Annotated in this window: 122 protein-coding genes, 3 pseudogenes and 1 riboswitch (2 of these 126 running past the window's edge); of the genes and pseudogenes, 49 read left to right on the top strand and 76 right to left on the bottom strand. The window is 44.1% G+C overall.

The annotated features are described in order from the left end of the window. From leuB to R7P36_RS11140, 4 genes are all read left to right on the top strand, one after another. On the top strand, positions 1-1,089 hold the 3' portion of the coding sequence (gene leuB, locus R7P36_RS11155) for a 3-isopropylmalate dehydrogenase (RefSeq protein ID WP_318122140.1). Its footprint begins 3 nt before the window's first position; the window shows 1,089 of its 1,092 coding nt (coding positions 4-1,092); its start codon lies off the left edge, out of view; its stop codon occupies positions 1,087-1,089. A 185-nt stretch (positions 1,090-1,274) separates the two neighbouring features. Beyond that, the gene (gene leuC, locus R7P36_RS11150) at positions 1,275-2,675 is read left to right on the top strand and encodes a 3-isopropylmalate dehydratase large subunit (protein ID WP_005379681.1); all 1,401 of its coding nucleotides are present in this window, start codon (positions 1,275-1,277) and stop codon (positions 2,673-2,675) included. Between the two features lie 11 nt (positions 2,676-2,686). After that, positions 2,687-3,289 carry a 3-isopropylmalate dehydratase small subunit gene (leuD, locus tag R7P36_RS11145; RefSeq protein WP_005383071.1) on the top strand — a complete coding sequence of 201 codons (603 nt, stop codon included), beginning with the start codon at positions 2,687-2,689 and terminating at the stop codon, positions 3,287-3,289. Positions 3,290-3,624: 335 nt separating this feature from the next. Beyond that, entirely contained in the window at positions 3,625-4,407 is a 783-nt protein-coding gene (locus R7P36_RS11140) for a DUF547 domain-containing protein (RefSeq protein ID WP_213899446.1), read from the top strand. Positions 4,408-4,549: 142 nt separating this feature from the next. Here R7P36_RS11140 and djlA read toward each other — a convergent pair whose 3' ends face one another. After that, positions 4,550-5,404, bottom strand: coding sequence for a co-chaperone DjlA (gene djlA, locus R7P36_RS11135; protein ID WP_033906031.1), 855 nt, complete (start codon positions 5,402-5,404; stop codon positions 4,550-4,552). A 266-nt stretch (positions 5,405-5,670) separates the two neighbouring features. Here djlA and lptD point away from each other — a divergent pair, with 266 nt between their 5' ends. From lptD to apaH, 6 genes are all read left to right on the top strand, one after another. Further along, a complete protein-coding gene (gene lptD / locus R7P36_RS11130; RefSeq protein ID WP_005379673.1) occupies positions 5,671-8,016 on the top strand; it encodes an LPS assembly protein LptD in 2,346 nt (781 codons plus the stop codon). Between the two features lie 59 nt (positions 8,017-8,075). Further along, a complete protein-coding gene (gene surA / locus R7P36_RS11125; RefSeq protein WP_213899445.1) occupies positions 8,076-9,359 on the top strand; it encodes a peptidylprolyl isomerase SurA in 1,284 nt (427 codons plus the stop codon). Continuing rightward, positions 9,349-10,347, top strand: a complete 999-nt coding sequence (gene pdxA, locus R7P36_RS11120) for a 4-hydroxythreonine-4-phosphate dehydrogenase PdxA (RefSeq protein ID WP_005383085.1) — start codon at positions 9,349-9,351, stop codon at positions 10,345-10,347. The genes surA and pdxA overlap by 11 nt, the downstream gene beginning before the upstream one ends. Next, entirely contained in the window at positions 10,344-11,153 is an 810-nt protein-coding gene (rsmA, locus tag R7P36_RS11115) for a 16S rRNA (adenine(1518)-N(6)/adenine(1519)-N(6))-dimethyltransferase RsmA (protein WP_005379669.1), read from the top strand. Before pdxA ends, rsmA begins: the two co-directional genes overlap by 4 nt. A 75-nt stretch (positions 11,154-11,228) precedes the next feature. Then, positions 11,229-11,609 carry a Co2+/Mg2+ efflux protein ApaG gene (gene apaG, locus R7P36_RS11110; RefSeq protein WP_005379668.1) on the top strand — a complete coding sequence of 127 codons (381 nt, stop codon included), beginning with the start codon at positions 11,229-11,231 and terminating at the stop codon, positions 11,607-11,609. Between the two features lie 15 nt (positions 11,610-11,624). Continuing rightward, complete coding sequence (apaH, locus tag R7P36_RS11105) at positions 11,625-12,437, top strand: bis(5'-nucleosyl)-tetraphosphatase (symmetrical) ApaH (protein WP_213899444.1); 813 nt, start codon at positions 11,625-11,627, stop codon at positions 12,435-12,437. A 269-nt stretch (positions 12,438-12,706) separates the two neighbouring features. Here apaH and folA read toward each other — a convergent pair whose 3' ends face one another. The 6 genes from folA to rplU form a co-directional block, all read right to left on the bottom strand. After that, on the bottom strand, positions 12,707-13,186 hold the full coding sequence (gene folA / locus R7P36_RS11100) for a type 3 dihydrofolate reductase (protein WP_017820272.1): 480 nt from the start codon (positions 13,184-13,186) through the stop codon (positions 12,707-12,709). A gap of 9 nt (positions 13,187-13,195) precedes the next feature. Continuing rightward, entirely contained in the window at positions 13,196-13,669 is a 474-nt protein-coding gene (locus tag R7P36_RS11095) for a threonine/serine exporter family protein (RefSeq protein WP_005379665.1), read from the bottom strand. Further along, positions 13,669-14,469: a threonine/serine exporter family protein gene (locus R7P36_RS11090; RefSeq protein WP_005379664.1), complete on the bottom strand. Its 801-nt coding sequence runs from the start codon at positions 14,467-14,469 to the stop codon at positions 13,669-13,671. The genes R7P36_RS11095 and R7P36_RS11090 overlap by 1 nt, the downstream gene beginning before the upstream one ends. Positions 14,470-14,665: 196 nt before the next feature. Beyond that, positions 14,666-15,841 carry an Obg family GTPase CgtA gene (cgtA, locus tag R7P36_RS11085; protein ID WP_005383091.1) on the bottom strand — a complete coding sequence of 392 codons (1,176 nt, stop codon included), beginning with the start codon at positions 15,839-15,841 and terminating at the stop codon, positions 14,666-14,668. A gap of 212 nt (positions 15,842-16,053) precedes the next feature. Beyond that, positions 16,054-16,311: a 50S ribosomal protein L27 gene (rpmA, locus tag R7P36_RS11080; protein ID WP_005383095.1), complete on the bottom strand. Its 258-nt coding sequence runs from the start codon at positions 16,309-16,311 to the stop codon at positions 16,054-16,056. A gap of 20 nt (positions 16,312-16,331) precedes the next feature. After that, the gene (rplU, locus tag R7P36_RS11075) at positions 16,332-16,643 is read right to left on the bottom strand and encodes a 50S ribosomal protein L21 (RefSeq protein ID WP_005383096.1); all 312 of its coding nucleotides are present in this window, start codon (positions 16,641-16,643) and stop codon (positions 16,332-16,334) included. A gap of 256 nt (positions 16,644-16,899) precedes the next feature. Between rplU and ispB the strand changes: the two genes are divergently transcribed. Further along, positions 16,900-17,871 carry an octaprenyl diphosphate synthase gene (gene ispB / locus R7P36_RS11070; RefSeq protein WP_047101929.1) on the top strand — a complete coding sequence of 324 codons (972 nt, stop codon included), beginning with the start codon at positions 16,900-16,902 and terminating at the stop codon, positions 17,869-17,871. Between the two features lie 94 nt (positions 17,872-17,965). Here the strand turns inward: ispB and R7P36_RS11065 are convergent, their stop codons facing one another. Next, positions 17,966-18,157, bottom strand: a complete 192-nt coding sequence (locus R7P36_RS11065) for a hypothetical protein (protein WP_005379661.1) — start codon at positions 18,155-18,157, stop codon at positions 17,966-17,968. Between the two features lie 113 nt (positions 18,158-18,270). After that, positions 18,271-19,206, bottom strand: coding sequence for a malate dehydrogenase (gene mdh / locus R7P36_RS11060; RefSeq protein ID WP_005379660.1), 936 nt, complete (start codon positions 19,204-19,206; stop codon positions 18,271-18,273). A 359-nt stretch (positions 19,207-19,565) separates the two neighbouring features. Here mdh and argR point away from each other — a divergent pair, with 359 nt between their 5' ends. From argR to R7P36_RS11040, 4 genes are all read left to right on the top strand, one after another. Continuing rightward, positions 19,566-20,036, top strand: a complete 471-nt coding sequence (gene argR / locus R7P36_RS11055; protein ID WP_005379659.1) for a transcriptional regulator ArgR — start codon at positions 19,566-19,568, stop codon at positions 20,034-20,036. Positions 20,037-20,441: 405 nt separating this feature from the next. Further along, complete coding sequence (locus tag R7P36_RS11050) at positions 20,442-21,410, top strand: TAXI family TRAP transporter solute-binding subunit (protein WP_005379657.1); 969 nt, start codon at positions 20,442-20,444, stop codon at positions 21,408-21,410. A 291-nt stretch (positions 21,411-21,701) separates the two neighbouring features. Further along, positions 21,702-24,281, top strand: coding sequence for a TRAP transporter permease (locus tag R7P36_RS11045; protein WP_213899443.1), 2,580 nt, complete (start codon positions 21,702-21,704; stop codon positions 24,279-24,281). 45 nt (positions 24,282-24,326) lie between these two features. Beyond that, positions 24,327-24,764, top strand: coding sequence for a universal stress protein (locus R7P36_RS11040; protein ID WP_005379654.1), 438 nt, complete (start codon positions 24,327-24,329; stop codon positions 24,762-24,764). A gap of 63 nt (positions 24,765-24,827) precedes the next feature. Here R7P36_RS11040 and R7P36_RS11035 read toward each other — a convergent pair whose 3' ends face one another. Beyond that, positions 24,828-25,904 carry an alkene reductase gene (locus R7P36_RS11035; RefSeq protein WP_213899442.1) on the bottom strand — a complete coding sequence of 359 codons (1,077 nt, stop codon included), beginning with the start codon at positions 25,902-25,904 and terminating at the stop codon, positions 24,828-24,830. A 92-nt stretch (positions 25,905-25,996) separates the two neighbouring features. On the opposite strand from R7P36_RS11035, the gene R7P36_RS11030 reads away from it, so the two are divergent. After that, positions 25,997-26,944, top strand: coding sequence for a LysR family transcriptional regulator (locus R7P36_RS11030; RefSeq protein WP_213899441.1), 948 nt, complete (start codon positions 25,997-25,999; stop codon positions 26,942-26,944). An 18-nt stretch (positions 26,945-26,962) separates the two neighbouring features. On the opposite strand, the gene thiQ is transcribed toward R7P36_RS11030, so the two are convergent. The 5 genes from thiQ to mpl form a co-directional block, all read right to left on the bottom strand. After that, entirely contained in the window at positions 26,963-27,667 is a 705-nt protein-coding gene (thiQ, locus tag R7P36_RS11025; protein WP_005379648.1) for a thiamine ABC transporter ATP-binding protein, read from the bottom strand. Then, positions 27,667-29,253 (bottom strand): thiamine/thiamine pyrophosphate ABC transporter permease ThiP, encoded by a 1,587-nt coding sequence (thiP, locus tag R7P36_RS11020; RefSeq protein WP_017820277.1) that lies wholly within the window; start codon positions 29,251-29,253, stop codon positions 27,667-27,669. Before thiP ends, thiQ begins: the two co-directional genes overlap by 1 nt. Positions 29,254-29,294: 41 nt before the next feature. Next, positions 29,295-30,287: a thiamine ABC transporter substrate binding subunit gene (thiB, locus tag R7P36_RS11015; RefSeq protein ID WP_047101920.1), complete on the bottom strand. Its 993-nt coding sequence runs from the start codon at positions 30,285-30,287 to the stop codon at positions 29,295-29,297. A gap of 72 nt (positions 30,288-30,359) precedes the next feature. Beyond that, positions 30,360-30,496, bottom strand: a riboswitch (TPP riboswitch). 37 nt (positions 30,497-30,533) lie between these two features. Beyond that, positions 30,534-31,172: a flavin prenyltransferase UbiX gene (locus tag R7P36_RS11010; protein ID WP_005379640.1), complete on the bottom strand. Its 639-nt coding sequence runs from the start codon at positions 31,170-31,172 to the stop codon at positions 30,534-30,536. Positions 31,173-31,177: 5 nt separating this feature from the next. Continuing rightward, positions 31,178-32,536 (bottom strand): UDP-N-acetylmuramate:L-alanyl-gamma-D-glutamyl-meso-diaminopimelate ligase, encoded by a 1,359-nt coding sequence (gene mpl, locus R7P36_RS11005; RefSeq protein ID WP_053303335.1) that lies wholly within the window; start codon positions 32,534-32,536, stop codon positions 31,178-31,180. 312 nt (positions 32,537-32,848) lie between these two features. Here mpl and fbp point away from each other — a divergent pair, with 312 nt between their 5' ends. After that, entirely contained in the window at positions 32,849-33,865 is a 1,017-nt protein-coding gene (fbp, locus tag R7P36_RS11000; protein ID WP_005383114.1) for a class 1 fructose-bisphosphatase, read from the top strand. Positions 33,866-33,992: 127 nt separating this feature from the next. Beyond that, positions 33,993-34,523, top strand: a complete 531-nt coding sequence (ppa, locus tag R7P36_RS10995; RefSeq protein WP_054574250.1) for an inorganic diphosphatase — start codon at positions 33,993-33,995, stop codon at positions 34,521-34,523. Positions 34,524-34,596: 73 nt separating this feature from the next. On the opposite strand, the gene R7P36_RS10990 is transcribed toward ppa, so the two are convergent. From R7P36_RS10990 to R7P36_RS10975, 4 genes are read right to left on the bottom strand one after another with little or no spacing between them, the layout of a single operon-like run. Then, positions 34,597-34,959, bottom strand: a complete 363-nt coding sequence (locus R7P36_RS10990; RefSeq protein ID WP_017633454.1) for a DUF2799 domain-containing protein — start codon at positions 34,957-34,959, stop codon at positions 34,597-34,599. Between the two features lie 49 nt (positions 34,960-35,008). After that, positions 35,009-35,356: a gamma-glutamylcyclotransferase gene (locus R7P36_RS10985; protein WP_205461431.1), complete on the bottom strand. Its 348-nt coding sequence runs from the start codon at positions 35,354-35,356 to the stop codon at positions 35,009-35,011. A gap of 44 nt (positions 35,357-35,400) precedes the next feature. Next, entirely contained in the window at positions 35,401-39,165 is a 3,765-nt protein-coding gene (locus R7P36_RS10980) for a translocation/assembly module TamB domain-containing protein (RefSeq protein WP_213899440.1), read from the bottom strand. Then, entirely contained in the window at positions 39,162-40,874 is a 1,713-nt protein-coding gene (locus R7P36_RS10975; protein ID WP_213899439.1) for an autotransporter assembly complex protein TamA, read from the bottom strand. Before R7P36_RS10975 ends, R7P36_RS10980 begins: the two co-directional genes overlap by 4 nt. A 167-nt stretch (positions 40,875-41,041) precedes the next feature. Here R7P36_RS10975 and msrA point away from each other — a divergent pair, with 167 nt between their 5' ends. Beyond that, positions 41,042-41,680 carry a peptide-methionine (S)-S-oxide reductase MsrA gene (gene msrA / locus R7P36_RS10970; protein WP_213899438.1) on the top strand — a complete coding sequence of 213 codons (639 nt, stop codon included), beginning with the start codon at positions 41,042-41,044 and terminating at the stop codon, positions 41,678-41,680. A 70-nt stretch (positions 41,681-41,750) separates the two neighbouring features. On the opposite strand, the gene R7P36_RS10965 is transcribed toward msrA, so the two are convergent. Then, positions 41,751-41,951 (bottom strand): DUF1107 domain-containing protein, encoded by a 201-nt coding sequence (locus R7P36_RS10965; protein ID WP_005379612.1) that lies wholly within the window; start codon positions 41,949-41,951, stop codon positions 41,751-41,753. 215 nt (positions 41,952-42,166) lie between these two features. Between R7P36_RS10965 and R7P36_RS10960 the strand changes: the two genes are divergently transcribed. The 7 genes from R7P36_RS10960 (at position 42,167) to R7P36_RS10930 (ending at position 47,787) form a co-directional block, all read left to right on the top strand. Beyond that, positions 42,167-42,718 carry a YtfJ family protein gene (locus tag R7P36_RS10960; protein ID WP_053349700.1) on the top strand — a complete coding sequence of 184 codons (552 nt, stop codon included), beginning with the start codon at positions 42,167-42,169 and terminating at the stop codon, positions 42,716-42,718. Positions 42,719-42,944: 226 nt separating this feature from the next. Further along, positions 42,945-43,244, top strand: coding sequence for a DUF2607 family protein (locus R7P36_RS10955; RefSeq protein WP_005379608.1), 300 nt, complete (start codon positions 42,945-42,947; stop codon positions 43,242-43,244). A 134-nt stretch (positions 43,245-43,378) separates the two neighbouring features. Further along, positions 43,379-44,023, top strand: a complete 645-nt coding sequence (gene zrgA, locus R7P36_RS10950; protein WP_213899437.1) for a zinc uptake protein ZrgA — start codon at positions 43,379-43,381, stop codon at positions 44,021-44,023. 52 nt (positions 44,024-44,075) lie between these two features. Next, on the top strand, positions 44,076-44,804 hold the full coding sequence (locus R7P36_RS10945) for an ABC transporter ATP-binding protein (protein WP_318122139.1): 729 nt from the start codon (positions 44,076-44,078) through the stop codon (positions 44,802-44,804). After that, positions 44,801-46,060, top strand: coding sequence for an ABC transporter permease (locus R7P36_RS10940; RefSeq protein ID WP_053306844.1), 1,260 nt, complete (start codon positions 44,801-44,803; stop codon positions 46,058-46,060). The genes R7P36_RS10945 and R7P36_RS10940 overlap by 4 nt, the downstream gene beginning before the upstream one ends. Positions 46,061-46,064: 4 nt before the next feature. After that, the gene (locus R7P36_RS10935) at positions 46,065-46,559 is read left to right on the top strand and encodes a DUF3299 domain-containing protein (protein WP_005379600.1); all 495 of its coding nucleotides are present in this window, start codon (positions 46,065-46,067) and stop codon (positions 46,557-46,559) included. A gap of 322 nt (positions 46,560-46,881) precedes the next feature. Beyond that, the gene (locus R7P36_RS10930; RefSeq protein WP_005379599.1) at positions 46,882-47,787 is read left to right on the top strand and encodes a TIGR03899 family protein; all 906 of its coding nucleotides are present in this window, start codon (positions 46,882-46,884) and stop codon (positions 47,785-47,787) included. An 89-nt stretch (positions 47,788-47,876) separates the two neighbouring features. On the opposite strand, the gene cysC is transcribed toward R7P36_RS10930, so the two are convergent. The 5 genes from cysC to cobA all read right to left on the bottom strand — a co-directional run bounded on the left by cysC (position 47,877) and on the right by cobA (position 53,787). Continuing rightward, the gene (gene cysC / locus R7P36_RS10925) at positions 47,877-48,494 is read right to left on the bottom strand and encodes an adenylyl-sulfate kinase (protein ID WP_005379598.1); all 618 of its coding nucleotides are present in this window, start codon (positions 48,492-48,494) and stop codon (positions 47,877-47,879) included. Positions 48,495-48,518: 24 nt separating this feature from the next. Continuing rightward, entirely contained in the window at positions 48,519-50,243 is a 1,725-nt protein-coding gene (locus tag R7P36_RS10920) for an SLC13 family permease (protein WP_005379596.1), read from the bottom strand. 251 nt (positions 50,244-50,494) lie between these two features. After that, positions 50,495-51,925 (bottom strand): sulfate adenylyltransferase subunit CysN, encoded by a 1,431-nt coding sequence (gene cysN / locus R7P36_RS10915; RefSeq protein WP_017633444.1) that lies wholly within the window; start codon positions 51,923-51,925, stop codon positions 50,495-50,497. Between the two features lie 18 nt (positions 51,926-51,943). Then, positions 51,944-52,852, bottom strand: coding sequence for a sulfate adenylyltransferase subunit CysD (gene cysD / locus R7P36_RS10910; protein WP_005379592.1), 909 nt, complete (start codon positions 52,850-52,852; stop codon positions 51,944-51,946). A 59-nt stretch (positions 52,853-52,911) separates the two neighbouring features. Next, a complete protein-coding gene (gene cobA / locus R7P36_RS10905) occupies positions 52,912-53,787 on the bottom strand; it encodes a uroporphyrinogen-III C-methyltransferase (protein ID WP_031780800.1) in 876 nt (291 codons plus the stop codon). 275 nt (positions 53,788-54,062) lie between these two features. On the opposite strand from cobA, the gene cpdB reads away from it, so the two are divergent. Further along, positions 54,063-56,024: a 2',3'-cyclic-nucleotide 2'-phosphodiesterase gene (gene cpdB / locus R7P36_RS10900; RefSeq protein WP_318122138.1), complete on the top strand. Its 1,962-nt coding sequence runs from the start codon at positions 54,063-54,065 to the stop codon at positions 56,022-56,024. Positions 56,025-56,121: 97 nt separating this feature from the next. Next, positions 56,122-56,700: a Crp/Fnr family transcriptional regulator gene (locus R7P36_RS10895; protein ID WP_318074011.1), complete on the top strand. Its 579-nt coding sequence runs from the start codon at positions 56,122-56,124 to the stop codon at positions 56,698-56,700. A gap of 43 nt (positions 56,701-56,743) precedes the next feature. Here the strand turns inward: R7P36_RS10895 and dbpA are convergent, their stop codons facing one another. Further along, a complete protein-coding gene (gene dbpA, locus R7P36_RS10890) occupies positions 56,744-58,123 on the bottom strand; it encodes an ATP-dependent RNA helicase DbpA (RefSeq protein WP_301578031.1) in 1,380 nt (459 codons plus the stop codon). Between the two features lie 142 nt (positions 58,124-58,265). Here dbpA and R7P36_RS10885 point away from each other — a divergent pair, with 142 nt between their 5' ends. Then, positions 58,266-58,727 carry a GNAT family N-acetyltransferase gene (locus tag R7P36_RS10885; protein WP_318122151.1) on the top strand — a complete coding sequence of 154 codons (462 nt, stop codon included), beginning with the start codon at positions 58,266-58,268 and terminating at the stop codon, positions 58,725-58,727. Positions 58,728-58,808: 81 nt separating this feature from the next. On the opposite strand, the gene R7P36_RS10880 is transcribed toward R7P36_RS10885, so the two are convergent. Beyond that, positions 58,809-59,405, bottom strand: a complete 597-nt coding sequence (locus R7P36_RS10880) for a LysM-like peptidoglycan-binding domain-containing protein (RefSeq protein ID WP_046874056.1) — start codon at positions 59,403-59,405, stop codon at positions 58,809-58,811. Positions 59,406-59,637: 232 nt separating this feature from the next. Between R7P36_RS10880 and R7P36_RS10875 the strand changes: the two genes are divergently transcribed. Then, positions 59,638-60,258 (top strand): FKBP-type peptidyl-prolyl cis-trans isomerase, encoded by a 621-nt coding sequence (locus R7P36_RS10875; protein WP_005392370.1) that lies wholly within the window; start codon positions 59,638-59,640, stop codon positions 60,256-60,258. A 153-nt stretch (positions 60,259-60,411) separates the two neighbouring features. Further along, positions 60,412-60,891, top strand: a complete 480-nt coding sequence (locus R7P36_RS10870; protein WP_318122137.1) for a DUF2780 domain-containing protein — start codon at positions 60,412-60,414, stop codon at positions 60,889-60,891. Between the two features lie 135 nt (positions 60,892-61,026). On the opposite strand, the gene rplQ is transcribed toward R7P36_RS10870, so the two are convergent. The 29 genes from rplQ to rpmE form a co-directional block, all read right to left on the bottom strand. Next, positions 61,027-61,407: a 50S ribosomal protein L17 gene (gene rplQ / locus R7P36_RS10865; protein ID WP_005383141.1), complete on the bottom strand. Its 381-nt coding sequence runs from the start codon at positions 61,405-61,407 to the stop codon at positions 61,027-61,029. 26 nt (positions 61,408-61,433) lie between these two features. Beyond that, a complete protein-coding gene (locus R7P36_RS10860) occupies positions 61,434-62,426 on the bottom strand; it encodes a DNA-directed RNA polymerase subunit alpha (protein WP_005383143.1) in 993 nt (330 codons plus the stop codon). 24 nt (positions 62,427-62,450) lie between these two features. Beyond that, positions 62,451-63,071 (bottom strand): 30S ribosomal protein S4, encoded by a 621-nt coding sequence (gene rpsD / locus R7P36_RS10855; protein WP_005383146.1) that lies wholly within the window; start codon positions 63,069-63,071, stop codon positions 62,451-62,453. Between the two features lie 27 nt (positions 63,072-63,098). Beyond that, positions 63,099-63,488 (bottom strand): 30S ribosomal protein S11, encoded by a 390-nt coding sequence (gene rpsK / locus R7P36_RS10850; RefSeq protein ID WP_001118870.1) that lies wholly within the window; start codon positions 63,486-63,488, stop codon positions 63,099-63,101. A gap of 18 nt (positions 63,489-63,506) precedes the next feature. Continuing rightward, positions 63,507-63,863, bottom strand: a complete 357-nt coding sequence (rpsM, locus tag R7P36_RS10845) for a 30S ribosomal protein S13 (protein ID WP_005383154.1) — start codon at positions 63,861-63,863, stop codon at positions 63,507-63,509. Between the two features lie 149 nt (positions 63,864-64,012). Then, the gene (rpmJ, locus tag R7P36_RS10840) at positions 64,013-64,126 is read right to left on the bottom strand and encodes a 50S ribosomal protein L36 (RefSeq protein ID WP_000868186.1); all 114 of its coding nucleotides are present in this window, start codon (positions 64,124-64,126) and stop codon (positions 64,013-64,015) included. Positions 64,127-64,164: 38 nt separating this feature from the next. Continuing rightward, the gene (gene secY, locus R7P36_RS10835; RefSeq protein WP_005379562.1) at positions 64,165-65,499 is read right to left on the bottom strand and encodes a preprotein translocase subunit SecY; all 1,335 of its coding nucleotides are present in this window, start codon (positions 65,497-65,499) and stop codon (positions 64,165-64,167) included. 20 nt (positions 65,500-65,519) lie between these two features. Next, positions 65,520-65,954 (bottom strand): 50S ribosomal protein L15, encoded by a 435-nt coding sequence (gene rplO / locus R7P36_RS10830; RefSeq protein WP_005383155.1) that lies wholly within the window; start codon positions 65,952-65,954, stop codon positions 65,520-65,522. 5 nt (positions 65,955-65,959) lie between these two features. Next, entirely contained in the window at positions 65,960-66,136 is a 177-nt protein-coding gene (rpmD, locus tag R7P36_RS10825) for a 50S ribosomal protein L30 (protein WP_005379565.1), read from the bottom strand. 7 nt (positions 66,137-66,143) lie between these two features. Beyond that, a complete protein-coding gene (gene rpsE, locus R7P36_RS10820; protein ID WP_004745894.1) occupies positions 66,144-66,647 on the bottom strand; it encodes a 30S ribosomal protein S5 in 504 nt (167 codons plus the stop codon). A 14-nt stretch (positions 66,648-66,661) separates the two neighbouring features. Continuing rightward, the gene (gene rplR / locus R7P36_RS10815) at positions 66,662-67,015 is read right to left on the bottom strand and encodes a 50S ribosomal protein L18 (RefSeq protein ID WP_005379568.1); all 354 of its coding nucleotides are present in this window, start codon (positions 67,013-67,015) and stop codon (positions 66,662-66,664) included. A gap of 9 nt (positions 67,016-67,024) precedes the next feature. Next, positions 67,025-67,558 carry a 50S ribosomal protein L6 gene (rplF, locus tag R7P36_RS10810; RefSeq protein WP_005392377.1) on the bottom strand — a complete coding sequence of 178 codons (534 nt, stop codon included), beginning with the start codon at positions 67,556-67,558 and terminating at the stop codon, positions 67,025-67,027. 13 nt (positions 67,559-67,571) lie between these two features. Then, on the bottom strand, positions 67,572-67,964 hold the full coding sequence (gene rpsH / locus R7P36_RS10805) for a 30S ribosomal protein S8 (RefSeq protein ID WP_005379572.1): 393 nt from the start codon (positions 67,962-67,964) through the stop codon (positions 67,572-67,574). A 29-nt stretch (positions 67,965-67,993) separates the two neighbouring features. Next, positions 67,994-68,299 carry a 30S ribosomal protein S14 gene (gene rpsN, locus R7P36_RS10800; protein WP_012841173.1) on the bottom strand — a complete coding sequence of 102 codons (306 nt, stop codon included), beginning with the start codon at positions 68,297-68,299 and terminating at the stop codon, positions 67,994-67,996. Between the two features lie 17 nt (positions 68,300-68,316). Continuing rightward, on the bottom strand, positions 68,317-68,856 hold the full coding sequence (rplE, locus tag R7P36_RS10795) for a 50S ribosomal protein L5 (RefSeq protein WP_005379573.1): 540 nt from the start codon (positions 68,854-68,856) through the stop codon (positions 68,317-68,319). 23 nt (positions 68,857-68,879) lie between these two features. Continuing rightward, a complete protein-coding gene (gene rplX / locus R7P36_RS10790; RefSeq protein WP_005379574.1) occupies positions 68,880-69,197 on the bottom strand; it encodes a 50S ribosomal protein L24 in 318 nt (105 codons plus the stop codon). Positions 69,198-69,210: 13 nt separating this feature from the next. Beyond that, positions 69,211-69,582: a 50S ribosomal protein L14 gene (gene rplN, locus R7P36_RS10785; RefSeq protein WP_004410450.1), complete on the bottom strand. Its 372-nt coding sequence runs from the start codon at positions 69,580-69,582 to the stop codon at positions 69,211-69,213. 162 nt (positions 69,583-69,744) lie between these two features. Beyond that, entirely contained in the window at positions 69,745-69,999 is a 255-nt protein-coding gene (gene rpsQ, locus R7P36_RS10780) for a 30S ribosomal protein S17 (RefSeq protein ID WP_005379575.1), read from the bottom strand. Beyond that, complete coding sequence (gene rpmC / locus R7P36_RS10775; RefSeq protein WP_005379576.1) at positions 69,999-70,190, bottom strand: 50S ribosomal protein L29; 192 nt, start codon at positions 70,188-70,190, stop codon at positions 69,999-70,001. The genes rpsQ and rpmC overlap by 1 nt, the downstream gene beginning before the upstream one ends. Then, positions 70,190-70,600 (bottom strand): 50S ribosomal protein L16, encoded by a 411-nt coding sequence (gene rplP / locus R7P36_RS10770; protein ID WP_005379577.1) that lies wholly within the window; start codon positions 70,598-70,600, stop codon positions 70,190-70,192. Before rplP ends, rpmC begins: the two co-directional genes overlap by 1 nt. Positions 70,601-70,611: 11 nt before the next feature. Next, a complete protein-coding gene (rpsC, locus tag R7P36_RS10765; RefSeq protein ID WP_005383161.1) occupies positions 70,612-71,310 on the bottom strand; it encodes a 30S ribosomal protein S3 in 699 nt (232 codons plus the stop codon). 18 nt (positions 71,311-71,328) lie between these two features. Next, complete coding sequence (rplV, locus tag R7P36_RS10760; protein WP_005383164.1) at positions 71,329-71,661, bottom strand: 50S ribosomal protein L22; 333 nt, start codon at positions 71,659-71,661, stop codon at positions 71,329-71,331. A gap of 10 nt (positions 71,662-71,671) precedes the next feature. Then, positions 71,672-71,950, bottom strand: coding sequence for a 30S ribosomal protein S19 (gene rpsS, locus R7P36_RS10755; RefSeq protein ID WP_004394525.1), 279 nt, complete (start codon positions 71,948-71,950; stop codon positions 71,672-71,674). 21 nt (positions 71,951-71,971) lie between these two features. Then, positions 71,972-72,796: a 50S ribosomal protein L2 gene (gene rplB, locus R7P36_RS10750; RefSeq protein WP_005383168.1), complete on the bottom strand. Its 825-nt coding sequence runs from the start codon at positions 72,794-72,796 to the stop codon at positions 71,972-71,974. Positions 72,797-72,811: 15 nt separating this feature from the next. Next, the gene (rplW, locus tag R7P36_RS10745; RefSeq protein WP_004398471.1) at positions 72,812-73,114 is read right to left on the bottom strand and encodes a 50S ribosomal protein L23; all 303 of its coding nucleotides are present in this window, start codon (positions 73,112-73,114) and stop codon (positions 72,812-72,814) included. Continuing rightward, entirely contained in the window at positions 73,111-73,713 is a 603-nt protein-coding gene (gene rplD, locus R7P36_RS10740; RefSeq protein ID WP_005379556.1) for a 50S ribosomal protein L4, read from the bottom strand. Before rplD ends, rplW begins: the two co-directional genes overlap by 4 nt. 17 nt (positions 73,714-73,730) lie before the next feature. Further along, on the bottom strand, positions 73,731-74,360 hold the full coding sequence (gene rplC, locus R7P36_RS10735; RefSeq protein WP_005379555.1) for a 50S ribosomal protein L3: 630 nt from the start codon (positions 74,358-74,360) through the stop codon (positions 73,731-73,733). Positions 74,361-74,374: 14 nt separating this feature from the next. After that, a complete protein-coding gene (rpsJ, locus tag R7P36_RS10730) occupies positions 74,375-74,686 on the bottom strand; it encodes a 30S ribosomal protein S10 (protein ID WP_004410492.1) in 312 nt (103 codons plus the stop codon). Positions 74,687-75,141: 455 nt separating this feature from the next. Beyond that, positions 75,142-75,363, bottom strand: a complete 222-nt coding sequence (gene rpmE, locus R7P36_RS10725; RefSeq protein ID WP_005379546.1) for a 50S ribosomal protein L31 — start codon at positions 75,361-75,363, stop codon at positions 75,142-75,144. 295 nt (positions 75,364-75,658) lie between these two features. Here rpmE and priA point away from each other — a divergent pair, with 295 nt between their 5' ends. The 5 genes from priA to hslU all read left to right on the top strand — a co-directional run bounded on the left by priA (position 75,659) and on the right by hslU (position 81,988). After that, positions 75,659-77,860 (top strand): primosomal protein N', encoded by a 2,202-nt coding sequence (gene priA, locus R7P36_RS10720; protein WP_318122136.1) that lies wholly within the window; start codon positions 75,659-75,661, stop codon positions 77,858-77,860. Between the two features lie 304 nt (positions 77,861-78,164). Next, on the top strand, positions 78,165-79,193 hold the full coding sequence (gene cytR, locus R7P36_RS10715; RefSeq protein WP_254901949.1) for a DNA-binding transcriptional regulator CytR: 1,029 nt from the start codon (positions 78,165-78,167) through the stop codon (positions 79,191-79,193). Between the two features lie 224 nt (positions 79,194-79,417). Next, positions 79,418-79,966: a cell division protein FtsN gene (gene ftsN / locus R7P36_RS10710; protein WP_017820300.1), complete on the top strand. Its 549-nt coding sequence runs from the start codon at positions 79,418-79,420 to the stop codon at positions 79,964-79,966. 115 nt (positions 79,967-80,081) lie between these two features. After that, a complete protein-coding gene (gene hslV, locus R7P36_RS10705; protein ID WP_005383176.1) occupies positions 80,082-80,633 on the top strand; it encodes an ATP-dependent protease subunit HslV in 552 nt (183 codons plus the stop codon). Positions 80,634-80,656: 23 nt separating this feature from the next. Continuing rightward, complete coding sequence (gene hslU, locus R7P36_RS10700) at positions 80,657-81,988, top strand: HslU--HslV peptidase ATPase subunit (protein ID WP_005397950.1); 1,332 nt, start codon at positions 80,657-80,659, stop codon at positions 81,986-81,988. A gap of 413 nt (positions 81,989-82,401) precedes the next feature. Here hslU and R7P36_RS10695 read toward each other — a convergent pair whose 3' ends face one another. Further along, a complete protein-coding gene (locus tag R7P36_RS10695; protein WP_029857381.1) occupies positions 82,402-82,626 on the bottom strand; it encodes a hypothetical protein in 225 nt (74 codons plus the stop codon). Positions 82,627-82,762: 136 nt separating this feature from the next. Further along, positions 82,763-82,963, bottom strand: a complete 201-nt coding sequence (locus R7P36_RS10690; protein ID WP_318072898.1) for an AlpA family transcriptional regulator — start codon at positions 82,961-82,963, stop codon at positions 82,763-82,765. Between the two features lie 141 nt (positions 82,964-83,104). Here R7P36_RS10690 and radC point away from each other — a divergent pair, with 141 nt between their 5' ends. The 4 genes from radC (at position 83,105) to R7P36_RS10670 (ending at position 86,102) form a co-directional block, all read left to right on the top strand. Further along, the gene (radC, locus tag R7P36_RS10685) at positions 83,105-83,578 is read left to right on the top strand and encodes a RadC family protein (RefSeq protein WP_025631524.1); all 474 of its coding nucleotides are present in this window, start codon (positions 83,105-83,107) and stop codon (positions 83,576-83,578) included. After that, positions 83,575-84,006 (top strand): DUF2787 domain-containing protein, encoded by a 432-nt coding sequence (locus tag R7P36_RS10680; protein WP_318122134.1) that lies wholly within the window; start codon positions 83,575-83,577, stop codon positions 84,004-84,006. The genes radC and R7P36_RS10680 overlap by 4 nt, the downstream gene beginning before the upstream one ends. Before the next feature lie 114 nt (positions 84,007-84,120). Continuing rightward, positions 84,121-84,945: a helix-turn-helix transcriptional regulator gene (locus tag R7P36_RS10675; protein ID WP_318072900.1), complete on the top strand. Its 825-nt coding sequence runs from the start codon at positions 84,121-84,123 to the stop codon at positions 84,943-84,945. After that, complete coding sequence (locus R7P36_RS10670; protein WP_318122133.1) at positions 84,942-86,102, top strand: hypothetical protein; 1,161 nt, start codon at positions 84,942-84,944, stop codon at positions 86,100-86,102. The genes R7P36_RS10675 and R7P36_RS10670 overlap by 4 nt, the downstream gene beginning before the upstream one ends. Positions 86,103-86,468: 366 nt before the next feature. Here the strand turns inward: R7P36_RS10670 and R7P36_RS10665 are convergent, their stop codons facing one another. Continuing rightward, on the bottom strand, positions 86,469-87,125 hold the full coding sequence (locus R7P36_RS10665) for an inovirus Gp2 family protein (RefSeq protein ID WP_025631520.1): 657 nt from the start codon (positions 87,123-87,125) through the stop codon (positions 86,469-86,471). A 378-nt stretch (positions 87,126-87,503) separates the two neighbouring features. Between R7P36_RS10665 and R7P36_RS10660 the strand changes: the two genes are divergently transcribed. The 3 genes from R7P36_RS10660 to rraA all read left to right on the top strand — a co-directional run bounded on the left by R7P36_RS10660 (position 87,504) and on the right by rraA (position 89,945). Then, positions 87,504-88,310, top strand: coding sequence for a hypothetical protein (locus tag R7P36_RS10660; protein ID WP_025631519.1), 807 nt, complete (start codon positions 87,504-87,506; stop codon positions 88,308-88,310). 128 nt (positions 88,311-88,438) lie between these two features. Further along, positions 88,439-89,356 (top strand): 1,4-dihydroxy-2-naphthoate polyprenyltransferase, encoded by a 918-nt coding sequence (locus R7P36_RS10655; protein WP_318072902.1) that lies wholly within the window; start codon positions 88,439-88,441, stop codon positions 89,354-89,356. A 76-nt stretch (positions 89,357-89,432) separates the two neighbouring features. Beyond that, positions 89,433-89,945 carry a ribonuclease E activity regulator RraA gene (gene rraA / locus R7P36_RS10650; RefSeq protein ID WP_318122131.1) on the top strand — a complete coding sequence of 171 codons (513 nt, stop codon included), beginning with the start codon at positions 89,433-89,435 and terminating at the stop codon, positions 89,943-89,945. A gap of 135 nt (positions 89,946-90,080) precedes the next feature. Here rraA and zapB read toward each other — a convergent pair whose 3' ends face one another. After that, entirely contained in the window at positions 90,081-90,323 is a 243-nt protein-coding gene (zapB, locus tag R7P36_RS10645; RefSeq protein ID WP_005379536.1) for a cell division protein ZapB, read from the bottom strand. A 348-nt stretch (positions 90,324-90,671) separates the two neighbouring features. On the opposite strand from zapB, the gene glpX reads away from it, so the two are divergent. The 3 genes from glpX to R7P36_RS10630 all read left to right on the top strand — a co-directional run bounded on the left by glpX (position 90,672) and on the right by R7P36_RS10630 (position 93,197). Continuing rightward, positions 90,672-91,679 carry a class II fructose-bisphosphatase gene (gene glpX, locus R7P36_RS10640; RefSeq protein ID WP_005383180.1) on the top strand — a complete coding sequence of 336 codons (1,008 nt, stop codon included), beginning with the start codon at positions 90,672-90,674 and terminating at the stop codon, positions 91,677-91,679. A 386-nt stretch (positions 91,680-92,065) separates the two neighbouring features. Beyond that, positions 92,066-92,686, top strand: coding sequence for a helix-turn-helix transcriptional regulator (locus tag R7P36_RS10635; RefSeq protein ID WP_109168731.1), 621 nt, complete (start codon positions 92,066-92,068; stop codon positions 92,684-92,686). A 160-nt stretch (positions 92,687-92,846) separates the two neighbouring features. After that, positions 92,847-93,197, top strand: a complete 351-nt coding sequence (locus R7P36_RS10630; protein WP_085342723.1) for a DUF3135 domain-containing protein — start codon at positions 92,847-92,849, stop codon at positions 93,195-93,197. Here the strand turns inward: R7P36_RS10630 and R7P36_RS10625 are convergent. The 3 genes from R7P36_RS10625 to R7P36_RS10615 form a co-directional block, all read right to left on the bottom strand. Next, positions 93,191-93,457 (bottom strand): GIY-YIG nuclease family protein, encoded by a 267-nt coding sequence (locus R7P36_RS10625; RefSeq protein ID WP_318122149.1) that lies wholly within the window; start codon positions 93,455-93,457, stop codon positions 93,191-93,193. The genes R7P36_RS10630 and R7P36_RS10625 overlap by 7 nt on opposite strands. A gap of 568 nt (positions 93,458-94,025) precedes the next feature. Next, positions 94,026-94,448, bottom strand: coding sequence for a DUF805 domain-containing protein (locus R7P36_RS10620; protein ID WP_318122130.1), 423 nt, complete (start codon positions 94,446-94,448; stop codon positions 94,026-94,028). Positions 94,449-94,610: 162 nt separating this feature from the next. After that, positions 94,611-94,958 (bottom strand): 5-carboxymethyl-2-hydroxymuconate Delta-isomerase, encoded by a 348-nt coding sequence (locus tag R7P36_RS10615; RefSeq protein ID WP_017820736.1) that lies wholly within the window; start codon positions 94,956-94,958, stop codon positions 94,611-94,613. Positions 94,959-95,227: 269 nt separating this feature from the next. Here R7P36_RS10615 and tpiA point away from each other — a divergent pair, with 269 nt between their 5' ends. Then, a complete protein-coding gene (tpiA, locus tag R7P36_RS10610) occupies positions 95,228-95,998 on the top strand; it encodes a triose-phosphate isomerase (protein WP_005384863.1) in 771 nt (256 codons plus the stop codon). A 100-nt stretch (positions 95,999-96,098) separates the two neighbouring features. Here the strand turns inward: tpiA and galU are convergent, their stop codons facing one another. The 4 genes and pseudogenes from galU to R7P36_RS10590 form a co-directional block, all read right to left on the bottom strand. Next, positions 96,099-96,977 (bottom strand): UTP--glucose-1-phosphate uridylyltransferase GalU, encoded by an 879-nt coding sequence (gene galU / locus R7P36_RS10605; protein WP_005397961.1) that lies wholly within the window; start codon positions 96,975-96,977, stop codon positions 96,099-96,101. Positions 96,978-97,045: 68 nt separating this feature from the next. Beyond that, positions 97,046-98,212, bottom strand: a complete 1,167-nt coding sequence (locus R7P36_RS10600; protein WP_318122129.1) for a nucleotide sugar dehydrogenase — start codon at positions 98,210-98,212, stop codon at positions 97,046-97,048. A gap of 97 nt (positions 98,213-98,309) precedes the next feature. Then, positions 98,310-100,409, bottom strand: a complete 2,100-nt coding sequence (locus tag R7P36_RS10595; protein ID WP_411978667.1) for a YjbH domain-containing protein — start codon at positions 100,407-100,409, stop codon at positions 98,310-98,312. A gap of 1,603 nt (positions 100,410-102,012) precedes the next feature. Next, a pseudogene (locus tag R7P36_RS10590) lies at positions 102,013-102,487 on the bottom strand (sugar phosphate nucleotidyltransferase). Between the two features lie 393 nt (positions 102,488-102,880). On the opposite strand from R7P36_RS10590, the gene R7P36_RS10585 reads away from it, so the two are divergent. Beyond that, a complete protein-coding gene (locus tag R7P36_RS10585) occupies positions 102,881-103,915 on the top strand; it encodes an IS110 family transposase (RefSeq protein ID WP_029560014.1) in 1,035 nt (344 codons plus the stop codon). A gap of 294 nt (positions 103,916-104,209) precedes the next feature. Continuing rightward, positions 104,210-104,477 (top strand): annotated as a pseudogene (locus R7P36_RS10580) (IS3 family transposase); the annotation flags it as partial. Positions 104,478-104,552: 75 nt separating this feature from the next. Here R7P36_RS10580 and R7P36_RS10575 read toward each other — a convergent pair. The 9 genes and pseudogenes from R7P36_RS10575 to wecC form a co-directional block, all read right to left on the bottom strand. Continuing rightward, positions 104,553-105,278, bottom strand: a complete 726-nt coding sequence (locus R7P36_RS10575) for a WecB/TagA/CpsF family glycosyltransferase (protein ID WP_164666535.1) — start codon at positions 105,276-105,278, stop codon at positions 104,553-104,555. Next, positions 105,262-107,031 (bottom strand): heparinase II/III family protein, encoded by a 1,770-nt coding sequence (locus tag R7P36_RS10570; RefSeq protein ID WP_164666536.1) that lies wholly within the window; start codon positions 107,029-107,031, stop codon positions 105,262-105,264. Before R7P36_RS10570 ends, R7P36_RS10575 begins: the two co-directional genes overlap by 17 nt. Positions 107,032-107,036: 5 nt before the next feature. Next, positions 107,037-108,101, bottom strand: a complete 1,065-nt coding sequence (locus tag R7P36_RS10565; protein ID WP_164666537.1) for a glycosyltransferase family 4 protein — start codon at positions 108,099-108,101, stop codon at positions 107,037-107,039. Then, entirely contained in the window at positions 108,098-109,312 is a 1,215-nt protein-coding gene (locus R7P36_RS10560) for a hypothetical protein (protein ID WP_164666538.1), read from the bottom strand. The genes R7P36_RS10565 and R7P36_RS10560 overlap by 4 nt, the downstream gene beginning before the upstream one ends. Before the next feature lie 28 nt (positions 109,313-109,340). Beyond that, the gene (locus tag R7P36_RS10555; protein WP_164666539.1) at positions 109,341-110,378 is read right to left on the bottom strand and encodes a glycosyltransferase family 4 protein; all 1,038 of its coding nucleotides are present in this window, start codon (positions 110,376-110,378) and stop codon (positions 109,341-109,343) included. Beyond that, a complete protein-coding gene (locus tag R7P36_RS10550) occupies positions 110,375-111,451 on the bottom strand; it encodes a polysaccharide pyruvyl transferase family protein (RefSeq protein WP_164666540.1) in 1,077 nt (358 codons plus the stop codon). The genes R7P36_RS10555 and R7P36_RS10550 overlap by 4 nt, the downstream gene beginning before the upstream one ends. After that, positions 111,439-112,725 carry a hypothetical protein gene (locus R7P36_RS10545; RefSeq protein WP_318122128.1) on the bottom strand — a complete coding sequence of 429 codons (1,287 nt, stop codon included), beginning with the start codon at positions 112,723-112,725 and terminating at the stop codon, positions 111,439-111,441. Before R7P36_RS10545 ends, R7P36_RS10550 begins: the two co-directional genes overlap by 13 nt. 99 nt (positions 112,726-112,824) lie before the next feature. Then, positions 112,825-113,738, bottom strand: a pseudogene (locus R7P36_RS10540) (ISAs1 family transposase). Between the two features lie 248 nt (positions 113,739-113,986). Continuing rightward, a protein-coding gene (gene wecC, locus R7P36_RS10535) for a UDP-N-acetyl-D-mannosamine dehydrogenase (protein WP_164666542.1) crosses the window boundary here: on the bottom strand, positions 113,987-114,244 show its 3' portion. The gene runs 1,002 nt beyond the window's last position; the window shows 258 of its 1,260 coding nt (coding positions 1,003-1,260); its start codon lies beyond the right edge, outside the window; its stop codon occupies positions 113,987-113,989.

The raw sequence follows: 114,244 nt of genomic DNA, 5'->3' as shown, positions 1-114,244 counted from the left end.
ACAGACAAATCGTACAAAATTGCCGTCCTACCCGGTGACGGCATTGGCCCGGAAGTAATGGCGCAGGCACATAAAGTATTGGATGCAATCGAAAAGAAACATGGTATTGCGTTTGAGCGTGACGAGCATGATGTCGGTGGTATCGCGATCGACAACCACAGTTGCCCACTTCCAGAGAGCACAATAAGAGCATGTGAAGAGTCTGATGCAGTCCTATTCGGCTCGGTTGGCGGCCCTAAGTGGGAGCACTTACCACCAAACGACCAACCTGAACGCGGTGCCCTACTTCCACTACGCAAACACTTCCAACTGTTCTGTAACTTACGTCCAGCGCAAATTCACTCAGGTCTTGAAGCTTTCTCACCGTTACGTGCAGACATCTCGGGTCGCGGCTTTGACTTCGTGGTAGTCCGTGAACTGACGGGTGGTATCTACTTCGGCCAACCGAAAGGTCGTGAAGGTGAAGGCGCAACAGAAAAAGCATTTGATACTGAGGTGTACCACCGCTTTGAGATCGAACGTATTGCAAAAATCGCTTTTGACTCTGCTCGTCTACGTCGCAAGAAAGTGTGCTCTATCGACAAAGCGAACGTTCTACAAAGCTCTATCTTATGGCGTGAAGTAGTCGAAGAAATCGCAAAAGACTACCCAGATGTCGAGTTGTCACACATGTACATTGATAACGCGACTATGCAGCTTATCAAAGACCCTGCTCAGTTCGACGTAATGCTGTGTTCAAACATCTTCGGCGACATCATTTCTGATGAATGTGCGATGATCACAGGCTCTATGGGTATGTTGCCATCAGCAAGTCTAAACGAAAGCAAATTCGGTCTGTACGAGCCAGCAGGTGGCAGTGCACCCGATATCGCAGGTAAGAATATTGCTAACCCTGTGGCGCAAATCCTATCAGCAGCACTGATGCTGCGTTACAGCCTAGGTGAAGAAACTGCGGCGCAAGACATTGAAGCCGCAGTATCAAAAGCACTTTCAGCTGGGGAGCTAACGGGCGATCTTGCTGGTGACAACCCAGCACTTTCGACGTCTGAGATGGGCGATAAGATCGCTGAGTACATCTTAAACTCTTAATACAAAACAGATTAATAATAAATACTAAATCCTCGGTCAACCAATGGCTTTCCTCTAAGTCATTGGTGCAATAGCAAGGCAGCAAGCCCATTTATATTAAGGCGTTTAGTTCGCTAAATAACTGGATAAATGGGTGTCGCTAACGCAGTTATTGCGGCAAAGGCGACGAGGAAAGGAAGCAAACAATGGGCAAAACATTATACGAAAAAGTCTACGACGCACACGTTGCCGTCGCAGCAGAAGGGGAAAACCCAATCTTGTACATCGACCGTCACTTGGTACATGAAGTGACGTCTCCGCAAGCATTTGACGGCTTGCGTGAAAAAGGTCGTAAGGTGCGTCAGGTCAGCAAAACTTTTGCCACCATGGACCACAACGTTTCAACAACCACCAAAGACATCAACGCATCCGGTGAGATGGCTCGTATCCAGATGGAAACGCTATCGAAAAACTGTGAAGAGTTTGGCGTTACGCTTTACGACATCAACCATAAATACCAAGGTATTGTGCATGTTATGGGCCCAGAGCTTGGTATTACCCTACCGGGCATGACCATTGTTTGTGGTGACTCGCACACGGCTACACACGGTGCATTCGGCTCTCTCGCTTTTGGTATTGGTACATCAGAAGTTGAGCACGTATTAGCAACTCAAACGCTAAAACAAGCGCGCGCCAAAACGATGAAGATCGAAGTAAAAGGCAAAGTGGCTCCGGGTATCACGGCGAAAGATATCGTGCTAGCAATCATCGGTGAAACTACAGCAGCTGGCGGTACAGGCTACGTGGTTGAATTCTGTGGTGAAGCGATCACTGACCTTTCAATGGAAGGCCGCATGACCGTATGTAACATGGCGATAGAGCTAGGTGCGAAAGCCGGTTTGATTGCGCCAGATGAAACCACGTTCGAATACATCAAAGGCCGTAAATTCTCACCTCAAGGTGCCGACTTTGATGCAGCAGTAGAATACTGGAAGACATTAAAAACTGACGATGATGCTCAGTTTGATGCAGTCGTGACGCTAAACGCAGCAGACATTAAACCACAAGTCACTTGGGGTACTAACCCAGGCCAAGTGATCGCGGTAGATCAACCTATCCCAGCACCAGAAAGCTTTGCCGACCCAGTAGAAAAGGCATCGGCAGAAAAAGCATTGGCTTACATGGGCCTAGAGGCAGGCAAGTCATTGTCTGATTACAACGTCGATAAAGTCTTCGTTGGTTCTTGTACTAACTCACGTATCGAAGACATGCGCGCAGCCGCTGAAGTAGCGAAAGGTCGCAAAGTCGCGCCTCACGTTCAAGCGCTGATCGTTCCTGGCTCTGAGCAAGTAAAAGCGCAAGCAGAAGCGGAAGGCTTGGACGTTATCTTTAAAGAAGCGGGCTTTGAGTGGCGCCTACCAGGTTGCTCGATGTGTCTAGCAATGAACAATGACCGTTTGGGCCCACATGAACGTTGTGCGTCTACTTCAAACCGTAACTTTGAAGGCCGCCAAGGTCGTGATGGCCGTACCCACCTAGTGAGCCCTGCGATGGCAGCGGCAGCAGCAATTGCTGGTCACTTTGTAGATATTCGTGAACTAGACTAAGGAGCAAACCAATGTCAGGCTTTAAACAACACACAGGCTTAGTTGTTCCTCTAGATGCAGCGAACGTTGATACTGATGCCATCATTCCAAAGCAGTTCCTACAAAAGGTCTCCCGCCTAGGGTTTGGTAAGCACCTATTCCATGACTGGCGCTTCCTAGACGATGCTGGCGAACAGCCAAATCCAGAGTTCGTGATGAACGCACCTCGCTACCAAGGCGCGTCTATCTTGCTGGCTCGTGAAAACTTCGGCTGTGGCTCATCTCGTGAGCACGCACCGTGGGCACTAGCGGATTACGGCATCAAAGCGATGATCGCACCAAGCTTTGCCGATATTTTTTACGGCAACTCGATCAACAACCAAATGGTGCCAGTTCGTTTGACTGAACAAGAAGTGGATGAAATCTTCCAGTTTGTTGAGGCAAATGAAGGTGCAGAAGTCGAGGTCGACCTAGAAGCGAATGTCGTTCGTGCCAACGGCAAAGAATATGGTTTTGAAATCGATTCGTTCCGTCGTCATTGCTTGCTAAACGGTTTGGACAACATTGGCCTAACCCTTCAACACGAAGATAAGATTGCTGAGTACGAAGCGAATATTCCAAGCTTCTTGCGTTAAGACGCGTTAGTAAATACACAAATCAAGGGCTGGCAATTGTCGGCCCTTGATTTGTTTTGGGTGACTGATCTCATATCGCTTTGCTTACAGAATACCGAACGCCTCTGTTGAAATTCGTCATCCTGAACAGCGACGAAGGAACGTGATTCAGGATCGACTACCAGAGCGCACTGTACAGATTCATACTGTCTTTACTCAAGAGTTTGTGGGTATTAGATTCCTGATATCGCTTATGCTCCTCGGAATGACAGCGAATAAAGGCCACTGATTACTGAAAGAAAACAAGCACTAAACTGGTCTACACTATCAACAATATCTCATTCAAAGGTATCTCTATGAAGCGTCTGTTATTGCTGTTGTGTGCTCTGGTTTCTTTCTCGACATTGTCCGCGCCTAAATCCGACTTATGGCCATATTGGAAACAATCGAATCAAGCCAACCAAACCCAAATTTCTCATCAAGAATGGCAACAACTGCTCGATACTTATTTAGTTGAACAAGGCGAGAATACCTTGTTTCGTTATAGCCAAGTCTCCTCTGTCGATAAAACTAAGCTGAAACAATACATCCAGCGTTTGGCAAAACTAGACCCTCTACAATACAACCAAGCAGAGCAATATGCCTATTGGGTAAACCTTTACAACGCCATCACGGTAGATCTTATTTTGGATAACTATCCAGTCGAATCAATCACCAAGCTAGGTGGTTTATTTAGCTTTGGTCCTTGGGGAGACGATGTGGTCGTGGTCAATGGGAAGGATCTAACTTTAAACGATATTGAACATCGAATTTTGCGTCCAATTTGGAATGACCCAAGAACGCATTACGCGGTTAACTGTGCCAGCCTAGGATGCCCTAATCTGCAATCTCAAGCATTCACTGCTGACAACACGCAAGCTCTACTGGATAGTGCCGCCAAAACATTTATCAACAGCAGCAAAGGCGTATCTATCCAAGGTAACACGGCACAGCTGTCTTCTATTTATGATTGGTTTGCAACGGACTTTGGTGGAGAAAAACAAATCTTCAAACACATCGCAAAGTATGCTCCGCAATACAAAAACTTCTCTGACAAAGTGAAATACGAATACGATTGGGACTTGAATCAAGCCAACTAAACTGGGGGGATGTGAGGTCAATTAGCATTAGGGACATAATAGGCCAAAAGCTAAAGACACCGGCAACTCAAAGACTAAGACATGAAAAAAAGGGCACTGAGTGCCCTTTTTTACATCCAAATGTTTGATAGAAAACGTCCGACTACTTAAAGCCTTTAACCTTCTTAATAAGATCGTAAGCGTTTTGAATCTCTTGAGATTTCTCTTTCGCGACGTTCATCATCTCTGGTGGTAAACCTTTAGCCATCAATTTGTCCGGGTGATGCTCGTTCATCAGTTTACGATAAGCACGCTTAACGGTTTTACTGTCTGCATCTGAAGACACATCCAGAATTTTGTACGCGTCGGCCAACTGATCCGCTTGTGAAGCTTGTTGCCAGCTACCACCTGAAGATTGGCGTTGATGCTGACCATGAAAACCGCCCTGGCTTTGGAAACGAAATGCGGCTTCTTGCATTTGCAAACGACGCTCTAATTGCTCAGAAGAGAAACCCAAACCACGTGCAATCTTGTGTAGTACATTTCGTTCACTCGGGTGGATCGAGCCATCTGCAAAGGCCGCCGAGATTTGCAGCTCTAAGAAAAATTGCAACAAGTCAAAGCGACCAGCTGTCGAAATTTTCACACGAACAAGAACATCTTCTAACGGAAAGTCGCTGTCTTTACCTTCACGAAACGCGTCTTGCGCTGCGCGACGCTGTTCGCCATGCAAATTCATGCGGTCCATCATGGCTGAAGCCAGTTGGATTTCCTCTTTGGTGACTTGGCCTTTCGCTTTTGCCACATGTCCCATTACCGCAAACGCCGCTTTAAAAAACTCTTCTTGGCGCTGAGCTTGACTTGGCCCTTTTCCAAAGCCGCCAGTAGAGAACCCGGCTTGACTCAAGCGACGTGCTTTATCGAATTGATGGCCAATAAATAAGCCAAAGAGTAAACCTAGCGGCCCGCCAAGTAACAAGCCAAAAAAGGCACCCAGAATTTTGCCAAAAATATGCATTATGTGTTCTCTATCAATGAATTTTTATCGACGACGGCGGTCTTATAGTGCCGGATGCAACGATTTCCTTTATGATAATGGAATTAGTTTTATTTCGGCTAGGCCATTTCGCCTGCTTATCTTTGCAGCTATTTTGTCGTCATTATGCCACAGTGAATCAATACGCTGGGATAAATGCGACTATAGTTGATTCATTTGGCTATTACGCTAGGGTACAACAAGCCCTATAGCCATCGAGTAGTAGTGACACAGGAAAGTTCAATTCAATGCAACATTTCTCCCGCACATTTTTAGCGGCCTCTATCAGCACCGCCTTGTTTGTACCCACCACTCAAGCTGAAGCGAATATCCATGATAGTGTGCAGGAAATGCCCGCCACAGATCAATGTTTGGTCGATACAAGTGGCGAGGAGGACGCTCTTAATACCCCAGTAGTGGTAGAAGCTGACACCCTGCAAGCCATCAATGGTGACAAAGCTCAGTACTCAGGTAATGTACAAGTCACCCAAGGCCAGAAGAAAATTACCGCAGATAGCGTAACGCTGCACCAACAAGACAACGTCGTGGTTGCCGAAGGCAACGTGACTTTCAATGACGGCCAAGTCAAAGCTCGATCTGATCGTGTTACTAACGACATTAATCAAGATACGTTTTCACTTGAGAACACCGATTATCAGTTCCTTTGCCAACAAGGCCGAGGCACTGCAGCCTATATCGCTCGCACAGGTCAGTCGGTTTATGAACTCGAAGACGGCTCTATCACATCGTGCCCTCAAGGCGATAATTCATGGCGATTGGTTGCGTCAGGCATCGATGTTGACCAAGATGAAGAGACAGCAACGCTGCACCACCCTCGATTTGAAGTGTTAGATGTGCCTGTTTTCTATGTGCCGTATCTAACCATGCCAATTGGAGATACGCGTAAAACGGGTTTCCTCTTCCCTTCTTTATCGTACGGTTCTAGTGATGGTATGGAAGTCGAGGTGCCATTCTATTGGAACATCGCGCCTCAATATGACATGACACTCACCACGCTCTATATGCAGCAACGTGGTACAAAACTCGATACTGACTTCCGCTACCTAACAGATGGTTGGGGAAATGGAGAAATCAAAGGCGAATACCTCAATAGTGATCGCAAATATCAGGACGAGTCTCGTTGGGGCTACCAAGTTAAACACGACGGTATCATCAATAAACAGTGGATAGTCAAAGTCGATTACTCAAAAGTGAGTGATATTGATTACTTCCTCGATCTCGACTCCGACATTGGTAACCGTGAAGATGGTCAACTGGTTCAAGAAGGACAAGTACAATATCGTTCTGACTTCTGGGATGCCTCGTTAACCGTTCGTGACTTCCAAATCTTATTGAAAGAAGAGAACCGCCCTTATCGCCTGCTTCCTCAGTTAGACTTGAACTACTACACGCCGTTGTGGGGAGATTACCTTAACTTTGACGTGAAGAGCCAAGTGAGCCGCTTCGATACCAGCGATGCTGCGCGACCAAATGCGACCCGTGTTCACATTGAACCAGGGCTTACATTACCACTCTCAAACTCATGGGCAACGTGGACAACAGAAGCGCGTGTGCTCTCTACGTATTACTCTCAAGACTTAACGGGTTTGACAGATGTAAACTTGCAAAACCAGTTGGATGATGAAGTTTCTCGTGTTATTCCTGAGTTCCGTACGCATGCGCAACTTTACTTAGAGCGAGATACAAGCTGGATCAAGGGCTACACACAAACACTGGAGCCTCAGCTACAGTACTTGTACGTACCTGAAGAAGATCAAACCAACATCTACAACTACGATACCACCTTGCTACAAACCGACTACTACGGGCTATTCCGCAGTCGTAAGTACAGTGGCATTGATAAAATCGCCTCGGCGAACCAGTTAAGCTACGGTGCGAGTACTCGCTTCTTTGATGATGACTATAAAGAGCGTCTTAACGTTTCATTTGGTCAGATTTACTACTTCGATAAAAAGACCAAACTGAGCAACAGCCCAAACCTTCCGGATGAGACCACCAATTACTCATCATGGGCGATTGAAGCTGATTTCAACTACAACGATTACTTGTTCTATCACGGTGGAATTCAATACGATATTGATTTGAGCTCCATGCAGTTGGCAAACAGTACCTTGGAATACCAATTCAACGGCGGCTTTATTCAGGGTAACTATCGCTACGTTACGCGTGAATACATCGAAGATACGATCATTCTCGAAAACCTAGACACAATTACTCGTAAAGGTATTTCTCAAGCAGGTATTGTAGCGGCCTACGAGTTCAACCCGAACTGGTCTGCGAGTGGTCAATACTACTACGACCTCAATGAAAATGCGGACCTAGAATGGTTAGCGAGCCTACGTTACCAATCTGACTGTTGGTACATTGGCGTCACTTACTCAAACCAATTGCTTGGTTGGGAAGACCAAGCTATCGGCAGCACCGGGGCATCACCTGAATACGAAAATAACTTCAGCGTTAACTTCGGTATTCAAGGCTTTGCGACCAACCAGCGTGAAGACACTGCTGTCAAAGAACTGGATGGTTCTGACAACGCGATTAAGTACGGCCGCCCATTCTATCTGAACAATTAATCAAAATAGGCGTCTTAAATGAATAAGACGCCTATTCAAAAATACTGACGGAATTTTAAATGAAAATTTGGAAATCAATCTTATTCACGACCCTACTCTCTTGCGGAGCGGTTGCAGCACCAGTAGAGATCGATAAGGTTGCGGTCATCGTGAATGACGGTGTAGTTCTACAAAGCGACATCGAAACAGCGATGAAAACGCTGCAAGCCAACGCTCGTCAAAGTGGAAAGAGCTTACCTTCTACCAGCGTGTTAAAAGAACAAGTCGTTGAAAAACTTATCATTGATACGTTGCAAGGCCAAGAAGCAGACCGTATTGGTGTGCGTATTGACGACAACCGTTTAAACCAAGCGATTGCAGAGATCGCACGTAATAATGAGCAATCGGTAGAACAACTCACTGCTTCTGTAGAAAGTGAAGGTTTAAGTTACCCAGAATTCCGCGAACAAATTCGTAAGGAAATCGCCGCATCAGAAGCTCGCAATGCACTGGTTCGTCGCCGTATTAATATCCTTCCAGCAGAGGTCGATAGCCTTGCTGAGCAACTATCACAAGAAACCAATGCGACTGTTCAATACAAAATTGGACACATTCAACTGCGCTTCTCTGACGATAAAGAAAAGTCAGCTGTAGAAGCAGAAGCTAAAGCGCTCGCGAAAAAGCTAAACGAAGGTGCAGACTTTACGGAGATGGCCTACACCTACTCAAAAGGTCCTAAAGCTTTACAAGGTGGTGACTGGGGCTGGATGCGTAAAGAAGAGATGCCAACCATCTTTGCTGATCAGATCAAGATGCAAAACAAAGGCAGCATTATTGGTCCTTTCCGTAGTGGCGTTGGTTTCCACATCCTAAAAATAGAGGATGTAAAAGGCCTAGAAACGGTTGCGGTAACGGAAGTAAATGCGCGTCATATTTTGATTAAACCAACCGTGATTCTGAGCGACGAAGGGGCGAAGAAGCAACTGAATGAATTTGTACGCCACATCAAAGCCGGTGAAGCAACGTTCGCTCAATTGGCAACACAATACAGTCAAGATCCTGGCTCGGCAGCACAAGACGGTGAACTAGGTTATCAAACACCAGATCTTTACGTGCCAGAATTCAAGCACCAAGTAGAAACTCTGCCAGTTGGCTCAATCAGCGAACCGTTCAAAACCGTTCACGGCTGGCATATCGTTGAAGTGTTGGATCGTCGCCAAGTTGACCGCACTGACTCAGCGATGAAGAACAAAGCTTACCGTATTCTATTTAATCGTAAATTTAATGAAGAAGCGGGCGCATGGATGCAAGAGCTACGCGCAAGTGCGTTTGTTGAAATCGTGGATGACAACAATGACAACTAATACAATTCGTAGAATTGTCGTAACCGCAGGGGAACCTGCGGGTATCGGCCCAGACTTAGTGCTTGCCCTATCGAAAGAAGATTGGGCGCACCAAATTGTCGTCTGTGCCGATAAGAATATGCTGACGGAGCGAGCCAAGCAGCTTGGCATCGAAGTCCAACTGTCTGATTACAATCCAGAAGAAGCACCTAAAGCACAAAAAGCGGGCACGCTTATCGTTGACCATATCCAAATATCGGAACCTGCGGTCGCAGGCGAGCTCAATGAAGCGAATGGCCACTATGTACTAAAAACGCTAGAAAGAGCGGCTTTAGGCTGTATGAATGATGAATTTGATGCTATTGTCACCGGCCCTGTTCATAAGGGGGTGATTAATCGCGCAGGTGTTGCATTCAGTGGTCATACTGAATTTTTCGCCGAGAAGTCACAAACGCCGCTAGTCGTAATGATGCTAGCAACGGAAGGACTACGCGTGGCGCTGGTTACAACACATATTCCTTTAGCTTATGTGTCCAAAGCTGTCACCGAAGAGCGATTAGAAAAAATCATCGATATTCTTCATAAAGACCTTGTAGAAAAGTTTGCTATCGCACAACCAAACATCTACGTTTGCGGGCTTAACCCTCATGCTGGCGAAGATGGCTGCTTAGGTCGTGAAGAGATCGAAACCATCACTCCAACACTGGAAAAAATTCGACAAGAAAAAGGTATCAACCTGATCGGCCCTCTGCCGGCTGATACCATTTTCAATGAAAAATATTTAAATGATGCTGATGCTGTTTTAGGCATGTACCATGATCAAGTGTTGCCAGTATTAAAATACAAAGGCTTTGGTCGTTCAGTAAACATTACTCTTGGTCTACCTTTTATTAGAACATCGGTGGACCACGGTACTGCATTAGATCTGGCAGGGACAGGTCAAGCGGATACAGGGAGTTTCCGAACAGCGCTCACGCATGCGATAGATTTGGTAGAGAAGAAACAATGAGAAATGATGTCCATTTAGGACACAAAGCGCGTAAACGTTTTGGTCAAAACTTCCTGAACGATCCATACATTATTGATGGAATCGTATCAGCGATTAACCCAAAACCAGGTCAAAACCTGGTTGAAATCGGTCCTGGTCTTGGAGCAATTACTGAGCCAGTAGGTCGTGAAGTAGATAAGTTCACAGTTATCGAATTAGACCGCGATCTGGCGGAACGCCTACGTACTCACCCTGAACTGGCAGATAAGTTGACCATCCATGAGGGTGACGCTATGCGTTTTGACTTCACTCAACTAGTGAAGCCAAACAACAAGCTGCGCATTTTTGGTAACTTGCCGTACAACATCTCTACACCATTGATGTTCCACCTTTTTGAGTTCCATAAAGACATTCAAGACATGCACTTTATGTTGCAAAAAGAAGTGGTAAACCGCTTAGCCGCCGGCCCTGGCAGCAAAGCTTACGGCCGTTTAACGGTAATGGCTCAGTACTACTGTAAAGTGGTACCGGTACTGGAAGTACCGCCAACGGCATTCGTTCCACCACCGAAAGTGGATTCTGCCGTTGTTCGTTTAGTACCTTACGAAGAGCTGCCATGCCCGGCGAAAGATCTGCGTTTGCTCGATCGCGTTTGTCGTGAAGGCTTTAACCAACGTCGTAAAACAGTTCGTAACTGCTACAAATCGTTGTTAAGCACAGAAGTACTAGAAGAACTAGGTGTTAATCCAAGCATGCGTCCAGAGAACCTGACGCTAGAACAATTCGTCGCAATGGCGAACTGGCTTGCGGATAACCCGCAGCACTAAGAACTCAAACAATGAGCCAAACCCTTGTAGGTTTGGCTTATTATTATTGGGATATTACGTTTCTGAGGAGTGCACATGGACGTCATTCAACCTTGCATCAAAATTCAAGTTCACACCAAATACATCGAAGAACAGTCCAACCCAGAGCTACAACGCTACGTTTTCGCTTATATCATCACCATCAAAAACCTTAGCCAGCAAACCGTACAGTTAGTGAGCCGCCGCTGGCTAATCACAGACTCGAATGGCAAGCAAATGACGGTTGAAGGTGACGGAGTGGTAGGCCAGCAGCCCTTTATTCCAAGCAATGATGAATACACGTACAGTAGCGGAACCGCGTTAGAAACCCCTGTCGGCGTTATGCAAGGACACTACAAAATGCTGGATGAGAAAGGGCAAGAGTTCATCACCGAAATCGAACCATTTCGCTTGGCTGTTCCAAATGTTTTAAATTAGTAAATTGGAGATTCAGTGGCTACCTATATTGTTGGTGACATCCAAGGCTGTTTTGATGAATTGCAGCGACTACTAGAAAAAGTATCTTTCTCTGCGAAAAAAGACCAACTTTGGCTTGCTGGTGATTTGGTCGCCAGAGGGCCTAAATCACTAGAAACGTTACGCTTTGTGAAGTCACTTGGCGCAAGCGCAAGCGCAATCGTGGTGCTTGGTAATCACGACCTTCACCTTCTCGCAGTGGCTCACGGGATAAAAAAGGTCAAAGACAAAGATAGAACCGCACCTATTTTCACGGCCCCTGACAAAGAGGAATTACTGACATGGCTAGCTCAGCAACCTCTATTGGCCGAGCATGACGAGTTCGTGATGTGTCATGCTGGCATATCACCGCAGTGGAATCTAAAAACAGCGAGAAAGTGTGCCCGTGAAGTTGAGCGCATCATCCAAAGTGGAAAGCTCCCTTGGCTATTAAAAAACATGTACAGCAATCAACCTGATTCTTGGGATGACTCTCTACAGGGTTTGGAGCGATACCGTTATATTATCAATGCTTTTACGCGGATGCGCTTTTGTTTCCCTGATGGTCGTTTGGATATGGATTGTAAATTGCCACCGCAACAAGTTTCCGGTAACAAACTTATTCCATGGTTTGATGTGCCCAAACGTATTCACTTAAATAAAGCGGTGCTCTTTGGGCACTGGGCAGCACTACAAGGCTATATGAACAACGAAGTCATCGGGCTAGATACTGGCTGCGTTTGGGGCGGAAGCCTGACCATGATCCGTTGGGAAGATAAGAAAATTTTTACTCAGGATGCGTTAAGTTAAACACTGAATAACAGTCGATAATCCATAGTAGGAAGAATACTTGTCACTTAACACCTCCTGTAGGGTCATTCCAACGAGCCTTAACGAGACGAGGAATCTAATATCCTCGCGCTGCGAATAGATAGAAATACCTTTGACAACAAAGTACTCGTATAGAGGATCCTGAACCTCGCTCGTTCGTCGCTTTTCAGGATGACGGTAGGTTGGGATGACCGCTCGCTGCTATACGAACGGCATTACCGTATTAACTACGCGGTGTTAATCTCGAATTACTTTTCTAACACAGTAAAGCGCATGTTGTAGGCGTTCTTCTCATCGGCTTGATACATTTCTGAGTAAGTTTCCTTAAATTGATCTCCCCAGTCTGGGAACTGAGTATCACCATCAATCGCGGCTTCAATGTGTGTTACATACAGTTTATTGGCCATCGGCAGACAAGATGCGTAAATCGCACCACCACCAATGATCATCACTTCTTCCACGTCACCAGCCACGTCCAAAGCTTGCTCAATCGATGTTACGGTAGTGACGCCTTCGATCTTTAGTGTCTCATCACGGCTGATAACAATATTCAAGCGACCAGGTAAAGGGCGACCAATAGACTCATAGGTTTTGCGTCCCATCAAAACCGGTTTTCCCATGGTACAACGCTTAAACCAAGCGAAATCGGCGGGAAGGTGCCAAGGCATTTGATTGTCTTTGCCAATGATGCGATTGTCGGCCATCGCGGCAATCATACTAATGATCATGTTAGGTCCTTATACAATAGGTCTGCGGCGATAGAATAACAGCCCTGGAACCGCAAGACCAACTGCTAAACCTGCAATAATAAACATGGCCTTAAGAAAGTTTTCCATACAGGTTGCGACAAGCTCGGGTGAGTAGCCAACATGATTGATTTCTACCATAGCGATCATTGCTTTGTACGCAAACACACCCGGCACCATCGGGATCAAAGCAGCCACAGTAAACACTTTTGGATGCGCGAGAAAACGGTGAGACCAGTACACACCAATCATCCCAACTAACGTCGCGGCAAAAAAGGTTGCCCACTCAATAGGAATGCCAAACTGCATCATCAAGTAGCGGCTACCATGACCAATCGCACCACCAACAGCGCAATACACTAAAGCTCTTTGTGGCACGTTAAAAACCAATGCAAATCCTACGGCGGGAATCGCCGCAAAAAACATGTCATTCAACAGGCCAAACATCAAATCAAATAAACTCATTAGATAGCCCACCCCCAAATTCCAGTTACACTCATCGCAGCAACGATCCCCAAACATGTCGCCAACGTTAGTAAACTAGCCATCACAAATCGAGCAATCCCCATATTAATGTGGCCTTTCAACATATCTGCGACAGAGTTAATGAGTGGGAAACCAGGTACAAGCATTAATACCGACGATGCCATTGCTACGGTAGGTAGATTACCGATTTGGTAAATTTCCGCCTGTGCTGAAATTAAGGTAGTCACAAAAGCGGTCGCAGCAAAGTTCAATAGAGGGTTGAAATGACGATGACCAATTTCTTGGCGAACGATCATGCCACCAGCTGAAGCTAAAAAGGTCATTATGAAGACTCCCCAATCACCACCAGCTAGATGACTGAATGCCGCACAAGACAAGCCAATCATAAACACCACCAACCAGCGGTTATAACGCTCTGGACTGATAGCGTTCAGCTTTTTCTGCGCCATGGTTGAATCGAGCAAACCACGTTCCATCATGATACAGATTCGTTGAATTTGCGTAATAACGCGCATATTGATGCCACGATCAGCGCAGCTTCGGGTGGTGGTGATGCAATGCCCATCCATTACCGTCGTCACAACCAATGCATTAGCTGATAGTGCTACCGCAACTTCATTCACCCCACAAGCAAGGCCAATACGACGCATAATATCGCTCACAAGAGTACTTTCAGCACCATGAGCAAGTAGCATTTGTCCGGCTTGGGCGACAAGACGAGAAATCGATCGTTGAGTAGATACCGCCAACTCTCTAGGCGGTATGGTTTCTAGAGTCATAAATAAGTCTAATTCCTTTTAGGGTGTTACTCATTCATACGCGCGAGGGCCAAACTAACCCTCAAAAAAACACGACGTATCAGTTATTGTGCCGTAAATCACATCACCTAAATATGATTTAGATACAAAAAAAGCCGCAATAAATAATTGCGGCTTAATGAATTATAGGCAAACAGGCATTGTTTGACCGTTCTGATTAGTCACGAACGTAGACAACGTGACCGTCATCTTCTTCATCGTCCCAGTCATCCCAATCGTCGTCGTCATCTTCAGTGATAACGTCTTTACCCGCCATCGCATCTTTATGGTAATCATCCCACATGAAGTTAACTTTATCTTCTTCAGCCACTTCTTCCTCTTCGCGAGGTAGGTTATCCATAAAGTCAGCCAGTTTGTAACAAAGCTCTTTAGTACCGTTACGATTGATCGCCGAGATCTTAAAGTACTCGTCTTCCCAGCCTAGTGCGTCTAAGATTTCTTGGATCTTCTCATTCGCTTCTTCTTCAGGCATTAGATCAACTTTGTTGAACACTAACCAGCGCGGCTTACTTGCCAGTTTTTCGCTGTATTGTTCTAGTTCATCAATGATCGTCAATGCATTTTGCACCGGATCGGACTGATCAATTGGCATAATATCGATCATGTGCAGCAACACTCGACAACGCTCTAAGTGCTTCAAGAATCGAATACCAAGGCCAGCGCCATCTGCTGCACCCTCGATCAAACCAGGGATGTCTGCAACAACAAAACTTTTCTCTGGTACGACACTTACGACACCCAAGCTTGGGATCAACGTCGTGAATGGGTAATCAGCGACTTTCGGTTTTGCTGCTGATACTGCGCGGATAAAGGTTGATTTACCAGCATTAGGTAGACCAAGCATACCCACATCAGCAAGAAGCAATAGCTCAAGGCGAATTTCGCGTACTTCACCCTTTGTACCCAATGTTCTCTGACGAGGCGCGCGGTTTACTGAAGATTTGAAACGCGTGTTACCTAGACCGTGCCAACCGCCTTTTGCGATCATCACTTTCTTACCGTGTTCAGCAACTTCCGCCACGATTTCATTTGTGTGGATATCCACAGCGCGCGTACCCACAGGTACACGAAGAACAATGTCTTTACCACGCTTACCTGTACAGTTACCACCGCGACCGTTTTCACCACGCTCAGCTTCGTAGAAGCGCTGGAAACGGTAATCAATCAGGGTATTTAGGTTTTCATCGGCTTGGATATAAACATCACCACCGTCACCGCCATCACCGCCATCAGGGCCACCTTTAGTGATGAATTTTTCACGCCAGAAACTGACAACGCCACTACCGCCATCACCAGCCTGAACTTTTACTACCGCTTCATCTACGAACTTCATCTTTTACTCCGACTACTTCGTGCGTGGATTAAATCTTACTATGTCATCCGACAATTTTAGCAGATGACAGATCTAAGCTCCCAGATTCAAATCGCTTAGGATCTTAGCGAGAAACTTCGATATGTCGACTGCCACAAATAAAAAACCCCGCCGATTCGGCAGGGCTTTTGAATTCAGCTTAAAGCTATTAAGTAATTTAGTTAAAAACCTAATTACTCAGCTTCGATGCTTACAAACTTACGGTTCTTAGGACCTTTCACTTCGAACTTCACTTTACCTTCAGTAAGAGCGAATAGAGTGTGGTCTTTACCGATACCTACGTTGTTACCAGCGTGGAACTTAGTACCACGTTGACGAACGATGATGTTACCTGCAAGTACAGATTCACCACCGAAACGCTTAACACCTAGACGTTTGCTTTCTGAATCGCGGCCGTTACGAGTAGAACCACCAGCTTTTTTGTGTGCCATTGTTAAACTCTCCTAATAGATTAAGCGTTGATACCAGTGATCTTCACTTCAGTGAACCACTGACGGTGACCCTGTTGCTTACGAGAGTGCTTACGACGACGGAACTTAACGATTTTAACTTTATCGCCACGACCGTGTTGTACAACTTCAGCAACAATTTTGCCGCCCTCTACAAGAGGAGCACCAACTTTGATGTCTTCGCCGTTAGCAACAAGAAGAACTTTATCAAATTCTACAGTTGCACCAGTTTCAACGTCTAATTTCTCTAAACGAAGAGTTTGACCTTCGCTTACACGGTGTTGTTTACCACCAGATTGGAAAACAGCGTACATATTTTACTCCGCTTTTTCCGCACAGCCTTTCTTGAGGGTGTGCGCTAAACTAATCATCAATAGGGCGCAGATTCTACAGAATAGATGCTCCTATGACAAGCCATATTTTGAAAAAATTGGCGAAAAGCTAATCGCCAAAGAAAAGTGCGGCAATCATGCCCTTTAGTAATGTATTAATCAACGTTTTTTAGTGTATTATTCGACAATTATATAAATCGAATAAGCCTTGCAGGGTCTAACTTCAGCCGGATATACGATGGATTTTAAAACTATCCAAGCGCTTACTGCCGATGACATGGCAAAAGTGAATGAAACAATTCAAGCCCAACTTAATTCTGATGTCTCTTTAATCAACCAGCTCGGTTTTTATATCGTGAGTGGTGGAGGCAAACGTCTAAGACCGCTTTTAGCGATACTGTCAGCCCGTGCACTTGGTTACCAAGGCAATGGTCATACAATGGCAGCTGCGTTTATTGAGTTCATCCATACAGCGACTTTGCTGCATGATGACGTGGTAGATGAATCAGACATGCGCCGTGGTAAAGCCACTGCGAATGCAGCATTTGGCAATGCGGCTAGCGTATTAGTTGGGGACTTTATCTATACACGCTCATTTCAGATGATGACGGAACTAGGATCCATGAAGATCCTTAAACTAATGAGCAATGCCGTAAACGTGATCGCCGAAGGTGAAGTACAGCAGTTGATGAACTGTAACGACCCTGACACGACAGAAGAAAGCTACATGCAAGTCATCTACTCTAAGACTGCGCGCTTATTTGAATCCGCAACTCAAATCGGTGCGATCTTAAATGACGCTCCTGAGCATGTGGAAATTGCAATGCAAAATTACGGTAAGTATCTAGGCACTGCGTTTCAGCTCATTGATGACGTCATGGATTACACTTCTGATGGCGAAGACATGGGTAAAAATGTGGGTGATGACTTGGCCGAAGGCAAGCCAACTTTACCTCTACTCCATGCTATGCGTAATACCACACCAGAAAACGCCATCATGATTCGTGAAGCAATTGAGAAAGCGAATGGCATGGATCGCTTAGAAGAAATTCTTGCGGTCATGAAAAAAGCAGGCTCTCTGGAGTACACAACGCAAAAAGCTCTAGAAGAAGCAGACAAAGCAATCGCTGAACTATCAGTGTTGCCAGAGTCTGAATACAAACAAGCGCTTGTTACTCTGGCTCATGTCGCAGTACAACGCACGAAGTAATCAATAGCTACCCATAACGCAAGACTTATAGCAAAAAGGAAGAGCATGCTCTTCCTTTTTTACGTTTGATACCTAATGACGACGCCCCGAGGCGCTAGTAATATCTGTCACTACCGCCATGCAGTTGTGGATCATCTTCTATTTCATCAAAGCTAACGGCGAGTTGCTGTTCAGTCCCTTGTTTGGACAACAATACCGTCTCTGCTTCATGGTCGACCACTAATATCGTACCGACGCCTTGTTGGCACTCAACAACCATGCCTTTACGGATTCGACTCGCTTCCATCATCTTCTCCTTCACTACGTGGTTTTATTCGACCATTTTTACGAAGTTGAGAAATCAAGGATCAAAAAAGCCGATCAAAATGATCGGCTTTCTTCTTATATAGGCTTTCTAGATTACTTTGCGAATTCAACACCAATGTTGATGTCGCCATTTAGTGTTTCTAGCATACCGTCTAATGCAGACTTTTCGTAATCGCTGAGTTTGCCGTAGCTTAGTACTTCTTCAACGCCTTCTTTACCCAGTTTCACAGGTTGCGCAAAGTAAGTCGCGTGTTCGCCGTCGCCTTCAACGTAAGCGCACTCAACTACGCCTTCTTCACCTTGAAGAGCACGAACCAGAGACAGACCAAAGCGACATGCAGCTTGGCCCATTGATAGTGTTGCACTACCACCACCCGCTTTCGCTTCTACAACTTCAGTACCTGCATTTTGAATACGTTTCGTTAATGCTTCTACTTCTTCAGCTGTAAACTCAACACCTTCCACTTGAGACAGTAGAGGTAAGATCGTTACGCCAGAGTGACCACCAATTACTGGCACGCGAACGTCACCTGGATCTTTGTCTTTTAGCTCAGCAACAAACGTTTCTGAACGGATAACATCCAACGTTGTTACACCAAATAGACGACGCTTATCATAAACACCCGCTTTTTTAAGAACTTCAGCAGCAATTGGCACTGTTGTATTTACAGGGTTTGTGATGATACCAACACAAGCTTTCGGACAAACAACCGCAATCTTCTCCGCTAGCGATTTAACGATACCAGCGTTTACATTAAATAGATCCGCACGATCCATACCTGGCTTACGCGCAACACCAGCAGAAATTAGCACAACATCCGCGCCTTCTAGTGCTGGAGTAGGATCTTCACCAGCGTAACCTTTGATAGAAACTGGCGTAGGGATGTGGCTAAGATCAGCGGCCACACCAGGAGTTACTGGAGCAATATCATATAGGGCTAGATCAGAACCAGCAGGAAGACGGTTCTTAAGTAGAAGGGCCAGGGCTTGACCGATGCCACCAGCGGCACCAATAACGGCTACTTTCATGTAGTTCTCCTTGAGAGTATTTCTCTTATAAACGTATTCGTAGGGTAGTTTGTAACCAACTTAAATAAAGCTATCGGAATCACAACTTGATTACAATCAATTAACGCTAGCTTTGCGACCTCGCGCAACTCGCTGTTACCGTGCTACAAATGGGGCTTGGATTATTCTTTTATTCTGTTGAAATGACAAGGAATTCAAGAAAACAGATACAGCCCTACTTCAGCGCGCTAAAGAATTCTATGTGGTATATAGTTTACAGTGACGCATCTAACATAATCCTGGGACTCTTTGGCACCGCCTGAATATATATGCGAGAATATGCAAAATTGCTGACCCGTAATAAGAGATTTGTAATGACTATGCGCAATTCAGAAAAACAAGACAACTTAGTTCGCGCCTTTAAAGCCCTGTTAAAAGAAGAAAGCTTTGGCTCACAGGGCGAGATTGTTGACGCACTCAAACAGCAAGGGTTTGAGAGTATCAACCAATCTAAAGTCTCACGTATGCTGACTAAATTTGGCGCCGTCCGCACGCGCAATGCAAAAATGGAAATGGTTTACTGTCTTCCTGCTGAGCTAGGTGTCCCAACAGTCAGCAGCTCTCTGCGTGAACTGGTACTAGACATCGATCGTAATGCAGCGTTAGTGGTAATTCACACCGGCCCAGGTGCAGCACAGTTGATTGCTCGCTTGCTTGATTCACTCGGTAAATCCGAAGGTATTCTTGGCGTTGTCGCGGGTGACGATACCATTTTCATTACGCCAACCATGGCAATTACGACTGAGCAACTCTTCAAATCAGTGTGCGAGCTGTTCGAATATACTGGTTAAGTTCTATAAAGCTTCAATCAGCTAACTCATTGTGGGTTATAAAAGAAGTCTCATTTTGTAGCCCATAATTTATGTAAATTTTTTGCTTACTCCGCTCATTCTTTAACCACCTATTTTGTGATTAACATCACGCAATTGATCTTTTTCATTTCAGTCACTAAACGTTAATTAAGTAATTGTTATAAAAAGAATTAAATCACAAATTGAATCCTATCCCCTGATACAAAATTCAGACTTATCAACTATAACATTTAACAATTGGATAATTTTCTGCCAATTTTTTGTTATGATTCGCTCGCTTTTTCAAACGATTGGATTGAAAAAGGTGCCGTTTCCAAATAGGAAACTCCAGAAGTGATTTATGGTTATTTCCGGGTAAATAATGAATATAAGGAAGGGAAATTCATGGCATTTAACAAACTTCTCAAAGTAGGCGCTATCGCTGCAGCCGTAATGGGCGCAGGCGCAGTTAACGCTCAAGAGTTTATTACCATCGGTACTGGCTCTGTGACAGGTGTTTACTACCCAACTGGTGGTGCTATCTGTAAGTTGGTAAATAAAGGTCGTAAAGACCACAACATCCGTTGTTCAGTAGAATCGACTGGTGGCTCAATTTACAACGTTAACACTATCCGTGCAGGCGAATTAGATTTTGGTATCGTGCAATCGGATTGGCAGTACCACGGCTACAACGGTACGAGCAAGTTTGAAGAACAAGGCCCGTACAAGAAGCTACGCGCAATGTTCTCTCTTCATACAGAACCTTTTAACATCATTGCGCGTGCAGATTCAGGTATTGAAAACGTTGAAGACCTGAAAGGTAAGCGCGTAAACATCGGTAACCCAGGCTCTGGTGACCGTGCAACGATGGGCGTTGTCATGGAAGCGATGGGTTGGACAAACGACAGCTTCAAATTGGCGTCTGAGCTAAAAGGCTCTGAACGCTCTCAGGCACTTTGTGATAACAAAATTGACGCCTTCATTTACATGGTCGGCCACCCGAACGGTTCAATCAAAGAAGCAACCACATCATGTGATGCGAAGCTAGTTTCAGCAACAGGCCCTAAAATCGATAAAATTGTTGCCGACAACCCATACTACGCCTTTAGCTCAGTACCGGCTGGTATGTACCGCGGTACAGACAAAGACGTAAACAGCTTTGGTGTTGCAGCAACAATGGTAACGACCTCTGATGTTTCAGACGATGTCGCTTACAACGTGGCAAAAGCTGTGTTTGAAAACTTTGATACCTTCAAACGTCTACACCCTGCATTCGCAAACTTGAAGAAAGAAGACATGGTGAAAGCTGGTCTTTCTATTCCTCTTCACCCAGGTGCAGAAAAATACTACAAAGAAATGGGTCTAATTAAGTAATTTCCTCAGACTCTACATACAGGCAGGAAAGAATATTTTCTGCCTGTTTGAGCATACAGGTTGTAGCACGTTCTAACTGTATGCTTCATTCGCCAGTTTTCTTCTGATAACTGCGAGCTCATACCCAAGAAAACTTAAACGCCGCCTAACAGAGTATCCAACAATCAACACTTTGAGTTCAGGCAGCAAAATACTCGAAAGCAAACTTCGCTCCATTCACTACACTGATAGAGGCGAAGTGTGGTTCTCGATAAAAATCAGACAGGACCATCAATAATAAGGAAAAAGTACATGGCGACGAATCAAGCTCCGTCACAAGATGTGCAAGAAATGGTGGCTCAGGCAGACACAGGTGCACGTAGCCCTTCGGGAATGCAAGGACGAATCCTTTGGTTTGTTCCTCTGTGTTGGTCACTATTTCAATTATGGTACGCATCCCCGTTACCATTTTTTTTCAATTTTGGCGTACTGAACGACACGGAAGCGCGATCTATCCACCTTACTTTCGCGATCTTTTTGGCTTTCACTGCTTATCCAGCGATGAAGAATTCTCCTCGCGATCATATCCCTCTTGTTGATTGGATACTCGCGTTGGCTGGCAGCTTTTCAGCAGCCTATATATACCTTTTTTATACCGAGCTAGCAGGACGCTCAGGCGCACCGACAACGGTTGATATCGTTGTTGCTGTTATCGGTATGCTCCTCCTTTTAGAAGCAACACGCCGAGCACTTGGTCCACCATTAATGGTCGTGGCTGCTGTTTTCCTTACTTACACTTTTGCAGGCCCTTACATGCCTGACGTTATCGCGCACAAAGGGGCAAGCTTGAACAAGGCCATGTCTCACTTGTGGCTAACAACAGAAGGCGTATTTGGGGTTGCGCTAGGTGTTTCTACCTCTTTTGTCTTCTTGTTTGTATTGTTTGGAGCAATGCTGGAACGCGCTGGTGCTGGTGCTTACTTCATTAAAGTTGCCTTCTCGTTACTTGGCCATATGAAAGGTGGTCCAGCTAAAGCGGCCGTTGTTGCATCAGGTTTATCTGGTCTGGTTTCTGGTTCTTCAATCGCAAACGTAGTAACAACTGGCACCTTTACGATTCCACTGATGAAGCGTGTTGGCTTTCCCGGCACAAAAGCGGGTGCGGTAGAGGTAGCGGCTTCAACCAATGGTCAGTTAACACCGCCAATCATGGGTGCAGCAGCATTTTTGATGGTGGAATACGTCGGTATCTCCTACGTTGAGGTGATTAAAGCCGCCCTACTTCCAGCGCTAATCTCTTATATTGCTTTAATTTACATTGTTCACCTTGAAGCGTGTAAAGCAGGCATGACAGGGCTTCCTCGTCGCCACAACCCAACACTAGTACAAAGTCTGCTGTCCTTTACTGGCACAATCTTAGGATTGTGTGTGATCAGCGCATTGGTTTACTACGGAGTGGGTTGGACAAAGGACGTCTTTGGTGATGCCGCGACACCAATTGTTACCGTCGCACTATTAATCGCGTACGTTGGGTTGGTGAAAGTCTCAGCAAATCACGTGCAAGATGGCGCAATTGAGATTGATGCAGAATTAACAGAAGTACCTGATCCTGGCCCAACCGTTAAGTCAGGCTTGCACTACCTACTCCCTATCGTCGTATTGGTTTGGTGTTTGACTGTCGAACGTTTCTCACCTGGCCTTTCGGCATTCTGGGCAACGGTATTCATGATTTTCATTTTGCTTACTCAACGTCCGTTGATTGCACTGCTGTCAAAGCAAGGTGACATGCTTCAGCAAACCAAAGATGGCTTTGTCGATCTTGCCGAGAGCTTAGTTTCTGGTGCGCGCAATATGATTGGTATCGGCGTTGCAACCGCGGCAGCGGGCACCGTTGTTGGTGTTGTTACACTAACGGGTATCGGCCTAGTGATGACCGACTTCGTCGAGTTTATCTCTGGTGGCAGCATCATTCTTATGCTGCTGTTTACCGCCATCATTAGCTTGGTTCTGGGGATGGGTCTGCCAACAACGGCGAACTACATCGTGGTCTCTACGCTAATGGCGCCGGTTATTGTTACGCTCGGCGCAGCGCATGGCTTAATTATTCCGTTGATAGCGGTGCACTTGTTCGTTTTCTACTTTGGTATTTTGGCCGACGATACCCCACCTGTAGGCCTTGCGGCTTTTGCAGCAGCAGCAATTGCGAAATCAGATCCAATTCGTACTGGTATCCAAGGTTTTACTTACGATATTCGAACCGCTATTTTACCGTTCATGTTTGTGTTCAATACCCAGCTATTGTTAATGGGGATCGACTCTTGGTGGCATTTGGCACTCACAGTCATCTCATCGATCATTGCAATGCTGATATTCTCTGCGGCAACTCAAGGGTGGTGGTTCACGCGTAACAAGTGGTGGGAAACAGTCCTATTATTAGTACTGACATTTTCGTTTTTCCGTCCAGGTTTTTGGTGGGACATGCTGTACCCAGCGAAAGTTCTTTCTCCTGGCGTTGAGGTAGCTCAAATCACGGAAACACTAAATGTAGGAGAATCATTGGAGTTACGTGTTGCCGGTGAAAACCTTGAGGGCGACTACATTGAGAAAACGGTTCGTCTTCCATTCGAAGACAGTGCGACAACAGCAGACGCACGTATTTCATCTATGGGTCTGATGCTGACCGAAAGTGACAACAAAATGATTGTCGATATGGTTGAATTTGGTAGTCCAGCAGAGTCCGCAGGTATCGACTTTGATTGGGAAATCAAGTGGGTTATCCAGGATGCAGACCGTCCGATGAAAGAGTGGGTGTTTGTACCATGCTTAATGATTTTGCTGGTGCTTGCAATGAACCAAAAACGTCGTGCTCGTAAGGAACAATTGAGCGCATAACCGATTTGGCCCCGAGGATAAAGGGGCCTTAATGAGAGACATTGAATGTACAAACAAATTCTTGTTCCGGTTGATCTAAATGACCAAGGCTTTTCAGACCGAGCGGTTGAACTAGCGGTTTGGCAGGCAAAGCAAGCAAATGCTCAAATCCATCTTCTGACGGTACTACCTGGTATTCACATGTCGATGGTTGCCACATACTTTCCGAAAGATGCTGCAGCCAAAATGAAGCAAGACGTGAAGCAGCAACTAAAAACTTTCGCTAATGAGCATATTGCTGAAGATGTGGTTTACCAAGTGCATGTTGCTGAAGGCAAGGCCTACGCGACCATTCTTGATTATGCAGAACGTTTAGGCGCTGACCTCATCATTATGCCAAGTCACAAGCGCTCTAAAATCAATAAAGTAATGCTTGGCTCTGTCGCGAGTAAGGTTGTGGAATATTCTCCAATCAATGTGATGGTCGTAAAACCGCAAGGCTAAGTAAATACAGAAACGAAAAAGGACGCTAACATTAGCGTCCTTTTTATATTAAACAAGTAAGGGTTATGCCATCACTGGGTAATCGGTATAACCTTCTGCTCCACCCAAATAAAAGTGTTCTGGTTTCGCCTCATTAAGAGGTGTATTTTTCTTAAATCGCTCAACTAAATCTGGGTTTGCGATAAAGGGAACGCCAAATGCGACCACATCAACTTTGTTTTCTGCAATTGCTGTTGCCGCTTCTTGTGCACTGTAGCCCACGTTCGCCATTAAGTGACCTTGATAGTTTTCGCGTGCTGGCTTGAGAACATCTGCTTTTTGTACGCCTTTCAGATCCGCACGCATCACGTGCCAATAAGCAAGATCGAAAGAATTAAGTTGCTCTGCTAAGTAACGCACCAAACCAACTGGATCACTGTCTTTCATGTCATTAAATCCATTTAGCGGAGATGTACGCAGACCGACTCTTCCAGGTCCCCACACCTCAACGACTTCTTTCACTATTTCAAGTAAAAATCGAGCACGATTTTCAACCGAGCCACCGTATTCATCGGTACGTAAATTTGAACCGTCACGAAGGAAGTTATCAATAAGATAACCATTGGCACCATGTATCTCGACCCCATCAAAGCCTGCTTTCTTGGCGTTTTCTGCACCTTGTTTAAACGCCGCAACAATGGAAGCTATCTCATCCACTTCGAGTGCTCGTGGTACCGTATATTCTTGCTTACCCGAAGGGGTATGGACTAATTCATCACGAATGGCCAATGCGCTCGCCGCTACAGGTGTTTTTCCTTCATTCAGATCAGGATGACAAGCTCGTCCCGCATGCCAAATTTGCAGTACAATCTTACCGCCTCTCTCATGAACCGCATCCGTTACCTTTTTCCAAGCTACGATTTGCTCTTCGTTGTAAATGCCCGGCTCTGCCATGAAAGCAGACGTACCTTCCATCACCATGGTGCATTCAGCAATGATAAGTCCGGCACTCGCACGTTGAGCGTAGTATTCAACCATAAGGTCATTAGGAATATGGTCTGCGCCAGCACGAGCTCGCGTTAAAGGCGCCATAATGGCACGGTTATCTAATGCTAATTGACCGAGTTCGATAGGAGAAAATAAGTCTACAGAGTTGGACATGTTGTTTACCTCAAATGACAATAACTTGATGGCTAAGGATGAGGTGCCAGACTATAATCAGATTAATATTGAAACAATATGGATAATTGAAAGTGATTGTTCGCAATTTAGAAACAATTGACTTTAGAACGCTTTCTATCTTTGTCACAAGCTGTCGACTACTGAGCTTAACCAAGTGCGCGCTGGAGTTAAACCTACCAAAATCTACTGTTAGTAAAGCCATAACCAAACTCGAACAACACTTTGAAGCCAAACTCCTAGAGCGCACAACCCGAAAGTTAGTGATCACCGAAGCTGGCCAAATGGTTTTAGAGCGTGCTGCAAGCTTAGTTGAGGAATTCCACTCAATTGGCCATGACGTACAGGAGATGGAACAACAGATCCAAGGCCGGCTGCGTATTTCCGCGCCACCAGCGTTGGATGCGTATATGGCGGAACACATCTTTTTGCCATTTTTAAAACAATGGCCAAAAGTACAAATTGCGTTAGAAGCATCGAACGATTTTGTTGATCTGTTTTCACACGGCTTTGATATGGCAATTCGAGTCGGTCAGATAGTTGATGATCGATTGATCGCAAAAAAATTAGGCTATACGACTCGAGTCCTGGCTGCTAGCCCTGAGTATTTAGCTGAGTTCGGCGTACCTGAAACGCCAGAAGACCTGACAAAATACAACTGTTTGAGGTATCAATATGTTTCAGAAATAGGGCCTTGGACGCTGATCTCACACGATAATACCGTCAATGTTTCAATAACCAGTAACTTCTCAAGTACAACTGTAGAAGCAATATTGAAAGGCGCACTTAAAGGACTAGGCATCGCTAACTTACCTGTGCAAAACATGACGCAAGAGCTAGAAAGTGGCACCTTAGTCAGAGTGTTGCCGCAATGGCACACGGTACCAATGCCTATTTATCTAGTCTATCGTCCTGGAGCAAACCGCCCACGGCGCGTACAAGCAATGATTGACCATATCATGAGCTTAAGATCTCAATTTGAATTTGGCCCTAGGCATGGTTTGTGTTGCGGAGAAGCATGACCTAGCAACTATCAGGCACTAGCATGCGGCTCGGATAAATGCCGCAAGCTTCTCACTAGCATGCTGTTCACTCAATGCAGACATATCACCCGCGGCTTCCACTTTACCATCCGCCACAAACACAAAGTGGCTGGCAATCGCTTTGGCATCGCTTAAATGGTGCGTGACCATCAATACGGTTATTCCCCGCTCTGCTGCCAGTTTTTTTACCAAGCTCAGCATCTCTTCACGCAACACCGGATCAAGCGCCGAGAACGGCTCATCCAACAGCCACATGGGATGAGGCTGAACAAAACAACGCGCTAAGGCAACACGTTGACGCTGGCCACCAGAAAGATGCTCTGGCAAACGGTCGAGGTACTCTGCAACACCAACTTGCTGCGCGGCTTGTTCAATCTGACGATTTTGGTCCACCGTGAGCTTTAGCCCCGGGTGTAAGCCCAAACCGATGTTGTCACGCACCGATAAGTGAGCAAACAAATTGTGCTCTTGGAACAACATAGAGAACGGACGCAGATAAGGCTCTTTACGCACAATGGACTCACCATCAACACAAATATCACCACGGTCAGGATGGATGAACCCTGCCACCAACGCCAGCAAGGTTGACTTCCCTGCCCCACTTGGTCCCATCAGCGATACAATCTGTCCTTGCTCAATCGTTAAGTCAAAACGAAACAGTTCACGTTGGTAGGTGTACTGCACATCATCCAACACTAACATTACGCTCTCTCCTTCGTTTTCAATACTTTCTCAATCAAGGCAAAACAGCCCACACTCAACAACAATAGGGTCACCGATACCACCGCAGCTGCGTCCATCTGATAACTGCCAAGCAACTGGAACAAATACAGAGGTAAGGTACGAAACTCTTGTCCACCAAACAGTGCTATGGCACTTAAATCCCCTATTGCAAACATAAAGCTGATCGCAAACGCATGTGCAAACGGCTTGCGTAGCGCCTGCCACTCCACCACTTTAAACCGTTGCCAGCCACGCATGCCTAAGCTGGCACATACATACTGATACTGTTGTTCAATGTGCAGCATTGGCTGCGCTAGCGTTTTGATCACGTAAGGCAAAGCCATCAAACCGTTCACCAAAATCACGACAAAAAATGCCAAGCTAAAAACATCGGTAAATGCGCGCAGTAGTAAGAATAAACCGGTGCTAATCACCAGACCTGGAGTCACCAAAATAACGGTGCCGATTAACTCAATCTGATCGGCTCGCGTGTTTTTGTACTGCAACCGCCAACGGCGACTGGTCAATAGTATGGACACCCCTGCAGCGACCGCAAGCGCGCTAGCGACACAGGCGACTTTGAGGGAGTTCAATAGCGCAGACCAAAAACGCTCATCGGTTAATACTGTCCAAACTTGTTGGTTGATGCCACTCAGTAACACCATCAATAACGGCGGTATTACCAGTAAAAAGGCACCTATGATCCAAAAGCTATCCCAAGCTTTTGACCACCCATGATCCTTCGTTAAATATTGCTGTACCGATGTGCTTCCAGCACTGATAGAAACAGGCCTTGTTAACTTCTGCACTCCAATAGCAAGCAGTCCACATAACAGCATCTGCCACAGCGCCAATAACGCCCCAGCTTGTAAATCAAAATCAAACTTAATCGCTTGGTAAATGGCCAATTCAATGGTGGTGGATTTTGGCCCGCCCCCCAACGCCATTACAGTGGCAAAACTGGTAAAGCACAACATAAACACCAACCCACAAACGTGGGGAAGCTGCTGCCTTAAACGCGGCCATTCTACCCAGCGAAACTTATCCCAATGGCTCATCCCAAGATGCGCGCAAAGCTTATGCTGCTCGGCAGGAATAGACTCCAAGGCTTGCAGAAGCAATCGTGCCGCGTAAGGTAAATTAAAGAACACATGGGCGAGTAAAATGCCGTTCAAACCGTAAATAGAGAATGGCAGTTTAGTGTCGAAACTTTGCAACCACTGCGCCAACAAACCACTGTTGCCATAAATCGCTAACAGCCCAAAAACACCAACCAAAACCGGCAAAACCAGTGTCGATGCAAACAGCTTAAGCAGTAATGATTTACCAATAAATTGGCGACGCGAAAGTGCGTGCGCTACTGGAATGGCAAAGCCAACACTGAGCAATGTGGAAAGAAACGCTTGGTAGAAACTGAACTTGGTGACATGTTGATAGTACGGGTCGCCCCATACCACAGACACATCAAGTGAAGGGGCTTGAACAATCAAAGCACCTAGGGCAGAAATAACAAAGGTCGCGATGATCATCGCGACCCCTAAACCTATTTTTGGAACAGAATTCAAAGGTAAAACCTATCTCATTCAGATGAGGATGGAAACGTCAGCTAAAACGTCAATGCGCTTTGCCATTCGCGAATCCAAGACTTACGCATTTTTGCCACTTCATCAGCACTAAAGCTCAACGACTTGCTTGGAACACTCAAAGTTTCAAAACCTTTAGGTAACTCAACGTCAGTGACTGGGTACATCCAGTTACCCGTTGGCATCGCCGATTGGAACTCATCACTTAAAATGAAACTCATAAATTGATCAGCAAGTTCTGAATTTTTTGCCCCTTTCACTTTGGCGGCTACTTCAACTTGCATGTAGTGGCCTTCAGCAAAATTCGCCGTAGCAAACTTCGAATCGTTTTCCGCAATTAAGTGGTACGCAGGTGAAGTGGTGTAAGAAAGCACTAAATCGGACTCACCATTGAGGAACATAGAATACGCCTCAGACCAACCTTTCGTGACCGTTACGGTTTTGCTCGCTAGCTTCTGCCACGCTTGCGTCACATCGTCGCCATAAATAGATTTCATCCATAGCATTAAGCCTTGGCCCGGCGTTGAAGTCCGCGGATCTTGGTAAATCACTTTCAGATCGTTGCGCGTTTCCACCAGCTCTTTCATGCTTTTCGGCGGATTAGCCAGTTTCTCTTTGTTGTACACAAACGCGAAGTAGCCGTAATCGTACGGTACAAACGTCGTGTCACTCCAACCGTTTGGTAACACTGTGTTAGCCGTATCCACATTGTGCTCGGCAAGCAGATCGGTTTTCTTCGCTTCTGCCATCAGATTGTTATCCAAACCTAATACGATGTCCGCTTTGCTATTACCGCCTTCAAGACGAAGACGATTCAGAATCGACACACCATCGTCCAACGCTACGAAGTTAACGTCACAGCCACATTTTGCTTCAAAAGCTTGCTCGATTTTAGGACCCGGCCCCCAATCTGCGGCAAAAGAGTCGTAGGTATAGATGGTTAATGTGTTTTCAGCGGCAAACGCTGAAGTAGAGGTGATTGCAGCTAGGGCAATCAGATTTAGAGTGGGTTTCACTGCTCGCTCTCCATGAGTATTTCAGAGAAATAAGTTGAGCGGCACAGGGTTTGAGGCGGCTATTAAGGACTTCCAATATCCAGACTCAATTCCTACGCCAGCATTATCTGGTTCAGGTAATACGGGTCCCTAGTTAAACACTTAGGTCTCAGCGCCCCAATGCATTGATTGACTCAATGCTAAATGGGTTTGCTCCCCGATGAGTTGGATGGATTGTAAAGGTATTTGAGTGGTTACACAATCAGCTCACGAGCGCTGGTCATAACCCCAACGAGGCACCAAACCTTGCTCAATACCTAAGTGGTCAAGAATTCTCGCCACCATAAAATCCACTAAGTCTTCAATACTCTTTGGCTGATGATAGAAGCCTGGAGCTGCTGGCATGATGGTGACGCCCATTTGCGACAGTTTGTGCATGTTCTCCAGATGTAGCGTTGAAAATGGTGTTTCGCGAACCACGAGCAACAACTGCCCGCGCTCTTTCATTACTACATCAGCGGCCCGTTCGATCAAGTTGTCCGACATACCGTGTGCTATGGCTGCAACGCTTCCCGCAGAGCATGGGCAAACCACCATTTGCTTGGGTGCAGCAGAACCAGAGGCAACCGGCGAGAACCAATCGTCTTTACCGCAAACGGTGATGTTATTTCGATTGCAGTTCAGGTGCTCTACCAATGCTTGCTGCGCCGCTTCTGGGCCACTTGGTAGCTTAAGATTATGCTCGGTTGCCATCACAACACGAGCTGCCGAAGAAATCAGAACGTAGACATGATAATCCGCCGCAACCAAGCATTCTAAAAGACGAAGGCCGTAGGGAGCACCAGAAGCACCCGTTAATGCCAACGTGATGGCTTTTTTATGAGAGGGTTGTGTTTTGTTTTGCATATCAATCAGGCTTTTTGTTTTAACTGCTCAAGAAGTTTTCCGTGAATACCACCAAAGCCACCGTTGCTCATGACTAGAATTTGGTCACCTGGTCGCGCACGTTCGACGATCTTGGCTACAAAGTTATCTATATCCGCATCGACAAACGCTGGCTGTGTGCATTGGTCGGCAATGTCTTGCACAGACCACTCGATATTATCTGGCTGGAACAAGAAGACTTCATCTGCACTGTGTAGTGACTCTGCAAGTGTGTTTTTGTGTACGCCACGCTTCATGGTGGCAGAACGCGGCTCTAACACAGCTAGGATGCGTTTTTCACCTACCTTGTTACGCAAACCACCGACAGTAAGTTCAATTGCCGTTGGGTGATGCGCAAAATCATCGTAAACCGTCACACCTTGTTCTTCACCTTTCAGCTCTAAACGGCGCTTGGTATTGATGAAACGCCCTAATGCCTGGCAAGCAAGATCCGGAGTGACTCCAACATGTCGTGCAGCAGCGATTGCCATCAGCGCATTATCCACATTGTGGTCACCCACCAAATTCCATTCGACGGTACCAACCTTCTCGCCTTTCAACGCAACGTCAAATTTTGAGCCATCAAGCACTAATTTGTGCGCTTGCCAGTCACCATTCTCACCAGAGAACTGTTTTTCTGTCCAGCAACCACGCTCTAATACATCCGCCAAAGCTTGGTCTTGCTTCGGAGCTAAGATTAAGCCATTGCCGGGAACCGTTCGCACTAAATGATGGAATTGGCGCTTGATCGCCTCTAGATCATCGAAGATATCAGCATGATCGAACTCAAGGTTATTCATGATTAAAGTGCGAGGATGGTAATGCACAAACTTAGAACGCTTATCGAAAAAAGCACTGTCATATTCGTCCGCTTCAACGACAAAAAACATGCTTTCACCCAAACGAGCAGACACTCCGAAGTTACCGAGTACCCCACCGACTAAGAAACCCGGTTGATAACCACAATCTTCAAGTATCCAGGCAAGCATGCTCGACGTGGTCGTTTTCCCATGTGTACCCGATACCGCCAATACCCACCGATCATGCAGCAAAAACTCGTTGAGCCACTGCGGACCAGAGGTGTAGCGCATGTTAGTGTTGAGCACATGCTCGACACAAGGGTTGCCACGGCTCATCGCATTACCAATCACCACAAGATCTGGTTGAGGGTCGAGTTGAGACGGGTCAAAGCCTTCAATAATTTCAATACCTTGAGACTCAAGCAGTGTGCTCATTGGCGGATAAACGTTGGCATCAGAACCAGTGACTTTATGTCCTAATTGGCGCGCTAGAATCGCTGCGCCGCCCATAAATGTGCCACAGATACCCAAGATATGAATGTGCATAAACTAAACCTTGTAATGCGTTTTTTAATGCTTTCATTATCGCGATTACCGCCTGAAAAGCGAGTGACTTTAGCCTTCTTCTTGCAGTCCCTTTCACAAATATGACAAGGTTGAACACAGACTGTACAACCTCTTGCTTACTGATGAATCCCTCAAACAAGTCTACAAATAAATTGAGATCTCAAACAGTTACTTCATTACCATTAAAAAGATCTGCGACTTAAACTTACATCCAGCGCAATCGTTTAACATCCATAAAGAGATGCTCACTTGCGCACTACCCCCAATGAAATGAAAATGTAAGGATTAACCATGTCAGGACTGCGCACCCTAGGCGAGTTCATTGTCGAAAAACAAGCGGATTTCCCCCACGCTAGCGGTGATCTATCATCCCTTTTAGCCTCCATTCGTTTAGCTGCAAAAATCGTTAACCGCGAAATCAACGCAGCGGGTCTCGGTGATATCACTGGTGCTGTAGGTACGGAAAATGTCCAAGGTGAAGATCAGCAAAAGCTCGATGTTTACGCGAACGATAAGTTCAAAGCCGCGCTCGAAGCTCGTGATCAAGTGTGTGGCGTTGCCAGTGAAGAAGAAGACGAAGCAGTTGCGTTCAATAAAGAACTCAACCAAAACGCCAAATATGTAGTACTGATGGACCCACTTGATGGCTCTTCTAACATCGATGTGAACGTCTCTGTTGGTACTATCTTCTCGATTTACCGTCGTGTTTCTCCAATCGGTACTCCACCAACTGAAGAAGACTTCCTACAACCTGGTCACAAACAAGTGGCTGCGGGCTACGTAATTTACGGCTCCTCCACCATGTTGGTATACACAACTGGTAACGGCGTAAACGGCTTTACTTACGACCCATCTATCGGCAGCTTCTGTCTTTCTCATGAAAACATGATGATTCCTGATGATGGTAAGATCTACTCCATCAACGAAGGTAATTACATTCGTTTCCCTCAAGGGGTGAAGAAGTACATCAAGTACTGCCAAGAAAACGTGCCAGAAGACGGTCGCCCATACACTTCTCGCTACATTGGCTCGCTGGTTGCTGATTTCCACCGCAACCTACTGAAAGGTGGTATCTACCTTTACCCAAGCACACAAAGCCACCCACAAGGCAAGCTACGCCTGCTTTACGAATGTAACCCTATGGCATTCCTCATTGAGCAAGCTGGGGGCATTGCATCGGACGGCGTGAATCGCATTATGGACATCAAGCCTACTGAGTTGCACCAGCGTGTACCTTTCTTTGTGGGTTCGAAGAACATGGTTCGCAAAGTTGAAGAGTTCCTTGAACTGCACCGCGACGAAGAATAATTTCAGACCTTTGTCCAACGCGGCAGGTGTTTACCTGCCGCGTTTTTGTCGCTAAAGTGAAACGCGAATTTATCATCAGATGAAGCCGCTTTTGTGTGACTCATCGTTAATGAAAAGGAATATTCTAATGAGCTTAAACCATGTACCAGCAGGCAAGTCTCTGCCTGAAGATATCTATGTCGTTATCGAAATTCCTGCAAATGCAGATCCAATCAAGTACGAAGTAGATAAAGACTCTGGTGCTGTATTTGTCGACCGTTTCATGTCTGCACCAATGTTCTACCCATGCAACTATGGCTACGTGAACAATACCCTGTCTCTTGATGGCGACCCAGTCGACGTATTGGTACCAACACCATACCCACTCATGCCAGGTTCAGTCATTCGCTGCCGTCCTGTTGGCGTTTTGAAGATGACAGATGAATCGGGTGAAGATGCAAAAGTGTTTGCGGTTCCCCACTCAAAAATCTCGAAAGAGTACGAGCACATCCAAGATGTGGGCGATATCCCAGAACTACTGAAAGCGCAGATCACGCAATTCTTTGAGCGTTACAAAGAGCTTGAAGCAGGCAAATGGGTGAAAGTGGATGGTTGGGCAGATGTTGCTGCCGCCAAAGCTGAAATCCTAGAATCTTACGAGCGAGCTCAGAAAAAATAAGTATCACTGCTGATACAAAATTAAAAAGAGCTGCTCTAGGGCAGCTCTTTTGCTTTCATCTTACCTGTGTCAACTAGATAGGTGCGCCTGCTGAAGACATTCGTCCAGCGTCGTAGTCATGTTGAAAGAAGGGGTCAACATCATCACAAATGCCAAAATACGGCCGCCCGATAACACCGAGCATATAAGCACTTTGCTCACAATACTCTTGTTTGCCTTGCTGGTAACCCGCTTGATAAGCCATTATCAGTTCTGGCGTCGCATGGTTAACATCATCCAGCTTCGCAATTCGCTCCTCAGATAACTCCCGTAATCCATCTAAAGCTGACTGCTTACCAAACACTTGCCAATCGGTCACATTATTCGAAGTCGGTAGTGTTGTTTGTGCGCATGCAGCAAGAAGCAACGCCATTACTCCAATTACGAATGCTTTCATCGCGACTCCTTAGTGTTTAGCTCGTTGCTATTGATAATGTCAGTATAGCTCACACCTTTTGACACCAATCTCCGGAAGCGATTTCTTCGGTTAATTGCTCAGTATCTTGATATAAGTAGATCCAAGCTTGGCCAAAAGGCGTAGCGATGCTCTCTCGGCGATATTCCACTGGCACATCTTCTAACCTATCTAGCTCAGATAAGGTTTCATCATCAATCAGATACACTTCACCTTGAATCGAGCGTTGCCCAACAGACAACGCTGGATAAGGGCCTAAGTCATACATTGCAAATTGAGCATCCGTTTCATGTAAACCAAGAAACTGCGCCGAGCGCAAATACTGATGGTTGTACTCTCCCTTGCGTAACGTGCCGTAGACAAAAATCAAATGCTGCATAACCACTCCTTAGTCATGACTGTGTATGCTTAGGTTAAAGCACTTTAATCGAACTCAAACTGATAGAGTAGGTCAACGGCGCTATCTACACCAGATACCGCTTCTAAATACAAGTCTTGCATCAATCGGTAACGCACAGTGAACTCACCTAGGGAGTTAAAGATGCCGACACCATATTTCACCTGCAAACCAGGCAGAATATAACCACTCACCGTCACTTGCGAATCATCGCCCGACCCAGCAGTGTCCAGCTGTAAATCCTGTACGCCAAAGGCTTCACCGATTTCACCAACCACACGCCCACTCTTCGCCAAGCTTAAACCAATTAAGGTAGTAGTCATTGCATTACCACCGGCTTCACCATCAATATCTTGACCACGAAGTAGATAAGAAAGTGCATTGGCTTGGTTCATCGCGGGCTCTGAGAAAATTTCTATACTCGGATCAGATGCTGGGCCCGACACTTGTACCCCTGCAATGACATCATCTTGGGTATTGTCTGGATTACGAATCGCTTTGATAGACAAGTAAGGTTGATCTGGTGGACCATTCATCAGAATCTTACCTTCTTTAATCAATAAGTCCTGACCAAACGAACGATAAGAACCATCGACAACATTCACTTCACCAACGATGAACGGACCTTTGTCTTTTTGTGTCACGTTTAGGCTCCCTTTCAACCCACCTTTTAAGCCAAAAGCGGCAAGTTGGAAGTCATCACCAATTTTAATGTTGATGTTCGTTTCCACATCAAACGGCATCGCAGCCACATCGTCCACTGGCTGCAAGTTTTTATCGAGAATAACGGTATCACTCGATACGCCTACTGCACTTGGTGGAAGCTCTTCGACGACAATTCTTCCCCATGGCAAATTAATATCACCCTCAATTTTCGCAAGCTGAGGGGTCACATCTATTGTCATGTCAGGCTCAACTTTGATTTTTACCATTGGAGGCACATCAACATTGAGCTCTTTAGCAAATACACGCGCTTTAGTGCGCCAGTTCTGTAAGTCCTGCCAGTCGGCATCACCGGTAACGTTCAACTCACCATCCGGGGTTAAAATTCCGGCATCCAAGTCCGCTTGATGGCCTTTAAAGTTGATGACGACCTGCCCTGAGTTTATATCTATCGGTGTGACTTCACCCTGTAGCTTCATTTGGTCAATCAAGAACTGACCGTTCACCTTCGGATGCATAACTTCACCTGATATCGCTAGGTCAGTATTCATGTTTGCTTTAAACAAGCTGTACTCACCAATCAACGGTGCCAAGAAGTCCAAGTGGAACGTAGAGAGTGAAACCTTACCATCAATAGTGGGCTTTTCAGACGAGACATTCAGTAAAGAAACCTTACCAGACAAGTCACCGTTACCTTTCACATCAAATAGCCACTCGGCATCAAGCTTGTCTTTCGCTAATGCTGCTTTAAAGTTGAAGCTTTCCCAACCGACTTTAATTGGCTGTTCAAGCGCTTGTTCAACTTGGCCTTTTGGCATATTGACACTTAAGGTTACTTCAGGCTTTTTCTCTGGTGCCCATTTAGCAAAAGCCTGTGCATTAACCGAGCCTTGCAGCTTGGTTTCTGGCGGCAGGAATTGTTTGATTTGGTCAAAATCAAAATCATTGATGGCTAACTTCGCCTGGCCACTCTTACCGACACTAATGTCTTCGGTTAGACATACGCTCGACTCCGCTTGCAACCAACAATGCGCTTGAACGTTCGCGATCTGTTTGTCGATATTGACCTTCACCGCGGTCGATTTTTGCAACGCCCACGGGCCTTGTTGCGAGCTCAGCGTCAAGCGGCGCAGCGCCCCATCCCAAATCATTTCTGGTTTCTGCTGGAATGTCCCTTCAATTTCTAAACTGGTCGACACTAGGTCAGACACTACATCGAGCGTCAGTTGATGCAGTTTTTCATCCCCAGAGACTTCAAGGTCAGCACTATCAACTTTTATGTCGTCATAGGTAATGTTGTTCGCAATTAGGCTTATGTTCGCTTTTGGTGCTGGCAGAGGCTTCACATCACCCTTTAAGGTGATCGTTTCTACGTTCGCCTGTTGCTGCCAGTTTATCTGATTTAAAGCGAGATCAAGATTGATGTCTGGTTCTTTCAAGCTACCACGTAGTGCGACTTTACCTTGCATTTTACCTGCAAGGTCCGGAACACTTTTTGCAAAATCAGGGAAGTTAACCTCAACATCCATCAGAATTTGCTTATCGATCTTACCCTTTGCACTCAGTTGGTTCGGGCCATGAGAAAGCGCTAAACCCTGAGTGGTAAGTTGGATGTCTTCGCCTTTGCCGTTCTTATCAGACGCTTCAAGTTGCCCTTCAACATTCAGCGGATACCCTCGCAAAATGCCGTCAATGTCTAACTTAGGCAAACTGACTTGCCAACCACCTTGTTCTGTTAACGACCCCGAAGTCGAAAGATTACCGCTGATATCCCCTTCGGCTTCTTTCCACTGCAATCCTGGTTGAATGTTCTTCAGGTTTAAGTCAGCTTGCCAGTTGATTGGCGCGGCCCAATTGGCCATGACTTTCCCAGAGAGTTCGCCCCCTAAGGTTTTCACTACAAGGCTTTCGAGGTCAATTTGCTCTAACGTACCTTTGCCGTTTAGTGCGACATCAACGGCGGGAATATCTTTGCCCGAAGCTTTGGTTTCTAATGCGACTTCGTAGCCATCAAGTGAGCCTTTTGCCACCAAGCTTGGTACAGAAACCTGGTAATCGCTTTGTCCAAATAGCGGCCATTGCGCCTGTACATTTTTAATCGCGACATCAAACGGTAACTGCGTTTTAAGCGGTTGAATATCACCTTTGATCTCCGCTTGTACAAGCTCAGAAAGCGTAGCATTTAGTGACAAATCACCAACCGAACCCGAGACCGAAAGCGACAGTTTTTGTCCCTTCGCATCCGCTTGCTTCACTAACGCGTCCAGTTGCGCTTTGATAGGGTAATCAGAAGAAAGCGTCACTTGTGTGCTCAACTTGCCTTCCACTTCTGGCATGTCGAGCTCTAACGTTTTGACATCAACACGCTCACCGCCTGCTCTTGCAACCAAACCAAGATGATTGACGATCACTGGCGTTTCACCTGCCAGTTTGAAATTGTGAATATCAAGACGACGCGCTTCCACCGTCAGTGGAATCCATACTTCGGGTAACACAATATCTTGCGGCGTAGCATCGGCCTCTTTCGGCTCTTCAACAACCGCTTCTGGGGCCGCTTCACTTGGTGCGAGCGCAACATTAATGTCTTTCAACGCGGTAGGTGCGATCACCAAACGATCACCTTGCATCGACAAAGCGGTCGAGAACGTTTGCCAATCAATTTGATTGCCCAGCACATTGACGTTGATGTCATTAAAGCTGACTTTATTAACAAAAATTGGCACTGGCGTACTGATAGAACGCAGTGGTGGTGTTTCCTCTTGCTCCTCGCTTGCTGGCGGTAGCTCTGGCATCTTAAAGTCAAGCCCCTGCAGTCTTAACTCATCGACACAGACCTTAGGGTCAAAGAAACAGCGGAAGTTCACTGCCAAAGCTAAACGCTCGACTTTGGCGTCGATATTCAAAGACTCATCGACAAAACTGACGTTATGCAGTTCGAAGCGAGGAAACAATGAACCCTGCACTTTTTCAATCTGCAATTGTGGTAATGCTTTTTCAGCTCCCCACAAGGCAAATTTGAGGCCTGGGTGGGTAAACAAAACTGTCGCGACAATAATGATGAGCAACAGCAATAGACCAATCAAACTGAGCGACAGCCATTTGGTCCACTTAAACATCATTTTGATCATAGCTCAGGCCCCAATGAGAAGTGGATACGAAACTCTCGTTCTGGTTTTGCATCCAACCCCCATGCAAAATCAAAACTAACAGGGCCCACCGGAGACGCCCAGCGGATACCAACACCAGCACCTGATTTCCAATCTGGTGTTTCATTAAACGCATCACCAATATCGTAAAACGTTGCAGCCCACCAGTTTCCATAAACACGATATTGGTATTCTAATGTACTGCTAACAATGTATTTACCACCCGTCAAAGCACCACTCTCATCCACAGGTGAAATAGATTCATAGCCGTAACCACGAATATTATTGTCACCACCTGCGAAGAAACGCAGCGACGGTGATAGCTTTTCAAGTTCATCGGTAATATTCGCACCACCTTCTAAGCGGAACAAACCACGATGATTCTCTCCAATACCACGAATCCAAGAAGTCGAGCCAATTAAGCGGAGCACTCTAGTTTCAGAAAGCATAGCGGTATCACCATACTCAATAGTGATGCTTTGCTTGTCTCCCCACATTGGCATATTGCCCCCTCGAACCCTAGTCCGAGAAAATGTCGCACCTGGAAGTACGAAGTTGAATTCATCATCTTGTAAACCTTGCGTAAAGCTCTCGTACAAATGACGAACATAAACGGTATTATGCCAACCACCGTCTGCTAACCAATGACGCTCCACTGCAAGGTTAGACTCGATACTCTGCGTGTCACGGTTGTCTAGGTTTTTAAGCCCATATTGAACTTGATAATAATCGTTAGCGACATCTTCTAAAGGAATTTTGTAAGAAGCAGTCACGGTTTGCTCTGGCTTAGATAGGGATAAAGCGGTGTTGAAACTGTGTCCTCGGGAGCTCACCCAAGGTTTCTTCCACTTCAACGTTCCTCGAACGCCGACATCCGTTGAGTAACCAATACCCGTCTCAATCTGATTCTTGGAAGCAGGAGATAAAGACACTTTAATTGGCAAGTCTCGGCCATCATCAAGCCTATCCAATTCAGGCTCAACAAAAACTGAGGAAAACCACTCCGTATTTGATAGCTTCTGATTAAACTCGCCCAGCTTCGAAACGTTGTATGGGTCCCCTTCTTTAAAAGGCTGTAGTGATGCGACACGGTCTTCCCAGATGTGGTTGCCAATAAAAGAAACGTCGCCAAAATTGAAACGTATTCCACTGCTGTAGTGCAAACGGACATTAGCTTCGTTCAGATCAGGGATAACCTCTAATCGACTTAGCGTAAACTCACCGTTGAAGTAACCACGCTGAAGCGCCAAGTTACGAATGCCTGACTTAAGGTTGTCGTATTGGCCTTGATTCAAAACTTGACCAACTTTTAGCGGAGAGCGCTCAATAAGTTTTGCAAACTCTTCATCGTCTTTAGCCTCTCCAGTGATGACCACATCCATGACTTTCACTTTCACTGGCAAGCCCGGCTTGATGAGCACAATTAACTCATCATTCGCTTCAGGAATAGAGTATGAAATTTTTGCATGATAATACCCAAGCGCGTTAAGCGCTTCAGTGATACTTTGATCTAATCTCGCTTGAAAACGCAGAGAAGTGGAGTAATCCTTCTCTGGAATAGATGATAGATACGCACTGACATTCTCTTCTAAAGCGCCATCAATGCCTTTCAAAGTCAAAGAAACATCGGCATAGGCACCATGAGAAAAGGCAAACAGGCCAACAATGGTGGGGAGAGCTTTTTTTATCATGCTTTTATGGCTGAATGAGGTTAAGTAAACGTAAATAATGATAACGCCAATTAGATTCTAAGTCTGTAATATTAATAGGTTTAACGCGGTCTATGTCATCACAGCATCAGATACAGACGAAATGAAAAAGTTCGCAAATTTAAGACACGTATTGAAGGATAAATACCATGCTCAACAAACAAACATTGATCAGTATAGAAGATGCCTTGCCAGGTAGAGATCAACCAATGCAGATTGACGATCATCATTTTGTAAACAAATCTAACCTAAAGGCGCCTCTGGCGTTACACCAACAGCAGATTTTGCTCGGAATGGGCTGTTTTTGGGGCGCTGAGCGCGTATTTTGGCAACTCGACGGCGTTGTATCTACTTCGGTCGGTTACGCTGGGGGGTACACAGCCAATCCCACCTATGAAGAAGTCTGTACGGGTAAAACGGGTCATACAGAAGTCGTTCGAGTCGTTTTCGATGAACGCGTCATCTCATTAGAAAAGCTACTGGCTGTTTTTTGGGAAAAACACGACCCAACTCAGGGAATGCGTCAAGGTAACGACTTAGGTACTCAATATCGTTCTGCAATTTACACTTATTCGACGGAGCAGCTCGAGAGCGCAGAGAAATCGAAACTCTTGTATCAGCAAGCACTACAAGAAGAGCAGCGCGCGAACATCACCACCGAAATACAACCAGCAGGTCCGTATTACTTTGCGGAAACCTACCACCAGCAATATTTGGCGAAAAACCCTGATGGTTACTGTGGTATCGGAGGAACGGGAGTTTGCTTCCCACCAAGCCTCCAAGGATAAACCTAGCCAGCAACAAAAAGAGCGACCGATATGGTCGCTCTTTTCTAAATCTAAGTGGGTACCAAGCTAACTAAGCCGATAATGATGCTATCACTTGGTTGACTTCTTTAAAGATGGTGAGCCTTTTATGATCGTTGACGTCAGGTAGTAACACTTTGCCATTGTCGAACTGAAAACAACCAACCCCGACAATAAAAAACTGACCTTTGAACAACGTTTTAACAAAACGGGCCACTTGTAATGGTCGATATACAGCAAACTCACGTAGCATAACTCACCTCAATTCCTTTGAGAAAACACGGATTGCTTATTTTTCCTCTGCAATCTTAATGCGCAATTTGCGACGGAACTCATTTTAGCAAATTCTAAATATAACGCAAGATTACACCACTCCATACGTTAAATAAATGTTATAAACGGTCCTACAAATTTCTAAGATCTGGATATATACTGGAAGCTTCCAAACCTCGTACGGAATATAACAATATGAAAACTAAGACTCTCCTAGCTCTACTACTGGCCTTAACGCCAAGCTTGACCTTTGCACACAACTTGTCAGTAGGAAAAAGCGTTCCTCCTGTCAATGTTGCCGCTTACGGCGAGATTGTTTTACAAGGCGAAGGCGTTGCATACCAACCCTGGGCAACTCAACATATGCAAGGCAAAGTTCGTGTTATTCAAGCCATCGCAGGCCGTAGCAGTTCAAAAGAGATGAATGCCCCTTTAATGTCGGCAATAACAGCGGCAAATTTTCCACAAGAAAGCTACCAGACCACGACTATCATCAACCAAGATGATGCAATTTGGGGGACAGGCTCGTTCGTGAAGTCTTCAGCTCAAGACAGCAAAAAAGAGTTTCCTTGGTCATCCATGGTTCTTGATGAAAATGGCGTAGTTGCTAATACTTGGGACCTGAAAGAAGAAAGCTCGGCCATTATTGTTCAAGACAAAACGGGCAAAGTTCTGTTTGTCAAAGAGGGCGCACTTGAGCAAGATGAGATAACAAAAGTCATTGAGCTTATTAAACAGAACATCTAGCTTCATTGAATGGCTCCTTGTTCTTGTTGTAAGGAGCTATATGAATTTGATTAGAAGCATGGGCAGTGACAACTCTGCTCTTTATAAGTGCGACACTTCCACAGAGAGTATTACCAATATTTTTCGGCACGTATGTGTGGAGTTAAATTTTTCTGCTAGCCAACAAAAGAGTGAACTTTTATTCATTATGGGTGTTATATTATAACAGTCGGTAAGAGGAGCTCAGATGTACCACCACCAGCAAAAAACACTAAGATATTGGTATCGCACTGCTTTATTTTTCAGTGTTGCGTTGCTGATCGCTTGGAACTTTGCGGTTGTACTTCATCAGGTCGATCTGACGCCCGACCATCATACCCATCATCATTGCCAATTATTTTCTGGTGTTCAGCACGGTATAGCAAAGGTACAACCTACCCTCTCTACACCGACTTTTACGCGCGCCCAGCATCATCATGTTTTTTTGCATCTCGTGTACGGCGAAGAAGTTCTTGGCGCTGCTCGTGCCCCTCCTTATTTTGCTTAATTTCCAAACTATTCCACACTCAAAATTATTGAGTTCATTTCCGCACCTAGTGTGTCAGGGAACAATAACTTAGTGAAACTCGAATCTGAGCAATACCGCCTTTGGTTAATGCCAGTAAAATTAGGAAAAATACAATGTCATCAAAACACGTTTTAGCCCTTGCTATTGGCCTCACTTTATCGACAGCAGCGAATGCAAACGAATACCGCCAGCATGGTGCTCATGTGCATGGTCACGTCGAGTTTAATATCGCCCAAGATGGCAAAGATCTGTTAGTAGAGATTACAGCTCCTGGAGCTGATGTTGTGGGTTTCGAACATGCTCCAGAAAACGCGCAACAAGAGCAAGCGCTTAAACAAGCCGTCGCTACACTCGAAGACAGCAACGCATTGTTCGCTATTAACTCACAAGCTGATTGTAATGTTGAAGAAGCTTACGTGAGCCACAACCTAAGCGAAACTCATGAGGAACATGATCATAGTGAGCACGACCATGATGACCATGCACATCACGATCATGAAGGGCACGAACACCATGATCATAATGAACATCATGATAAACATGACGATCATGATGAGGCGCACGATCATGGCGGTCACGGTGAATTTTCGGTGCAATATCGCTTCAATTGCGAACAAGTTAATCAGCTTAGCCAAATCCAAACCGATTGGTTTAACCAATTCCCAACTACAGAGTCCATCAGCGTCAATATATTCACTGATACCATGCAATCAGCAATTAAATTAAGCAAAGATAACACCCAAATCGTAATCAAATAACACGAGTGGCGTGTAAGTACCCACTTACACGCCACAGCTTTGGTGATTTAATATGACTGAAACCACACCAAATGTTGTCGAGCTAGAGGATGCCCAATTTTTCTGGCCCGGTTCAACCAACGCAACCATCCACATCCCCAAATTACACATTACACAAGGCGAGCATGTGTTTATCAAAGGTCCAAGTGGCTGCGGTAAATCGACCTTGCTCGCTTTGTTGACGGGGATTAACACATTAACTTCAGGCTCTCTATCTGTACTCGATACTGACCTTGCTAGTTTCAGTGCCAGTCAGAGAGACCTCTTTCGCGCCAATCATATTGGCTACATCTTTCAACAGTTCAATTTATTGCCGTACCTTAACGTACTTGAAAACGTATTATTGCCATGTCAGTTCAGTAAAATACGACGTGACCGTGCCCATTTAGGTGCCTCATCTCAAACGTTAAATGAACAGGCTCAGGCCCTACTAGAACGACTGCACTTGCCAAACGAGCTTCATACACGCCCTGTCTCTGAATTGAGTATTGGTCAACAACAACGTGTGGCTGCGGCTCGAGCTCTGATAGGACATCCAGAGTTAGTGATCGCTGACGAACCAACCTCAGCTTTAGACTATGACAATCGTAAGGCATTTATTGAGCTCCTTATGGAGCAAGCGAATCAAGCCAATGCCACACTGGTATTCGTTAGCCACGACCCAACACTCGAACCCTTATTCGATCGCACGCTCAATCTACCCGACATTAATCAAGTATCTAGCCTAGGAGCCATATCATGAGTGCTGTTGTAAAGCTCGCCTGGAAAAGCTTGATGAACCGCAAAGCGACGGCAATTCTAACCATCATGACAGTTGCGATTTCAGTGGTACTCCTCTTGGGCGTCGAGCGTATCCGAACTCAAGCCAAGGATAGCTTCGCCAATACAATTTCAGGCACAGACCTCATTATTGGTGGACGCTCTGGGCAAGTGAACCTATTGCTCTATTCTGTGTTTCGTATTGGTAATGCGACCAACAACATCGATTGGAAAAGCTACCAAGAGTTTGCCAATCATCGTTCAGTCGATTGGGCTATTCCAATCTCGCTTGGCGACTCGCATAAAGGCTTCCGAGTTATGGGAACCAATCACAGTTACTTTGAGCATTACAAGTTTGGAAGTAAGCAACCACTAACATTTGGCAAGGGTAGAGAATTCAATGGTTTATTTGAAACCGTGCTAGGTTCTGATGTCGCTAAACAACTTGGTTATGATATCGGTAGCGAAATCATCATTGCCCACGGCATTAGCGACGTTGGCTTTAGCCGTCATGACAATCTGCCATTTAAAGTTGTCGGTATCCTTGCTCCTACAGGAACACCAGTCGACAAAACTGTCCATGTATCATTGGAAGCCATCGAAGCCATTCACGTTGGGTGGGAAAGTGGTGCGCGTTTGGGCCCGACACCCAAGGCACAAGATCTCAAAAACAGAGACTTTCAGCCCAAACAAATTACCGCTATGCTCGTTGGTTTGAAATCTCGTATTCAAACTTTCGCCCTGCAAAGACAAATTAACACCTACCCCAAAGAGCCGCTTAGCGCCATTATGCCCGGCGTTGCGTTGCATGAGTTATGGGGAATGATGTCGGTTGCAGAGCAAGCCCTAATGGCAGTATCTGGTTTTGTCGTGATTGCAGGATTGTTAGGTATGTTAAGCAGTCTATTAACTAGCCTACAGGAACGCCGCCGTGAAATGGCGATTTTGCGTGCCATGGGAGCAAGGCCTCGTCATGTTTTCTCACTATTAATTAGTGAAGCTAGCTTGCTCACTGCTGCTGGTATTATTACTGGCGTTACTGGGCTGTATGCCATTCTGGCTATCGCGCAGCCGATCATCCAACAGCACTATGGAATACATCTCACCTTAAGCATCTTATCTACTTATGAGTGGATGCTATTAGGTTTCGTACAATGCGCTGGTATTGTGATTGGTTTCATTCCCGCACTCCGCGCCTACCGACAGTCACTGAGTGACGGAATGACAATAAGGATTTAATAAAATGTGGAAAAAAATACTCGCAAGTTGCTTGCTGGTCGTCGCATTCACAGCGCCTGTTATGGCCAGCGAAGAACCATTAAAGCTTGACTGGATTGACCTTGTTCCAGAAAAAGAGCGTAAATTGTTCGACAGTATAGGCATGCCTGCATCTGATCACAGTGGTGGCGCAGCCCAGCAGTCCAAGATTGGTAACGTTCGACCAGAACTGAACGGAAGCCAAGTTAAAATTCCAGGGTTTGTTATCCCACTTGAAGGTGATGCCGATACCGTCACCGAATTTTTATTGGTGCCATATTTTGGAGCTTGTATTCACGTGCCACCACCGCCTCCAAACCAGATCATTTACGTGAAGTTTCCGAAAGGCGCGCCTGTTCAAGAGTTGTGGGATGTTATATATGTGGTTGGAACGTTGAAAACCGAGACGATAAACCACGAACTGGCAGAAACGGCTTACGTTATTGAGGGATCAGAAATAGAAGCCTACGACGATATGTAATTTAAGTCGTCGATAAGCCTCGCTACACCTAAGGCGTCACACTGGCGCCTTTTTTAGCTTTGTGCTACACGATATAACGAGATAAATACGCTAATACGCCCACATAAATAACCAAAAGAAACGCTATCGACAGGTGCTTTTTGAGTTTACCTGCTTCTGAGAACTTCATAGCCCCTCCAAAATAACGATAACAATTTTAACAACTCATTATCATTTTGAATAGCCCTATTCGTTCAAAAACTGAGAACTCCTGTCTGGTCGCTTGGTCAGATAAGGTGTAAATTTAAACGTGCGAACCGCGCAGTTCTTGGTAGGAAAACGAATGGCAGACCCGACAAAGCAACCTGTTGTCATCGAACATCAGTCAGACACAAAAAAAAATACGCAACAAGAAAAGAAACAAGGCTACATAAAAGACAGTGCTAGTAAGGTAAAAACCATAGCCCAAATACACGGTCTTGACGCCTTACTGCAAACCGAACCGCCAGCCAAATCTGCGTTTGAAAGAGCCCAATTGCGAGAGCAAAGACGCCAAGAACAGCGACAAAAAAACTTAGAACAGATTTTAAAATTAGCGCACAGTTCATGCCGAGATGAGACAGCGGGAGAGCCAGACCAAGATTGGTTGCATCGATTTTTTGAGATGGCTCAAGACATCCATAACAGCGCGATGCAAAAGCTATGGGCTCAAGTGATGAAGCGTGAAGTGACCAATCCGGGTTCAACGTCCATGAAAGCGTTGAAAACCCTCAAGGATATGTCACCAAAGGAAGCACAAACTCTGCAAAGAGCCGCCTCTTTAGCGTGCAGTTTTGGAGGGGATCACAGCAGAAAACTGCTGATTGGTTACAAAGCGCAAGGAGGCATATTTAGCTTCGGCAAGCGAGACGTCGCTAACAGCCTAAATATGGGAAGTTTTCAACTGCCGTATTCAAGCTTGTTGCTCTTAATTGAATTAGGGCTGCTGCACAGTGCCGAACTTGAATCTGGCGAAATTAGTATCGAGACACCGTTGGTCCTCACCTACCAAGGTAAAAACTTATCACTGAACGTAAACAGCAAAGGTGTCCGCCTTTTATATTACCGCTTCACACCGACAGGTAATGAGCTCTGTACCTTACTCGGAAACAAACCACATGCCGAATACTACGATCAAATGCTTGCACTGTTAAATCATAGGTTTAGTGTCCATAGTGAAGCTAAAAGTACGGTTCATCATACCGTCTAGCCAGCTTGAGAAGCATTTGTTCACCTATGATCCAAATACTTCTCAAGCTGCTCAAAGAGCTTTAGGTCACCTATGATCTAAATGCTTTTTTATCGAATCACACCGCGTTGTTTAAGATCGATTAAGCACAAATCCACCAGCTCATCGACACTCTTTTCTCCCGCGGGCAAATCGATTTCAGGGTTCTCTGGCGCTTGATATTCCGAATCAATACCAGTGAAATTAGGAATCTCTCCCGCACGGGCTTTACGGTATAAACCCTTAGGATCTCGACCTTCGCAAACCTCTAGAGATGCATTGACATACACTTCGATAAACTCGCCTTCTGGCAATAAATCGCGCACTAACTTCCGCTCTGCACGATGCGGTGAAATAAACGCCGACAGAACAATTAAACCCGCATCTGCCATCAACTTCGCCAGTTCACCAATGCGACGAATGTTCTCGCGACGGTCCTGTTCAGAAAAACCTAAATCGCTACACAAACCATGTCGTACATTGTCACCATCCAATAAATAGGTGTGGTAACCCAATGCTGCAAGGCGATTTTCCAACGCCCCAGCTACGGTTGATTTACCCGCTCCAGATAAACCAGTGAACCACAATACGGCAGGTTTTTGCTTCTTTAATTCAGCACGAAACTGTTTATCAACCGAATGCTGGTGCCAAACAATGTTTTCATCTTTTACCGTCGTTTCGGCAGTCATAACGTATCCTTGTAAATATCGGAATTAAAACGGGAAAAAGACCGGGATCAAAGTAAGTACTAATACAGAGTACACAATCGAAATTGGCACTCCAATTCTCACGTAGTCGGTCAATTTGTAATTTCCTACGCTGTACACCAGCAGGTTAGTTTGGTAACCGTAGGGAGAGATAAAGCTCGCACTCGCGCCGAACAAAACCGCCATGATGAATGGCATCGGATCCACGCCATAACCCACCGCCATGCTATAGCCGATAGGAAAAGAAAGCGCAGCCGCGGCATTGTTTGTCACCAATTCAGTGAGTACCAATGTCATGATGTAAGTCGCCACCAAGGCACCAAATACTCCCCAGCCATTAAACGCTTCAATAAACATCACTCCCATTCTTTCTGACAATCCAGAAGAGATCATCAGTTGAGCAATAGACAAAGCGGAACCGACAATCACGACGATATCAATCGGAAAACGGCGGCGCAGTTCTGAAATCTGCACAATACCAAACGCAATAAGCGCGATAAGGTACGCAGCTAGACCTTTAATAATCGGTACTAACTCTAATAGAGCGCATCCAATTACGGCTGCAAAGCCCAGTAATACAATGGAAGACTTATTAGTATCAAGCCGAGCGCTAGAGTCCAAGTCATGCACTAAAACAAACTCTTTACGATGAGCTCGGCGTTCAGACTCAAAACGCTTGCCTGGAACCAGAACTAACGTGTCCCCTGGCGCTAAGGTAATGCTACCCAAGCCACCTTCTAGGCGTTCGTGGCCTCGGCGAATCGCCACAACAACGGCATCGAATCGGTCGCGGAATCGGCTCTCTTTGAGGGTTTTGTAGCAAAACGTCGCCGACGAGCTCACCACAACTTCGATAAAGTTTTGCCCATTTAAGTGCTGCTGACCAAACAACTTGAGGCCCGGAATTTCTTGCAGGGTCGCGACGCTCTCAACATCGCCACAAAATAACAGGCGGTCTTTTGCATTGAGCACAAAATCCGGTCCCACAGAAGAAACAGTAACACCATCGCGCACCACTTCTGCAAGAAACAGTTTGCGCAGCGCACGTAAATTATTCTCGCTGATCGTACGCCCAACTAACGGTGAGCCTGGCTCAACGCGAGACTCAAGAAAGTAAGGTAAATCTTCTTGGTTTTGATCATCATAATTCGGTAGCAAGTAGCTGAGCGGGATAAGAATCAGCATCCCTCCCACCAGCACAGCCAAACCTATCATCGTGGGTGTAAAAAAGCTCAGGCTCGGTAAGCCTGCGTCTTCGACAAAGCTGTTGATGATTAAGTTAGTCGACGTACCAATCAAAGTTAACGTGCCACCAAAAATGGCGGCGTAAGACAAGGGAATAAGTAATTTCGAAGGTGCATGCTGCTGATTACGCTTAATCGCCCCAATCAATGAGACAACCACAGCGGTATTATTCGTAAATGAAGAAAGCAAGGCGGTCGACACACCGAGCTTAGCAATCACGCTGCCTAACTGGCCCTCAGAGATACTTCGGCTCACCCAACTGATCAGCAGTGTTTTTTCTAGAGCACAGGATGCAAGAATCAATAGAACCAGGGTTAACAATGAAGAGTTGGTAAAATTGGATGCGATAGTGGCTGAATCCATCATCCCAGCCATGAATGCAATAAAAGCGGCACCCGCAAAGACATAACTAGGCTTAATTTTCGTGACAAGCAAGCAAGTGATAATGCCAAGCAAAATCGCTAACACAAACCCTTGTTCCCACATAGCCTTTCCTTACCAAATAGCCCTAAAGAGCACAACAACGACTCATTTATCCATGAGACACCGACAAACGAGTAAACAGACAAAAATCAGCGCAAGCGAAAAGAACATCAGAATGCTCGGTTTTCTTGGGCTCCACCGAAGCACTCTGGTATTAGGAGAATACCTAACGACATTTCGCAATTCAGTTAGGTAGCGACGCCCCAAGTACAACAGCAGACAGAGCCTGAAATTATCGTACTTGGGTAAGCCAGTTACTTTTTCAGAAACTGGCTGACGTCTTTTGCTTCCCAGTGTGGGAAGTGTTTACGGACAAGCGCATTAAGCTCAACTTCAAACGCAGAGATGTCCGTCAAATCGCGCTCAACCACGGCGAGGCTCTCTTTAACCATGCCAGCACCAACCGTCACGTTTGTCAGACGATCGATAATGATAAAGCCACCGGTATCTGCACAGTCTTGATAATTGTCCAGCGCTACTGACTCATTAAGAGACCATTCACACAAACCAATACCATTCAATGGCAGCTCTGCCGAGCTATGAGTCGAGAGATTATTAATGTCATATTGATGACGAATCGCTTCAACATGACCTACGGTTTTCTTACCTGCGATTTTGATGTCATAGTCACGACCCGGTTGCAGGGGTTGCTCAGTCATCCACACCACATCGGCAAGCAAATGGTTTGTGGTTTCCACTTGAGCATTATCTAGAACAATTAAGTCGCCACGGCTAATATCGATCTCATCGCTTAGCGTCAGAGTGACAGCTAATCCAGCACGAGCTTCTTCGATATCACCATCAAAGGTCACAATACGTGCCACAGTTGACGTTTTACCCGATGGCAATGCTTTAATGGCATCACCGACTTTGATCGAACCAGAAGAAATGGTCCCCGCAAAACCACGGAAATCGAGGTTAGGACGATTAACGTATTGCACAGGGAAGCGGAATTCACCCGCGCCTTTTTCTTGATCCACATCGACCGTTTCAAGAAGCTCAAGCAATGATGGGCCTTTAAACCAAGTCAGGTTTTGGCCTTTATCCACCACATTGTCCCCTTCAAGCGCTGAGATCGGGATGATTTGAATATCAATATCCCCAGTCAGATTCTCAGAGAACTTCAGATACTCATCGCGGATCTCTTCAAAGCGCTCTTGGGAGTAATCCACTAAGTCCATCTTGTTGATCGCCACAACAAAGTGCTTCAAACCCAACAGGTTGGAAATGAAAGAGTGACGACGAGTTTGATCGAGAATGCCCTTACGTGCATCAACCAGAATCACAGCTAAGTCACAAGTCGATGCACCTGTAGCCATGTTACGTGTGTACTGCTCGTGTCCAGGAGTATCTGCAATGATGAATTTACGTTTCTGCGTCGAGAAATAGCGGTAAGCCACATCAATCGTGATCCCCTGCTCGCGCTCAGCTTGTAAGCCATCGACCAACAACGCAAGGTCAGGCTTTTCACCCGTGGTGCCCACACGTTGGCTGTCTGAATGCACTGCCGCTAGCTGATCTTCATAAATTTGTTTTGAGTCATGGAGTAAGCGACCAATTAATGTACTTTTACCGTCATCCACCGAGCCACAAGTCAAGAATCTAAGTAACGACTTGTACTGGTGTTGTGTTAAATAGCCTTCGATACCAAGCTCGGCTAATTGAGCTTCAACTGCACTGTTCATTATCTTTCCTTAGATCCTTTAGAAGTAACCTTGACGTTTCTTAAGCTCCATCGATCCTGACTGATCGTGGTCGATCGCTCGGCCTTGGCGCTCACTCGACGTTGCCACCAGCATCTCTTCAATAATGCCAGTTAAAGTGTTTGCTTCAGACTCGATGGCACCAGTCAATGGATAACAACCAAGGGTACGGAAGCGCACACTCTTCTCTTCAATCACTTCACCCGGTTGAAGCTCCATACGATCATCATCAACCATGATCAGCATGCCATCGCGTTCAACAACTGGGCGTTTGTCCGCGAGGTAAAGCGGCACGATCTCGATGTTTTCTAAATAGATGTATTGCCAGATATCAAGCTCAGTCCAGTTAGACAGTGGGAATACACGAATGCTCTCACCCTTATTGACCTGACCGTTGTAGGTCTTCCATAGCTCAGGACGTTGGTTTTTAGGGTCCCATGTATGGTTCTTATCGCGGAATGAATACACGCGCTCTTTCGCCCGTGATTTCTCTTCATCGCGGCGCGCGCCACCAAAGGCCGCATCAAAACCGTACTTGTTAAGCGCTTGTTTTAAGCCTTGAGTCTTCATGATGTCAGTGTGCTTAGAAGAACCATGAACAAACGGACTACAGCCCATGGCTAGACCTTCTGGATTCTTATGTACCAAAAGCTCAAAACCGTATTTGGCCGCGGTGCGATCACGAAATTCAATCATCTCGCGGAACTTCCAATCGGTGTCGACATGCAGCAATGGAAATGGAATCTTACCTGGGTAAAAAGCTTTACGCGCTAGGTGCAGCATCACTGATGAGTCTTTACCAATCGAATACATCATGACTGGGTTATCAAACTCAGCCGCAACTTCACGGATGATGTGGATACTCTCCGCTTCGAGTTGTTTAAGGTGAGTTAAACGTTGTTGGTCCATGTTTTGTATTTCCTTTTTAAGCTTGAAGGCGCATTACGTCTCTAATCTTTGGTCTGAAATTATATGGAGTTGGCAATAGCACTTTTGTTGAATTCAGTACTAGACAAAAACCAGTCTAACTTTTGAGACAGTCGCACTACCTCTCCGACAACAATCAAAGATGGCGACTGTGCTTCCTTCGATAAATCAGAGAGTTGGGAGAGTTCTCCCGTAAATACTTTTTGTTGAATCTGCGTGCCACGCTCAATAATGGCAATCGGAGTCGACGCTGAACGGCCATGCTTAATGAGTTGATTCTGAATATAGTGTGATTTCATCAGCCCCATGTAGATCACTAAAGTCTGATTCCCACGCGCCAACGTGGACCAATCCATCTCATCACTTTCTTCTTTCAAGTGGCCAGTCACAAAGATGGCCGATTGCGCATAATCACGATGAGTCAGTGGAATACCAGCATAAGCGGTTGCGCCAGCTGCTGCGGTAATGCCAGGGACAACTTGAAAACGAACGCCAGCATCAGCAAGCACTTCTAACTCTTCACCACCACGACCGAATACAAACGGATCCCCACCTTTAATGCGCACTACTTTGTAGCCCTGCTTGGCAAAATCCACCAAAAGCTGATTCGTCTTCTCCTGCGGCACACTGTGATGCCCAGCTCGCTTCCCAACGCACACCAAAATCGTATCGCTTGGAATCAATGCCATGATTTCTTCAGACACCAAGTAGTCGTACAAAACCACATCAGCTTGCTGCAAGCAGTTCAGTGCTTTCACCGTCAGAAGTTCAGGATCGCCTGGTCCTGCACCTACTAAGGCGACTTCACCAGGCTGTAGCGATTGCTTTGCAAAACGAGTAACACCAGCGACTGGGTTGTCAGAAACTAACCGGGGCTTTGGTTTAGGAAAAGAAGTGACTGAATCGTTCGTTGCCATGTGCTTGCTCATCGTCCATTGATATCGTTATGCAAGCATTATGGCGGGGCGTTTATATTACCTGAAATTCTAAAATTTCATTTTTTATTCAAAAATCTGCTAAGAAGTTTTTGTTTGGTCTCATTCAAAAGCGTGAAAAAGTCGGCGGTTAATATGAATAAGGTTCAGTAAACTGATTAATGTTCACAGTTTTCTGTATCTTTATCATCGAGTTGCATCTGTGTTTGATACATTACGCAGTACGATTTCCCCTTATCATTGAATTGGAGCACCAAATGAAAGTGGCAGTTCATCCTATTTCCCTCGCAGTATTAAGTGGCATGCTAACGCTTGCTGGCCCAGCAATGGCCGATACCATCAAGCTTCGTATTATCGAAACCACCGACATTCACACCAACGTGATGGATTACGCTTACTACAAAGACCAACCATCACTGCAAATCGGTTTAAGTCGCGCAGCAACAATAGTGAAACAAGCTAAGTCCGAGGCAGAAAACACGGTATTAGTAGATAACGGCGATTTAATTCAGGGCAGCCCAATGGGCGATTACATGGCGGCGAAAGGGATTAACGCTGGCGATGTCCACCCAGTCTACAAGGCGATGAACCAACTAGACTACGATGTGGGCAACATTGGCAATCATGAGTTCAACTATGGCTTAGATTTTCTACAAAAGACGTTGGCGGGCGCTAACTTCCCTTACATCAACGCAAACGTATTTGATAAAAAAACCGGTGAGCATTACTTCAAGCCTTACCTGATCAAAACCCACACCTTTAAAGACACAAACGGCGAAGCGCATCAAATAAAAGTGGGTTATATCGGCTTTGTACCACCACAAATAATGGTGTGGGACAAGAAGAACTTAGAAGGCAAAGTCTTTGCTAAAGACATTAAGGAAACAGCAGAGAAACTGATTCCTCAAATGAAGAAAAAAGGCGCAGACGTGATTGTGGCGATTCCACACTCGGGCATTTCTACTGACCCATACAAGCTTGGCGCTGAAAACTCAGTTTACTACCTCACAGAAGTTGAAGGTATTGATGCGATTGCTTTTGGCCACTCTCACGCGGTCTTCCCAGGGAAAGACTTCGCAAACCTACCTGGTGTTGATATAGATAAAGGGACCATCAATGGTGTAACGTCCGTGATGCCGGGCCGCTGGGGAAGTCACGTAGGTGTGATGGATTTGATGCTGAAAGAGAAAGACGGCAGATGGCAAGTCGTCGAAGGCCAAGCAGAAGCACGCCCTATCTTCGATAAAGTGAATAAGAAGTCATTAGCTAAAGCCGATGAAGATATTGTGAAAGCGTTAGAAGAAGATCACAAAGGCACTCGTGAATTTGTAAACCAACCAATCGGCAAAGCAAATGATGTCATGTACAGCTTCTTGGCATTAGTGCAGGACGACCCCACCATTCAAATCGTTAACCTTGCTCAGAAAGACTACGTAGAACGCTTTATTCAAGGCGACCCAGATCTTTCTGACATTCCAGTACTGAGTGCGGCAGCACCATTTAAAGTCGGCGGTCGTAAGAACGATCCGAATAACTTTACAGAAGTAGAGTCCGGTCAGCTCACCTTCCGTAATGCGGCCGATCTTTACTTATACCCAAACACCTTGGTTGCGATGAAAGTGAAAGGTAAAGAAGTTCGCGAATGGCTAGAGTGCAGTGCGGGTCAATTCAACCACATCGACATCAACAATCCTAAACCGCAATCTTTGATTGATTGGGATAATTTCCGTACTTACAACTTCGATGTTATTGATGGGGTTAACTACCAAATCGACGTTACCCAACCGCCGAAGTACGATGCGGATTGTAAAGTGATTAATCCAGATTCTCAGCGCATTGTGAATCTGACGTTTAATGGTAAGCCTGTCAATCCGAAGCAAGATTTCATCATCGCAACCAATAACTACCGTGCTTATAGCAATACTTTCCCTGGTACAGGCCCAGATTTCATTGCATTTGACGCACCAGATGAAAACCGCTCTGTCGTCGCCACTTATATTTCTCGCGTGAGTGAAGAAAAAGGAGAAGTGACACCAAGCGCTGACAACAACTGGTCTTTCGCACCGATTAAGTCCGATAACAAGCTAGATATTCGTTTCGAAACCTCCCCTAGCGATAAAGCGGCGCAGTTCATCAAAGAGAAAGGACAATACCCAATGAAACGCGTGTCAACAGACGACATTGGTTTCGCAATTTATCAAATCGATCTGAATAAATAAGGTTGATTTGACAACAACACTAAGCGGCTCTCATGAGCCGCTTTTTTGTTATCAATAAAACCCGTTAGAATAAAGAAAACCGTTTCTGAGTTATCACATGCACAGCGATCTTTTTTCAGACTTAGTCAAACATGGCTTTTTAGAGACAGAAGCAAACCAACTTATTGAAAATGGTGAGTTGCTCGAACTGCCTACACGCCACATTCTTAATCACCAAGGGGAGTTTAGCTCACATCTGTACTTCATTATTGAGGGGTTATGCCACGCAAGCTATCTCACGGAGCACGGCAAAGAATTCAGTAAAGAATTTTATTGGGAGAAGGACTGGGTTATCGGGTTTGAGAGCATAATAAAGGACCAACCTTCGCCTTACTTATTGGAAACGCTGAGCGCTTGTCAGCTATTTTGCTTACCAATTGAAACGCTGCATCAATGGCGAGCAGAAAAACACGCCATTTACTTAAAGCTACTCGAAAACCAACTGGTTAATAAAGAGAACAAAGAACGCTTTATGCTGCTCTACTCCCCAGAGGAACGATATCAACTATTTTGCGCCCATTACCCAGACTTAAAGCTACGTATTACCGATAGCCAAATAGCTGCTTATCTTGGGATCACGCCTATCAGTTTGAGCCGAATTAAAGCTCGCTTAACTAAAGATCACACATCCAAATAAACTCGAAAAAGAAAAGGCTCTTCAAACGAAGAGCCTTTCTATGCTATTTAAGAAGCCGCGCCCGGAACTGACGCCCTTTCATCTTGCCATTACTAATGGTTTGTAGGGCCTTTTTGGCAGCTGACTTCTCGACCGCAACGTAGGCGCGCATCGGGAACAGGTGAATCTTGCCAACTTGAGAGCCTAGGATACCATTTTTCCCCGTCAGACACCCTAAGATATCACCCGGTCGTACTTTCTGTTTCTTACCGCCATCAATGTTAATCGTCACCATCTTCGCTTGGTATGGCTGCTGATTTGATTTGGCAGGCAATGTTGCTGGTACCACGTCCATATCCAGGTATTCTTCAATACGAGCTACACGCAAACCGTCTTTCTCTCCAAAGAAGCTGAACGCCAAACCTTTACTACCCGCACGGCCTGTACGACCGATACGGTGTACATGAACCTCAGGATCGCGCGATAGCTCAAAGTTAAAGACTGCATCAAGGTTATCTACGTCCAAACCACGCGCCGCGACGTCTGTTGCGACAAGGATAGAAACACTCTTGTTAGCAAACTGCACCAATGCTTGATCGCGTTCACGCTGTTCTAAATCCCCATGGATATCGATAACGCTGAACCCTTTGCGATGCAACTCATCTGCGACACTTTGCACTTCTTTTTTGGTATTGCAAAAAACCACAGCGGACTCTGGTTGGTGAGTCAGTAGCAAGTTCGCCAACGCTTCATCACGCGCTTCCGAGCCTTCAACTTTATAGAAATGCTGAGCAATGCTTGAGGTATCGTGCGTCGATTCCACCTTAATGACTTCAGGCGTCTGCATAATACGCTGCGCAATTTGCTCAATTTTCTCCGGGAAAGTAGCACTGAAAAGTAGAGTTTGACGCTGCTTTGGCGCTGCATCAATAATCGCATCTAATGCGTCTTGGAAACCCATGTCCAACATGCGATCAGCTTCATCCAACACCAAGGTATTCAGCTCGCTAAGGTTAATGCGGCCTTTCTCAAGGTGATCCAAAATACGGCCAGGTGTGCCGACTAGGATATGCGCTCCATGCTCCAGCGAACCAATTTGTGGCCCCATTGGCATCCCACCGCAGAGAGTAAGCACTTTAATATTATGAATGCCACGACCTAAAGTACGAATTTCCTTCGCGACTTGATCCGCAAGCTCACGAGTTGGACACAATACTAATGACTGGACACGAAAGCGTTTGACGTTAAGGTTCGATAAAACACCCAAACCAAATGCAGCGGTTTTACCTGAGCCCGTTTTACCCTGCCCGATGACATCACGATGTTTTAGGATTGCAGGCAAACTCAAAGCTTGAATTGGCGTCATGTGGGTGTAGTTCAGGGAATCAAGTGTGGCGAGTAACGCTGGGTTTAGCCCGACTTGATCAAAAGTTTGTTTGCTCACGGGAATATCCTCAGGTGAGATGAAAAGAGGGCACATTATCACCAGATGTGGTGGGAAAACCAGTGATAATTAACCTTTGTTAATGAGTATGAGTACAAAACAAAGTAAAGTCAGTCACTCTACTCTCATGACGGATGACAACATGCTCACTTGGATTACTTTGCCCTTTGCTCAACTGACAACCACACAATTGTATACAATGATGAAATTACGTGTGGATGTATTCGTCGTTGAACAAACCTGCCCTTATCCTGAACTGGATGGCAAAGACACACTGGAAGGTGTTTATCATCTAATAGGTTACTACGGTGATGAACTTGTTGCTTGCGCACGATTGCTACCCGCTGGCACGACGTATGACAATGTGAGCATTGGTCGAGTCGTCACCAAACAAACTGCGCGTGGTAATGGTCTGGGACATAAGTTGCTGGAAGAGGCATTAACACAGTGTGAAATACTGTGGCCAGGACAGACGATTGATATAGGAGCTCAAGAGCATCTCATCCAGTTTTATGCGAGTCATGGATTCAAAGTTATTTCTGATCGCTACCTAGAGGATGGTATTCCACATGTGGATATGCGAAAAGAAGCCGTAGCGATATAACGCGTTCATTGCTAGGTTAACTAATTTATAGATAAACTAAAAAGACGCGATACCTTCGCGTCTTTAGTTCATTTGAAGCATCTACTTGTTGCGCCCAAAGGTCCCATCCGATAAGCGGAAAAACATGACGGACCGGCCGCTTTTTTCTAGTTGCAGCATATCCAACTCGCCTTCATCGCTAAGCTTAAAGCGAATCAATTGTCCTTGTTTAATTTGGCTCAGCGGCTTATCACTGCCTTCGATTTTTACTAGAGCGCTAAGATCCGCCATCGAGAGCTGATTACTTCTGAAAACCTGCGCTAACGTGTCGCCATTTTTAACCGTGTACTCTTTCCAGTCTTCGGATTTCGGCCCAGAATTCTGAGAGGTTCTTTGCTGGCTTAAACTCTGTGCGTTCAGCTGAATCGCTACGCGCTGATGATCGACCTCAGCTTGCTCAACTGATTGTTCTGTTTTATTCGGCAAAGGAATAACAAGGAGTACCAGAATCAATGGTACTAAAACCATCAAAGCTCGTTGATGGAATTTCGGTAGGCGCAGCCAAAACTGCTTAACAGGCTGTATACGCTCCAACCATTGCTCTTTGTTGAACGGCTGCTTCCAGTCGATAGCAGCGAATTTTTGTTTAACCAATTCGACATAGTCGACTTGCTGCTTTTTCTTTCTGCGACGATTCATTTTAATGAGTCCCTTAATACTTCTACTGCCAGTATAAAAATACCGACGCGGAGAGTATATGTTTTTCACTAAACTAAAATGGAATTTGGATTAAATTAGCAGAAATTTCACTTGGAGTAAGAGATAAGTCACACCCTGGCCGCCTCAATTAAGCATTCAGTCGCAATCATTTAAACCTAAGCTCGAAACTGATATCCTGTTACCTTTATCACTCCTAACAAGAGCGACATTCATGTCTGAAATTAAATTTGAAACTGCAGAACAAAAAGCAAGCTACGGCATTGGTCTGCAAATGGGTCAGCAACTTGCCGGTTCTGGTCTTGAAGGTCTTAGCGTTGATGCTATCGCAGCGGGTATTGCAACAGCACTAACTGGTGACATGCCATCAATCGAAATTGATGAAATCAACAAAGCGCTACAAGAGCTTCACACTCGTGCAGAAACCGCTCGCCAAGAAGCAGCGAAAATTGCAGCAGCAGAAGGCGAAGCGTTCCTAAAAGACAACGCACTACGCCCTGAAGTTAACGTTCTAGACTCTGGCCTTCAGTACGAAATCATTTCTGAAGGTACTGGTGCAGTTCCAACAGCAGAAAGCTCAGTTCGCGTTCACTACCACGGTGAGCTAACTGACGGTACTGTATTCGATAGCTCAGTATCTCGCGGTCAACCAGCTGAATTCCCTGTTACAGGCGTAATCAAAGGCTGGGTAGAAGCACTACAACTAATGCCTGTTGGTTCTAAGTGGAAACTATACGTACCACAAGACCTTGCGTACGGTGAGCGTGGCGCTGGTGCAGCTATCCCTCCATTTGCAGCACTAGTTTTCGAAGTAGAACTACTAGATATTCTTTAATTGAAACCATTTTCAATTATGATTTAATAAAACGGCGCATTAGCGCCGTTTTTTTGTCTAAACTGAATAGACTTTCTCACCTCTAAACCTTTCATTCTGATAACCTTTAAAACAATAAAATCACGTTAAAAACGCTCAACCTTTGGAGGTACTATGCGTAAAACACTCCTAACTCTAGCACTCCTATCAATCAACATTGGTAGTGCGCACGCATTCTTAGATTCAGTCACTCAAAAAAGTAAAGAAAGTGGCCTGATGGACATGGTCGGCATCAGCTTGAACACCGAGTCTTCTCCATTAACAGACATGCTAACTAGCCAATTACCAGTATCCACTGAGCAAGCAGCCGGAGGTAGTGGTGCGCTACTCGCTTTGGCTCAAAGCCAGCTTTCGCAAGAAAATAGTAGTGAATTACAGTCTTTGATTCCTGGACTTTCAAACTTGCAAGGAGCACAAAGCTTACTAGGAAATATTGAGAATATCAGTGCAGTAAAAAGTGCATTCGATACGTTAGGTTTAGACCCATCTATGATCAGTCAGTTTGCTCCAGTAATCTTGGATTACTTGAACAAGCAAGGCGCTAGCGAAGGGCTTCTAAGTTCGTTGGGCGGGTTGTGGAATACTAGTAAATAAGCGCAAGTGATAATCACTTTTTAAATTGCCAGTCTGCATGGGTTGAAATAAATGCAGGCTGGATATAAAGGTTTACTGAATTACAGATACAAAAAAGCCGAGCTAATGCTCGGCTTTCTCGTTCTTACGAACTGATTACTCAGCAGCTTCTTCAGCAGCTGGGCGATCTACAAGCTCAATGTAAGCCATTGGAGCTTTATCACCAGCACGGAAGCCAGCTTTTAGGATACGAGTGTAACCGCCCTGACGAGCAGCAAAACGTGGACCTAGTTCGTTAAATAGTTTTGCAACTACTTCGTTGTCACGAGTACGTGCAAATGCTAGACGACGGTTAGCAACACTGTCAGTCTTAGCTAGTGTAATCAAAGGCTCAACTACGCGACGTAGCTCTTTTGCTTTTGGCAAAGTAGTCTTGATAACTTCATGACGTACTAGAGAGCTAGCCATGTTGCTGAACATCGCTTTGCGATGTGAGCTGTTGCGGTTGAGTTGACGACCACTCTTACGATGGCGCATGACCTAATCCTTCTAACTAGTATCGATTAATCTTCAGCGATTGATGCAGGTGGCCAGTTTTCTAGGCGCATGCCCAGAGACAGACCACGTGACGCAAGTACGTCTTTAATCTCAGTAAGAGATTTTTTACCAAGGTTAGGCGTTTTAAGTAGCTCAACCTCAGTACGTTGTACTAGATCACCGATGTAGTGAATCGCTTCTGCTTTCAAACAGTTAGCAGAGCGAACTGTTAGTTCAAGATCGTCTACAGGACGCAGTAGGATCGGATCGAATTCTGGCTTCTCTTCCTTCTCCTCAGGAACTCGTACATCACGAAGATCTACGAATGCATCCAATTGTTCAGCTAGGATTGTAGCTGCACGACGGATTGCTTCCTCAGGTTCTAGAGTACCGTTTGTTTCCATATCGATAACAAGCTTGTCTAGATCAGTACGCTGTTCTACACGAGCTGCTTCTACAGCGTAGGCAATTTTGTCTACTGGGCTGTAAGTAGCATCTACTAGTAGGCGACCGATAGGACGCTCGTCTTCTTCGTTATGGATACGCGCAGAAGCTGGAACATAACCACGACCACGTTCTACTTTAATACGCATTGCGATTTCAGCGTTGTCATCCGTTAGGTGACAAATAACGTGTTCAGGGTTAGCGATCTCTACATCACCATCATGGGTGATGTCACCTGCAACCACAGGGCCCGAGCCTGATTTGTTCAAAGTAATGAACACTTCATCTTTGCCTTCAGCAACACGCACTGCCAAACCTTTAAGGTTTAGAAGGATTTCAAGAATATCTTCTTGTACACCTTCTTTAGTGCTGTACTCGTGAAGTACGCCTTCAATTTCTACTTCTGTCACTGCACAACCAGGCATAGAAGATAGAAGAATGCGGCGAAGTGCATTACCCAGAGTATGACCAAAGCCACGCTCTAATGGCTCAAGAGTTACTTTTGCGTGAGTCGAGCTGATTTGTTCGATGTCAACTAGACGTGGCTTAAGAAATTCTGTTACAGAACCCTGCATTGTGTCCTCTCTTTAGTTTAAACCTTACTTAGAGTAAAGCTCGACGATCAATTGTTCGTTGATGTCAGCTGATAGATCAGAACGCTCAGGCATACGCTTGAATGTACCTTCCATCTTGCCACCATCTACTTCAATCCAAGTTGGTTTTTCACGTTGTTCAGCAACTTCTAGAGCCGCTTTAATACGAGCTTGCTGTTTAGCTTTCTCGCGGATAGAAACAACGTCATTAGCCGCTACTTTGAAAGAAGGAACGTTTACAACTTTACCGTTTACTAGGATAGCTTTGTGGCTAACTAGCTGACGTGCTTCTGCGCGAGTTGCACCAAAGCCCATGCGGTAAACTACGTTATCAAGACGACCTTCAAGAAGCTGAAGTAGGTTTTCACCAGTGTTGCCTTTTAGGCGAGCAGCTTCTTTGTAGTAGTTACGGAATTGTTTTTCTAGAACGCCGTACATACGACGTACTTTTTGCTTCTCACGAAGCTGAACGCCATACTCAGATAGACGACCGCGACGAGCGCCGTGTACACCTGGTGCGTTATCAATTTTACACTTGGTATCGATCGCGCGAACACCAGACTTAAGGAATAAGTCAGTGCCTTCACGACGGCTAAGCTTCAGCTTAGGACCCAAATATCTTGCCATGATTCTTCTCCAATTGTCCTAGAAACGTTATACGCGACGTTTCTTAGGTGGACGACAACCGTTATGAGGGATTGGTGTAGCATCAACGATGTTTGTGATGCGGAAACCAGCGGCGTTTAGTGCACGAACAGTAGATTCGCGACCTGGACCAGGACCCTTAACCATAACTTCCAAGTTCTTTAGGCCGTATTCTTTAGCCATTTCAGCACAACGCTCAGCAGCAACCTGTGCAGCGAACGGAGTAGACTTACGAGAACCACGGAAACCAGAACCACCTGCAGTAGCCCATGCAAGAGCGTTACCTTGACGGTCAGTAATGGTTACGATTGTGTTATTGAAAGAAGCATGGATGTGCGCAACGCCATCTGCAACTTGCTTGCGTACGCGCTTACGAGCGCGAGTTGGTTGTTTAGCCATTGTACTCTACCTTCCCGATTATTTCTTGATCGGCTTACGCGGACCCTTACGGGTGCGAGCGTTGGTTTTAGTACGCTGTCCACGTAGTGGTAGACTGCGACGATGACGAAGACCACGGTAACAGCCAAGGTCCATAAGACGCTTGATGTTCATAGATACTTCACGACGTAGATCACCTTCTACAGTGTACTTAGCTACACCATCACGCAGTTGATCGATCTGCTCTTCAGTTAGTTCACTGATCTTAACATTTTCAGCAATACCCACTTCAGCTAGGATAGCTTGAGAGCGAGTTTTACCGATGCCGTAGATCGCTGTTAGAGCGATTACTGCATGTTTCTGATCAGGAATGTTAATGCCTGCTATACGGGCCATTATTCACTCCTAAGTGTTTCTATAAAAGAATTAGCCGCAGCAAAGCCCGTTATGGATACGCTGCGGAATACTACTTCTTTTGCACGCAAAAGGTAGGCCGAGGAATATACTCGACCCAACCTTCATTTTCAAGTAAAAATTTCTGCTAATTAGCCTTGGCGCTGTTTGTGCTTTGGCTCACTGCAAATCACGCGAACGACACCGTTACGCTTGATTACTTTACAGTTACGGCAGATTTTTTTAACGGAAGCACGAACTTTCATTGCTAAACTCCGTAAATGAAACTGAGTCTACCGCCGGATTAACGGCCGTAGCCTTTCAGATTCGCTTTCTTCAACACAGAATCATACTGTTGAGACATCAGATGAGTCTGTACCTGTGCCATAAAGTCCATAATTACAACAACTACGATTAGTAGCGATGTACCGCCGAAGTAGAAACGTACGTTCCACGCGACCATCATGAACTCGGGAATCAGACAGATAAAGGTAATGTACAGTGCACCAGCAAGGGTTAAACGTGTCATTACTTTATCAATGTACTTCGCTGTCTGCTCACCTGGGCGGATACCGGGTACGAATGCACCAGACTTCTTCAAGTTATCTGCTGTTTCACGCGGGTTGAAAACCAACGCCGTGTAGAAGAAACAGAAGAAGATAATTGCTGCTGCATAAAGCATTACATACAACGGTTGACCTGGGCTAAGAGCCAAAGACACGTCAGTTAACCAACCGAACGCGCTGCTCTCGCCGTTTTGACCAAACCACTGAGCCAATGTTCCTGGGAACAAGATAATGCTTGATGCAAAAATCGCTGGAATTACACCTGCCATGTTAATTTTAAGAGGCAGATGCGAGCTTTGCGCAGCAAATACTTTACGACCTTGTTGACGCTTCGCGTAGTTAACGACGATTCGGCGTTGACCACGTTCCATGAAAACAACGAAGTAAATGACTGCAAAAGCTAATACCGCGATTAGCAACAGAAGAAGTACATGCAATTCACCTTGACGCGCTTGCTCGATTGTTTGACCGATTGCAGAAGGCAATCCAGCAACAATACCTGCAAAAATCAGTATCGAAATACCGTTACCAATTCCTCGCTCTGTAATTTGTTCACCTAACCACATTAAGAACATGGTACCGGTTACTAAACTTACGGTAGCAATTAGCGTAAACATGGTTTGGTTGATAACAACCAGATTGTCGACCATGTTTGGTAGGCCAGTTGCAATACCTATAGCTTGGAAGGTTGCAAGTACAAGCGTGCCGTAGCGTGTGTATTGGCTGATCTTACGACGGCCTGCTTCACCCTCTTTTTTGAGTTCAGCTAACGCTGGATGAACTACAGTTAGCAATTGGACAACAATAGATGCCGAAATATACGGCATGATGCCCAATGCTAATATAGATGCACGCTCAAGAGCACCACCGGAGAACATGTTAAACATTTCAACGATGGTACCTTTTTGCTGTTCGAACAAATCGGCAAGTACAGCAGCGTCAATACCAGGAATCGGCACAAAGGAGCCGGCTCGGAATACTAAAAGTGCACCAATTACGAATAACAAGCGCGACTTTAGTTCACTTAAGCCGCTCTGAGCACTACGAAAATCTTGTCCTGGTTTCTTAGCCATCTGTACCTCGTTCCTCGAGATTATTCCTCGATTTTACCGCCTGCAGCTTCGATTGCAGCTTTAGCGCCTTTAGTCACACGTAGACCTTTCACAGTCACTGCTTTGTTGATTTCACCAGAAAGAACAACTTTTACAAATTCGATGTTCTTAGTGATGATGTTAGCAGCTTTAAGACTGTTTAGATCAACTACGTCACCAGAAACTTTCGCTAGCTCAGCTAGACGAACTTCAGCAGACACTAGGCTCTTACGAGAAGTGAAACCGAATTTTGGTAGACGTTGTTTCAGAGGCATCTGACCGCCTTCGAAACCTGGACGAACACTGCCGCCAGAACGTGATTTTTGACCTTTGTGACCACGGCCACCAGTTTTACCTAGGCCTGAACCGATACCACGACCTACTCGCTTCGCAGAAGTTTTCGCGCCAGCAGCCGGTGCTAGAGTATTCAAACGCATTCTGATTACTCCTCAACTTTAACCATGTAGTAAACCTTGTTGATCATACCGCGAATACACGGAGTATCTTCAAGTTCTACTGTGTGGTTGATTTTACGAAGACCTAGACCGCGCAAAGTAGCTTTGTGCTTTGGCAGACGACCAATTGAGCTTTTAGTTTGAGTTACTTTAATAGTTGCCATGGTGTTCTTACTCCGAAATAGATTCAACAGTTAGACCACGTTTAGCAGCAACCATTTCTGGTGACTTCATGCTACCTAGTGCATCGATCGTTGCACGAACGATGTTGATAGGGTTCGTAGAACCGTACGCTTTAGATAGTACGTTGTGTACACCAGCAACTTCTAGTACTGCACGCATCGCACCACCTGCGATAACACCAGTACCTTCTGCAGCAGGCTGCATGTAAACTTTAGAGCCCGAATGGCGACCTTTCACTGGGTGGTGAAGAGTGCCTTCGTTTAGAGCGATCGTAGTCATGTTACGACGCGCTTTTTCCATTGCTTTTTGAATCGCTGCAGGTACTTCACGAGCTTTGCCGTAACCGAAACCTACACGACCATTACCGTCACCAACTACTGTTAGTGCAGTGAAGCTCATGATTCGACCGCCTTTAACCGTCTTAGATACGCGGTTAACTGCGATTAGCTTTTCTTGCAAATCATTCGCTTGAACTTGTTGTTCTTTAGCCATCTTCCAACCCTACCTTAGAATTTCAGACCAGCTTCGCGAGCAGATTCTGCTAGCGCCGCTACTCGACCGTGGTATTGGAAACCAGAACGATCAAATGCAACTGCAGTTACGCCCTTCTCAAGAGCGCGCTCAGCAATAGCTTTACCCACTGCTTTAGCTGCATCAACGTTACCAGTGTATTTCACTTGCTCACGGATCGCTTTTTCTACAGTAGAAGCTGCTGCGATAACCTCAGAGCCGTTAGCCGCGATAACCTGTGCGTACACGTGACGAGGAGTACGGTGTACAACTAGGCGAGTCGCACCCAGTTCTGCAATCTTACGACGTGCACGTGTAGCACGACGGATGCGAGATGCTTTCTTATCCATAGTGTTACCTTACTTCTTCTTAGCTTCTTTAGTACGCACATTTTCATCTGCGTAACGAACACCTTTGCCTTTGTATGGCTCAGGCTCACGGTAAGAACGAATGTCAGCCGCAACTTGACCAACTAGTTGCTTGTCAGCACCAGTGATCACGATTTCAGTTTGGCTTGGACATTCAGCTTTAATACCCGCTGGCAACTCGTGCTCAACTGGGTGTGAGAAGCCTAGTGTTAGACCTACAGCGTTGCCTTTGATAGCAGCACGGTAACCTACACCTTTAAGAGTTAGCTTCTTAGTAAAGCCTTCAGTAACACCAACAACCATGTTGTTAACTAGAGCGCGAGCAGTACCTGCTTGAGCCCATGCGTTAGCAACACCTTCTTTAGGACCGAAAGTCAGGTTATTTTCTTCCTGAGCGATTACAACTGCATCGTTAAGAACGCGAGTTAGTTCGCCTTTCGCACCTTTTACAGTGATTTCTTGGCCGTTTAGTTTCACCTCTACGCCAGCTGGAATAGCGACAGGTGCTTTTGCAACACGAGACATAGTCTACTCCTTATTAAGCTACGTAAGCGATGATTTCACCACCAAGACCTGCTTTACGTGCAGCGCGGTCTGACATAAGACCCTTGGAAGTTGAAACGATAGCAATACCAAGACCACCCATTACAGAAGGAAGTTCATCTTTCTTCTTGTAAACACGTAGACCTGGACGAGAAACACGTTTAAGTTGCTCGATTACTGGTTTAGCTTGGAAGTACTTAAGTGTAACTTCTAGCTCAGGTTTTGCTTCGCCTTCAACAGCGAAGTCAACGATGTAACCTTCAGCTTTTAGTAGTGCAGCAATTGCAACTTTAAGCTTTGAAGAAGGCATTTTTACAGCAACTTTGTTTGCTGCCTGACCGTTACGAACGCGGGTCAGCATATCCGAAATCGGATCTTGCATGCTCATATGATTTACTCCAAATGATTAAGTGGCAATTACCAGCTAGCCTTACGAAGACCCGGAATCTCGCCTTTCATGCAAGCTTCACGAACCTTAATACGGCTTAGACCGAACTTACGTAGGTAACCGTGTGGACGACCAGTTTGGTTACAACGGTTGCGCTGACGTGATGCACTTGAATCACGTGGAAGAGATTGCAGTGTAAGAACCGCGTTCCAACGATCTTCTTCAGATGCGTTTACATCGCTGATGATAGCTTTTAGCGCTGCACGCTTTTCAGCGAACTTAGCTACTAGCTGTGCACGTTTAGCTTCACGTGCTTTCATTGATTGTTTAGCCATAACAGTAACCCTTCACCTTACTTACGGAATGGGAAGTTAAAGGCAGCCAGCAGAGCACGGCCTTCCTCATCAGTACCAGCAGACGTCGTAATAGTGATGTCTAAACCGCGTACACGATCAACTTTATCAAAGTCGATTTCCGGGAAGATGATTTGCTCGCGAACGCCCATGCTGTAGTTACCGCGACCGTCAAAAGACTTAGCGCTAACACCACGGAAGTCACGTACACGTGGAAGAGCGATGTTAATTAAACGCTCAAGAAAATCCCACATACGTTCGCCACGCAAGGTTACTTTACAACCGATAGGGTAGCCTTCACGGATTTTGAAACCTGCAACAGATTTGCGCGCTTTTGTGATAAGTGGCTTTTGACCAGAGATCGTTGCCATATCAGACGCTGCATTTTCTAGCAGTTTCTTATCGTTGATTGCTTCACCAACACCCATGTTTAGGGTGATTTTCTCGATTCTAGGGACTTGCATGACGCTTGTGTAACCGAACTGTTTGGTCAGTTCAGCGACTACAGACGACTTGTAGTAATCATGCAGTTTCGCCATAGTAGAACTCCAAATTACTTCTATTAGTTAGAAACGGTTTCGCCGTTAGACTTGAAGAAACGAACTTTTTTGCCGTCTTCAAAACGGAAACCGATACGGTCAGCTTTACCAGTAGCTGCGTTGAAAATCGCCACGTTAGAAACGTCGATTGCTGCTTCTTGCTCTACGATACCGCCTTGGATACCCATAGCTGGAACAGGTTTCTGATGCTTCTTAACTAGGTTGATACCTTCAACGATAACTTTACCAGTTGCTAGAACCTTAGTTACTTTACCTTTCTTGCCTTTGTCTTTACCAGCAAGAACGATTACTTCGTCATTACGACGGATTTTAGCTGCCATTTCTACGTGCTCCTTACAGAACTTCTGGAGCCAGTGAAACGATCTTCATGAACTTATCGCCACGAAGTTCGCGTGTCACAGGACCAAAGATACGTGTACCGATTGGTTGCTCAGTATTGTCGTTTAGCAATACGCAAGCATTTCGGTCGAAGCGAATGACAGAACCGTCAGGACGACGTACGCCTTTACGGGTGCGCACTACCACCGCCTTCAGAACATCACCTTTTTTAACTTTACCGCGAGGGATTGCTTCCTTCACAGTAACTTTGATGACGTCACCGATATGTGCATAACGGCGGTGAGAGCCACCCAGAACCTTAATACACATTACGCTGCGTGCGCCTGAGTTATCAGCTGCGTCCAGCATACTTTGCATTTGGATCATGTTAGTGCTCCGCTAAATATTAATAACTAGACCCATCACGGGTCGGGCTGCCTCTTTAAAAGGGACGCGAATTGTACCACCCTTTTTTGTGATTGGGTAGTCAAAAAATAAACGGCTCCAAAAATATTTTGGAGCCGCTTTAGTTTCATAGAATTAACGAGATTAAATCTTCGCCTTTTCTAGAACTTTTACCAAAGTCCAAGACTTAGTCTTAGACAGTGGACGACACTCTGCGATTTCAACTGTGTCGCCTAGGCCACACTCGTTGTTCTCGTCATGTGCGTGTACTTTAGTCGTACGTTTTACGTATTTACCGTAGATTGGGTGTTTTACGAAACGTTCGATAGCAACAGTGATAGACTTGTCCATCTTATCGCTAACAACACGACCTTGTTGAGTACGTTTTACTTCGCTCATTATGCGCCTGCCTTCTCAGTCAAAACAGTTTTCACACGTGCGATATCACGGCGTACAGCTTTCAGAGTATGAGTTTGCTGTAGCTGACCAGTCGCAGCTTGCATGCGCAAGTTGAACTGTTCACGTAGCAAATTCATTAGCTCAGCGTTAAGCTCTTCAACGCTTTTCTCGCGTAGATCTTGTGCTTTCATCACATCACCTGCTTAGTTACAAATGTAGTTTTGAAAGGCAGTTTACGTGCCGCAAGACGGAACGCTTCACGTGCCAATTCTTCAGGTACACCACCCATTTCGTACATAACCTTACCAGGTTGGATTTGGGCTACCCAGTACTCAACGTTACCTTTACCCTTACCTTGACGAACTTCAAGTGGTTTTTCTGTGATTGGTTTGTCTGGGAACACACGGATCCAGATTTTACCTTGACGCTTAACGTGACGTGTCATTGCACGACGTGCCGCTTCGATTTGACGAGCAGTTAGACGACCACGGCCAACAGCTTTAAGACCGAATTCGCCGAAGCTTACATCAGTACCTTTAGCTAGACCACGGTTACGACCAGTCTGAACCTTACGGAACTTAGTACGTTTAGGTTGTAGCATCTGTCGACTCCTTACTTACGGCCTTTACGCTGCTTCTTAGGCTTGTCGCCTTTAGGCTCTACAGCGTTAGCTGCTGGCATACCACCTAGGATTTCACCTTTGAAGATCCAAGTTTTAATGCCGATCACACCGTATTGAGTGTGAGCCGAAGAAGTTGCGTAATCAATGTCAGCACGTAGAGTGTGTAGAGGCACACGGCCTTCACGGTACCACTCTGAACGTGCGATTTCAGCGCCGCCTAGACGACCGCTTACTTCCACTTTGATACCTTTAGCGCCTAGGCGCATTGCGTTTTGTACTGCGCGCTTCATAGCACGACGGAACATAACACGACGCTCTAGCTGAGACGCGATGCTGTCACCAACAAGTTGCGCATCTAGTTCAGGCTTACGTACTTCAGCGATGTTAATTTGCGCTGGTACACCTGCAATTTTAGCTACAGCTGCGCGTAGCTTCTCAACGTCTTCACCTTTCTTACCGATAACAACGCCTGGACGAGCAGTGTGAATAGTCACACGGATGCTCTTAGCAGGACGCTCGATAACGATACGTGATAGAGACGCTTTTTTCAGTTCACTTGTAAGGAACTGACGTACCTTGAAGTCGCCGTCTAGGTTGTCAGCGAAATCTTTGGTGTTAGCAAACCATGTAGCATTCCAAGGCTTAACGATGCCTAGACGAATACCATTTGGATGTACTTTTTGACCCATTGCTTACTCTCCTAGTCTCTAGCGATCTGCTACAACAACAGTGATGTGGCTTGAACGCTTCAAGATACGATCCGCACGACCTTTAGCACGAGGCATAATACGCTTCATGGTTGGGCCTTCATCTACAAAGATTTTTGCGACATTCAGATCGTCAATATCTGCACCTTCGTTGTGCTCCGCGTTAGCGATAGCAGACTCTAGAACTTTCTTAACTAGTGCAGCAGCTTTTTTGTTGCTGAACGTTAGGATTTCTAGAGCTTGGTCAACAGATTTACCACGGATTAGATCCGCAACTAAGCGAGCTTTCTGAGGCGAAATGCGAGCAAAGTTATGTTTAGCAATTGCTTCCATTATTTACTCCTTAGCGCTTCTTAGCTTTCTTATCCGCAGCGTGACCGCGGTAAGTACGTGTTGGTGCGAATTCACCCAGTTTGTGACCGATCATTTCATCAGTTACAAATACTGGTACGTGCTGACGACCATTATGGACAGCGATGGTCAAACCGATCATCGTAGGGATGATCATTGAACGACGGGACCAAGTCTTAATAGGCTTTTTGTCTCCGCTTTCCACCGCTTTCTCTACCTTCTTCAGCAAGTGTAGGTCAATAAAAGGACCTTTCTTGAGAGAACGTGGCATGGCGATTCCTCTTTATATAGATTACTTGTTACGACGACGTACGATGTACTTGTCAGTGCGTTTGTTCTTACGAGTCTTGAAGCCTTTAGTAGGCATACCCCAAGGAGATACTGGGTGACGACCACCAGAAGTACGGCCTTCACCACCACCGTGTGGGTGGTCAATCGGGTTCATTACAACACCACGAACCGTTGGACGGATACCGCGATGACGTGATGCACCTGCTTTACCAAGTTCACGTAGCATGTGCTCAGAGTTACCAACTTCACCGATTGTTGCACGGCCTTCAGAAAGAACTTTGCGCATCTCGCCAGAACGTAGACGGATAGTTACGTACGCACCGTCGCGAGCAACGATTTGAGCGTAAGCACCAGCCGAACGAGCTAGCTGACCACCTTTACCAGGCTTAAGTTCAACGTTATGTACTGTTGAACCTACTGGGATATTACGCATTGGTAGAGTGTTACCAGCTTTGATTGGTGCATCAACACCAGACTGAATAACATCACCAGCTACAACACCTTTAGGTGCTAGGATGTAGCGACGCTCACCGTCTTTGTAAAGAACTAGAGCAATGTTTGCGCTACGGTTTGGATCGTATTCAAGACGCTCAACTGTCGCTGGAATACCATCTTTAGTACGTTTGAAGTCAACTACACGGTAGTGGTGCTTGTGACCACCGCCGATGTGACGTACTGTGATACGACCCTTGTTGTTACGACCACCGTTCTTAGAGTTTTTCTCTAGAAGAGGTGCGTATGGCTTGCCCTTGTGTAGGTCAGCGTTAACAACTTTAACAACGTGACGACGACCAGGGGAAGTCGGCTTACATTTAACAATAGCCATTTTTAACTACTCCTGTTATTCCGCGCCGCCAACGAAGTCAAGATCTTGACCTTCTTTCAAAGTAACGTACGCTTTCTTAACGTCGCTGCGGCGACCTTGGCGTAGACCTTGACGTTTGGTCTTACCCTTAGTGATAAGAGTATTTACAGACTTAACTTCAACTTCAAATAGCTTTTCTACAGCTGCTTTGATCTCTTTTTTAGTCGCATCTTTAGCTACTTTGAAAACGATAGTGTTCGCTTTCTCAGCTGCCATAGTTGCTTTTTCAGAGATGTGCGGTGCACGTAGAACTTTTAGGATACGCTCTTCAGTGATCATGCTAGCATTTCCTCTACTTGCTTAACTGCTTCTGCAGTCATTACAACTTTGTCAAACGCGATTAGAGATACTGGATCGATACCAGCAACATCACGTGCGTCAACTTTGTATAGGTTACGAGCAGCTAGGAATAGATTCTCATCTACTTCGCTAGTCACGATTAGAGCGTCAGTTAGCTCAAGCTCTTTAAGCTTAGCAACTAGCTCTTTAGTCTTTGGTGCTTCAACTGAGAAGTTATCAACAACGATTAGACGCTCTTGACGAACAAGCTCAGAAAGAATGCTCTTCATAGCACCACGGTACATTTTTTTGTTTACTTTTTGGCTGTGATCTTGTGGTTTCGCAGCAAAAGTAACACCACCTGTACGCCAGATTGGGCTACGGATTGTACCAGCACGCGCACGGCCAGTACCTTTTTGACGCCATGGCTTAGCGCCACCGCCAGAAACTTCTGAACGTGTTTTTTGAGCACGAGTACCTTGACGAGCACCTGCTGCGTACGCAACAACTACTTGGTGTACAAGAGCTTCGTTAAACTCACGTCCGAAAGTAGTTTCGGAAACAGTTAGTGCATCGGCACCTTTAACCATTAGTTCCATTACTTACTCCTGAGACGTTATGCTTTAACAGCTGGTTTAACGATCACGTTGCCGCCAGTTGCGCCTGGGACTGCACCTTTAATAAGAAGCAGGTTGCGCTCAGCGTCAACACGTACGATCTCTAGGTTTTGAGTCGTTACACGCTCAGCACCCATGTGACCTGCCATTTTCTTGCCTTTAAATACGCGACCTGGAGTCTGACATTGACCGATAGAACCAGGAGCACGGTGAGACAATGAGTTACCGTGAGTCATATCTTGAGTACGGAAGTTCCAACGCTTAACAGCGCCTTGGAAACCTTTACCCTTAGATGTACCAGTAACGTCTACTTTCTTAGTTTCGTTGAATAGTTCAACAGTTAGTTCTGAACCAACTTCGAACTCTTCGCCGTTTTCTAAACGGAATTCCCAAAGACCGCGACCAGCTTCAACGCCAGCTTTAGCAAAGTGACCTGCTTCAGCTTTGTTTACGCGGTTAGCTTTCTTAGAACCAGCTGTAACCTGGATTGCTGCGTAGCCGTCAGTTTCAAGAGTTTTCACTTGAGAAACACGGTTAGCTTCAACCTCAACAACAGTTACTGGGATAGAAACGCCTTCTTCAGTAAATACGCGGGTCATGCCCACTTTACGACCGATTAGACCAATCATACTTCTAATCTCCCTTAACCTAGGCTAATTTGAACGTCAACGCCCGCAGCAAGGTCTAGACGCATTAGAGCATCAACAGTCTTGTCTGTTGGCTCAACGATGTCGATTAGACGCTTGTGAGTACGGATTTCGTACTGGTCACGTGCTTTCTTGTTAACGTGTGGAGAGATAAGAACTGTGAAACGCTCTTTACGAGTTGGCAGTGGGATTGGACCACGAACCTGTGCGCCAGTGCGCTTAGCTGTTTCAACGATTTCCGCTGTAGAAGCATCGATTAGTTTGTAATCGAAAGCTTTTAGGCGGATACGGATACGTTGGTTCTGCATGAGACAGAGCTCCAAATTTAATAAATTACACAAACAATATCGCCACTCAAACTCGTCAAGACGAGAGAATGCCGATTGATTTATGTGAAACCGTAGCATCCAAGATTAGGACGCATTGTCAGTTAATTTTCGATTAACTATCCCTATATGCCAAAGTCACCTTTGAGGATAGTTTTTCCGAAGAAAAGATAGCTAATTGTATTAACCGCGAACATAAGCTGAGTATACATTACCTCACAAATCCTTAGATTTGCTCGCTCCTCACTGCTCATTGGTTCACAACTGGCTTAACCAGTGCGCTGCATTATACAGATCACACTTTAGGTTGCAAGCGCTGAGTGAAAAATAATCGGGAATATTCCAAACCCTATACATCCCTCTTCGCTTGGTAGCCATTAAACAAAAAGGACGCCGAAGCGTCCTTTTCTAAACTGTAATCGTAATAGCGGCTGCTATTATTTCTTACCGCTTGATAGTGCACCGAAACGCTTGTTGAAGCGATCAACACGGCCGCCTGTATCAACGATACGTTGCTTACCAGTGTAGAATGGGTGACACTTGTCACATACGTCTAGGTGGATAGACTCTTTACCTAGAGTAGAGTTGAACTCAAAAGAGTTGCCGCAAGAACAAGTCGCTTTTACTGCTTTGTATTCTGGGTGGATACCAGCTTTCATGGGATAACCTCAATAGTAGGCCGTGTCGCTATACGAATCTAAGCCGCACACCACACGCAATTAATAATAAAATGGGATACCGCATCAACTAATTGCCGAAGCCATATCTCAAGGCGCGATATAGTAAAGAATCACATTGCTCGGATCAACATATTTGGCAACTTTTTCGCCACTTTTTTAGCCAGACTAATCATAGAGGCACGATTCACGCTGAATCACATAGCTTTACTCGAATTTCCATACCGATTTTAATAGACTCTCATTTCCTTTCCCTCTTTTTAATAGCTAAGAATTTATGCGTCCAACCATTGCTAGAGTGGCATTACCCGTTCCGCTCGACAAACAATTTGATTACGCCATTCCGGGGCACCTGTTTCCGATCATTGGTGGACGCGTTTCCGTACCTTTTGGACGCCAAACCTTAGTCGGCATCGTCACCGCCATGGTGAACCACTCCGACTTTCCTAAAGAGCAGCTTAAGCCAATCAAAGCGGTATTAGACTCCCAACCGATATGGCCAGAGACGCTTTATTCTCTGCTAAATTGGTGCAGCCAGTTCTATCAGTACCCTCTAGGTGACACTCTACACAATGCAATGCCTGCCGCGCTGAGGAAAGGCAAACCGGCCGACTTTGCAACGCTACAAGAATGGCAACTGACTGAAGCAGGAAGAAATAAGCTCATGCAAGGGCTTGGGCGTGCAGTAAAACAACAGCGTGCACTCCAAATGATGGTCAACGGCCCAATCTCGCATCAAGAACTCTTGGATCAAGAAGTAAACTCGACCATCTTAAAAAATCTCGAAGAAAAAGGTTGGGTCGAGCGCATCGAGAAAAAGCCGACCATTACGAAATGGAGTCAAAATGTAGAGTGTGCGGTAGAGAAACCAAAGCTTAACCATGAACAAGCACTCGCGATTGCCAGCGTAAATAGCCAAACGGGCTTTGCTTGCTATTTATTAGAAGGGGTCACGGGATCCGGTAAAACCGAAGTTTACTTAAACCTTATCAAGCCCGTTCTAGAGCAAGGGAAACAAGCATTAGTTTTAGTACCTGAGATCGGTCTAACGCCTCAAACCATCAACCGCTTTAAACATCGATTTAATGTCCCAGTAGATGTGATTCATTCCGGTTTGAATGAAACAGAGCGTTTGAACGCCTGGTTATCGGCTCGCGATAAAGCCGCGGGGATCATCATTGGTACGCGCTCAGCCCTACTGACACCTTTTGCTGATTTGGGGATTATTATCGTTGATGAAGAGCATGACTCCTCTTATAAGCAACAAGACAGCTTGCGTTACCACGCTCGTGATGTTGCTGTCATGCGCGCCCATAAAGAGCAAGTGCCGATTGTCCTTGGCTCAGCGACGCCAGCGTTAGAAACCCTACATAATGCGCTGTCTGGTAAATATCACCATTTAACACTCACCCAACGAGCTGGCTCTGCCGTGCCAACCACCAATAAAGTGTTAGATGTAAAAGGTCAGTATTTAGAAAGTGGCTTATCCGCCCAACTGATTGCCGAAATGCGCAAACACTTAAAAATGGGCAATCAGGTTATGTTGTTTCTTAACCGCCGAGGTTTCTCGCCCGCTTTGATGTGCCATGAATGTGGTTGGATTGCAGAATGTAAACGCTGTGATGCGTACTATACGTTCCACCATTACAGCAACGAAATACGCTGCCATCACTGCGGCTCACAACAACCTGTCATTCATCAGTGTCAGGGATGTGGTTCAACTCAACTGGTTACCGTCGGCGTAGGAACGGAACAGCTCGAACAACAATTGGCTCAGTTGTTTCCAGAATACGAAGCCATTCGCATCGACAGAGACAGCACACGTCGCAAAGGTAGCTTGGAAGATGCCCTTGAGTCGATTCGTAAAGGTGAATACCAAATACTGATAGGCACTCAAATGCTGGCTAAGGGGCACCACTTTCCAAATGTAACGCTCGTTGCTCTTTTGGATGTTGATGGCTCTCTATATAGTAGTGACTTCCGCGCTTCGGAGCGATTAGCTCAGCTGTTTATTCAGGTCGCAGGTCGTGCTGGCCGAGCAAGTAAACCTGGCGAAGTGATCCTGCAAACTCACCATCCTGAGCACAGCTTGCTGCAAGCCCTACTTCAAAAAGACTATCGTCACTTTGCTATGACAGCTCTGGAAGAACGTAAGCTCGCCCAGCTTCCGCCTTATAGTTTCTTGACTCTGTTTAAAGCAGAAGCAAACCAAAGTGAAGTGGTTGAAGACTTCTTACGTCAGGTTCGCTTTACCTTAGAATCGCATCCTTTATTTGACGACACTTGCATGGTGCTGGGTCCAACACCATCACCTCTCGCCAAACGTGCAGGCAAATACCGCTGGCAGCTGTTACTTCAAACCCAGCATCGTTCATTGATGCAAAAGTTATTAACCAGTGCCAAACCTGCTATTGAGTTGTTGCCAAATGCCAAGAAAGTTCGCTGGAATTTAGACATAGAGCCACAAGATCTCAGCTAGCAAACGTTTAACTATGTAATGAATTACCATTTAATGTGACAAACATCACAACGGGATTGCAATTTTTGTTAAACAGACCGTAACTTTCACTTTAGAAATGAATAGACTATCCAAATTAGAAAAGTCTAAAGTGACTTGTTCGCACAGGCTTAGATTAAAACAATGACTATTCCCACAGATTGATGTCGCAGTGAAGAATCCATTTTTCCACTTGTTAACACGAACTGAGCGAAGAGCAAACGATGCTCTAACTCAGCGTGATTATTATGATTTCAAACAGGAATAACGTCATCTTGGCAAAAAAATAAACGAGAGGTTAAAAACTATGGCGACAATGAAGGATGTTGCCCAGCTTGCGGGAGTGTCTACGGCTACGGTATCTCGAGCATTAATGAACCCAGAGAAGGTCTCTTCTTCAACGAGAAAAAGAGTAGAAGATGCCGTACTTGAAGCGGGTTATTCTCCAAACTCATTAGCGCGTAACTTACGTAGAAACGAATCAAAAACCATTGTCACTATCGTTCCCGACATCTGTGATCCTTATTTTTCTGAAATTATTCGCGGTATTGAAGATGCTGCCATGGAACATGGCTATCTAGTCCTGCTGGGCGATAGCGGACAACAGAAGAAACGTGAAAGTTCTTTCGTTAACCTCGTATTTACTAAGCAGGCAGATGGAATGCTACTGCTTGGCACAGATCTACCGTTCGATGTCAGTAAGCCAGAGCAAAAGAACTTACCTCCGATGGTAATGGCGTGTGAATTTGCGCCTGAACTCGAGCTTCCGACAGTACATATTGATAACCTGACCTCAGCATTTGAAGCGGTGAATTACCTAACCCAATTAGGTCATAAACGCATTGCTCAAATCTCTGGACCAGATACAGCAATATTGTGTCAGTTCCGCCAGCAAGGCTACCAACAAGCCCTGCGCCGTGCCGGCATCAATAAAGATCCACAATATAGTGTCATTACTGAGTTCTCTTTTGATGGCGGAGCAAAAGCCGTTCGTAAACTGCTCGAATTGCCAGAGCCACCAACGGCTATTTTCTGCCACTGTGACACAATGGCCATCGGCGCAATTCAAGAAGCGAAAAAGCTTGGCTTACGAGTACCGCAAGATCTCTCTGTTGTGGGCTTTGATGACATTAACTTCGCTCAGTACTGCGATCCACCGTTGACCACTATCTCTCAGCCTCGCTATGAGATTGGTCGACAAGCGATGCTAATGATGCTTGAGATGTTAAAAGGACACGACGTGCATTCAGGCTCGCGCCTACTTGAAACTAACCTCGTCATTCGCGGAAGTGCAGCGCCACCACAGCGCCCTTAACCTAAAGATTAGGTATTCATACCCAAAGCGGTGCTAAGGCGCCGCTTTTTATTTGCCCCTCCTGCTTTTTGTGTATCCCCGAATAAATATAAGCAAGAACGGAAACACACTCCTACACTCGGGCGTTGTCGCGCTTTAGCTATCAAGATTCTATCAATAGGGTGTTTTCTCAACTCGTTCTGGATTAACATATTTGCAAGAATCCTTGATGACCAGAAATAACCGTGGCAAATAGAGATTATGTAAGACGGGGGCGAGGCGCCCCAAAAAAGTCGACAAAAAAACAGCCGCCGAGAAGAAAAAAACCTTGGCGTAGTGGCCTGCTCGCTATCTTGCTCGTGGGTGGTTTTGGCTATGGTCTTTACCTTTTGAGTAGCGACCCAGAACCCAAACAACCTGTCGTGAAGCAGCCAACAACCACTGTAAGCAAACCAAAGCCGAAAAAAGACTTGCCGCCACCACCAGAAGAAAAGTGGGAATATGTTGAGTCACTACCGAAACGTGAAGTTGAAGTTGTGGCCAAAGAAATTGAAGTTTCTAAAATTCCTTACATCATGCAGTGTGGCGCGTACAAAACCCAGGCACAAGCGGAAGAGCGCAAGCTTGCAATCGCGTTCCAAGGGATGTCGAGCAAGATTCGTAAGAAAGAAGGCAGTTCATGGTATCGCGTGGTGCTAGGTCCGTATAAGTTCAAACGTGATGCAGAACGTGACCGTCATAAACTGCAACGCGCGAAAATCGAGCCATGTGCGATTTGGAAAGAAAATCTTTAAACTCAGGCCCTAGGAGCTAAGATCCTAGGGCCTTTCTTTTTGCCCCCTTGAATCCCTATTTCCCCTCCCCCATATACTGAATTAAATCCAAAGAGAAATAATCAAGAGGTCGACTGTGACTACCATTGTATCTGTACGTCGAAATAATAAAGTCGTCATCGCGGGTGATGGCCAAGTATCTCTAGGCAATACCGTAATGAAAGGTAATGCGCGCAAAGTTCGCCGCTTATATAACAACCAAGTACTAGCGGGCTTTGCTGGCGGCACTGCGGATGCCTTCACCCTTTTTGAGCGCTTCGAAAGCAAGCTGCAAATGCACCAAGGCCACCTAACTAAGGCTGCGGTTGAGCTAGCCAAAGACTGGCGTAGCGATCGTGCTCTGCGCAAGCTCGAAGCCTTGCTTGCCGTTGCCGACGAAACCGCATCGTTAATCATTACCGGTAATGGTGATGTCGTACAGCCAGAACACGACCTGATTGCGATTGGCTCTGGTGGTGCTTACGCACAAGCTGCAGCAACCGCCCTACTAGAAAACACAGATCTAGATGCTCGTGAGATCGCGGAAAAAGCTCTCAATATCGCGGGTGATATTTGTGTCTTCACCAACCACCACCACACAGTAGAAGAGCTAGACTCAACGGTAGAGCCTGAAAAACCAACCGCGTAATCGTAACGAAGTAAGGAAAGAATATGTCTGAAATGACGCCTCGCGAAATCGTTCATGAATTGAACCGCCACATTATCGGTCAAGAAAAAGCCAAACGTTCGGTTGCGATTGCACTTCGTAACCGCTGGCGCCGCATGCAGCTTGAAGAAAGCTTGCGTGCCGAAGTGACGCCAAAAAACATCTTGATGATTGGCCCTACTGGTGTTGGTAAGACTGAAATCGCACGACGCCTCGCAAAACTGGCAAATGCCCCTTTCATCAAAGTTGAAGCGACAAAATTCACCGAAGTGGGTTACGTTGGTAAAGAAGTTGAAACCATCATCCGTGACCTAACAGATGTCGCTGTGAAAATGACGCATCAACAAGCGATGGAAAAAGTGAAATTCCGCGCAGAAGAACAAGCGGAAGAACGCATTCTTGATGCGCTACTGCCACCAGCACGTGATAGTTGGGGTCAAGCAGAGCAAACGGAAGAGTCTTCTCACACTCGCCAGATCTTCCGTAAGAAACTGCGTGAAGGCCAACTAGACGATAAAGAAATTGAAATCGACGTAGCCGCACCGCAGATGGGCGTAGAGATCATGGCGCCTCCTGGTATGGAAGAGATGACTAACCAGCTGCAAGGCATGTTCCAAAACCTGGCAGGCGACACTAAGAAAAAACGTAAGCTGAAAATCAAAGACGCAATGAAAGCGTTAGCGGAAGAAGAAGCGGCGAAACTGGTAAACCAAGAAGAGCTAAAAGAAGCAGCGATTTTCAACGTTGAAAACAACGGCATCGTATTTATCGATGAGATCGACAAAATCTGTAAACGCGGCGAGAGCTCAGGCCCAGACGTTTCACGCGAAGGTGTTCAGCGTGACCTACTTCCATTGATTGAAGGCAGCACGGTATCAACCAAGCACGGCATGGTAAAAACAGACCACATTCTGTTTGTTGCATCTGGTGCATTCCAAGTGGCAAAACCATCTGACTTGATCCCAGAATTGCAAGGTCGTCTACCAATTCGTGTTGAGCTAGAAGCACTAAGCAGCAACGACTTCAAACGTATTCTGACAGAGCCAAAAGCCTCTCTAACAGAGCAGTACGTTGCGTTGATGAAAACGGAAGATGTGGACATCGAATTCACAGAAGACGGCATCACGCAAATCGCGGAAGCGGCATGGACGGTCAACGAAAGCACAGAAAACATCGGTGCTCGTCGCTTACACACCGTTATGGAACGCTTAATGGATGAAATCTCTTACGACGCAGCGGAGCAATCTGGCGCTAAATTCGTTATTGATTCCGCTTACGTGAAAGAGCGACTAGGCGACACGATTGAAGATGAAGATCTAAGCCGCTTTATTCTGTAAGTAGTAAGAGTCAATTAGCCTAGAGAATTACCTAGTGTAAATGTACATATTTGGAAATTTTCATTTGGTGCATTTAAGCCATTACCATCACGCCACTTTTAATAAGAGCGACACTGGGTAATGGCTTTCTTGATCTACGCGAAACTGATACTAAATTTCAAAAAAAAATATCCATAGACGATGAGAGCGCAATGCCTATACCTCTATGGATAACGAATTAAGTTTACTCTAATCTCGTAGCGCCATGTAACACGCGTTTTCACCTTATTGTAGGATGAGAGCTTTCAGGCAACTAATCGAAATCTATGTTTAATATTAATTAGATGATTCCTCTCCCTGAATAAAGAAAGCGGGCTCAGACATGGACTCTCAAGTATAGAACCTGAAACGAATATAATTATAGGTTTTGTATCTTATAGTTCGTCACAATATTCGTTAGCTGTGACAGTAGGGCATTGCAAACGTGTGGATTGCATAGCTTGGTCAATCAATGCCGCTGACGTTCCAACCAACACAGACACGACAATGCCACTAGATGTAATTGTTCCTTTCGGGCCAAATACTGGCGCAGCAGTGATCACACCAGCAACACTCGCAGTTCCTGTAATTGCCTTACCAAGCGTTTGATACAAAGACATAAAAACTCCATTATTAACAAGTAAAAAAAGGTTGCCGATGGCAACCCTTTCGATTGAATAACACACTTTGAAACTTCTCGTTTATCGTAATGAAAGGTCATTCACCTGAATGATATATATTCATAAATAGCTCAAATCAAAGTAGCTGACTTCCCTCACACCAACGTGTCAATAGAATGCTCTCAACCCAATCACCTACTTCACTTTCTACCCATGCTACCGCACGGTCACCAAAGTTGACCGACTTCGGGAAAGCATCCTCGTTCATTTTTCGGTAGATAGCCGAGCGGCTTAATTCAGTCTTTTCCATCACTTCTTTCATCTTTAAAAATCTCATGGGACCTACTCCTAATTCATTTACCCATGGGGTAACGCTGTGTTAGAAAAACGTTCAGGACTCTTCTTCACTCTTAATCTAATTACTTTCAGATATATGTCCTCTTAGTGAAGTACCTATCGTTTAACACTTGGAGGACCTATGTCGAGCAATCACCTTCACTACCAAAAACAAAAGAAACATCAAGAAAATGAAATCCTAGAGCATGCTGCTGAAATCCTCGCTAACCGCTACGTTCGAGGTAATGCCCTTTGTAACCCGGAAGCAACCAAAGAGTATGTTCGATTCAAACTAGCCAGTGCGGAGCACGAGGTTTTCGCTCTGCTACTACTTGATAACCAACACCGTGTCATCGAGTTTAAATCACTCTTCAAAGGCACCATTGACTCCGCCAGCGTTTATCCGCGCGAGGTCGTCAAAAGCGTCTTGGAAGTGAATGCGGCGGCGGTCATTCTTGCGCATAACCACCCTTCTGGTGACCCTTCCCCATCTCAAGCGGATAGGCGTATCACACGTAAGCTTATCGACGCTTTAGCGTTAGTGGATGTCAGGGTGCTTGACCATATCGTTGTAGGAGAAAGCAGTGTCTCGTTTGCAGAAAAGGGGTGGCTATGATCAACACGATTTATGGTGGCGTTTCTTTAGCGCCACAATTGCATCAACTATTGGAGAATCTATTTAAGGGGTACTCTTTACCTGACAATGCCAAACAGTTGCTCTTGACTTGCCGCCAATTAAGCTACTACCGCCATAGCCGAGGTATTCATCCTGTTGAAGTGCAGTTCAAACGCACTGCAAATTCAGAGCCCTGGCAGATTGTCTTCTTTGCCAGCTTTTCTTACCCATTTGAGAGCGCGCTCAACGTTCAGCCTGAACTGTACTTCCACCTTGCCAAGGGATGGTGTTATCAGCCCGATACAGGGGCGGTAAACCTTGAACACCCAGAAGTAATCGACCTTCTTCAGGTATGGATGAAAACGTTCGCTCGACATCTTTCAAGCATGGATTTTGACGAGATCGATTTATCCATCGTTGGAAAATAAGCCTCTGCCCCTTTAATCACGACACTTCATGACGTAGGTGTGACAAATTGCGTCGTATCATTTTTGCTTAAAGCATTGATACGACGAGCTTTGTCGCACCTTTTTGATATTGTCATGCCCAACAGAACGAACCTTGTTGAACTGACCATGACGCAACCTAATCAAACTCAGTATCACCTTGAGCTTATCTTGGCGATTTACAACCTTATTCCTTACAATAAGAAAGTCACCGCTAGGCAAATTCAAGCTCAATTGTCCCCGCTTGGTTTAGAGCGTTCCTTACGCACTATCCAACGTAATCTGTCCGCTATCTGTGCCATGTTTCCCAATATCATGGTGGATGATAGAGACAAACCCTTTGGCTACCAAAAAACCGAAGCTCTGAAGATGAGCACAACGGCTCACGAAGCGGTATTGCTCTATTGGCTCATCGAGTCAACCAAGCATCACCTGCCTAACAGCCTAGCTCTACTCTTAGATGACTTTCTCTCGAACATAACCCCTGAAGACATCAATAACCTTCAAAATCATTGGTCATCTAAAGTTCCTATCACCATCCAAAACCCATTAAGTAACCACATTCAAGTCGATATTCAGGTTTTCCAGATTGTATGCCTAGCGACACTTCAACAGCGTCTTATCTCATTACAGATAAACGAAGGCGATGACGCTCTGCGCCTAACTAACGTTCAACCAATAAGTCTCGTACTCCATCAAGGAAGTCCTTATCTCGTTTGGCGGACACACTCGCATACCAAGTTGAACACCTTACCTCTTAGCAACATCCAGGAGGCCACCATGTCGAGCTTTCGCTTTGAACTTCAAACGGATGCAACTCTGCTCGCCTCTGAAGTTCAAGAGCTGTTTGATATCGCTAGCTCTCATCTTGAATTCAACACAATAGTCCCCTCTAAAACTTACTATGGAGAAATAGAATGAACCTATCTAAAACCCTACTTACCACTGCTCTCTTTTCCGCTCCTTTCGCCTTAATCGGGTGTGGAGGCTCTTCTGGCGGGAGCGACCATAACGACTTAGGACAGCCGTATCAATTTGGTGGTGCTGTGCAGAAAGGCCCTCTACAACCTGGTTCAGTCGTCACCGCCTATGAACTTAACCAAGACTTAGAAAAAACCGACATCTCCTACACTACTCAAATAGAGGACTATGAAGGTAATTACAACATGAATGAGCGATTCAATACGCCTTATGTCGAGCTCGTTGCACAGGGGGATTACTTTAATGAGCTGACAGGAAAAAGTGATGAGCAGATGCGCATGAGCGCTTTTGTCGATATGAACGCGACGACACAAGTGAACTTCAATGTTGCTACAGCGGCCATGAAAGCCAGTATCATGGCAAAGGTACAAGCCGGACAGTCCTTTGATGAGGCGGTACATGAAACCACCTCTGAGCTGCTAAGCCTTTACAGTTATGACCCTGCGCAATGGGCAGACGATATTAACTTCTATAACGTCAACCTTTCTAACGCTGGCGATACCAGCACTGTGCTGCTCGTTATCTCTGCAAGTACTTTAACCATGGCGACCGAAAACGGACTCACGTTAGAGCAACAAATCGAGAAAATTGGTCAGGTCTTGTTAGAGCCTAAGTCCGTTCAGTTTGAAGAGATGAAACAAGCACTAACCCAGTACAGCCTCGCACTATACAAAACTGCCGCTTATGAAAATACTCAGAAGTACTACGCAGACAACGGTCTAGACTTTGATATTCCGCACATCGATTACTTCATCGATGTTGATGGTGATGGCGTACTGCCTAACAAAGACCTACCTGTGTTTGCTTACACTGGCGGTGTTAATATCGGTTCTGATGAAATCGGAGGACTACGTCCAGCTGCCGCTGGTGCTATCGACTACCAAGGTCGTCCTATGACGTTCGAGGTCATCGGTGAATTCCAGCACGGTGAAATCGCATCAATTGAATACACTGATACTGGCGTTAGTATTTGGTATCGTCTAACGGATGTAGACTTTGAAGGTCAGTCATTCGAAGACTGCGTTACGGTTAATACAGTAAAACCTGCACCTGCTAACTTTCCATGGAAAGCATGTGTTACTCTAACCAAACCGTAATCTTCAGCAGTTCGTAAAAATAGGAAGCCTAGCTTCCTGTTTTTTTGTCTGACTCCCAATGTCATTGTGGAGCGCAACGAAGCGTATTTAGAAAGAAGACGTGAATAACTAAGTACGTGAGACGGCATTTACACTGACACAGACGTAGGGTTCTGAGGACGGATATCATTAACACTACTGTTGTTATCGAGGCCAATATACCAGCGGCGCATGACCATACTACCGAATGCTGTGTGCTTATCTAGTATACTCCGAATGGCAGATTAAAACTAAGAGGCCATATGCTATTCCAGTTATCTCTACACTTATAATCAATCTAAAGAGCAATCACGTTTCGAAATACTAAACAGGTGTGTATATTGGCTATCACCCTTGACTCGTTCCAAAGCAACGTTTTCCTTCACCGTAATGCTTCGTTCTATTTTTGGCAAAGTAACTGAGTCTCGTAAAGAGGGCCTGGTATTTATTCTCGAAGTCATATTTATTTTGGTCTAAGTAATGTGTACCTTTATAAACAAGTTGAACTAACCTATCTGCATTATCAACATACTCTCCTAGTGCACTACTCCATGCATCCATAATGAGTCTTACTAAACTCTCTTCATTATCTCTATAACCGCTACTAAAATATCTATCTTTATTAAAAAACAGGACAAGGTGATAGTGGTCATTGTCAGATTTATTCCTTTCCCTACACCAAACATATCGTAGGTGACATGGATATACCCTTTTCTCACTCGCTATCATTCTTTTTTCTTGCGCTTTTATTTTTGCCTTCAAGGATTCAAAGAATCGTTTAATGATATTTTTTTGATTAAATGTGTTGTTCAAAATCTCATCTCTGCGAAGTATATCTTTTTCACTATCAGAAACAGGAAGTCTCAGATCCAGTCTTAACGCATGAACTCTCTTATAGTCTTTTAATGCTTTCGACATGGTTAATATGATCCGATCTAGATAGTGTGTATTGAGTTCACTGACCGGATAAAGAACCTCTAAACCTTTGTAAGTATAAATCATCATTCATTCTCTTTGGTATTAATCCAAAGATATGAATTACTGTGTTATTTAATACATGGTATTTAAGGAGAGCATACTAATTCTACTAGGTAGTGGTGTGTAGGATATGAGTACTTCGTTAAGTATGTGTTATGTATGTATATTAACCATACCAACATATCAGGTAAGAGTTCACTCTAAGCCTTCTGTATAACTCATGTAAAAGAGTAACTCTGAAGTTAGCGACAACTATGAAGAATTAGTTAATGTCAGCGTTTAACTTACATTCCTGGGTAAAACTACATTGTAGTTTTATAGGTACAGTTCCAAATAGATTGAAACTACATTGTAGTAAATATAAGATACTAGTTGCTATACATTAACATTTCAGAGGGTTTAATTATGGGAAATTACAATGTCAAAATTGAAGATGAAACTATGGGAAGATTCTATGCTAATCAGCTATCAAAACATGATATTAGTGCAGTATGGGAAGAATCATTAAGTATTAAAGAAAATGAAAGAATAATAAATTCTGCTCTTAAATCATATTCATTTGAAGATTGCAAAAGGATTGTCGGGAAAATAGAAGAAAAGTATAATTCAATTTTATACATAAATAATGAAATGCATAAAAATGAAAGATTTTGTAATTTTTCATGGTTTTACATTCAAAAAAAACTATCAGGAAAACTATCATTAAATCCAAATGGAAACAGTTTTAAAGAAAGAGTAAAACGGGTAAGAATATATATAGCAAAGGTAAACAAAAGCAAGTTCAATTATATTGAACTAGAGATGAAAATCGTAAGAAAATGGAATTTATCACTTGATAAAACTGAGATCATTTCATGGTTAAAAGATGATGATGAAGAAAAAATAAAGTGGACATGGAGCTACATACTTAAACATGAGCCTTTGGTTATTAAATACATTTGGAATAATAAAAATTCAACGAAAGACCTGAAAGATTTCATTATCGCTTTTTTTGATACAATTGAAGAGAACAAAAGAGACATTACAATTAAAAGGATAAAAAAGGCATGGGATCAAAAGAAGTTTAGAGACAAAGTTCAATCTAAAAAGCAATATTGTATAAACTTATCTGAAAGCAGCAATGAAAAACTTAAAGCTATATCAATTTCAAAAAACATGAAAAGAAATAAAGTTATAGAATCACTCATAAATAATGAATTCTTAAGGCTATAGGAACCTCGCTGTATTGCTTTTAATACTCATATTAGTTTACTTAATCGTCTTCTATTTGATTTAAGTTAATAGTGTACATAAAAATTTATGTCTATACTGGGCACATTGGTTACTAGCACGAAATTTCCATGAAACAATCTCTACAGATCTGGCTTGAAGCCGCTCGTCCAAAAACATTACCTCTGGCATTAGTCTCTATCTTAACGGGTAGCGTACTCGCCTACTCGGCGGGTCATTTTTCACTGACAATTGCCATCATGGCTTTCGTAACCGCGACGTTGCTGCAAATTCTGTCCAACCTGGCAAACGACTATGGCGATGCCGTTCAAGGTACAGATAACGACAAACGCCTTGGCCCATTACGAGCGATGCAGTCTGGCGCGGTAAGTGCGAAACAGATGAAACAGGCGATTATCTTTAACATCGTTCTGACCGCCATTTCTGGCTTAGTGTTAGTTTTCTATTCACTAAGCTCACTGGAAAGCATTGTGACGTTTATCGGGCTGGGAATTTTAGCCATCCTCGCGGCGATTGCTTACACCATGGGTAGCAAACCATACGGTTACGTGGGGCTTGGCGATATATCAGTGTTCTTGTTTTTTGGTTTACTCGGCGTATCCGGTACCTACTTCTTGCATACCGGTCACGTAGACACCACGCTATTCTTACCTGCTTTAGGCTGCGGTTTACTCGCCGTTGCAGTACTCAATATCAACAATATGCGTGATATAGAGAACGACCGAGAGTGTGGTAAACGCACGGTCGCAGTGCGCTTAGGTCAACGTAAAGCCAAGCAGTACCATTTTATTTTACTTGGCGGAGCTATCCTTGCCTTTGCGGCTTACTTGTTAATTCAAGACAAACCCGTTTGGATTAGCTTGCCATTTTTACTTAGTATTTATTTCGTGGCCAATCATGGTAAAGCGGTTTGGCATACACAAAAGCCCGCTCAGATAGCACCCATGATGCCAGTCATCGTGAAATGTTCTTTAGTCACCAACGTTTTGTTTGCAACAATTGTGGTAGCTCAAACTCTAGTAAGTTAAAAAAGGATTGTCATTGCATTGACTTAATGCCTAGATATACTCAAAGACAACCAATTTCTGTTTAGAAAGGTACGCTATGGAATACAATACCTCAGCACTCTGTGATATCTACCTCGATCAGGTAGATGTGGTTGAACCAATGTTCAGTAATTTTGGCGGTCGCGCTTCATTTGCCGGGCAAATCACCACCATCAAGTGTTTTGAAGATAATTCGTTGATCCGCGAGACATTAGAGCAAGATGGACTTGGTCGCGTTTTGTTAATTGACGGTGGCGGTTCCCTACGTAAAGCCCTTATCGATGCAGAAATCGCAACTATTGCGGAAGAAAACGAGTGGGAAGGCATTGTCGTTTACGGCTGTGTTCGTGAAGTAGATGAACTTGAAGATATGAACTTAGGCATTCAAGCCCTCGCTTCTATTCCTGTTGGAGCGACCAGCCAGGGTATCGGCGAATTAGATGTACCAGTCAACTTTGGCGGCGTCAGCTTCTTACCTGAAGATTATATTTATGCTGATAGCACTGGGATCATCCTGTCGCCTGAGCCATTGAATATTGATTTAGAGTTGGATGAAGAAGAAGAAGAATAACGAGTCTTAGGTACCTAAGTTATAGGACCTTCTCTTGGCTATCAGAATCGAGCTTGTCCCAACGATTTTCAACTTGCCCAAAACACAAACACCCGCTTAACGCGGGTGTTTTTAATTTGGAATGAAGAAGCCGAATTATTCCACTTCGTCCATTTTGCCAAGTAGTGCACGAATGCGCTCTTGCCATTGCGCGTGCTCTTGTTGTGCTTGCTGTGCTTTTTGCTCTAGCTCTTCACGTTGAGAGCGAAGCTCGTTCGCTTCTTCCGCAAGTTTTGCTTTATCTTCTTTCAGCTCTTCGACTTCCATCTGAAGAAGAGTGATTGTGTCAACTGCAGTTTGAATTTTAGATTCTAGTTGTTCTAGTACTTCAAAAGACATCTTGGCCTACCTATGTTATTCCGTTGGGACGATGTGCGAGATTGATGCACACCTAACCTATATAAGGTTCATTCTACTCAGCGTCGCGATGAGAAACACTCACTATATTCGATATTTCGCATCATTCGGTCAAAAAATCGGCGCAATCTCACTAAACGCTGACTTTTCTTATCGCCGAAGCATTTTTGAGCAAGGATTTTGCCTCCCGCCACGCTGAAAATCGCCCTAAGTATTGATCAAATTCAACTTAGATAAAGTAAAAGCTCCGCAAAAAGGCAAACGTTTACCCTACGTTGTGATAGAATCGCCGCACAAATTCTTCTTCCCTCTTGCTTACTTGGAGACATCATGAAACGCGATTTAGCTATGGCATTTTCCCGTGTGACTGAAGGTGCAGCTTTGGCTGGTTACAAATGGCTTGGCCGTGGCGATAAAAATGCAGCCGATGGCGCAGCTGTTGAAGTTATGCGCACCCTACTGAACAAAACAGATATCAGTGGTGAAATTGTCATTGGTGAGGGTGAAATCGATGATGCGCCAATGCTATACATTGGTGAGCAAGTGGGTATTGGTGGTGATGAAGTAGATATTGCAGTCGACCCGATTGAAGGGACGCGTATGACGGCAATGGGACAATCAAACGCACTAGCCGTACTTGCCGCAGGTGAGAAAGGCAGCTTTCTTAAAGCGCCAGATATGTACATGGAAAAACTGGTTGTTGGCCCTGGTGCAAAAGGCGTGATTGACTTAGAAAAGCCGTTAAAAGAGAACCTAGAGAACGTAGCAAAAGCCCTGAACAAGCCACTTGATACCCTAGTCGTTATTACCCTTGCGAAACCTCGCCACGATGACGTTATTGCAGAAATGCAAGCAATGGGCGTACGTGTTTTTGCGGTGCCTGATGGTGATGTGGCTGCTTCTATTCTGACTTGTATGCCAGACAGTGAAGTGGACATGATGTACTGTATTGGCGGTGCGCCAGAAGGGGTTGTATCAGCAGCAGTAATTCGAGCGCTAGATGGTGACATGCACGGTCGCCTGCTTCCTCGTCATGAGGTAAAAGGCGATACTGAAGAAAACCGCATTTACGGCGCAGATGAACTAAAACGCTGCGATGAAATGGGCGTAAAAGCGAATGTTGTCCTCAAAATGGAAGACATGGCTCGTAGCGACAATGTGGTATTTTCAGCAACAGGCATTACTAAAGGTGACTTGCTAGAAGGCATCTCTCGCCAAGGCAATATCGCAACCACAGAAACGCTGCTCGTGCGTGGTCGATGCCGTACTATTCGTCGTATTAAGTCGACTCACTACCTAGATCGTAAAGATCCAGAAGTGCGTGATATTATTCTTTAAGCATTTCTCGAGGCTCTAGCTCAATCTGAGTTTGAGCCTTTCTTTCCGCACAACGGGCAATAGATTCTGAATCACACTCGTTCCTCGTTGTTCAGAATGACGGTGACTTTAATAAGCTCTAAATCAAAAGAACTCGTCATTCTAGCGAGCTCCAGCGAGACTAAAAAATCCAGTAACAGCAAACTCCTATTCTCTCCCTCTCACCATAACCATTGCACAACCGAACGATAGATTCTGAAGCACACTCGTTTCTCGCTGTTCAGAGTGGCGATATATATTGGTTCGCATGAACATAGACCCAACAGATCCCCACTCAAATTAAGTCAACACTTTTCTTTACTAACCCTATCGCGCATAATATGTACTGACGTATAAATGGTGGGTATATGAAGACCGTAGATAGGATATTGCAAATCGTTAAGCGTGATGGTTCCGTCACTGCAAAACAACTCTCCTCTGAGCTAGGTATGACAACCATGGGGGCTCGTCAGCACCTGCAAAGTTTAGAAGATGATGGCATTCTTTCTATCCATGACGTAAAAGTAAAAGTTGGTCGCCCTGCTCGTCATTGGTCTCTTACTCAAAAAGGTCATGAGCAATTTGCTGACCGTCACGGTGAGTTGACCATTCAGTTTATAGAAGCTGTCGAACATATCTTTGGCAAAGATGGACTGGAAAAAGTCACATCGGAAAGAGAAAAACTCACGTTACAAAGTTATCGTCAGCACCTTGAGCAATGCAACTCTCTGCAAAGCAAACTAGAAACTCTTGTGACACTAAGAGAGCAAGAAGGCTATATGGCCGAGCTTGAGCAAGATGAGAACGGATTTATCTTGATCGAAAATCACTGTCCGATTTGTAAAGCCGCAACTCGCTGCCCAAGCTTGTGCCAATCGGAATTGAGCGTTTTTCAGTCTTTGCTTGGACGTGACACCAAAATAGAGCGCACCGAGCATATCATCAGCGGTCAAAGACGCTGCGTGTACCGCATCCAACAACTGCAGTAACTACCACAACCAAACATCGACATGCCGCACTTATTTAATCGCAAGCTTAAAAGCTTCTCTTATAAGTGAGACGGCTGAAGAATTCATCCTCTCTCCTCTTTCTAGTGGTATAGGCTTTTAGTAACTAAAGGCAATTTCCATAAGGATTTGGAGAACATTGATGTCTACTCTACGTCACTACTCTTCTCAAACACTTCCGCCATTCGATGAAATGGTTCGAATGGCAGAGCGAGATCCAGAAGCTTTTGAGCAATTTCGTCATGAAATGGCGAAAGAGATGATCGAAAGCGCATCAGAAAACATGCAAGAAAGACTGTGGGCTCAGCAAAGCCACATCGATAGGGTCATCAGCACGTGTAAAAACCCTCACCACACCAATGTGGTATTGATGAACGAATTACAAAAACAGGTCGTGAAGTTCAGAGCGGCGCTACAAGGGGAAACGGCACCGACTCAAAAAGCGGATGTGGTTAGTTTAGAGGCATTTAAAGGTAGGGATGATTTTTACTGATACTCAATAGATAGATCGAGAAAGTTAGGATTCGTTTCTCTTACCAAGGCTAACTTCCACTCACGCTTCCACTGCTTGAGCTGCTTTTCTCGGTTTATGGCAGTTGCCATATCTTCGAATAACTCAAAGTAAACGAGCTTATGAACGTTGTATTTCTTGGTAAATCCCTCAACTACTCCGTTTTTATGCTGCCATATTCTTTGAGGCAGCTGACTGGTAACACCAATGTAAAGAACGGCGTTGTTGTTTGACGTTAGGATATAAACTCAAGGTGTCCTATCGATGATTCATTCTCCTTCATGATTCGCTGTTACTTTTCCATTTTAATTCAATCGCTCAGTTCAAACTCGGAGCGCTCTGTGCGTAGATTCTGAATCACACTCGTCCCTCGCTGTTCAGAATGACGATGACTTTAACAGCCTCTAAAACAAAGGAGCTCGTCATTCTAACGAGCTCAAGCGAGACTAAGAATCAAGTAACAGCAAACTCCTATTCTTTCCCACTCACCTTAGCTACTGCTCAAGCGGACGATAGATTCTGAATCATGCTCGTCCCTCCACTGTTCAGAATGACGGGTACAATAGCAAGCTCTAGATCAAAAGAGCTCGTCATTCTAGCGAGCTCCAGCGAGACTAAGAATCTGGTAACAGCAAGCTCCTATTCTCTCCCGCTCACCTTAGCCACTGCTCAAGCGGACGATAGATTCTGAATCATGCTCGTCCCTCACTGTTCAGAATGACGGTTAAAATAGCAAGCTCTAGATCAAAAAAGCTCGTCATTCTAGCGAGACTAAGAATCTACTTTCAGCGCGCACGTTACTTAAAGCGATTACTCCGGCTCAGGGCCATATTGGTTTGGTCCTGATGTCCCCTTTAAGAAGCCACATTCAATTAGAATCCATAAACCACAAATCAGAGAAATGGAAGCAACGAACATTTGCGGTGTCGACGGCTCTTGTGCAACAGGGCTGGTCATTGGCGTGGCAATTCGTCCGATAATCAACGGAATATTCAGTGCTAGCCAATAGATCGATTTGTTGCGGTCGTGCCAACGCTTGGTGGTGATCGCCAAATCAGGGATCAACAGAACCACCAAGAAAATAGGAAGAAGCACATAGGAGAGAGTAGGAAGCAGTTGGCTGATACCGGCACCAAAGCCTAGAATGGACACATAGTAAATGACGTTCCAAATCCAGTAGGTTTTACGGTTTATACGTCCTTGAAAAGAAAACAGTAACTCTTTAGTCGACATCAAATTTTACCCCAAAGTAGAAAGGTTATAGATTAGCCGAGTCGATATAGTTTGGAAAGGACACCGATAGCTTGGGTGCCCACAACGACCTTACAATAAGCAGAGCCAGGCTGAGAATTCGTAACAATAACCCCTCGCTATTCTCGGGCAATTCAGCGCAACCTAGTTCACTACCTTTTGGAAGCTATCTATATCCATATCTCGGATATTGACCGTTAAACTGTGCACGTGACTAGCTTGCTCTTGAAGTGTCGCCATCAAGGCTCGTGACAGTTCTCGCTTTTGTTCTTGGGAGCGACCAGATAACAAATCAAAGTTGATATGGATAAAGTCGAGGCTATCACCCTCCTCTCCTATTAACCAATTGTGGCACCGGAGCGTTCTAGATTTCACTGACGCGAGTTCAAAAAGGCCACTTTCTAACGCCGTTTTATGTAAATCCTCCAGTAACCCCTGAACATTGACGCGTTCTTCCACCGAGTTTGAATACTCTAAAACGAGATTTGGCATTTTGATTCCTTTCTACAACGATTAATTCCAGCGCGTAGTAATACCAATCTCAGCAGCAATTTCCGAGGAATGAACTATCATTCTGTCTACGTGATCACCAATCGATTGCTTTTGACAAAAATAACAGGATTGATGCTTGGTCGAATCAGTAAAGAAAGCCGGACAAGACATGACGCCAATCATGATCTGTTCACATTATTCTGTTATATTCCTACGTAGATTTTTTACATTAATTGACTATTTACATTAAAGATAAGGGAGATATTCCTATGCGTCGTCCTGTAGTGATGGGTAACTGGAAACTAAACGGCAGCAAAGCAATGGTAACTGAGCTGCTAACTGGTCTTAACGCTGAGCTTGAAGGCGTTGAAGGTGTTGACGTAGCAGTCGCTCCACCAGCACTTTACATCGACCTAGCAGAGCGCGTAATCGCTGAAGGCGGTAACAAGATCATCCTAGGTGCTCAAAACACTGACCTAAACAACAGCGGTGCGTTCACTGGCGATATGTCTCCAGAAATGCTGAAAGATTTCGGTGCTACTCACATCATCATCGGTCACTCAGAGCGTCGTGAATACCACAACGAATCTGACGAGTTCATCGCGAAGAAATTCAACTTCCTAAAAGAAAACGGCCTAACTCCTGTTTTCTGTATCGGTGAATCTGAAGCGCAAAACGAAGCTGGCGAAACTGAAGCTGTATGTGCACGTCAAATCAACGCAGTTATCGACACTTACGGTGTTGAAGCTCTAAACGGCGCAATCATCGCTTACGAACCAATCTGGGCTATCGGTACTGGTAAAGCAGCAACCGCTGAAGATGCACAACGCATCCACGCTTCTATCCGCGCACTTATCGCTGCGAAAGACGAAGCAGTTGCAGCACAAGTAATCATCCAATACGGCGGCTCTGTTAAGCCAGAAAACGCTGAAGCTTACTTCTCACAACCAGACATCGACGGTGCTCTAGTTGGCGGCGCTTCTCTAGACGCTAAGAGCTTCGCAGCAATCGCTAAAGCAGCGGCAAAAGCAAAAGCTTAATCTCGTTTTTACTCAGAGTCGAAATAACAAAGGGATGCATCATGCATCCCTTTTTGTTTGCGTGTTATCCACTCGGAGTACACCGATAGGAAGTTCTGAATTATGCTGGCTCGGCAATTTTCACGGTTGGTTTTTTCGCGAGCTCCGCACTGGAATCCTTCTTATAAAGGTTCTCGTAGCAGTAATTTGTTGCTTCAATATAGCCTTCTACACTACCGCAATCAAAGCGCTGACCTTTAAATTTGTATGCCAAAACACAACCAGATTGAGCTTGTTGCATCAGCGCATCGGTGATTTGAATCTCGCCACCTTTGCCCGGCTCTGTATTTTCAATCAGCTCAAAGATATCGGGGGTCAGAATATAGCGACCAATAATCGCTAGATTGCTAGGTGCAGTACCTGGCTCTGGCTTTTCAACCATGTTATCAATGCGGAAGATATCATCTTTGATCATCTCGCCAGCAATCACACCGTATTTATGCGTTTCTGATTCCGGCACTTCTTGTACCGCAACGATTGAACAGCGGAACTGTTTGTACAGCTCAACCATTTGCGCTAGAACGCCTTTGTCCTCATTCACACATAGGTCATCCGCAAGCACTACAGCAAACGGTTCATCACCGACCAATTCACGTCCCGTAAGAATAGCGTGACCTAAGCCTTTCATTTCACGCTGACGGATGTAAGTGTAACTCGCAGAATCAATCAAAGAACGAATATCATCAAGCAGCGCTTCTTTACTTGTACCGCTAATTTGATGCTCTAGCTCGTAGTTTTTATCAAAGTGATCCATTAACGAGTGCTTACCACGACCAGTGACGATGCACATACCATCCATGCCGGCTTCAATCGCCTCTTCAACACCGTATTCAATCAATGGCTTGTTTACCACTGGCATCATTTCTTTCGGCATCGACTTAGTCGCAGGAAGGAAACGTGTACCGTAACCCGCCGCAGGGAATAAACACTTTTTAATCATAACCATTACCAACTAAAAAAAGGCTCCTCTGAGGGAGCCTGTTATATTATTTTGAATATAAAGACGAATTAATCGCTACCAAACAGGTCACGGGTGTAAACTTTATCAGCCACATCAGCAAGTTCCTCAACCATGCGGTTAGAAACAATGACATCTGACACTTGTTTGAACTCTTCAAGATCGCGGATAACGGCAGAGTGGAAAAACTCATCTTCCTGAAGTACTGGCTCATACACCACGACTTCGATGCCTTTTGCCTTAATACGCTTCATAATGCCTTGAATAGACGAAGCGCGGAAATTGTCTGAGCCAGCCTTCATAATTAAGCGGTAAATGCCCACAACTTTTGGTTCTCGCTTGAGAATAGACTCTGCGACAAAATCTTTACGAGTGCGGTTTGCATCAACAATAGCTCCAATAATGTTATTTGGAACATCCTGATAGTTTGCTAACAGTTGCTTTGTATCTTTCGGTAAGCAGTACCCGCCGTAACCAAATGAAGGGTTATTGTAGTGGTTGCCAATACGAGGATCTAAGCCTACACCTTCAATAATTTGGCGCGCATCAAGGTTATGTGCTTCAGCATAAGAATCTAATTCATTGAAGTAAGCTACGCGCATCGCTAGGTATGTGTTTGAGAACAACTTAACCGCTTCGGCTTCTGTAGAGTCAGTAAACAAAACCGAGATGTCTTCTTTTACCGCACCTTCAACTAAAAGATTAGCGAACTTCTCTGCACGTTCGCTACGCTCACCAACGATAATGCGAGACGGGTGTAGGTTATCGTAAAGAGCTTTACCTTCACGAAGAAACTCTGGAGAGAACATAACATTCTGACAACCGAGCTCCTCTTTAATACGCGCAGTATAACCCACAGGTACAGTCGACTTAATCACCATAACCGCATCTGGATTAATTGCCATCACATCTTTAATCACTGCTTCAACTGAAGAAGTATTAAAGTAGTTCGTTTGAGGGTCATAATCCGTTGGTGTGGCAATAACAACAAACTCTGCGCCTTTGTAAGCTCGCTCTTTATCTAGCGTCGCGACAAAGTTGAGCTCTTTGTTTGCTAGAAAATGTTCGATTTCCGCATCAACAATTGGAGACTTCTTGTCGTTCAACAAGTCCACTTTTTCTTGGATAATATCAACCGCCACTACCTCATGGTTTTGTGACAATAACATGGCATTGGACAAACCGACGTAGCCCGTGCCTGCTACAGCAATTTTCATTTTTATTTCCTATCATTTAACTGACGCTAGCATATCAAAACACCGACACTCTCGGTAGAGTACAGTGATTAACTCAAAGCCTAACTAGCAGCACAACTTAATTCAATTGAGTACCCAAGTAGCGCAAATAAGCGTTGCGGATACGCTGCCTGTTCTGCTCAAAGTACTCTTGACCATAACGGCCTCGGTTAAAGTAGCGACGAAGCATACTATTATCCATCACAAGTTCATCCCCTTGGCCTGCCGCTAAGTAATTATAATCATTGCCAACTCGTGTCGTAACGTTGAAATCATAAGCCTCGTTACCACGAACTTGTATCACACTCGGCGACATATCACGCCATGGCGTTAATGGCAGCTTTACCGACACAGTGACAAACTGCTCTTCGTCTGTATCGTTAAACTTCGTCACCTGATAACTTGCAGATACTTCTATGTCTTCAAACCAATGTGATGTCGTGAATTTTGCGCCAACATCCCCCTTCCAAAACTCGCCAGCAGTTGCGTTAAACTGCCAATCCCACTCTGGCATAGAGAATGTGTAACGAGTTAAAAAGGTTTGGCGATCTGGGTTCGCATAACCATTTTTGTCTTTTTCGTCTTGATGTTGGAAATAGCTCATCTCTAATCCCAACCAATGGCTGCCCGATTGAGAGAACCAAGCTGATTCACTACGCGCACCGATATAGTCCGATTTAACCAAGCCTAGAGATACTTGGTTGGCTATATCGACATATGGCAAACGGAAGAACTGATGTACCATTGCACGCTCAATCTCGTTCTCGTATACGCTGTCTTCGAAATACCCACCCTCTTCAAAATCATCACTTTCTGCTAAAGGTAAAATATGACGAACATCTATTGCCGCGCCAGACCATAGGTAGGTGTATAAGTTGCTGGACATGGCAAAAGAGTAATCATACACACCGTACTCGGTTGCTACGCCATGCCTTACCATAGGGGAAAATACGATCTGCGAATCTAAAGTGCCTGAATTGACTCGTTCCGTTTTCCAATCAACCATGTCTAGTCTTTCCGACAAGTCGCGCGTGATAAACTGAATGTCATCACAAGATGCGCTACCATTGACAAAACTTTGATAACAGTTTGAGTTAGACAAAACGCTGACCACTGGTTTTTGGTTGGCAAGCATCACAAGTTCAAATTGATCCGATGCAGCGCCAATATCTTGCGCTGCATTTTGACCAAAATGACTCGATACAATCCCCAGAGCTACACCTAATCCATCTGCTTGATTATGGTTGTATCGACGGTTCTCTAAAGCCACCACGACTCTACCATTGACTAACCCCACTTGAACATTAACGAAACCTTCGTTTTTTAACGCACTCACCAAAGTTGAGATCGAAGCATCTTGAAACTTCTTCTGTTCTACAAAAAGCTTATCTCTCAAAGACATATCGTTTTGAGAAAAGCTAACTGAGCGTGTGTAATCAGATATGAGAGGGATTGAAAAAGCGGCATTCCACACCGTCGCCTCGTCAGAATCATATCCTGAATAAAGCTGATAGCTGAGTGAAGCAGCTATGTCATGTGGCAACACTCCTTTTGGTGTAAAAAATTTCACTGAAGAGTTAAACTCGACAGCATCATATTCCGCTGTGAGTTGCATGAAACGAAATGGCTGATATTCCACACCGCCAAATACCCCATCCATGACTCCTAGCTCGATATCTGAAATACTATAACCAGCAGAAAAACGTAATGGAGCAAAATGGGTTGTGTAATCTCCAACCACATAGTTCGTCTGGAAATGGTTGGCCGCTCCTCCTAAATCCTGAACACCAACGGCAAGGTTGAAGCTATCGACATTCAACCAATTGGGTAACTGATATTTAAATGACATAGATAGGTCGCGGATCCCACATCCCGCTTCCAAAAAACCTCTACAGTTATAAGTTTCAGTCACTATACGTGCATGTGCTTCCAAGCCCTCGAGTACCCCAAGCGAGAACTTAAGTGAATCTAGCTCGTTGATCCGCTCTCGCCATGGTAAACCTTGTGCATAGGTGAAAGAAAAATCACCGAAATTTAACGACTGAGCATTAGGTGTCAACGTTAACCCAGTAAAGCTCTGATTAGAGGGTAAGCGCTCTAACTGTTCAGTTCCCTTTGCTGCCCCTACATAAAAAGGCAATGAACACGCCACAGCCCCCACAGTTATCATTTTTATCATTGATCATGCCACTACTGAAGTTTCAAATACGTAACAAGGAGCCTAAGCACCTCTATTAAACTACTTATTTTTCATTAACTTTACATTTGCATCAAGTTTCATTTTAATTAATGCGCCGTCTACCCAAAGCTAACAACCAAGCTTGATATAAAAACTTCCACACAAATAGCCTCGAAAGAGACATATTTACCTACTAAACCTAGCTCTTCCAATACACATATTGCTACATTATTTTATGCTGAGAGCGGCTTTGATGTTCGCTCACCGTGAACTGAGTGCGTTAGATCAGATGATATGGAGCAAACTCAAGTGATATCGATGTCATGCTAACCTATCTTTACTAGATCAGTTAGAATTTCAATTCGGCGCCTCATCACAAATTACGAACTTTCTTCTCACTCCATCTCCATTGAGGATGCTAAATAAGTATGTGAATACCTCATTTTTCGTAACACCGCTTAAGACTTGAAGGTTCAATTTGTTGGGAGCAGCACGGGTTCTAATGCACGGACGACGTTCACATCGTTGCAAATAAAGTAGTTCGAACGTTTCGCCAAAGCCTTGCCCTCTGCGATGAAGATGTATTTCTCACGGCCAGCGTTGGCATCAGTATCTATCCGCACTACGGCGGCAACAAAGAGGCTCTATTAAAAATGCCGATACCGCGATGTAGCAAGCGAAGAAAGCGAGACGGAACCGTTATGAGTTCTATACCTCGTCCCTCAACCAAGCACTGCAACAACGGACACTTTCATCACAACTTCGCTACTCTTTGCGTCGTGATGAGTTTAAGCTGGTTTCCCCCGAGTTCGACGTTAAAACCGAGCGATAGCTCGCGTGTGAGGCTCTCCTCGGTTGACACCATCAGAACCTAATCAAGCAATGTCACCCGATATTTTCATCCCGATTGCGGAGCGTTCCGATCTGGTCCTCCTCATTGGAGAGTGGGGACTCAAGCACGCGAGTATACAAGCTGGTAAATGGAAAAGAGCAGGTGCGAACCATAGTATAGACATCAATGTGTCTGGCAAACACAAAGGCACCAACGTCAATAAGATTAGCAAGGCTTACTTAAAATAGGCGTTATCTGACGCGGCAGTACTTTATTTTCGCGGTAAGGAACCGCGAAAAGTTGCTCAGTTGTAAACATTCAAGCGTCTAGGCCGATTGTATGACGTCTTTTATTCATGAATTCACTGCGGGATCTCGGCTTCAACACTCCCCCCCCCCCAATAGACTCGTCTTTCCAACTTATTGAGGTCTCAAGACAACAAAAACGCGTCTCACTTCCGCCTCACTACTGAAACGGACGCTACGCTAATACCCTATAAAACAAAGTCAAAAAAGGCTCAAAAACGATCGTTACCAAGGGTTTTGACTGATTGGGGTTTCAATTTGGCATAGCAGGGATCCCTCAAAAAAACAGAGGTACAGAGGTACAAAGGTAACAGTGCGATAAGAAGCGCAGCGAGATCAGATAGCCCACAAAAAGAGAGGAAAGAGATAAAGAAGAGAGAGCACCAGCCATTAAGTTAGTGCTCTGAATAGGCTTAGGCGACTTCAGCGTCAAGCACTTTTTGCTCAGTTTTCGAGACATCGCTTTCTAAGGTTGCTTGTAAATGTTTTCATAGCAATAATTGATGACTTCAATATAGCCTTCCACACTGCCGCAATCGAAACGTTGACCTTTAAATTTATACGCCAACACACAGCCAGATTTCGCCTATTTTAGCAGCGCATCCGTAATTTAGATTTCACCACCCTTGCCAGCTTCGGTTTGTTCAAGCAGCTCAAAAATATCTGGCGTTAAAGTATAACGACCTATGATCGCCAAGTTGCTCGGCGCCGTCCCGGCTTCCGGTTTTTCGATCATGTCATCCACACGGAATAAATCGTCTTTAATCACTAAACCCGAAATCACACCATACTTATGGGTTTCTGACTCAGGAACTTCCTGCACAGCAATGATTGAGCAGCGGCTTGTTCACCACAGGCATCATTTCCTTTGGCATGGATTTCGTCGCAGGAAGAAAACGAGTTCCATATCCAGCGGCTGGGAATAGACATTTTTTAATCATAATTTTTTCTAGCCAATTGTTATTTGTGTATTAACCGTTACCAAAAAAGTCGCGAGTAACACCACATTTGATAAGCCTACGAAGCCAGTCGTGGCAATTGTCATTTTCATTTTTTAGTCGAAATCTGTTTGATTCTTATTTGCTTCTTCTGACGAGATGCATGGCAATCCTAATGAGCCCAACGAGATAACGACTTGGCCATTGTAATTACAATGAAATGATGAAGGGCTTCTTATAGTGTCAAATATCTATCGTTGCAGAATGGCCTATCGCAGAGAACACGACAATCTCAGAAAAGAGCATCAAATCGGCTTTGATGTGATGGACGCACCTCCCTTCTAGCACCGTTGTACCAAACTAATGGTGCAACCAGTAAGAGCAGGAGTAATCATCATGTCTATTAAAGTTGTCGGTATCGATATAGCCAAAAACCTCTTTCAAGTATGCGTGTTGAGTTCTGATGGACAAATCTTGTCAAACCGAAAGGTAAAGCGTGACAAGCTTCTTGATACAGTCCGTCAATTACCAGAGAAAACGGCTATTGCGATGGAATCATGCGCAACTTCGCATCATTGGGGCAGAATATTTCAAGAGCTTGGACATAGCGTAGCTCTTATCCCAGCTCAGCACGTAAAGCCATTTGTTGGGCGGCAAAAGAACGATGCTAATGATGCGAGAGCAATTTGCGAAGCATTTTCTAGGCCTGATATTCATTTTGTTCCTGTTAAGTCTGTTGAGCAACAAGACCTCAAAGCTATACGCAGTGTCCGTAAACGCTTGGTGGAGAACAGAACTGCCTTGTCGAACCAGATCAGAGGACTCGCCGCTGAATACGGAGTGGTTTTCCCTTTGTCTATTAAAGCTTTGCGAAGTCATTTACCGATAGCTCTTGAAGATGCAGAGAATGATCTTTCCCCAGTAATGAGGAACTTACTGCAAACTTTATACTGTGACTTTGTCAGCCTTAGCGAAGAGATAGATGAAATGACCCAAAGTGTCACCATGTTGAGTCAGCAAAATCCAAGGTATGAGGCTATTCGGAATATTCCTGGTTTTGGTCCGATTTTGACAGCGGCACTGATTAGTGAGGTAGGTGCTGGACACCAATTCCAAAATGGTCGCCAGTTCTCAGCATGGTGTGGCCTGGTTCCAAAACAAAATAGTACAGGTGGAAAAAGTTGTCTCGGCTCTCTATCGAAGAATGGTAATCGCGAATTAAGAGCATTACTTATTCACGGCGCTCGCGCAGTGGTTCGGTGTGGAGCTAACAAAGTGGATTCTATGGGAGCATGGTTGAGAGGACTCATTGCACGCCGAGGCAAAGCAAAAGCGATTGTCGCTCTTGCAAACAAGCTCGGTCGGGTAGCATGGCACATCTTGGTGAAAAATAGTGAATACGATATTAATCAGGCCTTTAAGCCTGTTTGATAAAAAATAGCAAGTTCTAAGGAGTTATCCTAGAGAAGCAACTGAGTTTGCAATAGCTGATGAATAAACGGTGAACCATCCTTACTACACTCTGATAACGCAACATGGTTATTGAAACCGAGGCTTTGAAAAGACAGTGAGGGGCGGATTACATCATGGCGCAGGTTTATTATCGGCCTAGAAAGACGTCGGATATATGTTAGCGACCGTATCATTCAATTAGCCATTGCATCCTGAGGTGCGTCCATATATGTTATGTCGTGAATTCTCTTAGCAGTATATCGTTCAGAGTGTCGAGGTGACCAATATTGTTCAAAAGACTATCGATACCTTATAACTGATTATAATCTATGGCAAAATATGGCAGAAAAGTAAACTGTTGGGATACTTGTGTGGAAAGCTTCTTCCATAAAATGAGGGTTGAAGCGAGCCAATAATGATCAGAGACGAGAAGCGCCAAACGATCTTAAATTGCATTGAGGCTGATTATAATCGGACGAGAAGAAACAGTGCTCTTGGCTATCTAAGCCCAGTTAACCATGAACAGCAAAATGTCGCGTAATGTGGTGTCCAGTCTAGCTGGATAAGACCATATATAAGAGTCCTGTTATTTTTGACAACCTCAATATGTTCTTTATTAAAAGTTATTCTTTAAATACAGTTTCAAGAATTTCACTAAACGCTTTTGTCTAAAAATTCTCGTAGGCTGACTCAGAAGTCTATAAAGCCATTCACAATGAATTTTTTGAGCCCAATTCGGCGCTCGCTTTACATTATCTGTAAAGACGTCGAATGTCCCGCCAAGGCCCATCATAAATGCATTTAGACCTTCGTTCTTACACTTGATCATAAACTCTTCCTGCCTTGGTGATCCCATTGCAACACATAAAATCCTTGCCCTACTGTGTTTAATTCTTTGAATCATATCCTCATCTGAATCAAAGTAACCATCATTAAAACCTACTACGTTTACTGAATATTTTGTTAACAGTTTTTTACGAGTTGAATCTACTACACCTTGTTTGGCTCCGAGAAGAAAAACTGGAATATTCTTTCTTCCAGCTTCGATCATAATTGACTCCCAAAGTTCACATCCGGGAATCCTAGATGTATACAAGCCTGTTTTTCTTTTGATAGCCTTAACAACTCCAATTCCATCTGGATATCTAAAGTCGCAAAGGTTAAGTAAATTCTTAATATCATCCGATTCATTCGCCCTAATTATTTTTTCAGGGTTGATGGCAACCGCTACATTTGCGGTTTCAAGACAATGCTCGAACACATAGTCCTTTGCATGTTCAATCGAATGAAAGCAATTAACATCAATATCACAAATGGTAACAACATTAGAACTCAAAGCCATTATCCTTCTTTATTTTGTCCGACGACATCTTAATGATTTCTTCTAACTTTGAGTTATTAAAGTTAGAAATAATTACATATCCAGAATTCTTAAATCTACAAGTCACAACGGCTTTCAATGATGAACTCTTTTCCAGGTAGGTGTTAGATATAGTTACTTGCTCGACTTTGTGTTCAACGCTAGAGCCTTTACTGGCGTAAAGACCATACATTTCATCGTCAAATAGAAATCCTTTCGAATCACTAACGGCATTAACATCCTCTCCTAACACCCATGTTTGTAAAACTTCAAATTCTTCATGGTTGCTGGTATAAACAAAGTCCAGTACCGCGAACTCTTCGTCATGTATATAAATAGCTCGATAAGCCGTGAAAGGCTTAAGATCATTTGAGAACTCAAGTTTTGCAAGAGAATACAGTTCTATTTCGGTTGTATTTACGTCGAGTAATACTGAAAAGTAAGGTTTGTCCCACATGAACTTACCAAGTTCTTTTGCGTGACATTTTTTATTTATTGAAACGGTATTGTGGTTTAGGTTACTCCTAAAGTAACTTCGAATATCTTCAGAAGAGTTATAAGAGTATGTTCCTATGTCTGTAAATAACTTTTTCCCGTCTTTATTAACCAATAAGGACAAAGCATCTAAATGCCCATGACCATAACAAGGTGCCATCCCTAAGGAAGAAAAATTAAATAGACAACTGTATTTATGACTTTCATAGGATAAAAAACCTGACTCTCTGAAAATTTCTTTTTTTCCATTAATATCCGATAAATCGCCCCGCATCGCTTTAAAACCAAAATTTGGAGCAAGAGCAAAACCAGAGTCGCTATCACCTATCTTCTCAAGTCCAAATTGAGAAACTGACTCTAAATACTGCCTAATACTACTAATTCGCTGAGCAATAAGATTTCTATTTTCTTCACTAGACAAGAATGGTTGAACGATTATGGCAAGGTCATGAATGAATTTTAAATACCATGTTGCCTGCTCTTTACTGCCACCATCTTGATAAGTCTGCCTTAGAAATTCACAAGAAAATAAATCAGAGAAACGCGCCCAATCACGCTTTTTGTCAGAGATACTTGCAATTATAATAAGTGCACAAAGCTCTGTTAAAGTATGATTTCCTGCCGAACTATACAAAGATAACCTTTCTGATATTATCTTATAATTTAGATTGTAGAAATTATTCAAGAACGTATCATCTTTGCTATTAGACTTTATTTCATCAAACCTATCTATATAATAGTTGGCAACTAACAACGAAATAACACGCAACGCGACCTCCATAACAGATACGTAGTTCTTGCCTATGTAAGGTGGATTTCGTTCTGACCACTCTTTAACAAAACCAACAAGTTCTGCTTTACTTATACTTCCATTTCTTGACAATGAAACCAATTGCTGAAACCTATGCTTTTCCCAAAAGTTACGAATGTCAAAATTATCATCAGCTATACGGTAATTAACATTAGTAAAAAGTATTGTTTCAGTTTCATTTAAACAGGTATAAATATCATCAAGACTCTCGTTGTTTAAACCATCATAGAAGTAGTCATCCAAATGACTAAAGTTCGCTTTGCCAAATTTTTTAGCAGTATTATTTTCTTTATAAAAACTTGGTAATATTCCCAACTTAAAGAGCAGCTTTATCCTGCTAAATACCAGTTGCTCATAACACCTATGAATAACCTCAAGAAAAGACATTTTCTTAAGGCGATTCACATACCACTTAGTTTTAGCTAGCATTCAGATTAAGCCCCTAATATTTGTTCGAAAACTCTATTTATACCGTGATTTTCTTTTGCTCTTCTAACATTATCTTTCGATATTTCTATTAACTTATTTTCAGTTAAAGCAAAAACATAGTTAGAAGTTTCTCTAGACCATTGTTCTGATTTATTTAACTCAAGAATTAAGTTATCTGTACCGTCAAAGACATCCTTAATTCCACCGGAGTTTGATGAAATAATAACGTGACCTGCATGCATTGACTCTACCAAAGTGATTGGAAGACCTTCGCCATGCTTCGTGGGAAACAAAGTAATATTTGTACTCGCTAAAATACCCACCTTTTCACTGGCATCAACGAAGCCCAAAAATCTTACTTTATCTCCAATGTTTTTTCTATTCGCGTGCTCTTTACACTGTTCGAGATAATCGCCCGTACCGCAAATGCTCAAGCTTGCATCAGGCCGGCGCTTGAGTATTTCACAAAAAATATCAATTGCTTCCAAACATCCCTTATCTTTTGTTATTCGAGACATATACAAAAACTCTAAGGTATTGAATTCCTTTTCTAAATCAAACCCAACAAATAGCTCTGGATCTGCAAATGTTACCGTTCTTTGTGCCACCTCCTTTCGACAAAGGTGGTTGATGTAATCACAAAACTCGCTAGCTAATGCAAAAACCCGACTATTTGAGAACATTGAACGATAGGTTTTTTTTAACAATGTGGAATTAGATATTTTATTTTGATAATTTAAGTCCCAGCCGTGAATTAATATAGTAACGTCTTTACCAAAGAGTTTTGAAATTAGATAAAATATGAAGTCACGAGGCAAAGCATTCTTCTGAAGTGATGGGTTAAGTAAAACTTCATCTTTACCTGATAAAGATTTAAAAAATGACAGATATTGCCAAAGTAAGGACGAAATAGTACTAATCATGCCCTTAGAGCCACCCAATGGGCTTAAGTAGAAATAACTTAGCTCAAACTTATCGCTTGAGTAGTTGTTTTTTATTGTTCTGTAATAGTTTGCAACACCACCTTTTAAGTTAAGGTGAGGGCAAACAATCAAAATTTTCTTTTTCATCTTAGACACCGACTATCACTTTCTTTCAATATAAAAAATGGAAGTGCAAACAGGAAAATCAGACTATAATCTGTAATTAAATGCCTACCCGTTATACTAGATATTGCAAAAAAGGACAGAAACGCAAAAAAAATTCTCTTATCTTGCTTGAAAAGAAACCTGAAGTAATTTAATAACACAGAAATTGTTATTAAAAGTAATATAAGCCCTCCGTCTGTTACAACCATTGCAAGGAGATTGTCCGCAGAGTGAAAACTAACCTCTTTAAATACATCATCCATAAGATTATATGTATTACTATAGATATCATACTCAAAATGATATCTATAGTAATTTAATTCTGAGCCTAACCCACTTCCAAAAAGAAAACTATAGGGATTCGACAGCCATCTATTCAAATACTCTCCCAACTCCATCATTCTTCCAATAAACCCTGGCGACTCAAAGAGTAAAGTCAACTCATTTAGGCGGCCAAGAAAAATACTATTGGAAGAAGTAGCGATAAATGCTACGAATGATAAAGTCAAAACCCCAAGAATAACGAAAGACTTTATATTAAACCGACCAAAAAGGCAGAACAAAAAAAATGCATATGTTAAAAGCTGTGTTCTAGATTGGGATAGAATTAACACTAATAAAAGTGCTGATAAGGCTATTAAAAAAACATACCTTTTTACCACACCTAAGTAAAAGAGTAGGAAAACAACTCCTAATAAATGAAAGGAGTTTCCTATTACTCTCTTTCCAGTTAACACATTTTCCTCATACATTATTCTGTATGGTGTAAAGAAGTCTCTAACTAATGGTACACCTAGCTTACTTAGAATATAAACTGCAACTATGAGTGAAATGCCAATCAAAAGTGGCATGCTTATATCAAATCTCCAAAACTTAAGTTTACTAATCAAGCTAGCAAGAACTAGGTATAAAAACAAATATAACCAGTTTCTTAAGTGCGTTATTGCTTTAGTTATTTCGCTGACTTCATAATTTATATACTGGGAAAGCAAAAACAATATAAATATTAACAATGCACCCAACGACAATTTCGGTAACTTATCAATATTCGCGACAGCAACAACAAAGAGAACTGGGATTATCAGTTCTATAGGTCTAACAAGAAAATTAGTATAGTTGAAAAGAGTAAGTGATATTAAGGTAAGAGATACGAAATAGTAGTTTCCCATTGATTGATTGCTGTTATAAAGCATTATAAATAACCTAAAATTACCAAATAATCTATTTCAGAAATAGCTCTCTATATTTTTCTGCGTGATTGTATGTACTAAAGTGCTTTTCCGCAGCCTTTAAACTCGGAGTAGGCGAAAATTTTTCATTTATTTTACAAGTAACATCATCATGCTCACTAATTATTGCACCTGTATTTTTTAGACTTTCATAATAGCTCTTCACAGCTGGTGACATTATGACCTTCATACCGCAAGATAGGTATTCTGCTAGTTTGATAGGCGAGGCAACGGCATTGACTATGGATTCGTCTCGAAGTAAAAAGCCAAACTCTTTGTCATTTAAAAACTCGTTCACCTCTATTGGCGATTTAAAAGAATAAATAAAGATTGATTTCTTAACCTTTTCAGAAACACCTACGCGTTTTAAAACATCTTCTAACTCTAAAACATCTCTAGTTGCAATATGAAGTGTAGCGTCTTCATTGGTGGATACTATATTAGAAAAAATTTCTATCATTCGATCAACTTTCTGCCAAGCACTCATTCCTCCAACATAGCAGAAGCTATTTTTAATTTTTTCTTGATATTCGTACCTAAAATCAGAAGAGCATGGAATAACGAGGTGGCTTTCTTTAGGTGAGTACTTATCCTCATAATACTCTTTCATATAGTCTGAAACAAATATCACTGTATCAGCCACTTTATAAGAAAAATATTCAAGTAGCGTGTACAGCGCAAACCTGTGCAATCCTTGGTTCTTCATCTTAGACTCTTGAGGCAGTTCACCTTGAATCCAATAAATAACCTTACACCTTGATAGACCTACTTTAGCTTTTAAAACCGAGTAAATATCGGGGCAAAATACGAAATTCCTAACATCATTCAACTCCTTAGCACTTTTTCTACTATATTGAATAATGTTGCAATTAACATTTTCAAGAGCAGTATTCAACTCACTCTCAACACCTTCATCATGTAACGCAATGCACTCACCACCAGAAGAAAGAATAGTTTTTATATGCCTAACCATTGCATTGATAACGGCACCTTTATTTTTATGACCTCTAAAGTCGAATATAATTTTCACGAGAATTTAGCCTTTTCGATGACCTGTTTAATGGCATTAATACTATCCTTGGCAGCTCTAAAGCTTGAATTATTCGACTTTATTATTGCATCACAATAATCCGAGTAATTTGCTTTTATACTATTATATACGTCAATCACTCTTTCCTTTTCACTATCAGGATCAATGATATTATCGAAATCGAAAAGATCAGCATAATACTCTAACTTCCTATCTATTGATATTATGGCAAATGGTTTATTTAATAATGATGCGAATATTGCACCGTGAAACCTCGCCGTGATAAACATATTGTGTCTGTTAAGTTCCAGCATGAACTCTTCAAACCTAGATTCATCATCATACCACTCTAGAAAATCAACTCCCGCTGTCATTAGTTTACTTCGGGATTTTTCATCTTCCTTGCTAGAAAAAATAATAAAACGAGAGGAAACCCCCAACGCCTTTAATTCTTTTGCTGCGGCTATAAGCTTATCGGCATAATCAGTTTCTCTATACCCCCAATCTCTTACTATAAAGCCAACATCATAGCAACCTTTCTCTGTATTAGCTTTCTTTGCAATATCATTGAACCTCTCTGTATAGAAGCAAAGATCTACATACTTACTTGCTGCGATACCCCAGTTTTTGCAGTGTGCCAGGCTAAAGTCATCTCTAACATGAACAACTTCGGCTGTTTCTATTATAGACTTTGTTTTTCTTTCTACATCTTTATCTACAAATGGGCCTAAACCCATTCCAATCATTATTTTTAAACTAGAGTCTGGTTTCATTTTTCTAAACTTAGATTTAATAACTCTGAGTAACTTTCCTTTTTTTAAAACATATTCTAGTTTTTTAAAAAAACTATGTTCAGAAAATGAAAAGAACTGAGTTCCTCCACCATAAAAAACCATATCGTAGTTGTCCAAGCATGGCTTAAATAAAGAATATTGTGTAAGATATCTCTTATCTACATCACAATATAGATTCGCACTTGGATATTGCTCTCTAATTACATCTATTGCAGATACAAGTAAAGCGTCGTCACCAAAGTTACCTTTTCCATAGTAACCTTTAATTAAAATATCCATTGAATAGCACCTGATAAATGACCGACAACAGCCAAAGCCGAATAAAGAAGTAAGAAACTGATCATTATTACTCTGAAACTTTCTTTCAGTCTAAAATAAATAAAAATTAGTGATGTAATTCCAGATATTAAATGTGAGTATAAAAAAGCATTAGCATAGCTATTAACACTCACGCCTAACTTAAAGAAAAAATATAAAAAAACAGCTCCCCATATAGCGTTGCTAAGTACGGAGAACCATGCACTACTATTAACGTAAACAAACCGACCAACCAACTGCTTAAATATAACGATACTAGCAGTCAGCAATAGCGTGGTTTGTAATTGATAAAAATAGGGGTTGCTATACTTCTCCCCTAGTAAATAAGATGTTAGTTCCGACCATATTAATAAAGGTAGTGGTAGAAGTATTGCGAATAAAACACCACCTACCATTGCTTTAGTTAAAGTATCTTTTGACTTGTCATAAACAAACTTATTAACTATTGGGAATGAAGCCTGCTGGCCAATTATAGCTACTAAATTATATATTAAGAATGCGGAGTTAAAATAAGACAACTCTAAAAAGCCACCACTTGCATTATATACCTCACCTTGTGCTATAAAAAAGCCAGCAGATACCATTAATCCGGACAAAAAGATGGGTACAACATCTACCCATATATTTGGCTTTGTTTTAATTCTTTTAATTTCCTCAACCACATCATTTTTTAACAGAATGCTGACTAATGTAATAGTAGCAATAAGCCAAAACATACTTATCGATACAATAGCACCCCAAAATCCAAAAAACCATGTAACCAAAAATACTGATAACAAGTATACAACACCTTTAAAAGCATTGTACTTAGCTAATAATCCATATTTTTCTTGTCCGCTATACTTTCCTACGGCATACGACTCTATAATCAGACTAACTCCGTACCCGAAAAAAACTATAGCAGGTAAAAAGTTTTCTATCCCAAAATAGTTTATATATATCAGTATAAAAAATGAGTAAGCAACACTAGATATAATGGATATAATTAATAGAAAGTGACCATCAGCCAATGTATTACCTAAATTTCTTTCCTTAGACTCATTTTTTGTTAAGGCAAAGATAATTGAGTTAGAGAGCGCATTGGCATAGCTATTAACTGAATTTATTATTGATGTTAATCTTCCGAAATCTTCGTTTGTAAGTATCCTAGCTAGGATAAATAATGTTATTGCATGAGAACCTTTACTAAGCAATATACCTATTAGGTTCTTCAACCCGTTTTTAATTATTCTCATATAAATTAAGCGCTAGATTTTAATCTAGCCTCAGTTGTTTACCATATACCTTTGGTATGAATAACAATACAGCTCACGAAAACCACATGAACATCACAGTCACTTTAGGGTTGCATGAACCTTGCTTAAGTAGTTTTCACCCATGTCATACTTCCATCCGTTTACGTTTAATGCCACCTTAAAATGTGGTTTCACTCTTTAACAAGTCCAAACACAACTGCCTGATCCTCGCAAATACCTCTGCACACCCATTAAATATAATATTTTGATTTAAATAACAAAATACTTACCCATAGATCAATACATAACATCCAATAAGAACTGGTCGCTTCTCGTTCTCTAGTTCAAATATAATAGCGAACACTCACATCTTGCTCCGTTACTGTCGCTGATTCTTGGCGAATTGAAGCAACGATACCTGTTGATTTTAACCCAGGTCATTCATGCTCAATATCAACTAATACTGACAAATCACGATTCACTAGAGCCACTCTCGTTTCGATTCTACGCAGCTTTTTATGTGTAATGTATGAACTGCCAGTAAATAGTCCGCTTCTTTATCGAGAACTTTCTGCGCTATTTTATTTTGCGAACCATTGATTCTATAGTAACCGAACAACCACTTATGTCCAACAAGTCAAATTGCTTGGGGATTACGGTAATTTCGTTATTTTTCTATCCTCCTTCTACAATGCGATATTCATTCTATTCGCAGTCACAAAAGCGTTCACCATATGAATAATTCCTTTGCCGTTTGATCGCTCATAAGAACCACTTAAGGTCTTGCCATTAATCATTCTCAAGACTCGGGATAGCATATCACCAATGGAATATCGGACTAAAAATCACCTTATTAGTTTCAAGAAATCCAAGCGAGCATTGCCGAAGTCGATAATATTACCATACGACTCATAACCCGAAAAAACGGCACAAATCATCAGCAAGATAATGTCTAATAATTTGTGCTCGACTTTATTCTTTAGTCAATTATCTTTAATGATTTGAAAGTATATAAACGGGTTAAATTTATCGCTCCTATTTAGGATACTAAGTACTATTTAAAATAGTAATAATCTACAAGACGAATTTTTATTTCCTGAAGTTACATTAACAAACATAGAATATCGACAGATTTTAACATGGATTATTAATACCTCTCAAACCTTTGCATAGTAACGTCTTTACACTTCTTTCCTACACTGCTAGTCAGAAATAAAACATATTCTTTGATCACTAGTATCAACGCTGGAGCTAAGCTATTTTACCAGATCCCTTTTGTATCGATAACAAATGCATCATTCAATTTTATTTTTTTAAACTGCTTATGATCGACTAACATTACATGTATGTCTGTTTTAGACAAAGATTCATCAATAGTTACTAAACGGATATTTTCTTCGTTCAAAGATACGATATTTGGTTCAACAGCCAATACTTCAGATGAGTGCTGAATTGCAATGGTTCTTGCAATGGATAATGCTGGGCTTTCACGCAAATCATCAATATCAGGTTTAAACGC

The organism is Vibrio sp. 397, assembly GCF_033339395.1.
Classification (GTDB): domain Bacteria; phylum Pseudomonadota; class Gammaproteobacteria; order Enterobacterales; family Vibrionaceae; genus Vibrio; species Vibrio alginolyticus.
The sequence above is the reverse complement of the archived record's forward strand: the minus strand, read 5'-3'. Positions and strand labels throughout refer to the sequence as shown.

Coding starts and splice junctions, on each gene's coding strand:
- leuC (WP_005379681.1), top strand. CDS start 1,275: ATGGGCAAAACATTATACGAAAAAGTCTACGACGCACACGTTGCCGTC.
- leuD (WP_005383071.1), top strand. CDS start 2,687: ATGTCAGGCTTTAAACAACACACAGGCTTAGTTGTTCCTCTAGATGCA.
- R7P36_RS11140 (WP_213899446.1), top strand. CDS start 3,625: ATGAAGCGTCTGTTATTGCTGTTGTGTGCTCTGGTTTCTTTCTCGACA.
- djlA (WP_033906031.1), bottom strand. CDS start 5,404: ATGCATATTTTTGGCAAAATTCTGGGTGCCTTTTTTGGCTTGTTACTT.
- lptD (WP_005379673.1), top strand. CDS start 5,671: ATGCAACATTTCTCCCGCACATTTTTAGCGGCCTCTATCAGCACCGCC.
- surA (WP_213899445.1), top strand. CDS start 8,076: ATGAAAATTTGGAAATCAATCTTATTCACGACCCTACTCTCTTGCGGA.
- pdxA (WP_005383085.1), top strand. CDS start 9,349: ATGACAACTAATACAATTCGTAGAATTGTCGTAACCGCAGGGGAACCT.
- rsmA (WP_005379669.1), top strand. CDS start 10,344: ATGAGAAATGATGTCCATTTAGGACACAAAGCGCGTAAACGTTTTGGT.
- apaG (WP_005379668.1), top strand. CDS start 11,229: ATGGACGTCATTCAACCTTGCATCAAAATTCAAGTTCACACCAAATAC.
- folA (WP_017820272.1), bottom strand. CDS start 13,186: ATGATCATTAGTATGATTGCCGCGATGGCCGACAATCGCATCATTGGC.
- R7P36_RS11095 (WP_005379665.1), bottom strand. CDS start 13,669: ATGAGTTTATTTGATTTGATGTTTGGCCTGTTGAATGACATGTTTTTT.
- R7P36_RS11090 (WP_005379664.1), bottom strand. CDS start 14,469: ATGACTCTAGAAACCATACCGCCTAGAGAGTTGGCGGTATCTACTCAA.
- cgtA (WP_005383091.1), bottom strand. CDS start 15,841: ATGAAGTTCGTAGATGAAGCGGTAGTAAAAGTTCAGGCTGGTGATGGC.
- rpmA (WP_005383095.1), bottom strand. CDS start 16,311: ATGGCACACAAAAAAGCTGGTGGTTCTACTCGTAACGGCCGCGATTCA.
- rplU (WP_005383096.1), bottom strand. CDS start 16,643: ATGTACGCTGTTTTCCAATCTGGTGGTAAACAACACCGTGTAAGCGAA.
- ispB (WP_047101929.1), top strand. CDS start 16,900: ATGGATTTTAAAACTATCCAAGCGCTTACTGCCGATGACATGGCAAAA.
- R7P36_RS11065 (WP_005379661.1), bottom strand. CDS start 18,157: ATGGAAGCGAGTCGAATCCGTAAAGGCATGGTTGTTGAGTGCCAACAA.
- mdh (WP_005379660.1), bottom strand. CDS start 19,206: ATGAAAGTAGCCGTTATTGGTGCCGCTGGTGGCATCGGTCAAGCCCTG.
- argR (WP_005379659.1), top strand. CDS start 19,566: ATGCGCAATTCAGAAAAACAAGACAACTTAGTTCGCGCCTTTAAAGCC.
- R7P36_RS11050 (WP_005379657.1), top strand. CDS start 20,442: ATGGCATTTAACAAACTTCTCAAAGTAGGCGCTATCGCTGCAGCCGTA.
- R7P36_RS11045 (WP_213899443.1), top strand. CDS start 21,702: ATGGCGACGAATCAAGCTCCGTCACAAGATGTGCAAGAAATGGTGGCT.
- R7P36_RS11040 (WP_005379654.1), top strand. CDS start 24,327: ATGTACAAACAAATTCTTGTTCCGGTTGATCTAAATGACCAAGGCTTT.
- R7P36_RS11035 (WP_213899442.1), bottom strand. CDS start 25,904: ATGTCCAACTCTGTAGACTTATTTTCTCCTATCGAACTCGGTCAATTA.
- thiQ (WP_005379648.1), bottom strand. CDS start 27,667: ATGTTAGTGTTGGATGATGTGCAGTACACCTACCAACGTGAACTGTTT.
- R7P36_RS11010 (WP_005379640.1), bottom strand. CDS start 31,172: ATGCAAAACAAAACACAACCCTCTCATAAAAAAGCCATCACGTTGGCA.
- mpl (WP_053303335.1), bottom strand. CDS start 32,536: ATGCACATTCATATCTTGGGTATCTGTGGCACATTTATGGGCGGCGCA.
- fbp (WP_005383114.1), top strand. CDS start 32,849: ATGTCAGGACTGCGCACCCTAGGCGAGTTCATTGTCGAAAAACAAGCG.
- ppa (WP_054574250.1), top strand. CDS start 33,993: ATGAGCTTAAACCATGTACCAGCAGGCAAGTCTCTGCCTGAAGATATC.
- R7P36_RS10990 (WP_017633454.1), bottom strand. CDS start 34,959: ATGAAAGCATTCGTAATTGGAGTAATGGCGTTGCTTCTTGCTGCATGC.
- R7P36_RS10985 (WP_205461431.1), bottom strand. CDS start 35,356: ATGCAGCATTTGATTTTTGTCTACGGCACGTTACGCAAGGGAGAGTAC.
- R7P36_RS10980 (WP_213899440.1), bottom strand. CDS start 39,165: ATGATCAAAATGATGTTTAAGTGGACCAAATGGCTGTCGCTCAGTTTG.
- R7P36_RS10975 (WP_213899439.1), bottom strand. CDS start 40,874: ATGATAAAAAAAGCTCTCCCCACCATTGTTGGCCTGTTTGCCTTTTCT.
- msrA (WP_213899438.1), top strand. CDS start 41,042: ATGCTCAACAAACAAACATTGATCAGTATAGAAGATGCCTTGCCAGGT.
- R7P36_RS10965 (WP_005379612.1), bottom strand. CDS start 41,951: ATGCTACGTGAGTTTGCTGTATATCGACCATTACAAGTGGCCCGTTTT.
- R7P36_RS10960 (WP_053349700.1), top strand. CDS start 42,167: ATGAAAACTAAGACTCTCCTAGCTCTACTACTGGCCTTAACGCCAAGC.
- R7P36_RS10955 (WP_005379608.1), top strand. CDS start 42,945: ATGTACCACCACCAGCAAAAAACACTAAGATATTGGTATCGCACTGCT.
- zrgA (WP_213899437.1), top strand. CDS start 43,379: ATGTCATCAAAACACGTTTTAGCCCTTGCTATTGGCCTCACTTTATCG.
- R7P36_RS10945 (WP_318122139.1), top strand. CDS start 44,076: ATGACTGAAACCACACCAAATGTTGTCGAGCTAGAGGATGCCCAATTT.
- R7P36_RS10940 (WP_053306844.1), top strand. CDS start 44,801: ATGAGTGCTGTTGTAAAGCTCGCCTGGAAAAGCTTGATGAACCGCAAA.
- R7P36_RS10935 (WP_005379600.1), top strand. CDS start 46,065: ATGTGGAAAAAAATACTCGCAAGTTGCTTGCTGGTCGTCGCATTCACA.
- R7P36_RS10930 (WP_005379599.1), top strand. CDS start 46,882: ATGGCAGACCCGACAAAGCAACCTGTTGTCATCGAACATCAGTCAGAC.
- cysC (WP_005379598.1), bottom strand. CDS start 48,494: ATGACTGCCGAAACGACGGTAAAAGATGAAAACATTGTTTGGCACCAG.
- R7P36_RS10920 (WP_005379596.1), bottom strand. CDS start 50,243: ATGTGGGAACAAGGGTTTGTGTTAGCGATTTTGCTTGGCATTATCACT.
- cysN (WP_017633444.1), bottom strand. CDS start 51,925: ATGAACAGTGCAGTTGAAGCTCAATTAGCCGAGCTTGGTATCGAAGGC.
- cysD (WP_005379592.1), bottom strand. CDS start 52,852: ATGGACCAACAACGTTTAACTCACCTTAAACAACTCGAAGCGGAGAGT.
- cobA (WP_031780800.1), bottom strand. CDS start 53,787: ATGGCAACGAACGATTCAGTCACTTCTTTTCCTAAACCAAAGCCCCGG.
- cpdB (WP_318122138.1), top strand. CDS start 54,063: ATGAAAGTGGCAGTTCATCCTATTTCCCTCGCAGTATTAAGTGGCATG.
- R7P36_RS10895 (WP_318074011.1), top strand. CDS start 56,122: ATGCACAGCGATCTTTTTTCAGACTTAGTCAAACATGGCTTTTTAGAG.
- R7P36_RS10885 (WP_318122151.1), top strand. CDS start 58,266: ATGCTCACTTGGATTACTTTGCCCTTTGCTCAACTGACAACCACACAA.
- R7P36_RS10880 (WP_046874056.1), bottom strand. CDS start 59,405: ATGAATCGTCGCAGAAAGAAAAAGCAGCAAGTCGACTATGTCGAATTG.
- R7P36_RS10875 (WP_005392370.1), top strand. CDS start 59,638: ATGTCTGAAATTAAATTTGAAACTGCAGAACAAAAAGCAAGCTACGGC.
- R7P36_RS10870 (WP_318122137.1), top strand. CDS start 60,412: ATGCGTAAAACACTCCTAACTCTAGCACTCCTATCAATCAACATTGGT.
- rplQ (WP_005383141.1), bottom strand. CDS start 61,407: ATGCGCCATCGTAAGAGTGGTCGTCAACTCAACCGCAACAGCTCACAT.
- R7P36_RS10860 (WP_005383143.1), bottom strand. CDS start 62,426: ATGCAGGGTTCTGTAACAGAATTTCTTAAGCCACGTCTAGTTGACATC.
- rpsD (WP_005383146.1), bottom strand. CDS start 63,071: ATGGCAAGATATTTGGGTCCTAAGCTGAAGCTTAGCCGTCGTGAAGGC.
- rpsK (WP_001118870.1), bottom strand. CDS start 63,488: ATGGCTAAACAACCAACTCGCGCTCGTAAGCGCGTACGCAAGCAAGTT.
- rpsM (WP_005383154.1), bottom strand. CDS start 63,863: ATGGCCCGTATAGCAGGCATTAACATTCCTGATCAGAAACATGCAGTA.
- rpmJ (WP_000868186.1), bottom strand. CDS start 64,126: ATGAAAGTTCGTGCTTCCGTTAAAAAAATCTGCCGTAACTGTAAAGTA.
- secY (WP_005379562.1), bottom strand. CDS start 65,499: ATGGCTAAGAAACCAGGACAAGATTTTCGTAGTGCTCAGAGCGGCTTA.
- rplO (WP_005383155.1), bottom strand. CDS start 65,954: ATGCGTTTGAATACTCTAGCACCGGCTGCTGGCGCGAAAACTTCTGCG.
- rpmD (WP_005379565.1), bottom strand. CDS start 66,136: ATGGCAACTATTAAAGTAACTCAAACTAAAAGCTCAATTGGTCGTCTG.
- rpsE (WP_004745894.1), bottom strand. CDS start 66,647: ATGGCTAAAGAACAACAAGTTCAAGCGAATGATTTGCAAGAAAAGCTA.
- rplR (WP_005379568.1), bottom strand. CDS start 67,015: ATGGATAAGAAAGCATCTCGCATCCGTCGTGCTACACGTGCACGTCGT.
- rplF (WP_005392377.1), bottom strand. CDS start 67,558: ATGTCTCGTGTTGCAAAAGCACCTGTCGCTATTCCAGCTGGCGTAGAG.
- rpsH (WP_005379572.1), bottom strand. CDS start 67,964: ATGAGCATGCAAGATCCGATTTCGGATATGCTGACCCGCGTTCGTAAC.
- rpsN (WP_012841173.1), bottom strand. CDS start 68,299: ATGGCTAAACAATCAATGAAAGCACGTGAAGCTAAACGTGCACAGCTA.
- rplE (WP_005379573.1), bottom strand. CDS start 68,856: ATGGCGAAACTGCATGATTACTACAAGTCGTCTGTAGTCGCTGAACTG.
- rplX (WP_005379574.1), bottom strand. CDS start 69,197: ATGGCAGCTAAAATCCGTCGTAATGACGAAGTAATCGTTCTTGCTGGT.
- rplN (WP_004410450.1), bottom strand. CDS start 69,582: ATGATCCAAATGCAAAGTATGCTGGACGCAGCTGATAACTCAGGCGCA.
- rpsQ (WP_005379575.1), bottom strand. CDS start 69,999: ATGAGCGAAGTAAAACGTACTCAACAAGGTCGTGTTGTTAGCGATAAG.
- rpmC (WP_005379576.1), bottom strand. CDS start 70,190: ATGAAAGCACAAGATCTACGCGAGAAAAGCGTTGAAGAGCTTAACGCT.
- rplP (WP_005379577.1), bottom strand. CDS start 70,600: ATGCTACAACCTAAACGTACTAAGTTCCGTAAGGTTCAGACTGGTCGT.
- rpsC (WP_005383161.1), bottom strand. CDS start 71,310: ATGGGTCAAAAAGTACATCCAAATGGTATTCGTCTAGGCATCGTTAAG.
- rplV (WP_005383164.1), bottom strand. CDS start 71,661: ATGGAAGCAATTGCTAAACATAACTTTGCTCGCATTTCGCCTCAGAAA.
- rpsS (WP_004394525.1), bottom strand. CDS start 71,950: ATGCCACGTTCTCTCAAGAAAGGTCCTTTTATTGACCTACACTTGCTG.
- rplB (WP_005383168.1), bottom strand. CDS start 72,796: ATGGCTATTGTTAAATGTAAGCCGACTTCCCCTGGTCGTCGTCACGTT.
- rplW (WP_004398471.1), bottom strand. CDS start 73,114: ATGATCACTGAAGAGCGTATCCTAAAAGTTCTACGTGCACCGCACATC.
- rplD (WP_005379556.1), bottom strand. CDS start 73,713: ATGGAACTAATGGTTAAAGGTGCCGATGCACTAACTGTTTCCGAAACT.
- rplC (WP_005379555.1), bottom strand. CDS start 74,360: ATGATTGGTCTAATCGGTCGTAAAGTGGGCATGACCCGCGTATTTACT.
- rpsJ (WP_004410492.1), bottom strand. CDS start 74,686: ATGCAGAACCAACGTATCCGTATCCGCCTAAAAGCTTTCGATTACAAA.
- rpmE (WP_005379546.1), bottom strand. CDS start 75,363: ATGAAAGCTGGTATCCACCCAGAATACAAAGCAGTAAAAGCGACTTGT.
- priA (WP_318122136.1), top strand. CDS start 75,659: ATGCGTCCAACCATTGCTAGAGTGGCATTACCCGTTCCGCTCGACAAA.
- hslU (WP_005397950.1), top strand. CDS start 80,657: ATGTCTGAAATGACGCCTCGCGAAATCGTTCATGAATTGAACCGCCAC.
- R7P36_RS10695 (WP_029857381.1), bottom strand. CDS start 82,626: ATGTCTTTGTATCAAACGCTTGGTAAGGCAATTACAGGAACTGCGAGT.
- R7P36_RS10690 (WP_318072898.1), bottom strand. CDS start 82,963: ATGAGATTTTTAAAGATGAAAGAAGTGATGGAAAAGACTGAATTAAGC.
- radC (WP_025631524.1), top strand. CDS start 83,105: ATGTCGAGCAATCACCTTCACTACCAAAAACAAAAGAAACATCAAGAA.
- R7P36_RS10680 (WP_318122134.1), top strand. CDS start 83,575: ATGATCAACACGATTTATGGTGGCGTTTCTTTAGCGCCACAATTGCAT.
- R7P36_RS10675 (WP_318072900.1), top strand. CDS start 84,121: ATGCCCAACAGAACGAACCTTGTTGAACTGACCATGACGCAACCTAAT.
- R7P36_RS10670 (WP_318122133.1), top strand. CDS start 84,942: ATGAACCTATCTAAAACCCTACTTACCACTGCTCTCTTTTCCGCTCCT.
- R7P36_RS10665 (WP_025631520.1), bottom strand. CDS start 87,125: ATGATGATTTATACTTACAAAGGTTTAGAGGTTCTTTATCCGGTCAGT.
- R7P36_RS10660 (WP_025631519.1), top strand. CDS start 87,504: ATGGGAAATTACAATGTCAAAATTGAAGATGAAACTATGGGAAGATTC.
- R7P36_RS10655 (WP_318072902.1), top strand. CDS start 88,439: ATGAAACAATCTCTACAGATCTGGCTTGAAGCCGCTCGTCCAAAAACA.
- rraA (WP_318122131.1), top strand. CDS start 89,433: ATGGAATACAATACCTCAGCACTCTGTGATATCTACCTCGATCAGGTA.
- zapB (WP_005379536.1), bottom strand. CDS start 90,323: ATGTCTTTTGAAGTACTAGAACAACTAGAATCTAAAATTCAAACTGCA.
- glpX (WP_005383180.1), top strand. CDS start 90,672: ATGAAACGCGATTTAGCTATGGCATTTTCCCGTGTGACTGAAGGTGCA.
- R7P36_RS10635 (WP_109168731.1), top strand. CDS start 92,066: ATGAAGACCGTAGATAGGATATTGCAAATCGTTAAGCGTGATGGTTCC.
- R7P36_RS10630 (WP_085342723.1), top strand. CDS start 92,847: ATGTCTACTCTACGTCACTACTCTTCTCAAACACTTCCGCCATTCGAT.
- R7P36_RS10620 (WP_318122130.1), bottom strand. CDS start 94,448: ATGTCGACTAAAGAGTTACTGTTTTCTTTTCAAGGACGTATAAACCGT.
- R7P36_RS10615 (WP_017820736.1), bottom strand. CDS start 94,958: ATGCCAAATCTCGTTTTAGAGTATTCAAACTCGGTGGAAGAACGCGTC.
- tpiA (WP_005384863.1), top strand. CDS start 95,228: ATGCGTCGTCCTGTAGTGATGGGTAACTGGAAACTAAACGGCAGCAAA.
- galU (WP_005397961.1), bottom strand. CDS start 96,977: ATGATTAAAAAGTGTTTATTCCCTGCGGCGGGTTACGGTACACGTTTC.
- R7P36_RS10600 (WP_318122129.1), bottom strand. CDS start 98,212: ATGAAAATTGCTGTAGCAGGCACGGGCTACGTCGGTTTGTCCAATGCC.
- R7P36_RS10595 (WP_411978667.1), bottom strand. CDS start 100,409: ATGATAAAAATGATAACTGTGGGGGCTGTGGCGTGTTCATTGCCTTTT.
- R7P36_RS10585 (WP_029560014.1), top strand. CDS start 102,881: ATGTCTATTAAAGTTGTCGGTATCGATATAGCCAAAAACCTCTTTCAA.
- R7P36_RS10575 (WP_164666535.1), bottom strand. CDS start 105,278: ATGGCTTTGAGTTCTAATGTTGTTACCATTTGTGATATTGATGTTAAT.
- R7P36_RS10570 (WP_164666536.1), bottom strand. CDS start 107,031: ATGCTAGCTAAAACTAAGTGGTATGTGAATCGCCTTAAGAAAATGTCT.
- R7P36_RS10565 (WP_164666537.1), bottom strand. CDS start 108,101: ATGAAAAAGAAAATTTTGATTGTTTGCCCTCACCTTAACTTAAAAGGT.
- R7P36_RS10560 (WP_164666538.1), bottom strand. CDS start 109,312: ATGCTTTATAACAGCAATCAATCAATGGGAAACTACTATTTCGTATCT.
- R7P36_RS10550 (WP_164666540.1), bottom strand. CDS start 111,451: ATGGATATTTTAATTAAAGGTTACTATGGAAAAGGTAACTTTGGTGAC.
- R7P36_RS10545 (WP_318122128.1), bottom strand. CDS start 112,725: ATGAGAATAATTAAAAACGGGTTGAAGAACCTAATAGGTATATTGCTT.